This is a genomic window from Streptomyces sp. L500, assembly GCF_054551825.1.
Genome location: NZ_JBTOLC010000008.1, coordinates 113,546 through 209,537 on the forward strand (window position 1 = coordinate 113,546; position 95,992 = coordinate 209,537).

The window sequence follows — 95,992 nt, forward strand, 5'->3', positions numbered from 1 at the left end:
CGAAGCCGTTGAGGGCGACGGACTCCAGGATCCCGAACTCGTCGGCCGCGAACAGCTCGCGCACCGCCAGCAGCACGCACTGCGCCAGCACGTCCCGGTAGGCGTTGCGGCGCTGGGTGACGGGCCGGGCCGTCTCCTTCTCCTCGTCCGCCGTCGGCATGTACCGCACCGACTTGATCTCGGGGACGATCCCGAAGCCGGGCAGCTCCCAGTCGAGGACGAGCTGCCGGGCGCCGGGGTCGTAGGCGGCGGCTATCTGGTGCGGGAACTCGTCCGGCCAGGCGGTGGAGGCGTAGAGCGCGGCGGAGAAGTACTCCACCACGGCGTCCGGGTCGCCCTCGCGCAGCGCGGTGATCGTCTCGCCGATGCCCGCGTTGTGCCGGCGGATGTCCGCGAGCGTGGCCGCGGCCCACTGGTCGTACTGCTGCCGGTAGGCCGCGAGCTGCTGCCGGCGCTGCGCCTCGGCGGCCTGGGCGGCGTGCCAGTCGTGCTCGTACTGCGCGCGGTTGCCGAAGCCGCGGTAGGCGTTCGGGTCGGGCATGGGCACCGGCTGCCCCAGGTGGCCGGGGTTGAACGGCTCCAGCCGCTCGGGCCGTTCCAGCGCGCTCGTCCGGAAGCCCGGCGCTCCGCACCCGGCGCTCAGCAGGTTTTCGAGCGCCGCCATCCGCGCGTCGAGCTCCTCCGTGCGACGGCGCGCCTCGGCCTCGCGCGCCTGCCGGTACGCCTGGCGCCGCTCACGGTCCTGGCGCGCCAGATCCCGCTCGTGCGCGCGCTGCTGCCGCTCCTGCTCGCGCTGCTGCTGCGTCAACGCCCGCTGCCGGGCCTCCTGCTGACGCTGCTGCTGACGCTGCGCCTCGGCCCATATGCTCATCAGCCCACTGGAGCGGCGACTCATCGGTTACGTTCCCTCCCCCGGCGGACTGCGCTTGCGTGTCGACTTTAGTCGGCTTGCGCGTGAATTGATCACCGCCTGGCGAAAGATCATCCCGTGGGCCGCCCCGGACGGCGGGATCGCAGCACGAACCAGCCACCGACCAGCGCGATCGTGCTGATGACCGCTGTGAGGACGATGGCGGTGAGGTGGGAGTCGCCGCCTGAGCGCGCGGATGCCTCCGGCGCGGTCCGGGCCGCCGCGCGCGGCGTCGTGTGTTGCGTCGTGTGGGGCGTCGCGGGCGCCGCTGTGTCGGCGGCGGGACGCGCCGGGGCGGCGGCCGGCACGGTGACGGTGGCCTCGCCGTGGCCGAGGTCGGGGAAGCCGCAGTGGAGGGTGACGGTCCAGTCTCCGGGCGGCAGCGACTCGTGGGTGGTGTAGGCGCCCTTGGCGCCGGGGACGGGCACGAGCACCCAGGGCCCCTGGGCGTGCCCGGCGGCGTCCTGGGCCGTAAGGGTGCCGGCGACCCGCTCGTCCACGGGGTCGCCGTCGTTCTCCCAGGTCGCGAGGGCCCGGATGTGGCCGTCCGAGGGCGGGCCGGGGACGGTGAGGCGGATCGTGTCGCCGTGCGCGGCGGCCGGGCCGGCGGCGCCCAGGGCGAGCAGGGCGCCGAGACAGGCGGCGGCCGTGCGGGGGCGGAAGGTCATCGTGCGCTCCGTAGGGGGAAGGGCCGACGGCCACCTGTGGGGTGTGGCCGTCGGCCCGGTTCAGGAGGGTCAGGTCCTCGGAAGGGTCAGGCCGTCAGGAGGCCTTGGCCAGCGTCCAGTTCTGGTAGCCCTGGCTGTTGCGCTGCTGGAGTTCCAGCAGCTGGCCGCCGTAGTACCAGCGGTTGCTGATGCCCAGGACGAGCTGCGAGCCCTGCGGCTGGAGGACGTACGAGCCGTCGGCCGCCGCGGTCAGCCGCCACTTCTGGGCGGACGTGTCGTCGCAGGACCGCTGCGCGACGTACTGGCCGGCCACCGCCCGCCCGTCGGTGCCCGGCTGGAGGCACTTGCCGGACTGGACGGACTTCAGGCGCACCGCGCCGCCGCCCGCGTTCTCGAACGTCCACTGCTGGTTGGCGTAGCCGTGGCGCTGGTAGGCGATGGCGACGGTACCGTCGGCGGAGGAGCTGCCCCACAGGTCGGCGGCCTGGCCGGTCAGGCCGTTGACCAGCACGTACTTGCCGCCGGGCCGGGTGGAGCCGGTGGTCGCCGCGAGGGTGCGGAAGGACGCGGCGCGGCCGGGCGCGGAGACCTTGCCCTGCCCGTCGCGCACGGCGACGGCGACCCGGTGGGCGCTGTCGGGCGCGAGCCGGGTGATCCGCAGGGCGGTACCCGTGACGTCGGCCAGCTTCTTGCCGTCGAGGAGCAGCTCATAGCCCTTGGCCCCGGCGACCGGGTTCCAGCCGACGAGCGCGGAGTCCGGGCCGATCTGGGTCACCTGGACATCGGGGCCGGTGGACGGGCGCGTCGGTCCGGACGTGGGGCCGGTGGTGGGGGTGGGAGTGGGCGAGGGGTTCGGGCCGGGGCCCTTGCCGGCGCCCGCGATGAGGAAGCGGTTGTTGGCGATGTTCCAGTGGGTGGCCAGATAGCTGCCCGGGCTGGGGTTGGTGTGGAAGTAGTCGTCGTGGTGGCAGTCCAGGCGCTGGTCGCCGCCGCGGTCGGGGCAGAGGATCTGCATCTGCGGGTAGTTGGGCGCGTCCGAGTAGCACATGATGTCCCACTCGTCGACGCAGTGCCCGGCGCGGCTGGTGTGGGGGGCGCTGTTGTTGACGGCGCCGAGGTTGTGGCCCAGCTCGTGGGCGGGGGTGCTGCCACCCCAGCAGCCGGAGTCGGTACGGCCGTAGGAGGGGCCGAAGTTGCTCATGTTGTCCTGGCCGGGGCGCTCGTCACCGTTGAAGGTGCCTATGCCGCAGTAGACCTGGGTGTCCGCGAAGAGCATGTACTTGCGGTCGCGGTGGTTGAAGCCCTTGGCGGCCAGCGCGTCGTTCGTCGCGCCGAACTCCTGGAGGGCGCCCGCGGGCAGCTCGACGTTCAGGACGGACGCGGTGCAGTCGGACTCGGTGACGTAGCGGACGTGCCGTTCGCCGCCGGTCTCCTGGGCGCTGGCGTTGTAGATGAGGTCGGTCTCCGCCGCCCACTGCTTGAACGAGGCGGCGTACTGGGCGAAGCGGTCGCGGCCGGGCGCGTGGACGTACAGCACCTGGACGCGGTTGCCGCTCGCGCCGTCGCCCTCGCACACCACGCGGGAGCCGGACGGGGCCTGCGGCGTGGTCGTGCCGCCGCCGGGGGCGGCCGGGGCGGCCACGCCGCCGGTGCGGGCGTCGAGGACGGGCTGGGCGCCGCGCAGCGCCTCGGCGGCCGAGGGTCCCCGGCCGCCGTCGCCGGCCGGGTCGGTGGACCCGGAGGCGGTGGCGCGGGCCACGGGCGGGGTGTCCTTGGCGATGTCGACGCCCTTGGGCGGCGCGTCCGGGCCGTGGGTGCACAGGCGCGCGGAGGAGACGCGGTAGACGCCGGCGCAGGGGTCGCCCTTGGGCGCGGGGTCGAGGCCGTCGTAGACCATGCCGCGCGACGCGTCGGACTTGGGCGCGGCGGTGAGGGGGGTGGGCGGTTCCTGGTGCCGGGGCGCGGCGGCGGGCACGATCGCGGCGTCGGCCGGGGCGCCCGCCTCGACGTCGGACGCGGGGCCGGTTCCGGTCCCGGTGCCGAGGGTGAGGACCCCGGCGGCGACGGCGGCGGCCGCGACGGTCGCGGCCGCCGTGAGTATCAGTGGTCGTCGTCCGTTCTTCTTCCGACGGTGGGTGGTACTGCGTCTGTCGCGTACGTGCTTGGAGCGCATGGGTGATCCCAACGGTCGTGGAGGGTGTGACGGGGCCGGGGCGGAAGGCCCCGGCGGAACCACGCGGCGGGCGCGCGGAAGTTCAGGGGGAATCTGCGGGCCGGTGGTGGTCGGTCAGCGGGCGGCGACGACGGGCGTCCCGTGCTGCGGCGAACCGGCGGCGAAGGTGAACGCGACGCCGAGTTCGGTCAGCGAGCAGTCGCGGACGACGTCGTGGCGGGTCGCGCCGCGCGACCACACCGTGACGGCCCCGGCGAAGCCGGCCCGTCCGGCCGAGGCCATGCCCGCGAGGCTCCAGCGGTGCCCGGGCTCCGCCCTCTCCGGCCCCTGCTCGCCGTCCCGCGCCTGCCCCTGCTCCTGCTCTCGGGAGGCGTCGAGGCGGGCGCCCAGCGCCAGTTCGCCCGCGCCGCGCCGGGCGACGACGACCAGCTCGGCGCTGGCCCGCAGCGGCCCGCAACCGGCCTTGGCCCGCTCCTTGTTGACCTGACGCTCGACCTCCCGTGCGGTCGCGTCCCGCTGATCGGCGCCGGGAGTGACGGGAGTGACCGCCGGCGCCGGGGTACGGACGGGGCCGGTGGAGCGGTCGGACGTGGGCGCGGAGGAGGTACGGGCGGGCTCGTGCCCGACGGGCCGGTGGGCGGGCGCGGGCGCGGACGTGGCGGTACGGGCCGCCGGGGAGGACGCGGAGGGCGCGGGTACGGGCGGCGAGGGGAGCTCGGTGCGCAGGGACGTGAGCGGAAGCACCACGTTCTCCGCACCCCGGCCCTGGTTTCCGTCGCGCGTTCCGCTGCCGTCCGGGGCGGGGGCGAGGTAGCGGTACCCGCCCAGGACGCCGATCGCGACGGTGACGGCCAGGGCGACGGCGGTGACGACCGCGCGAACGCCGGGACGACGGCGCACGGCCGGGGCGGGCGCCCCCGAGGACGTACCGGGCGCCACCCCTCCCGCCCCACCGGACGAAGCACCGCCCGTGGCGCAGCCGACGGGCTGAACGCCCAACGCGCCCGCGGCGAGACGATCCATCAGGGCGGCGCTCACCGGGACGAGTCCGAGGCCCGCGAGCAGTCCCTCGGCGGGGATGAGCGCGGTCCAGTGACCGCCGCACTCGGCGCAGCCGCGCGTGTGCCGGGCGATGCGCTTGCGCCACAGCGGGGAGGGCGTGCCGTCCCAGATGCCGACGATGCCCGCGAGTTCCGGGCAGCGGGGGGTGGTGGCCAGGGCCCGGACGACGGCCCGGGCGGTCTCCAACTGGAGCTTGGTGCGCTGGATGCGCACGGCGGTGTGCTGCGGCGTGAGCTCCAGCGCCGCGGCGACCTCGGCCCGGGTCAGCTCGCCCGTCGCCTCCAGCCACCACAGGGACAGCGCGGCCCGCTCGTCGTCGTCGAGCCAGCGGGTGGCCTCGGCGACCTGCCGGCGCTGTCCCTCCAGCCCGAGCCGGAGGATCGTCAGCTCGACGAAGTCGGCGCCGGGGTCGGAGAGGTGGCACGCCTCCTGGAGCCCGCCCACGGGAGCGTCCTGCTGTCTGCGCCAGTGGCCGCGGATCCGGTTCACGGCGATCGCGACGAGCCAGGACCGGAAGCGGGAGGCGTCACGCAGCCCGGAGAGACCGCCCACCATCCGGATCATCGTCTCCTGGACCACGTCGTCGACGTCCGCGTGGCCCTTCAGCGCCCTGCCGACGATGTTGTAGACCAGCGGCAGACAGGCGGCCACGAGTTCGCCCTGCGCACCCGCGTCCCCGGCCCGCGCCGCCTCGACCACTCCGGTCACCCCGGTCACACTCTTCACAGTCACGCCTCGCCACCTCGTTTCCGTCCGCCATTCCTGGCGTTCCGATGCATGGGAGACCTGGGGTAACCGGGGCCATAACGAAAACTGCTCCAACTTTTTGGCCACCGGTTCAGCACCGGACGATCACGGCGGGGGCTGCCGAAGCGGTGGTGCGGGCACGACGAAGGCCCCCAGCCGTTGTCGGCTGGGGGCCTTCGCGCGCGTGCCCCCGGGCAGATTCGAACTGCCGACACCCGCTTTAGGAGAGCGGTGCTCTATCCCCTGAGCTACGGAGGCGGGGCGTGAGCGCGTCCGCCGGCGCCCGCGGACACCCCTGGGGGCCGCGCGGCCTGCGAGGACGCTCGACGGACAGGTTAGCGGATCGGCGTGCGGCGGGTCAGTGGGCCATCAGGCGTAGTCGTCCGCGTGGTCCGCCGGTGGGCGGCGGGTGACCAGGACGCGCCAGTTCCCGGCGCGGTCCTGGCCGAGGACGTCGACGGTGACGCCGGCCGCCGTGCAGCGCTGGCCGGCGCGGTAGGGGGCGTCGGTCAGGGCCGGGCTCACGTTGGGGTCGGTGGTCAGGCAGCCGCGGCTGCCCGGGGTGGCGTCGGAGGCGCGCACGGGGGCGGCGCCCGAGGGCACGTCGGAGGCGACGGTCGTGACGAGGACGCCGGGGCGGCAGACGGCGTGGTCGAGGCGGCCCGGGGCGCGGGCCTCCAGGGTGATCGCGCGGGTCGTGGAGAGGGGGATCACGGCGAGCTTGGGGCCGCCCGGCACCGAGGTGGGGCTCAGGGTCAGCAGCCGGCGGCCGGGCCGGGACACGCAGTGGACCTGCGAGGGGGCCAGCCAGCCCAGCTTCCACTTGTGCCAGGCGAGGAAGTCGTTCGAGGGCCCCCAGTCCTCGTCCATGGGGTCCCAGTGACCGACGGGGGTGCGCGGCATCCGGTTCTGGTCGCCCCGGTAGAGGTCGGGAAGGCCGAAGCTGTGGGCGTTCTCGTGGTTGAGGACGCGGTAGGGGCTGTCGCCGGTCTGCCGGCTCCAGATGAAGGACACGTTCCGGATGGGGGCGCCGTTGCGGGAGGTCAGCCCCGTGGCGGCGCCCGCGAACGTCACCGAGCGGACGTCCTGGACGGCGGGCGGGCCGGCGTCGGGCGCGGCCAGCACGTTGATCAGGTCGTAGCGCCGGAAGTCGACCCGGCCGCCGACGGCGGCCACGATCTCCTTGGTGATCGCGTAGTAGCCGTCGTCCCGGTTGGGGTCGAAGGTCGCGCCGCGCGTGATGCCGTACGAGCGGTACGGGCGGGACATGCGGATCCAGCGCGGCCAGGGCGTGGAGCGGTAGTCGAGCCGGCCGTAGGAGCTGACGCGGTAGTAGTCGGCGACGGCCGGGAAGAACTCGGCGTACCGCTTGTGCGGGGTGATCCTCGCGGGGGCGTCCGGGAAGTCGATGAGGAAGGTGACGGCCCGTACGACGCCGCTGGAGCGGGCGTACCCGCGCGGGGTGCGGGCCCCCTCGGAGACGTGCGGGGAGACGGTGCGCAGCGCGCACGGGCCGCCGGGCGGCCGGCCCCCGCCCCGGAGTCCGGCAGCCGAGCGGGCGGCGGCGGAGGGGTGAGCGGCGGCGGACGTGTCGTCGGCGGAGAGGTCACCAACGGAGAGGCCGGCGGTCGTCCCGTCCGTGGCCGCCGGGCGGGCGGCTGTCGCGGTCCGGCCCGCGCCGGACGCGCTCCCGGCGCCCCCCGCCCGCGCGGGCAGGGGGGCGGTGAGGGCGCCCACCGTGGCCGCCGCGACCAGGATGACCAGGGGTCTCATGCCGCCTCGCCTTCATCCCACGTCTTCATCCCACGACTTCATCTCAGCGTCGTCATCTCGTCGTACTCATCACTCACCCTGTGCCCGGTGAGCGGGCCCGCGCGTCCCGGACTGCGGCAGACGGGGAGTGGAATCCCGCCATCCGGGGGTGTGATTCACGCCATACGGCGCCCCGAAATATCCGGGGAAGGTCTCCCCGTTTAAGTGAGCGTTCCTGTCAAACGGGGAGCGACTCCCCGCATAGCACTTCTCACGGAAGGAGGGCGCGGCCTTGGCCACAGCCCCGCAGCCCCGCCTGCGCGCCGACGCCCTGCGCAACCGCGAGCGGATCGTCGCGGCAGCCCGCGAAGCCCTCGTCGAGCACGGGGCCGATTCCTCACTCGATGAAATCGCTCGACGTGCCGGGGTCGGCAATGCCACGCTGTACCGGCACTTCGCGGACCGCCGCGAGCTGATTCACCACGTCACCCTCTCCGTCATGGCCCGTATCGCCGACCGGGCGGAGGCGGCGCTAGCGGAGGAGCCCGATGCTTTCCACGCGCTGAGGCGCTTCGTCCACGCCGCGGCGGACGAGCGGATCGGGGCCCTGTGCCCCCTGCTCGCCGAGGGTGTCGACAAGAGCCACCCCGACCACGTCGAGGCCCGCGACCGGCTGGAGAGCCTCATCGAGGCGCTGATGGCCGCCGCCCGCGCGTCCGGTCAGCTCCGCGCCGACATCGGCATCGGCGACCTGATGGTGGCCATCACCCAGCTCACCAGACCGCTGCCCGACACCGGCTGCCACGACTTCGGCCAGTTCGTCCACCGCCACCTCCAGCTGTTCCTGGACGGCCTGATGAACCCGGCCCGGTCGGAACTCCCCGGCGCGCCCGCCACCTTGGCGGACCTGCGCAAGGGATTCTCCTCGGCAGCGAACCCGTCGACCGGGCCGACCACAGGCCCGACCACCGGGGACGCACCCCGCCCGTAGCCCGCGCGGCCCGCGCACCGGACAGGACCGCGCACCGGACGGACCTCGCGTCGGACGGAACGCGCACCGGACAGGCCCACGAACCACCGCACACCTCACCATTACCGCTAGGTAGGCCCCACCCATGTCAGATCTCCGCACCGAAGCCGATCCGAGGCGCTGGAAAGCGCTGATATTCATCGCCCTGGCCCAGCTGATGGTCGTCCTCGACGCGACCATCGTGAACATCGCGCTGCCCTCCGCCCAGTCCGACCTGGGCATCTCGGACGGCAACCGGCAGTGGGTCATCACCGCCTACGCCCTCGCCTTCGGTGGACTGCTGCTCTTCGGCGGCCGGATCTCCGACCTGTGGGGCCGCAAGCGGGCGTTCGTCACCGGCCTGATCGGCTTCGCGGCCGCCTCCGCGCTCGGCGGCGCCGCCGTCAACACCGCCATGCTGCTGGGCGCCCGCGCCCTCCAGGGCGTCTTCGGCGCGCTGCTCGCCCCGGCGGCCCTGTCGCTGCTCGCCGTGCTCTTCACCGAGGCGAAGGAGCGCGCCAAGGCATTCGGCATCTTCGGCGCCATCGCCGGTGCCGGTGGTGGTGTCGGCCTGATCCTCGGCGGTCTCTTCACCGAATACCTCAACTGGCGCTGGACGTTCTTCGTGAACATCCCCTTCGCAGTCGTCGCCGCCGTCGGCGCGATCTCCGTGATCCGCGAGCCCGCCGAGGGCCGCAACCCTTCGAAGCTGGACATCCCCGGTGTCATCCTGGCCACCCTCGGCCTGGTCTCCCTGGTCTACGGCTTCACGCGCGCCGAGTCCGACGGCTGGTCGGCCGGCGTCACCATCGGCCTGTTCGTCGCCGCGGCCGTACTGCTGGGCGCCTTCCTGCTCGTCGAGCGCTCGGTGAAGGCCCCGCTGATGCCGCTGCGCGTGCTCACCGACCGCAACCGCGGCGGCGTCTACATCTCCCTGGGCCTGGCCGCCATCGCGATGTTCGGCCTGTTCCTCTTCCTGACGTACTACCTGCAGGTCGTCCGCGGCTACTCGCCGGTCAAGACCGGTCTGTCGTTCCTGCCGATGATCGCCATGATGATCACCGGTTCCACGCAGATCGGCACCCGCCTGATGACCCGCGTCCCGGCGCGCTGGCTGATGGCCCCCGGCTTCCTGCTCGCGGCGGCCGGCATGATGCTGCTCACCCAGATCGACCTGGACACCTCCTACGCGGCGGTGATCCTGCCCGGCCTGATGATGATGGGCCTCGGCATGGGCACGGCCTTCATGCCCGCCATGAGCCTGGCCACCCACGGCGTGCAGCCGCGTGACGCGGGTGTCGCCTCGGCGATGGTCAACACCTCGCAGCAGGTCGGCGGCGCCATCGGCACCGCGCTGCTCAACACCATCGCGGCCAGCGCCACCACGGACTACTTCAAGTCCCACATGGCCGGTGCCACGAACCCGAAGATCCTCACCTTCCAGTCGATGGTGCACGGTTACTCCACCGCCGTGTGGTGGGCGGTCGGCATCCTGTCGCTGTCCGCGCTGGTCGCCCTCGTCTTCGTCAACGCCAACCCGGGTGGCGGCCCCGCCGCCGCATCCTCCGCGGACGGCGAGACGGCCGAGGACGCGATCCCGGTGATGGCCCACTGAGGCCGTAGCGGTACGCACATACGCGAAGGGCCCCTGCCGAATCGGTCGGCAGGGGCCCTTCGCGCTTTTCGACGGGCTTCAGGTCACCGCGCTTCCAACGGGCTTCAGGTCACCGCACGCACAAGGGCTTCAGGTCACCGCAGCCAGGGCAGGTCCGCGCCCTCCGGCTGGAGCCCGGCGGCGATGATCCCGCACACCTCGCCGAACTTGGCCACCTGCTCGGGCGTCAGCCGGTCGAAGACCGCGCCCCGGACCGCCTCCACGTGCCCCGGCGCGGACCGCCGCAGCATCTCGAAGCCGGCGTCGGTCAGCACGGCCAGTTGCCCGCGCTTGTCCGACGGGCACTCCTCGCGCCGCACCCAGCCGCTCTTCTCCAGCCGGGCGATCGCGTGCGAGAGCCGGGACCGGGTGATCTTCGCGCTCTGCGCCAGCTCGGTCATCCGCATCCGGCGCCGGGGCGACTCCGAGAGCTTGACGAGCAGGCCGTAGTAGACGTGCGGCATGCCCGCGTCGCGCTGCAGCTGCCGGTCGAGATAGTCCTCCAGCAGCGTGGAGGCGTGCTGGTAGGCCCGCCAGGCCTCCTGCTCGGCGGGGGTGAGCCAGCGGGGCTCGGCGACGGCGGCGTCGTCCGGGACCTCCGGGGGTCGGTTCGTCATGACATCCACTGTTTCACTCGCGGGTTCCCTCCGGTACGACGACCAGCCATTGCTTGAAGCTTAAATAATAAAGTTGTAAGGTCGAGGACGGTAGATGTTTGAGAGTTCAAGCAAATCGGAGGCTGTCATGTCGGCACCGGCACCCGGGCGCCTGCCCGCCCTCTACCTCTCCCACGGCGCGCCGCCCCTCGCGGACGACCCCATATGGCCCGGCCAGCTCGCCGCCTGGGCCGCGGACCTGCCCCGGCCCACGGCGATCCTGATGATCTCCGCCCACTGGGAGGAGGCCCCTCTCGCGCTGGGCGCCACCGAGACCGTGCCGCTCGTGTACGACTTCTGGGGCTTCCCCGAGCACTACTACCGCGTCCGCTACGCGGCACCGGGCGCCCCGGCCCTCGCGGACCGGGTCCGCCGCACCCTGCGGGGCGCCGGTACGCCCGTGACGGACCTGCCCGACCGGGGGCTGGACCACGGCGCGTACGTCCCGCTCGTCGAGATGTACCCCGACGCGGACGTCCCCGTCCTCCAGATGTCCCTGCCCACCCTGAACCCCACGCGGCTGCTGGAGATCGGCCGGCGGCTCGCGCCGCTGCGCGACGAGGGCGTCCTGATCGTCGGCAGCGGCTTCTTCACCCACAACCTCGCCGCCCTCCGCCACGCCGGCTCCGGCCCGCCCGGCTGGTCGGCGGAGTTCGACGCGTGGGGCCGCGAGGCCCTGGCGGCGGAGGACGTCGACGCGCTCCTCGACTTCGAGCACAAGGCCCCGGCCGGCCGGCTGGCCCACCCCCGTACCGAGCACTTCGCGCCGCTGTTCGTGGCGATGGGCGCGGCGATGGGCACGGCGGGCGACGACTTCGGTGCCCAACGCCATGTCATCGACGGCTTCTGGGGCGGGCTGGCGAAGCGGTCGGTGCAGTTCGGGCAGGTCTGGTAGCCGTCGTCGACCCGACCGGGTCGACCCGACCGGACCGGGCACAGGATGTCGGGTCCGGCAGGGTGGTCCTTTCCTAACGTGAGTGATCGAAAGGGAAGGAGCCCGGGATGGTGCTGGAACGGCTGAACCAGGCGCTGGAGCACATCGAGTCACACCTCGACCAGCCGATCGACGTGGCCGATCTCGCGCGCATCGCGGTGACATCGGAGTACCACCTCCGCCGGCTGTTCTCCGCGCTGGCCGGCGTCCCGCTGTCGGAGTACATCCGCCGCAGGCGCCTGACCGTCGCGGGCGCCGAGGTGCTCGCCGGCGAACGGACGCTGCTGGACGTCGCGACGCGCTACGGCTACGGCTCGGGGGAAGCCTTCGCCCGCGCGTTCCGCGCCCTCCACGGCGTGGGCCCGGGCGAGGCCCGGCGAACCGGCGCGGCGCTGAGCGCCCAGCCCCGGATGTCCTTCCGCCTCATCGTCGAAGGGAACAGCAGTATGCGATACCGGATTGTGGAGAAGGACGAGTTCCGCGTGGCCGGAAAGAAGGCCCGCGTCCCGCTCGTGTACGAAGGGGTCAACCCGGCGATAGCCGAGTTCGTCCGGGGCATCGGGAAGGACGAGCTGGGCCGCATCGCCACGCTCTCCGACCAGGACCCGTCGGGGATCGTCGCGGTGAGCGTCCTGCTCGACCCGAGCCGCGCGGAGGGCAGCGAACTCGACTACTACCACGGCGTGGTGACGGGCGCGGAGGACGTTCCCGCCGACCTGGACGTCCTCGCCGTCCCGGCCGGCACATGGGCCGTCTTCGAGAACTCCGGCCCGTTCCCGCAGGCGCTCCAGCACCTGTGGCGCGACGTGTTCACGCAGTGGTTCCCCTCGAACCCGTACGAGAGCCGCCCCGGCCCCGAGATCCTCCGCGTACGCCCGTCGGCGGACGGGACGCACGCGGACGCGGAGCTGTGGATCCCGGTGGGGCGGGCCTAGTACCTAGTACAGGGACTCGCCCATCGGCGAACCGTCCCCGATGACGAAGGCGCGGATCGACGCCAGATACGCGTCACGGCCGACCCGGCCGTCGCCGTCGGTGTCGAGTGCGTCGAACGCGGCGGCGGCGTTCCCCGGCGGGTTGTTGAGCGCGGTGCGCAGCGCCGTGAACTCGGCCTTGTCCAGGGCGCCGTCGCCGTCGGTGTCGGCGAGGTCGAACAGCGAGCCGAGCACGGGCCGGCAAACGTTGTCGAACGTTCCGGCACCCGCCCACGCGTCGTATTCGTCGAACGTCAGCTTCCCGTCGCCGTCCGCGTCCATCTCCGCCCAGACCTTCCGGCCCTCGGCGCGGGCGACGACGACGAGCGGATCGTCCTCCGTGCGGCCAGCGGCCTGGACTGTCCGGTCGACCCGGGAGAGGTATTCCCGCGCCGAGACGACCCCGTCGCCGTCCGCGTCCATCATGGCGAAGACGCGCCTGCGCGCGGCGGTGGCGGCGGTGGCGGTGGCGGTCGTACGGCTCACAGGGATCCCCTTCTGCTCGACGAGGGTTCGTCCGTCGCTTCCTACCCGGCGCGCTGCGGGGGCCATGCGCCGGGCGGGGTCAGCAGCGCGCGCGACGGCGCGCCCAGCCAGGGCACGCGCGGGTGGTGCGCTTCGGGACGCCTGGGCAGCGGATGCACCTCTGGGTAGCCAAGGTCCGATATTTCCGCACAGGACGTCCTGGAGGGCATGTGTTCGGTAAGCGCGGCATGGCGGTGGCGCTGGGTTCCCTGCCGCTCGTGGGCTCGACGGTGGCGTGGGCGCCGGCCGGTCAGGCAGGAACGGGCGAGGGAGAGGGCCGGGGCGTCACCTGCACGGGCAGCGGCGAGAGCCGCTACGCCCCGCCGCTCACACTCGTTCCCCAGCCCACCCATGTCCACGGGGACATCACCTACACCTGCACCGTCGCCCCCGGCCACACCGTCCCGGCCACCGGCTCCTTCGACTCGGACCTGCCGGAAGCGGTCTGCGTCGCGGTGTCCGGTGGGAGCGGCGTGGAAACCGTCCGCTACGCCGACGGCCGCCGGTCCCTGATCGTCTACGACAACGCCACGACCGTCCGCGCGGCGGGCGTCCTACTCCTCGAACAGTCGGGCCGGGTCACGAGCGGGCGCGGCAAGGGCCACCCCGTACGGCGGACCGTCGCGGGGCCACCCCGCGAACTCCTGACGGACTGCCTCGCGTCCGGCCTCCGGGGCGGGAGCAACGGGGTTCAGCTGGAGATCCAGCCGTAGGGTTCCGGGCTGCGGCCGGGGCCCGCCGGGGGGCGGGGCGCCTCAGCCGGCGGCCCCGAAACCCCCGGCCCGGAGGCCGGTGACAAACGCCGACCAGGCGTCCACGCCGAAGGTCAGCGCCGCACCGGTCAAGTCCTTGCTGTCGCGGGTCGCCACCGCCCCCCGCCGGACCGCTATCTCGAAACACTGGCCGTTCCCGCTGCTGTAGGAACTCTTGCGCCATATGCCATCGGGGGTCGTCGCTCGGCCCACTGCCGCCACCTCTTCCCTCACTGAGTTTCCTTGGCCAGTGCGGCGATCAAATTCGACGTGTCGTCAGGACTCAGCGCCACCGCGCGCAGGTTGTCGAAGATCGCGCCGTACCGGCGAATATCCGCCTCGGCTTCGAGGAAGAGGTCTCCAGCCATGCTGTCGATGTAGACGATCTCAGGGTCTTCGGCCTCGGGAAAGCTCATGAGCACGAAGGAGCCAGGCATCCCTGCATGCGCACCGGCGCCGAACGGGATCACCTGGAGCGTCATGTGCGGCTCCTGGGCCACGGCTGTCAGGTGTTGCAACTGCTTGTGCATAACATCGCGGCCACCCACCATGCGCCGCAGGGCAGCCTCATCCATGATTGCCCAGAGGTGCAGCGGGTCGTCTTTGACAAGCACCGCCTGCCGTTCCACCCGCGCCTGAACTCGCTGCTCGATTTCCCTGGCACTCGCCATCGGCAATACGCCCTTGATCACAGCGCGTGCATAGTCCTCGGTCTGCAACAGACCTGGGACGAATAGCGATTCGTAGTTTCGTACTGCACGCGCCTCAGCCTCGAAGCTGATGTAAGCAGTATATTCCTCGGGCAGTTCACTGTGATACGGGCGCAACCAGCCCTGCACGCTCGCGCCTTCCGACAGCGCCAGGACCTCATCGCGCTGCGACTCACGCACGCCATACAGATTGAGAAGCGCGACCAAGGTCCGCCGTTGCGGACGGACACGTGCGGTCTCGATCCGGTAGAGCGTCGCCGTGTTGATGCCCGTCTGTTCGGCGACGTCCTCCCTGGTCAAGTCGGCACCGGCGCGCAGCCGTCGGAGTTCGGCGGCCAGACGCCGGAGGCGGACCGTCGGCATCTGCCGCTTCGTAGGCATGCCCTCCACCTTTCATCTGCACAGGAGGCAGGGCGATTCTGTCCGCCAACACCCCTCACCTGCAAGGCAGGTTCGCACATGCACTCTATGCATTCTCACGTCTTGCACACGCATAGTCGGCGGGTGCATTCTGATCCCGCGATCGCTCGGCGCGACGACATCGTCACGCAGAGGTGATCTTGGTGTATGCCACGCCCAAAAGGAGAAACCCCGCGACCGTGCAGCCGGTCCGGGGGCGTGGCCAACGCTAGAGAGGAGCGTCAGCAATGCATGACCTTATCCGCCGGTGGCTCGCATGGGCGAGGGCGGTTTTCCGTACGAACAACTCCCGCGCGGGCGGCGACCGTACGTGCCCCGCCTGCACGGGGCTCGCGGCACCGCGGCCCGAGCCCCGGCCCGTCGACGACGCGTCGTACTGGGTGTGGATCACCGCGCACGGCATCGATCTCCGCCCCCGTGTGCCCCACCACGACACGGAGGCGGCCCGGTGACCGACAACACCGGCGAGAACGACGCGCTGCGCGCGAAGGTGGCCGACGCCAACCAGCAGAGCAGGCCGCGGCTGGCCTCCGCCAGCGGAAATCCGCCCGAACCACCGGCTCCCCGTTGCGACGAATGCTGGGACATCAAGCGCCGCCGCGCCGCCGCCCTGCGCGTCGACGACCGTCAGGAAGCCGCGCGGATGACGGCCGCGATGGGGGTCCACCAGCGCCGGGCCCACTGACAAGCGCGCCCGGCACGGGCACCGGCACCCTCCCTCAGCTCAGCAGCCCCGGAGGGTGCCGGACCCCGGTGAGGTGCGCGTACACGACCACGTTGCCCAGGTACTCGTCCGCCTCCGCCGAGAAGCCCCCGCCGCAGGTGATCACGCGGAGCTCCGCGCGCCCGTGGCCCGGAGGGCCGACCGTCCCGTAGACCTTCTCGGAGGGGAAGTCCGCCCGCTCGTAGACCTCGATCGCGTCGATCGTGAAGACGGCCGTCAGGGCGTCGGAGCGGGCCACCTCCACCGTGTCGCCCTTCTTCAGCGCGCCGAGGTTGTAGAAGACGGCCGGGCCGTTGGCCAGGTCGACGTGGCCGGCGACGACGGCGGTGCCGGCCGCGCCGGGCGGTGTGCCGTCCGCGTACCAGCCGGCGAGGTTGCCGTCGTCCTCGGGCGGGCTCGCGAGCGTGCCGTCGGGGCCGAGGCCGAGGGGGGTCATGGGCGCGTCGACCTGGATGCCGGGGATGCGGACGCGCGTGGGCGCGGCCCGCGGCAGGGGCGGTACGGCGTGGTCGTCGCGGCGCGGGCCGAGCAGCGGCTCCCCGGGGGTGGGGAACGCCTGGGCCCGGGACGGCTGCGGGGGCGGCCTCTGGTCCTTCGCCCCGTGTTCGATCAGCCAGCTGCCCACCAGCAGCGCCACCGCCAGGACGACGGCGAGGACGGTCTTGTGGCGCGGGGCGCGCGAGTCGTGTCGTCCGTACCGTGAACGCGCGGGCGCGCTCCGCAGACAGGCACTCGCCCACCGGCTCACCCCGGGAACCGGGGCCCCGGCCCCCGGGCGCAGCGCGCGCGTCCGGGGGCCCAGGGGCGGTCCGGCCGGCACCGGGAGCGGTCCTCGGTCCGGTCAGGCCTGGTCGGGCCGGTCGCCGCCGCCGCGGCGCCGCAGGAACCAGACGCCGACGACGGCCGACGTGCCCAGGACGGCCGCGCCGGCGATGACCTCGGCGGTGCCGGAGTCGTCGCTGGTGCCGCCCACGCCGGTCTTCATGCCGCCCTTCGGGGTCATGGGCGACATGCTCGGGGCGGCGGAGGGCGAGCTCTTCATGCCCGCGCCCGCCTTGACGACCACGTCGCCGGTGGCCTCCTTGCCGTTGGCGCACTTGGCGCCGATCCCGTAGGTGCCGGGTTTCGCCGACTTCGGGACCATGAACTGGCCGACCGCGGTCTCCTTGGTCGTGCCCGGCTTGAGCTCGAACGACGCCGGGCCGCCCACGGCGCTGGCGTCACCCGTGCCCTTGCCGTCGGGACCGCAGGCGGTGGTGTTCACCGTGACCGTGGCGCCCGGCTGGACGGTGCCCGGGGTGACCTCCAGCTTCCCGAAGTGATCGGCGGCGAGCGCGGGGGCGGCGGCCGTCCCCAGCGCGGCTATGGTCAGCGCGGCCCCGGCGAGCACTCGTGCGTTACGCATGCTTCCTCCGTGAGCGCGGGCGCGGCACGCCGATGTGCCGCAGCGGGAGTCGGATTTCCGCGCTCCTCTCTGCCGAGGGAAACCGGGCCGGCGGGGGCCCGCACCCGGCGGGACGGGCCGCCGACGGCCCTGGGCGGCCCGGGATACGGCCGTATGGGCAGGTCACCCCAGGGGCGCGAGATCATCCGGACGGCCTCCCCGCCGAGACTGCGAACGGGTGACCGAGAGAACACTCTCGGTCACCCGTTCGAGGTCACGCTCGGCGGTGCCGGGCTCGGCGGTGGCGGGCTAGGGCGCCAGGTCGTCCGGGCAGCCCGTGCCGCGCGGCAGCTTGTACTTGGCCACGATCCGGTACGTGCCGGCGTGCGGGGCGCGCAGCAGGGTCCAGTCGTCCTCCGGCTGGCCCGCGCGGGCGTCCTGGACCTGCTTGGCCAGACAGCCGTTGACGTTGACCGGCGGCTCGCCGCCCGGCCCGGCCTTGGGCGGCTGGATGTCCTTGCCCTGCGCGTCCACCAGGCCCAGCCACGGCGAGTACGGGACGCGGATCAGCACCGGGCCCGGCTTGCCCACCGTGACCGTCAGCCCCTCGGCGTCCGAGCGGTCCACCACGGCGGGCGGGTCGGCGAGCGGCGTGGGTTCCTTCACGGCGAAGACGCGCCAGTTCTCGTCGGACCACACCTCACGCAGATACGACTGGCCGCGCTCGACGAGCTTGGCCTCCTCGACGGCCGCGTTGTCCGGCTCGTCCTTGGGCAGCACCACATAGGCCACGGCCCAGCGGCTGAGCCAGGAGCGGTAGCTGTCCGGGGTGAGCATGCCCTCCTCATAGAAGAGCGGGTTCCGCTTGAGGTCCGCCTGCCGGTTCCAGCCGCGCGCGAGATTGACGTACGGGGCCAGGGCCGAGGCCTCGCGATGGCTGCGGGCCGGGACGACCTCGACGCGGCCGCCCGCCGCGTCCAGCTTCTGGAGCTGGTCGACGAGGGGGGCGAGCTCGCGGGCCCAGGAGGCGGCAGGGGTGGTGTGCACTATGTCGCTGATGGAGTTGGCGAGCTGCCAGCCGGTGAGGGTCAGCACGCCGCACACGGTCGCGAGCCAGACCTTGCCGCGCCGCAGCAGCTCGGCTCTCGGCGGCACCTCCATCCCGGTCAGCGCGGCGACCAGCACCACACCGCCGAAGATCATCCCGAGCCGGGAGATGTTCGTGCCGATCTGCGACGGGATCAGCCAGACCAGCAGCACACCCAGCACGTAGAGCGACGAGACGGCCCGCACCGTGCGCCAGGACGAGGGCGTCATGAAGACGCCGAAGAGCCCGGCGAGAAGCGGCAGGATCGCCGAGGCGAAGGCCATCGGCTGCTGCCCGGAGAACGGGAACAGCCACGCCGACAGCGCCACCACCACCACCGGGGTCACCCCCAGCGCGTACGCCGCCGGCCGGCGCCGGCTCAGCCACAGCGCCGCCGCCACGATGCCGACGAACAGACCGGCCACCGGGCTCGACGCCGTCGCCAGCCCCGCCATCATCCCGGCCAGCGCGGCCCGGCCCCAGCGGTAGCGGCCCGTGGCGCGCCAGCGCGCCGGCCAGGCGAAGATCGCGGCCACCGCCGCCAGCCCGAACATCGCACCGAGCCCGAAGGTCACCCGGCCCGATATGGCGTTGCACATCAGCGCGAACGTGCCGTAGAGCGCCGGCCACAGCGGCCGGCGCACGACCCGGCTGCGGACCAGCAACAACGCGATCAGGCCGGAGGCGACCGTGCCCGCGATCATCATCGTGGTGCGGACACCGATCGCGGCCATGAGGTAGGGCGAGATCACGCTGTACGACACCGGGTGCATCCCGCCGTACCAGGCGAGGTTGTACGCCGAGGCCGGATGCTGCAGCGCGAACTCCGCCCAGGCGTCCTGCGCGGCGAGGTCGCCGCCGCTGTTGGCGAAGATGCAGATCCAGAGGATGTGCAGCGCCGCGGCCACGAAGAGGGTGATCCCGACCGTCCCGGTGAGGGCCGCGTAGCGCCCGCCCTTGCGGTGGTGCGGGATGACGGCCCACGACGGGCGCCGCCGGCCGGCCCCACGGGCCACGGCGGTACGTCCCGTCACGGGTGTGCCGGTGTCACCGGTCTCGTCCGGTGCTCCCGGGCGCTCCGGACGTGCGGGCCGTTCCGGTCGTTCCGGCTGCTCCGGGTCTCTGGGCCGCGCCGGCCCCACGGTGGTCACTGCGGCTCTCCCCGTCTTCCCCCTGTGGTCTTCTCCCCCATCTTCACGCATGCTCCGGCTGTGACGAGCAAACCCTGGCGACGCTAGCACGCGCCGTCGGGCCGCCCCGCCCATCGCGGCGACCGCGAAAGCGGCCCCCGGTCCGCACCCACTCGTACGGACCAGGAGCCGCCACGGCCGGGCCGGCCGGCCTCAGCCCAGGCGGGTCAGCTTGGCGCCGAAGGAGGGCTCGGCCAGGGCCGACTTCAGCACGACCGGGACCTTCACCGCGTCGGGGCCGCTGCCCACGACCAGCTCGCCGACCTCCGTACCGGCCTTCGCCGAGTGCGGGATCTTCCGGCCGACGTCGGACAGCGCGAACTTCGTGTCGAAGCCGGCCCAGCCGACGGCCACGACGTCCTTGGTGGCGACGATGGGCGTCTGCCCGCCGAGACCGTCGTCGACGTGGCCGACGACGTCGCCCTTCTTCACCACGGTGGCGGTCTTCAGAGCGCTCTGGATCGACGTGAGCTGCTCGTAGCTCTTGTTCTTGACCTTGGTGAGGCTGTTCTCGGCGTTGGGGTCCAGGCCCTTGAAGTGCTGGTCCATGGTGGCGCCGACGATCAGGTACTCCTTGCCGTCGAGCACCCGCCGCGCCGCCCACATCAGCGCACCGCCGGCCGCGGTGCTGGAACCCGTCTTGATGCCGAGCACACCGGTGCCCTTCACCAGCAGCGTGTCGTTGTTGTTGTTGATGTGCGGGCCGCCGGGGATGTCGGCGTTGGGCTGCTGGGTGATCTCCCGGACGACCGGGTTCTTGATCATCACCTCGGCGAGCTTCACCTGGTCCACGGCCGTGCTCTTCGTCGTCGCCGTCAGACCGCTGGGGTCGGTGTAGGTGGTGTTGGTCATGCCGAGTTCCTTGGCGGCGTCGTTCATCTTCTTGACGAACGCGTCCTCGGCGCCGTTGGTGTCCCACCGGGCGAGCATGCGGGCGATGTTGTTGCCCGACGGGATGAGCAGCATGCGGAGCATGTCGTACTCGGAGAACTCCTGCCCCGCCTTGACCTTCGCCGTCGACTCGCCCTCGGCGTTGGACTCCTTCTCCGCCGCCTCGTCGATCGTGATCTTGTTGCTGGTCTTGTCCCCCTTCTGCAGGGGGTGGTCCTTCAGGATCACGTAGGCGGTCATGACCTTGGCGACGCTGGCCGTCGGCACGGGCTTCTGCGGGCCGAACGTGCCCACGTCACCGGCGCCCACGACCTTGGCCGCGGACTGGCCCTCGTCCGGCCAGACGAAGGGCGCCTTGCCGCCCTCGAAGGTGAACGACTTCTTCGCGCCGAGGGAGAGCTTCGGGTCGGGCAGCGGCCGGAAGGACTGCGCGACCACGAAGATGATCCCGAGCAGCACGACGAGCGGCGTCCAGATCTTGACGCGCCGGACGGCCATCCGCACGGGCGTCTCCGGCGGCGGCGGGGTGTTCGTCAGCTGGGCGAGCAGGTCGAGCGGCGCGGCCGGATCCGCGGGCGCGGCCGGGGCGGCGGGACGGCCCGGGGGCGGCGGGACCTTGGACTTCCCGGGCTCGGGCCTGGCCGACTCGGGCTGCGGCTTCGCGGGCTGCGGCTTCGCCGGGGCCGGGGCGGCCTTGGCGGGCGCCTTGGCGGGCGCCTTGGCGGGCGCCTTGGCGGCCTGCTTGGCGGGCGCGGCCTCGTCGTCCTTCTTCAGCGGGACGAACTGGCTCTTGCGCTCGCCACCGGGCGTCGGCTGCGGGGTGGGGGCCTTCATCAGCTCGGTCGGCTGGTCGCCGTTGTCGAGCTTGGCGGCACCGGCCTCGGGGGCGGCGTCGGACTTCGGCGCATCCGCCTTGGGGCGCACGGTACGGAAGACGGCGGTCGCCTGGTCGGCGGCGGGCTCGCCCTTGCCGTCCGCGCCGCCCTTGCCGTCCTTCTCGCCGTCGGCGGCGGGCTTCTTCGCCTCGGACGCGGCGGCGTCGGTCTTCGGACGCACGGCGCCGAAGACGGCCGTGGCCTGGTCGACGCCGTCCTTGCCGCCCTTGCCGTCCTTGCCGTCCTTTTCGTCACCGGCATCGGCGGCGGAGGCCTTCGGGCGCACGGTACGGAAGACGGCCGTCGCCTGGTCGGCGGCGGGCTCGCCCTTGCCGTCCGCGCTGCCCTGCTCGTCCTTCTCGTCCTTGGCAGCGGGCTTCTTCGCCTCGGGGGCGGTGTCGCCGCTGATTTCGTCCGCCTTCGGGCGCACCGTACGGAAGACGGCGGTCGCCTGGTCGGCGCCGGACTTGGTCTCCGCGTCGGCGCCGGACTTGTCCTTCGCCGGGCGCGCCGCTACTGCCGGGGCGTCAGCGGCCGTACCGGCAGGGGCATCCGCGGTGGCGTCGGCTCGGTCGGCCGACGGCTTCTCACCTGCGGCGTCGTCCTCGGCACCGGCCTCCGGAGCGTCCTCTTCCGCACTCGCCACCCAGGCGGCGACGGCGGCCTTCAGCCGGGCGTCACGCTTGACACCGCCGTTCGCACCGCCGTTCCCGTTCCCGGCGGGCTCAGCCTGCTCAACGGGCTTCGCGGAATCGGCCGTGCCGGCCTCGCGGCCCTGACGGTCCTTATCCGAATCCGAATCCGAACCCGATGAATCCGATGAACCCGATGAACCCGACCCGCCGGACTTGCCGTCCGTACGGTCCTCGGTCGTGTCCGTGCCGGCCCGGAAGACTCCGAGCCGGGGGTCGCGTTCGCTGCCGGTCGTACCAGTGGTGCCAGTCGTCTCCCCCGACGACTTCCGCTGCTCCGACTTGCCGGGGGACTCGCCCGCCACCGATGCCTCCTCGAATTCCGCGCCGTACACCGAGGCGGGACGACAAGTGTCCCGCTGCCCGGATCCTCTCAACGTCTATCAGTGTCCTCTGCCGCCGTCGCGTCAGGGCACAGCTAGCGGGTCAGAGAGCGGTGTCCGCCTTCACCCACGTGCAAGACGAGACGACATACCTACCGGTTCCCGCCCGAAGTCACCACGCGCTCTCGACAGACCAATGTGAGAGGGGTCACCCTGTCACTCATCCACGCGGGGAGGCATGGATGGGCAGGAGCCGCAGAACAATTCCGGAGGAGCTTCTGCTGCTCGCCCTGGACCCGGCCACGGGTACCACGGCGCAGCCGCAGTCGCTCGACCTCGGTCTCGCCGGAGCGCAGCTCGTGGAGCTGGCTCTGGCCGGACGGATAGCCCCAGACGGGGATCGTATCGCCGTGGTGCACCCACGGCCGACTGGTGATCCGACCCTGGACACCGCGCTCGAGCTGTTGCGCCGCCGCGGCAGCCCGGTGCGCGCCGTCCACTGGATCGGCGGGCCCCGGCTGGGGCTGCGTCAGACGTATCTCACGCATCTCGAACGGTGCGGCATGGTGCATGCCGTGGCGGGCCAGATGTGCGGGGTGCTGCCGACCACGCGCTATCAGGCGACGGACACGGCGATCAGCCGGGAGATCAGGGCCCGGTTGGACAGCGCGATCCGCACCGGCGTCCCGCCGGACCCGCGGACCGCCGCGCTCGCCGCCCTGGCCCACGCGGTCGGCCTGGGCAAGCACCTCTACCCGGGCAACGAGGGCCGTTCCTCACGGTCCCGGTTGCGCGATCTCATCCGGCACGACCCGATGGGCGGGCTCGTCGCGCACGCCGTGATGGACGTGCAGAACGGGGTCGGCGCGCAGCCGCGCCGGGCACCGGCCGCGGCCGGTGCTCCGGGTGGCGGCGGTTCCGGCCGGCGCGCCGCCGTGCGGGCGCCGGTCGAGCCGGCGGCGGTCGGCACGGGCCGGACGACCGCGCATCGAGGTGGGGTCATGGCCCGCGCGGGCGCCTCGTGAAACGGTTCCGCAGCCGCTGACCGCAGTCGTACGACCGCAAGCACGACCCCACGCACCAATCCACGCATCACCTTTGGCACCACCTCACGCACCAACCCACGCACCAACCCACGCACCACTTCCGCTCCACCGACCGCACCGGGGTCCACCTGACCCGGTCCGGGAGCCGCAGCAGCGCGGGGCGGCGGGCCGTACCGCCCGAGCACGGTGGTACGGCCCGCCGCCCCGCGTGCGCGTATGCGCGCCCGGGCGCGCGCGGTCGTAAGGGGTCGCGCGGTCATGCGTAGTAACGACTACGTCACGCGCATCCGCATCAGGGTCACCACAAGCGGACACGGTGTAAGCATTTCCCAGCGCCGCCCCGGCCGGTGGTGGCAGGCTGCCGGAGCAGGAGACAGCAGCATGACGGAGCCGGAGGTGCGTCCCGTGGCGTCCAGTGTCAACCCCACCGTAAGGCGGCGCCGATTGGGGCAGGAGCTACGCAAGCTCCGTGAGCTCAAAGGCATGACCGCCGAGGAGGTGGCCGAGCGGCTCCTGGTCTCGCAGTCGAAGATCAGCCGACTGGAGAACGGCCGCCGCAGCATCAGTCAGCGCGATGTCCGCGATCTGTGCGGCGTGTACGGAGTCGAGGACCACCGCATCGTCGATTCGCTGATGCAGATGGCGAAGGAGTCACGACAGCAAGGCTGGTGGCATGCCTTCGGCGACATCCCGTACAGCGTCTACATCGGACTCGAGACCGACGCGGCGTCGTTGCGCGTCTACGAGGCGTCGCTCGTCCCCGGGTTGCTCCAGACGCCCAACTACGCCAACGCCGTGACCGAGGGCTCGTGGCCGGAGGCCACCGCCGCGGACGTCGAGCGGCGCGTACAGGTGCGGATGCGCCGTCAGGAACGGATCACCGACCCGGAGAACCCGCTGCGCCTGTGGGCGGTCATCGACGAGTCCGCGCTGCGCAGGATCGTCGGCAGCGGCGCCATCATGCGCGAACAGATGGAACACCTCGTGGAGTTCAGCCTCCAGCCGCACATCACCGTGCAGGTGCTGCCCTACGCGGTGGGCGCGCACCCGGGCATGTACGGGAAGTTCTCCATCCTCGAGTTCCACGATCCGCAGGACGCGAGCACGGTCTACCTCGAGGGCATCACCAGCGATCTGTACCTGGAGAAGCCCAACGACGTCCAGGCGTACAGCGTGATGTACGAGCATTTGCGGATGCAGGCGCTCAACGCCGAGGACTCACGGCGGTTCATCCTCCAGGTCGCGGAGGACTGGGCCGACGAAGGTCAAAAAGAGGAGCCCGGCCAGTAGCCGTGGGATGCGAAGGGCGGGACCGTACACCCCTTCCCGCCATGGAGGAAGGGGTGATGGATATATGCCATCCGGTCGAGTGAACGGGCCGTTCATCGGGTGATGTTGGCGCGTAACGTCGATCGCGTCGGGACACCGGCCCCACCGGTCCGGCCAGTGGGTTCCCGGCCGTCTTCCGGCCGGTACCCGGGCGATTCCCGGCCGAACCAGGCAGCACTCATAGGCATCGGAGCAATTCATGGCGATTCAGCAGGGAAAGACCACGTGGCGGAAGTCCTCCTACTCGCTGGCCCACGGCGACTGCGTCGAGGTCGCCTCCCCGCTCGTGCGGTCCATCGCGGTCCGTGACTCGAAGGACCCGCAGGGCCCCGCCCTCGCCTTCTCCTCGGAGTCCTGGTCCGCGTTCGTGACGGTCGTCGGCGACAGCGCGCAGTCCCTCTGACCGACCGCGTTGAACGCGGATCACCCGGCACAGCGACGTAAAACCGCCGTATCGATATTTCCGCAGAGAGCCCTCTTGTCGCCTGGCATCCCGTCCCGGCCGAGAGGGCTCCGCCACGTCCGGAGCCACGTGCGGAGCCACCCCCTACGCGCTACGCGCGGGGGTACCGCGCCAGCCAAGCCGCCGACGAGACGGCGCCGGGCGGGCCGTGCAGCGCGGGCCCCTGGGTGAGCTCCATGGCGAAGTCGTCGGCGAGTTCGAGGATCGTGCCCCGGCCCTCCAGCTCCGCCACCCACCCGGCCGGCAGCGCGGTCTCCCCGTGCACGGCACCCAGCAGATTGCCGCAGATCGACCCCGTGGAGTCCGAGTCCCCACCGTGATTGACCGCCAGCAGCAGCCCGTGGCGGACGTCCTCGGCCACCAGCGCGCAGTACAGCCCCATCGCCAGGGCCTCCTCCGCCACCCACCCCTCGCCCAGCGACTGCAGCCGCTCGGCCGACGGCGGCCCCTGCCGCACGGCGGCCAGGGCGCCCCGCAGCGCCGCGGTGGTCTCCTCGTGGCCCGGCCGGGCGGCCAGCAGCTCCAGGGCCCGCAGGGCGGCGGCCTCCAGCGGCTCGCCCCGCACCGCGCCGTGGACGATGACGGCGAAGGCGGCCGCCGAGAGCCGGCCGGTGGGGTGGCCGTGGGTCTGCGCCGCGCACTCGTCGGCCAGCTGGAGGACGAGGCCGGGGGCCCAGTCCGCCAGCAGCCCGAACGGCGCGGAGCGCATCACCGCGCCACAGCCCTTGGAGCCCGGGTTCTTGGGCGCCGCCAGGGTGCCCATCCGGTGGTCGGCGAGGCCGGAGAGGCACGCCCCGCCGGGGGCCCGGCGGGCGTAGAGCCACTCCTGCCCGGCGAGCCAGCCCGCGTCCCGCACCCGCTCGTCGGGGCCCCAGCCCTCCTGCGTGGCGGCCCAGCGCAGATGCGCGCGGTGGACGTCGGCCGGCGGGTGCCAGGCCCCGGTGTCCCGGCGGACGTGGGCCCTGATCAGCCCCTCCACCGTGAAGAGCGTCATCTGGGTGTCGTCGGTGACGGCGCCGCGCCGGCCGTAGGCCGGGACGTAGTCGGTCACGCCCGCGGGGCCGTGCGCGGCGCGGATCGCCTCCAGGGAGTCGAACTCGATGCCCGCGCCCAGCGCGTCCCCGATCGCCCCGCCGAGCAGGCAGCCGCGCACCCGGGAGCGGAAGTCCTGCTGTTCGGCCCGGCCCCGGGGCAGCGGCCCGGGGGCTCCGGCGGTGCCCGTCGCGGCGGTCGTGGTCACGTGTCCGGCCTCCTGGACGGGAGAGGAGCGAGCGGGCCGCGGGCCCGTTCGCCGGGCCCGCGTCGGTCGGTACAGCACTGTGTCGCCACAGCACTGTGTAGCTACAGCACCGTGTCGGCATAGCGCTGTGTCGGCACAGCACTGTAGTGCGCCGAGGCCGGCCCGGTGTCCGGGACACCGGGCCGGCGGCGATTACGCGCCAGGCCCCTTGGCCGGGCGCACCGTGTTCATGATCTTGTCGATCTGGGCCTCGGTGAGCGCGTCCGGAACGCCCTGGTCGGCGTAGATGACCCAGCCGTGGAAGGTGCCGTCGGGCATCTTCTGGGCGATGGACTTCACGATCGCGGTGGGCGGCACGCACGGGCTCGGGCGGTTGGTGACGGTGACCTTGGCGGTCGCCGTCCAGCCGTCGATGCCGTTGTGCTTCCACTCCTTCTCGTCGGTGAACTCCAGCTTGGGCTTGTGGTCCTTGCCGCCGTAGGCCATGAAGCCCCAGTTGCCCGCCCAGTTCTTGGCGTTCGTCTTGAGGTCGCCGTCCTTGCCGCCGCCGGTGGTGCCGACGGTGGCGAGCTGGCCCTGGCCGGCCTCGCCGACGGCGTCGGGGTTGGGCTGCGAGGAGCAGCCGCCCTCCTTGTAGTTGGACGTACCGGTCATCACGACGACCGGCTTGCCGTCCTCGGTGTACGAGATGGCCGTGTCCGTCGGGAAGACCTTCCACTTGTCGGCCTTGCCCGGGACGTCGTACTGGAAGTAGTGGTCCGCGCGGGTCTGCGTCTGCCAGCCGGGGACGGTGGGCTGCTGGGCGGACGGGTCGGCGGAGGCGGCGCCGTCCGCCGGCTTGTCCGACTGCTGGCCGGGCGCGGCCGGGGCCTGCGACTGGGCCTGGCCGGCCTGGGCCTTGCCGTTCTTCTTGTCGTCGTCACCGCCGCTGCCGCCGCTGAAGGCGAAGTACGCGCCGCCGCCGATGACGGCGAGCGCCACGACGCCGCCGATGACGGCCATCAGCGTCTTGTTGCTCTTGCCGGCCTGCGGGCCCTGCCCGGGCTGGGCCTGGGGGGCGTGCGGCTGCGGCGGCCAAGGCTGCTGCTGACCCATCGGCTGCGGGGCCATCGGCTGCTGACCCATCGGCGCCGGGGGCATACCGGGCGGCGGGGCCATGCCGGGGCCGGGCACCGGGCCGGGAGCGCCGGGGCCCTGGGCACCGGGGACGGGCCCCGGGGCGGGCGGCGGGGGCGGCGGGACCGCGCCCGGGGTGCCGCCCTGCGCCGGGCCGGGCGGCGGCACGGCGGGCTGGGAGATCATCGTGGGCTGGGCGTGCCCGTCGCCGTCCGGACCCCACGTGGGCGGCGGGCCGAAGCCGCCCTGAGGCGACGTCGAGGGGTTCTGCGGCTGCTCAGGCTGCTGCGGCTGCTGGGGATTCTGGGGCCAAGACATGCGGGACACCCTATGCGGGGACTGTCGTCGACCGGTCGGCGGTCGGCGACAGATCCGCAACACTTGTACGAACGAAGATCAAACGACCATCACTCCTCGCCGGGGCCGGAAGCCGGAAGTACGTCCAGCACCGGGAGCAGCGTGGGCAGATGGCCGTCCGAGGAGAGGGCGGCCTCCTGCCGCTCCTTGGGCACCTCGCCGTAGAGCGTCGTGCGGGGCCGCGCGGGGCGCCCGGCGGCGTCGGCTATCGCGACGAGGTCCTGGATCGAGCGGTACGAGCCGTACGAGGAGCCGGCCATCCGGGAGATGGTCTCCTCCATCAGGGTGCCGCCGAGGTCGTTGGCGCCCGAGCGGAGCATCTCCGCCGCGCCGTCCGCGCCCAGCTTGACCCAGCTCGTCTGGATGTTGGGGATATGGGGGTGGAGCAGCAGCCGGGCCATCGCGGTGACCGCGCGGTTGTCCCGCATGGTCGGGCCGGGCCGGGCGATGCCCGCGAGATAGACGGGGGCGTTGGTGTGGATGAAGGGGAGGGTGACGAACTCGGTGAAACCGTCGACGCCCTTGTCGAGCGCGGCCCGCTGGATCTCGGCGAGCAGCCGGAAGTGGCCCAGCCAGTGCCGGGGCTGGTCCACGTGCCCGTACATCATCGTGGAGGACGAGCGGATGCCCAGCTCGTGCGCCGTCTTGATGACCTCGACCCAGGTGGCGGTGGGGAGCTTGCCCTTGGTGAGGACCCAGCGGACCTCGTCGTCCAGGATCTCGGCGGCGGTGCCGGGGATGGAGTCGAGCCCGGCCTCCTTGGCGGCGGTCAGCCACTCCCGGATGGACATGCCCGTGCGCGTCGCGCCGTTGACGACCTCCATCGGCGAGAAGGCGTGGACGTGCATGCCGGGCACCCGCTCCTTCACCGCGCGGGCGATGTCGAAGTAGGCCGTGCCGGGCAGGTCGGGGTGGATGCCGCCCTGCATGCACACCTCGACCGCGCCCACGTCCCACGCCTGCGCGGCGCGGTCGGCGACCTGGGTGAGCGAGAGGGTGTAGGCGTCGGCGTCGGTGCGCCGCTGGGCGAAGGCGCAGAAACGGCAGCCGGTGTAGCAGACGTTGGTGAAGTTGATGTTCCGCGTGACGATGTAGGTGACCTCGTCCCCCACGACGTCGCGGCGGAGGTCGTCGGCGACGCGGCAGAGGGCGTCCAGGGCGGGGCCGTCGGCGTGGAGTAGGGCGAGCGCCTGGTCGTCCGTCAGCCCGGTCGGGTCGGCGGCGGCCTGGCGCAGTGCTTCGCGGACGTCGCCGTCGATGCGCTCGGGCACCATGCCGGGGGCGGCGGCCTCGCGGAGGGCGTCCCAGTCGCCGTAGACGTCGTCGAAGTCCTCGCGGCGGTCGGAGGTGCGGCCTTCGGTGTCGATGGCGCGGTGGAGGTCCGTACGGCCGGAGGCGGTGAAGACCTCTTCGGGCTCCTGCCAGGGGATGCCCTTGACCTCGGCGTTCTCGTCGGCCAGGCCGGTCTCGGGGTCGGCCAGTGCGCGGACGTGGGGCAGGATGCGGGGGTCCAGCCAGGGCTCGCCGCGCTGGACGAACTCCGGGTAGACGGCGAGGCGTTCCTTGAGGCGGAAGCCGGCGGCGGCCGAGCGCTCGGCGAGCTCCTCGATGGCGGGCCAGGGGCGCTCGGGGTTGACGTGGTCGGGGGTGACCGGGGAGACGCCGCCCCAGTCGTCGATGCCGGCGCCGATGAGGCGGGCGTACTCGTCGTCCACCAGGTTGGGCGGGGCCTGGAGGCAGCCGGAGGGGCCCATGATGAGCCGGGCGACGGCGACGGTGGCGACGAGGTCGTCGAGGGTGGCGTCCGGCATGCGGCGCATGGCCGTGTCCGACTTGGCGCGGAAGTTCTGGATGATGAGCTCCTGGATGCCGTGGTAGGCACGGGAGATCCGGCGCAGGGCGAACAGGGACTCGGCGCGCTCCTCGGGCGTCTCCCCGATGCCGATCAGCAGGCCGCTGGTGAGGGGGACGGAGCTGCGGCCCGCGTCCTCCAGGTGGCGCAGCCGGACGGCGGGTTCCTTGTCGGGCGAGCCGTGGTGCGGCATGCCCGGCTCGCTCCACAGCCGCTGGGCGGTGGTCTCCAGCATCAGGCCCATGGAGGGGGACACCGGCTTGAGGCGCTGGAAGTCCGTCCAGGTCATGACGCCCGGGTTGAGGTGGGGCAGCAGGCCCGTCTCCTCCAGGATGCGGATGGAGACGGCGCGGACGTAGGCGATGGTGTCGTCGTAGCCGTGGGCGTCGAGCCACTCGCGGGCCTCGGGCCAGCGGTCCTCCGGCTTGTCGCCGAGGGTGATCAGCGCTTCCTTGCAGCCGAGTTCGGCGCCGCGCCGGGCGATGGCCAGCACCTCGTCCGGCGACATGAACATGCCCTCACCCGCGCGGCGGAGCTTGCCGGGGACGGTGGCGAAGGTGCAGTAGTGGCAGCGGTCGCGGCAGAGCCGGGTGAGCGGGATGAAGACGCTCTTGGAGTAGGTGATGACACCGGGCCGGCCGGCGGCCTCCAGGCCCGCGTCCCGCACCCGGGCGGCGGAGGCGCACAGGTCCGTGAGGTCGGCGCCGCGCGCCCGGAGCAGCACGGCGGCCTCGGTGACGTCCAGCGCGACGCCGTCGCGGGCGCGTTTGAGCGCGCGTCGCATGGCGTTGGCGGTCGGGGCGACCGGGGTGTTCGGCTGTTCGGGACGCGGTGCGCTCGAAGTCATTGTCCGAGCATACGAGCGGACACTGACACCGCCATGTACTGGAAGCGGACGTTCCATGTGCCTCTCGTCACGTCAGACGGAGGCATCCTCCGGAATGCCCCGGAGGCGTCGCCTCCGCCAACGCCTCCGCCGCGTCTAGAGGAACTCCGCGTGGGCGTCCAGCGCCCTCAGGACCTCCGCCTCCGGGGCCGACGGCAGCCCGACAGCGACCTCCTCGATGCCCAGGTCGGCGTAGTGCGCGAGCTTGCCCGCGGAAGGGTGGACGGCGTACGGCATGACCTCCGGCTCGCCCGGCCGCCCCGCCTCCGTCCAGACCCGGCGCAGCTCCGGCAGCGTCTCGCGAAGTCCGCTGCCGCCCACCGGCATCCAGCCGTCCGCGTACTCGGCGACGTGGGCGAAGAGCTTCGGGCCCGCCGCGCCGCCGATCAGCGTGCGCGGCCCCACCAGTGAGTCCGTGCCCCGGAGCCGGCGCGGGCGGCGGACGGGCTTGGGGTGCGCCCAGCTCGCCTGGACCGAGCCGAATTCGCCGTCGTATGCCGTCGGTTCGGGCGACCACAGCGCGCGCATCAGCGCCATCCGGTCGCGCACCAGCTCCCGGCGGGTGTGCCAGTCGACGCCGTGGTCCTCGGCCTCCTCCACGTTCCAGCCGTAGCCGACGCCGAGGGTGAACCGGCCGCCGCTGAGGAAGTCCAGGGTCGCCGCCTGCTTGGCCAGAACGATCGGGTCCTGCTGGGCCACGAGCGCGACGCCGGTCCCCAGCTCGAGCCGGTGGGTGACGGCGGCGGCCTGGGCGAGCGCCAGGAAGGGGTCGACGGCGCGGCCGTACTCGCGCGGCAGCGGGTCGCCGGCCGGCGCCGGGGTCTTGCGGCTCACCGGGATGTGGGTGTGCTGGGGCAGATAGAGCCCGGCGAAGCCCCGTTGCTCCAGCTCACGGGCCAGCCGGACCGGGCTGATCGTCTCGTCGGTGAGAAAGATCGTCGTGGCGATCCGCATCCCGGGCACCTCCGTCGTCGCGGCGGTCTCGCGTGTGACCCACGGTATGCCTTGGGAGGCGGCCGCGGGGGCGCCACGCGCGGTCGTGTTCCGACGCGTGTCGACGTGTGTCGACATGTGCCGACGCGTGTCGACGCGTGTTCGCGCACCGGCCGCCGCGCGCGTCGGCGGGTGTTCCACCGGCCGCCACCCGGGCGTACAACAGTGGGTCACGGCAGTCACGGCACCGGCACGGGGCGACACGGCCCACGCGAGGAGGCGGGGATGAACCGGCGCGACGTACTCAGGATGGCGGCTGTCGCGGGAACGGTGAGCGCGCTTACGCTCGAAGGCATGAGCTTCGCCCGCGCCGAAGACCGGGAACCCCGGTCCGGCGAGGAGACCCGCAGGGTCACCGGACGGCTCCCCGTCGGCGCCCCGGACTTCGTCCACCTCCCCGTGGAAGTACCGCGCGGCGTCCGCGAGATCGCCGTCTCGTACAGCTACGACAGACCCTCCGTGCCCACCGGCACCCAGGGCAACGCCTGCGACATCGGCATCTTCGACGAACGCGGCACCGCGCTGGGCGGAGCCGGCTTCCGTGGCTGGTCGGGCGGCGCCCGCTCGGAGTTCTTCGTGGGCGCCGAACGGGCCACGCCCGGCTACCTGGCCGGGCCCGTCCGCCCCGGCACCTGGCACGTCGTCCTCGGCCCGTACACGGTCGCCCCGCAGGGGCTCGCCTACGAGGTCGCGGTCACCCTGCGGTACGGGACGCCGGGGGCCACGCCGAAGCCGGTGTACCCGCCGCGACGGGCCCGGGGCCGGGGCCGCGCCTGGTACCGGGGCGACAACCACCTCCACAGCGTCCACTCCGACGGACTGCGCACCCCCGCGCAGATCGCCGCCGCCGCCCGCGCCGCCGGGCTCGACTGGATCACGACGACGGAGCACAACACGACCGCCGCGCACGGGGCGTGGGAGGGCCTGTGGGGCGAGGACCTCCTGATCCTCACGGGCGAGGAGGTCACCACGCGCAACGGCCACGTCCTCGCCCTCGGCACCGATCCCGGTGTCTTCATCGACTGGCGCTACCGCGCGAGAGACAACGCCTTCGGACGTTTCGCGCGGAGAATCCGGCAAACGGGCGGACTGGTCGTCCCGGCCCACCCGTACGCGACGTGCGTCGGCTGCGGATGGAAGTTCGGCTTCGACGAGGCGGACGCGGTGGAGGTGTGGAACGGCCCGTACACCCCGGACGACGAGATGGCCGTCGCCGCGTGGGACAACACGCTGGTCGCCGCCGCCCGCTCCGGCGGCCGCTGGCTGCCCGCCATGGGCAACAGCGACGCCCACCGCGAACCGCAGGTCGTGGGGCTGCCCCAGACGGTCGTCCTGGCCGACGCGCTCTCCCGCGAGGCCCTGCTGGCGGGCATCCGGGCGGGGCGCAGCTGGATCGCGGAGTCGTCGGCCGTCGACCTGTCGTTCACCGTCCTCGGCGGGCGCGGCGCGCACGCGGGCATCGGCGAGCGGCTGCGGGCCGCGCCGGACGAGCAGGTCACCGTACGGCTGAAAGTCACCGGCACGACGGGCTGCTCGGCGTCCTTCGTCACGGACCAGGGACGGATGTTCACCGCACCCGTCCCGGCGGACGGCACGTTGGAGTGGCGCACGACGTCCTCCCAGGCGGCGTACGTACGGGCCGAGGTGCGGCACCCGGCGAGCGACGGCGGGGCGTCGGGGCTGCCGGGGGCGATGGCGGCGATGACGAACCCGGTGTTCCTGAGCGCGGCCGGCTGACAGCCGGAACAGCACCACTCCCCCGCGTTCCACCGCTAGAGTTCTGGCGCCGCGTCACCTCTGGCATCACTTCTGGCATCACCTCTTGGGCATCACCTCCTGTCGAATCCTGTCGGATCTTTCGAAGGGAACAGCCGTCCCCATGCCGAAGTCCTCCCCCCGCGTCCGGCTCGCCGCCGTCGCCCTCACCGCCGCCCTGTTCGGCGCGAGCGCTCCCGTCGCCTACGCCGCCTTCGACGACCCGGACCCCAGGGCCGCCGCCAGCGCGCCGGTGCGGGCGGTCGGCAAGCCGTACGTGAAGACCGAGCTGCTCTTCGGCACGGCCAAGCCCAACGGTGGCTCCCCGGTCACGGACAAGGAGTTCCGCGCCTTCGTCGACGAGGTCGTCACCCCGCGCTTCCCGGCGGGCCTGACGGTCGAGAACGCCTACGGCCAGTACCGCGACGCCCACGGGAAGATCGAGCACGAGCGCTCGTACAAGCTCACCCTCCTCTACCCGAAGGGCGAGGCCCGGACCGCCGGCGCCAAGATCGAGCAGATCCGCGCCGCGTACAACAAGCGCTTCGCCCAGGAGTCCGTGGCCCGCGTCGACGACAACGAGCTCGTCGACTTCTGATCGCCCGAGCGTCGCAGGAGCGAGGACCGGCCGGGCTCAGTCCTCGATCACCGGGGTGGAGCGCGTCAGCACTTCACCCCGGAAGAACGCCGGGCTGCGCCGCCGCATCAGCTCCATCAGCACGACGCCCAGGAGCAGCAGCCCCACTCCGATGACGAAGACCGAGCCGACGCCGAGCACCGCGCTGCCGCTGCCGTAGGCCGGGTTCCACATGTCGTGGAGCGTCTTGCAGAAGACCGACGCCAGCAACAGCCCGCCCGTTAGCGGGAAGACGCCTTTGAAACACGCGTCCCGCACCGAATTCCGCAGTTCGCTCCGGAAGAACCAGACACAGGCGAACGCCGTGATCGAGTAGTAGAAGCAGATCATCAGCCCCAGCGCGTAGATGGTGTCGACCAGCACGTTGCGGCTGAGGAAGCTCATCCCGGCGTAGAAGACCCCGGTGGCGACGCCCGCCGCCACCGTGGCCCGGCCGGGCGAGCGGAAGCGCGGGTGGACGCGGGCGAAGGACGGCGGAAGTGCCTGGTAGGCGCTCATCGCGAGGACCGTCCGCGCCACCGGCAGGAAGGTCGTCTGGAGGCTCGCCGCGGCGGACGCCAGCACGGCCACGAAGAGCAGGACGCCGAGAGCGGGGCCCAGGACGGGGTCGGCGAGCGCGGCGAAGACGTTGTCGGCGGTCGCGGGATCTCCCAGCCCGGGGCCCTCGCCGCCGACGCCGGCGAACATCTGGGCGGCGACGGCGGTCAGCAGGTACGAGCCGACCAGCACGACCATCGCCAGCAGCGCCGCTCGGCCCGGCGTCCTGGCGCTGCCCTCCGTCTCCTCGTTGGCGGTCAGGCACGCGTCCCACCCCCAGTACATGAAGATGGAGAGCGAGAGCCCCGCCGTGAAGGCGCCGAAGGAAGCGACCTCGAAGGGGTTCATCCACGTCCACGAGAAGCCGAGGGAGCCGGAGCCGGGCAGGCCGCCGGACCGCGCCTTCGTGAACGCCATGGCCACGAACAGGGCCAGCACGGCCAGCTGAAGCCCGACCAGCGTGTACTGCACCCCTTTGGTGGCGGTCATGCCGCGATAGCTGACGGCCGTCGCGGCGGCGATGAACACCAGGCACGTCACGACGTGGACGAGCCTGTCGCCGTCGAGGGCCGCGATGGAGTCGCTGCCGGTGAGCCTTCCCAGCAGCAGGTAGAAGAAGGACGTCGCGACGCCCGCGAGGTTCGACAGCACGATGATGGTCGCGATGACCAGGCCCCAGCCGCACATCCAGCCGACCCGGGGCCCGAAGGCCCGTACGGTCCAGGTGAAGGACGTGCCGCAGTCCGGGAGGGCCTTGTTGAGCTCGCGGTAGGCGAAGGCGACCAGCAGCATCGGGAGGAAACCCGCGAGGAAGACGGCGGGCATCTGGACCCCCGCCTTGCCCACGGTCGGGCCCAGCGTGGAGGTCAGGCAGTAGACGGGCGCGACGGTCGAGATCCCGATGACGGAGCTGCCCAGCAGGCCGACGGAACCACCGCTCAGGCCCTTGGCCCGCGGCCGTTCTCCGGTGCGGCGACCCGCGCCGCCCCCTACCGCCTCTCCCGCCTCTGCCACCTCTGCCGTTTCTCCGGCCCCCGGCCGCGGCTGCACGTGAACCATGGCGAGGACGTTAAGCGCTGCTGTATCCGCATCCGGAGAACGAACCTCCGGGTGGCCGACCTTCAACTACCTTCGGCAAAATGTGAGTTGATCTTCTTAATAAAGGCCGCCGCAGCCTTACGCCAGGTAACACCAAGGGGTAACCCCGACCCTTGCCGGATGCGAGAACCGCACCTCCGCCCCTTTTGTCCCGGTTCAAAATTTTCCCGTCGCCGCCGTCGCCACCGTCTCCGTGTCCCGCCCCGACCGCAGCACCCGTCCCGGCACCGCTCCCGTCACCACGTCGTGCCGGACGGTCTCCACGCCGTTGACGCGTACGCTCACCACCCCCACGGCCCGCGAGTCCAGCCGGCCGCCGTCGCCCGGCAGGTCCCGGACCAGCGTCGCCGGGCCCGCGTCGACGCGCTCGGGGTCGAAGAGGACGAGGTCGGCGCACCACCCCTCGGCGATCCGGCCGCGCTCGCGCAGGCCGAAGAGGCGCGCGGGGTCCTCCGTGAGCATCCGCACCGCCCGTTCCAGCGGCACGAGCTTCCGTCCGCGCAGACAGTCGCCCAGGAAGCGCGTCGGGTAGGGGGCCCCGCACATCCGGTCCAGGTGGGCCCCGGCGTCCGAGCCGCCGAGGAGGACGTCCTCGTGGTCCCAGGCGCGACGGCGCAGCTCCCAGCTGGCGGGGTCGTCGTCGGTGGGCATCGGCCACAGGACGGTGCGCAGGTCGTCCGCGACGCAGACGGCGACCAGCGTGGCGAAGGGGTCGATGCCGCGTTCGGCGGCGATGTCCTCGACGACGCGGCCCGTGAGTCCGTCGTTCTCGGGGGTGTAGGTGTCGCCGATGACGTACCGGCCGAAGTCGGTGAGCCGGCGGAAAGGGCCGGCGGCCGGGCTCGCCGCGCCGCGCAGCAGCCGGTCGCGGACGGCCGGGTCGCGCAGCCGGTCGATCCGTTCCGGCAGCGGAAGTCCCAGGATTTCGCCCCAGCCGGGGAGGAGGTGGAGGGCGCAGAAGGTGCCCAGCGACATGTTCATGGGGGTGAGGATCGGCATGGTCAAGGCGACGATCCGGCCGCCCGCCGCGCGGGCGCGCTCGCTGGTGGCCAGCTGGTGCGGCACCCGGCCGGGGACGGTGGACTCGATGGTGAGGACGTTCCAGTTCAGCGGGCGTCCGGCGGCGGCCGTCAGCTCCACCAGGAGTGCGCTCTCCTCCGCCGAGAAGTGGTCCAGGCAGCCGGGGACGATGGCTTCCAGTTGGGTGCCCTCGTGCTCGCCGACCGCGCGGGCGAGGGCGAGGAGCTCGTCGGGGCGGGCGTGCCGGGAGGCGACGGGCCGGCCGTCGCCGTCGGTGTGGGTGGTCGAGCGGGTGGTGGACAGGCCCCAGGCGCCGGCGTCCATGGCGTCATGGAGCAGCGCGGTCATCTGCCGTAACTCCCGCGCGCCCGGCGTGCCGCCGATGGCGGACGGGCCCATCGCGTACCGCCGCAGCGCGCAGTGGCCCACCATGAAGCCCGCGTTGACCGCGATCCGGCCGTCCAGCGCGTCGAGATAATCGCCGAAAGAAGACCAGTCCCAGGGCGCGCCCTGTTCCAGGGCTGCGAGCGACATGCCCTCGACCTTGCTCATCATCCGCCGGGTGTAGTCGGCGTCGGCCGGGCGGCCGGGGTGGAGCGGGGCGAGGCTGAAGCCGCAGTTGCCGCCGACGACGGTGGTGACGCCGTGGCTGAGGGAGGGCGCGGCGTAGGGGTCCCAGAAGAGCTGGGCGTCGTAGTGGGTGTGCGGGTCGACGAAGCCGGGGGCGAGGACGAGGCCGGCGGCGTTCTCCTCGGTGCGGGCCCGGTGCCCGACCCGGCCGCCCGCCTTGACCCCGCCCGTGTCCCGGTCGATCAGCGCGATCCGGCCGTCGCGGACGCCGACGTCGGCGACGTACGCGGGACCTCCGGTGCCGTCGACGACGGTGGCGCGGCGGATGAGGTGGTCCAGCACGGTCGGCTCCTCTCGCGACGAGCGGGACCGGGGCGGCGGCCCGGGAGGCGCCGCCCCGGGGCGTGGGCGGCCGCTCAGGCGTGCCCGGCGGCCTGGCGGTAGCGCGTGGTGCGGTGCACCGGATCGGTGTCTATCTTCGGGATGACGTGCTCGCCGATGAGCCGGATGGTCGTCATCGTGTCCTCGGGGGAGATGCCGATCGGCAGCCCGAAGGACAGCTGGTCGGCGCCGGCCTGCTCCCAGCGCTTGCACTGCCGGAAGACCTCGTCGGGGTCGCCGCAGATCATCAGCTCCTCGGCGATGAGCAGCTCGATGATCTCCTCGGTGTACTCCGGCAGCAGTTCGGGCCACCGGGGGATGCCCTCGGGGCGGGGGAACGTGTCGTGGTAGCGGAAGAGCAGCGACTGGAGGTAGTTGAGGCCGCCGCCGACCGCGATCTCGACGGCCTTGGCGTGGGTCTCCGCGCAGATGGCGGTCGAGGTGACCATGACGTTGTCGTTGACGTAGTCGCCGACGGGCCGGGCCTTGTCGATCGCGGTCTTGTAGGAGTCGACGACCCACTCCATGTCGGAGACCTTCTGGACGCTGAAGCCGAGGACGCCCAGCCCCTTGCCGGCCGCCATCGCGTACGAGGAGGGCGACCCGGCGGCGTACCACATGGCGGGGTGGGAGGGTCCGTACGGCTTGGGCAGGACCGTGCGCGGCGGAAGGGACCAGTGTTTGCCGGCGAATCCCTCGTAAACCCCCTCGCGCCACATCTTCGGGAACTCGGCGATGGTCTCCTCCCACATCGCCTTGGTGGCGTCCATGTCGGTCACGTCCGGCAGGAAGCCCAGGATCTCGTGGCTGCCCGCGCCCCGCCCGGTGCCGAATTCGAAGCGTCCGCCGGAGAGGTGGTCCAGCATCGCGGCCTTCTCGGCCAGCTTCACCGGGTGGTTGACCTTGGGCAGGGGGTTGAAGATGCCGGAGCCGAGGTGGATGCGCTCGGTGGCGTGGGCGAGGTATCCGAGGTAGACGTCGCTGGCGGAGAGGTGGGAGTACTCCTCCAGGAAGTGGTGCTCGGTGGCCCAGGCGTACTTGAAGCCCGACTTGTCCGCCTGGACGACGTAGGCGGCCTCCTCCATCAGCGCGTGGTGCTCGGCCCGGGGGTCGGTGCGCGACCGGCTCGCCGGCACATAGCCCTGCACGAAGATCCCGAATTCCACGGAGGTCACCGCCCGACTTCGCTGTTTCCGATATCTGACGCCTCGTCAGATCGACTGACGCGATGCGACTGTGGCACCGGTCACACCCACCGTCAAGGCCACCGCGTACCGCCGGTCACACGGGGACGGCATTGGGGTGGCACCGGGACGACACTGGGGCGGCACCGGGGCGGCCCCGGGATGGTCCCCGCCTCACGCCGGTACGGCACCCGCCCAGAGTCCCTCCGGCGTGAGGCCGAGCAGCTCGATGGCGTTGCCCCGGACGACGCGCTCCACGACCTCCGGCGCCAGGTGCGCCATCTGCTCCTCGGCGACCTGCCGCGAGCGGGGCCAGGTGGAGTCGGAATGCGGGTAGTCGGTCTCGTACAGCACGTTCCCCACCCCGACGGCGTCGAGGTTGCGCAGCCCGAAGGCGTCGTCGAAGAAGCAGCCGTACACCTGGCGGGAGAAGAGCTCGGAGGGCGGGGTGAGCACCTTGTCCGCGACGCCGCCCCAGCCGCGGTTCTCCTCCCACACCGTGTCCGCGCGCTCCAGGACGTACGGGATCCAGCCGATCTGCCCCTCCGCGTACATCAGGCGCAGGCCGGGGAAACGGTCGAGCTTGCCGGACATCAGCCAGTCGGCCAGCGAGAAGCAGCAGTTGCCGAAGGTGAGGACGGAGCTCACGGCGGGCGGAGCGTCGGCCGACGTGGAGGGCATCCGGGAGGAGGAGCCGATGTGCATGGCGAGGACGGTGCCGGTCTCCTCGCAGGCGCGCAGGAACGGGTCCCAGGCGTCGCTGTGGACGGACGGCAGGCCCAGATGTGGCGGGATCTCGGAGAAGCAGACGGCGCGCACGCCGCGCGCGGCGTTGCGCCGCACCTCGGCGGCGGCGAGCTCCGCGTCCCACAGCGGCACGATCGCCAGCGGGATCAGGCGCCCGTGCGCCTCGGGGCCGCACCATTCGTCGACCATCCAGTCGTTGTAGGCCCGCACGCACAGCAGGGCCAGCTCCCGGTCGGCGGCCTCGGCGAAGGTCTGGCCGCAGAAGCGGGGGAAGGTGGGGAAGCAGAGCGAGGACTGGACGTGATTGAGGTCCATGTCGGCCAGCCGGTCGGGCACGCTGTAGGAGCCCGGCCGCATCCGTCCGTAGGTGATCCCTTCCAGTCTGACCTCGTCCCTGGAGCATCCGACGGCGGTATCAAGCCGCGTGAGAGGACGGCACAAATCCTCATAGACCCACCAGTCCGCTTCCGGGCCGTCGTCACCCGGGGTGCCCATGACGGGCGCGAAGCGCCCTCCCTCGAAGGTCATGCCCTTCACCGGGGCCCTCACGATGCGTGGCCCGACGCCGTGGAATTTCGCCGGTAACCGGTTCCGCCAGACGTCGGAGGGTTCCACTGTGTGGTCGTCCACCGAGATTATCTTGGGGAAGCTCACCATGGCCGACACCGTAGCGCCGAACTGACGGTTCGTCAGGACGGGGCGGATCCGGCCCGTGCCCGGGCGCTCGCGGACCGTGCAGAGAGGGCCGGACCCCTGCTGACGTAGCAGCCCTGAACAAGGCAGACTGGCCGGTGCGACCGAGCAGGACAGGCAGGGGGTCACCATGGCCGGGGATACAGGGCACGGGCAGGCGCTGCGCTTCACCGTGCTCGGGCCCGTCCGCGCCTGGCGCGGCGACGAGGCGCTGCACACCGGTTCACCCCAGCAGCGGGCGCTGCTGGCCGCCCTGCTGCTGCGCGGCGGGCGCACGGCCACCGCGCCCGAGCTCGTCGACGCCCTGTGGGGCGAGGAGCCCCCGCACGCCGCCCTGGCGGCCCTGCGCACCTACGCCTCCCGGCTGCGGAAGGCCTTCGGTCCGGACGCGGACGCCCTGGTCAGCGAGGCGGGCGGCTACGCGATACGGGTCACCGACGGCGGCCTGGACGCGGACGAGGCCGAACGTCTGGCCGCCGACGCGGAGAAGGCCCGCGCGAGCGGCGACCGCTTCCGCGCCCGCGACCTGATGAACCAGGCCCTGGCCCTGTGGGACGGCGAGCCGCTGGCCGGGCTGTCCGGCCCGTACGCCGACACCCAGCGCGCCCGGCTGGAGGAGTGGCACCTCACGCTCCTGGAGACCCGCCTGGATGTGGACCTGGAGGTCGGCGGGCACGCCGAGGCCGTCTCCGAGCTCACCGCGCTGACCGCCGCCTACCCGCTGCGCGAGCGGCTGCGCGAGCTGCTGATGCTCGCCCTCTACCGCAGCGGCCGCCAGGCCGAGGCCCTCGCCGTCTACGCCGACACCCGCCGGCTGCTCGCCGACGAGCTGGGCGTCGACCCCTGCTCCGAGCTCTCCGAGCTCCAGCAGCGCATCCTCAACGCCGACACCGAGCTCAACGTCCACCCCGCGGGCGACCGTCCCAGCCTCGGCCCCACCTTCATCCGGCCCGCGCAGCTGCCCGCGACCGTCCCGGACTTCACCGGGCGCGCCTCCTTCGTCCAGGAGCTGGGCGACCAGCTGGGCACGGCGGAGGGCAGCGTGATGGCGGTCTCCGCCGTCGCGGGCATCGGCGGCGTCGGCAAGACGACGCTCGCCGTGCACGTCGCGCACGCCGCCCGGCACCACTTCCCCGACGGCCAGCTCTATGTCGACCTCCAGGGCGCGGGGCCCGTGGTCGCCGAGCCGGAGGCCGTGCTGGGTTCCTTCCTCCGCGCCCTCGGAATCCCGGATTCCGCTATTCCGGACGGGATGGAGGAGCGCGCCGCCCTGTTCCGCTCCACGCTCGACGGGCGCCGCGTGCTCACCCTGCTGGACAACGCGCGCGACGCCGCCCAGGTCCGCCCGCTGCTGCCCGGCAACGAGGGCTGCGCCGCGCTCGTCACCAGCCGCGTCCGCATGGTCGACCTCGCCGGCGCCCACCTCGTCGACCTGGACGTGATGAGCCCCGAGGAAGCGCTCGTCCTGTTCACCCGGATCGTCGGCTCCGAGCGCGTCAGCGCCGAACGGGACGCCGCCATGGACGTCGTGGCCGCCTGCGGCTTCCTGCCGCTCGCCATCCGCATCGCCGCCTCCCGCCTCGCCGCCCGCCGCACCTGGACCGTCTCCGTCCTCGCCCGCAAACTCGCCGACGAACGCCGCCGCCTGGACGAGCTGCGCGCCGGCGACCTCGCCGTCAAGGCCACCTTCGAGCTCGGCTACGGCCAGCTCGAGCCCGGCCAGGCCCGCGCCTTCCGCCTCCTCGGCCTCGCCGACGGCCCCGACATCTCCCTGGCCGCCGCGGCGGCCGTCCTCGACCTGGGCCCCGACGCCACCGAGGAGCTGCTGGAGTCCCTCGTCGACACCTCGCTCCTCGAATCCGCCGCGCCGGGCCGCTACCGCTTCCACGACCTCGTCCGCCTCTACGCCCGCGCCTGCGCCGAGCGCGACGAGCAGCCGCCCGCCGAACGCGACGCCGCCATGTCCCGCCTGCTGGACTTCTACCTGGCGACGGCCGCCGGGGTGTACGTCCTGGAGCGCCCCGGCGACCAGCTGCTCGCCCACCTGACGCCGACCACCCACCCGGGCCTGACCTTCACCGACCGCACGGCCGCCGGCGACTGGCTGTTCGCCGAGGCCGGCTGCCTGCTCGCCTGCGTGCGCCAGCACGCGAGCGCCACCGGCGACACCCTGCGGCGCGCGGTCGACCTGCTGCTGGCCGCGAAGGACCTCGCCGAGTCCGGCGCCGACTCCCGCCAGTACGAGCAGGCGGCGTCCGCCCTGCTGACCGCCGTCCAGGAGGCCGGCGACATCCGGGCCGAGGGCCGGGCGCGGACCGTGCTGACGCACGCCCACAGCATCGCGGGCCGGTTCGGGCACGCCGAGGAGCAGGCGCGGCACGCCGTGCTGCTGGGGCGCTCCTGCGCGGACCCCATCCCCTGCTGCTACGCCTCCAACAACCGCGGCATCATCGCCATCTACGAGCACCGCTACGAGGACGCCGAGGCCCACATCGGCCAGGCGCTCAGCGCCTTCCGCGCCGACGGCAACCGCCCGGGCGAGGCCAGCGCGCTGAGCAACCTCTCCCGGGTCCACCTGGAGACCGGCCGCACGCAGTCGGCCGTCCGGCTCGCCGAGCAGGCCCTGGAGCTCTACCACGAGCTCAACGTCTCCTGGCGGCTCGCCAACGGCCTCTACGCGTACGGGATCGCCCTCACCCGCGCCGGGCGCTACGAGGAGGCCCTGGGCCGGCTCGCCGAGGCCCTGCCGGTCTTCCACGACAACAGGCAGCGGCTGTGGGAGGGCATGACCCTCTTCCGGATGGCCGAGCTCTACCTCGCCACCCGCCGGCACGCCCAGGCGGCGTCCTACGCCGAGCAGGCGCTGGTCCAGGTGCGGGGCATCGGCGGCGAGTGGCGGCGCGGCAACATCCTCACCGTGCTGGGCCGTTCCCTGGACGCGCTGGGGCAGCAGGGACGCGCGCACGCCTGCTGGACGGAGGCGCTGGCCATCTACGAGGCGCTGGGCTCCGCGGAGGCCGCCGACGTACGGGACCTGCTGACGCCTGCCGCGGCGGCGTAGATTTCCCCAGCGGGGTGCGGGAGCCCATGGGGGCTCGAAGGCGTATCCACGGGCGTGGAGCGGCTGCGTGGCGGCGGGTGACGGGCTGCCGGAGTGAGGCATTCCGGCCTATCCGAAGGGGCCGTTCCGCGCGGGCTTACCGCCTTACCAGAGGTCACAAACAAGCGGAACCAGGCCGCTTACGTGCCCGTTCATCGATCGTTTATCGTGACCCGTCAATCTAAGGGATGTCGATCCGTCGCGTCGGGGGGCAGGCGGGTCGTAGGTGAGACCTTCACCTCAGGGCGAGCAGCCCTCACAACCCGTCCGGCGGCCCTCGGGGGAGTCGCCGGGCGGGTTCTGCGATCCCTGACCGTCCCAACGACTCGCAATGCCAACGGGAGACAGCATCATGAGCGACGACAGCAATCTCAACTCGCCCATAGCGGCAACGCCGCAGGACGACCACGCCACGGGGGCGCCGCTCACCGCACAGAAGCTGGCCGGCGTGCCGGCCACGCCGCAGGACGACCACGCGACGGACACTCCGGCGATGGTCACGATGGACGACCACGCGACCAACCCGCCGAAGTTCGTGACGATGGACGACCACGCCACGAACCCGCCGAAGTTCATGGCCATGGACGACCACGCCACGATCGAGAAGCCGTTCTGAAGGCTTTCCGAGCCACGCGGTACTGAGAGAACAGCGCCGTACCGAGAAGCACCACCTCGAACAGCACCACCTCGAACAGCAACACTCTGAGCACATCGCGCATGGGGAGCTTCCGCCAGACATCGGCCGGAAGCTCCCGAAGCCCAGGGTCCTCCGGGGGAACCGAGGGGGCGGGCTGTCCGGCGGCGGGAACCCACGGGGGGCGTGGGCGACCGACGGGGGAACCGGCGAACGCGCCGACGAGGCGGACACGGGGGAACGACACCGTCTCGCGGAGCACTTGACGGGGGACAGTCCGGCGGGGGGGGACCCGGGTGGGAGAGGCAGGGGCCGGAGCCGACGGCACGGAGGGGGAGCCGTCGGCCCCGGTCCCTGCCTTTCGTCCTGCCACGGGCGCGGGCGTCCAGAGGCGGATACGTCCTTCGGCGGGGGATTCCCCGATTCCATGAGTTTTCCGCCCGAACACCCGTACTTCACGGCAACCCGCCGGTACGTTCTCCGGCACAGCACCACCGACCCACGCACGGCAACCCCCGATCAGAGGAGCCACCATGATCCGCATCCGCACCAAGAACACCCCGACGGCGCGCGGGAATGACGGGAAGCGCGGGAAGCAGACGTTCGCGATACTCGGCCTGGCCGCCGCGGCGGCGGTCCTCGGCTCGGTACCGGCGGCCGCCGACGACCACGCCTCCGGCCCCGCCGCGCTGCGCGCCCGGCCGGCGCACGTCCTGCGGGTCCACGACGACCACGCGTCGACCGCTCCCCGGCTCCTCGACGACCACGCCTCCGGCGCCTCTCTGGTCGGAGACGACCACGCCTCCAGCGCCTCCGTGGTCGGGGACGACCACGCCTCGGTCAGCCCCCGGTTCCTTGACGACCACGCGTCGGACAGCCCCCTGATCCTGGACGACCACGCCTCGGACAACCCGCTGATCCTGGACGACCACGCGTCGGGCGGAACCCTGGTCGGGGACGACCACGCCTCCGGCCCGGAGCCGAGCCGCCGCTGAGCCCCGGCGCTCGGACCGCCCGGATCACCCGGAGCGGAGTCGGCGCGCGGGCCAGGGGGTGCGGCCGACGGCGGGCGACGGCAGCCGACCGCGGCCGGAGACCTCCGGTGGACGGCCACGGCCGCACCCCGGGCCGCGCCGCGCCCCATGCCCACCGCCCGCGTCACTCCCGGCCGCGCCGCGCCCGCCGCATCGCTCCCGTTATTCCGCCCGGCGCCGCAGCAGCCCCTTGAGCACCTTCCCGGAGGCGTTGCGCGGCAGCTCCCGGACGAACTCCACCTCGCGCGGCACCTTGTAGTTCGCCATCTCGCGGCGCGCCCAGGCGATCAGACCGTCCGCCGTGACCGCGTCCCCGGCACCCGCCCGGCGGACCGCGAACGCCTTGCCGACCTCGCCGAGCCGGCCGTCCGGCACACCGACCACCGCGACCTCGGCTATCCCCGGGTGCCGCGCCAGGACCCGCTCGATCTCCGCCGGGTAGGCGTTGAAGCCGCCGACGACGAACATGTCCTTCAGCCGGTCGGTGACCCGCAGATTGCCCCGCGCGTCCAGCACGCCCACGTCGCCGGTGTGCAGCCAGCCGTCGGCGTCGAGGGCCCGTGCCGTGGCGGCCGGGTCCTCGAAGTAGCCGGACATCACCTGGGGGCCGCGGACCATGATCTCCCCGGGCACACCGGCCGCCCGCGCCCGCCCGTCGGGCCCGGCCACCTTGACCTCGGTGCCCGGGATGGCCCGGCCCGAGGTGCCCGCGACGACCTCCGGGGGGTCGCCGCGCCGGCACATCGTGACGACGCCGGTCGCCTCGCTCATCCCGTAGGCGGTGAGCACGGTGGCTATGCCCAGCTCGCCGCGGAGCCGGTCGATCAGCCGCCGGGGCACCATGGCCGCGCCCGTCACCACCACCCGCAGCGACGACAGGTCGTACGCCGCCCGGTCGGGGTGGTCCAGGAGCGACTGGTGGAGCGTCGGCGGCCCGGGCAGGACCGTGATCCGCTCGGCGGCGATCCGGGCCAGCACGGTCTCCGCCGCGAAGACGGGCTGCGGCACCATCGTGGCGCCCCGCATCAGACAGGCGATGACACCCGCCTTGTAGCCGAAGGTGTGGAAGAACGGGTTGACGATCAGATAGCGGTCTCCTTCCCGCAGCCCGGCCAGCTCGCTCCAGACGGCGAACGTGCGCAGCGTCTGCCCGTGGGTGATGACGGCCCCTTTGGGCTCGCCCGTGGTGCCCGAGGTGAAGAGGATGTCCGAGGGCGCCGCGGAGGGTATGGCGTCGGCCCGGGCCCGTACCGTCCGGGCGGGCACACCGTCCCCGGCGGCGAGGAACTCCTTCCACGTCCGGAAGTCGGCCGGGGCGTCGTCGGCCAGGACGACGACGTCCCGCAACAGCGGCAACCCGGGCAACGGCCCCCGCACGACCCACGGCGCGGCGTGCCGCGCGGCGGTGGCGTGAGGCAGCCCGGCGGTGGCGGCGGCGCGCCCGGCAGTGACGGCAGGCCGCTCACCGGTGGCGTCGGGCCACTCGCCGGTGGCGGCGGCGCGCCCGGCTGTGGCGGCCCACGCCGCTGCCACGCCACCGGTCCGGGGACGAGGGCCGGGACCGGGACCAGGGCCGGGACCGGGACCGGGCGTGGTCCCGTCCGTCCCGTGCCGCTCACCACGCGCGGCACCGCGCAGCGCCGCCACATAGGACGTGCCAAGGAAGGTGCCCGTGACGAAGAGCAGCCGGGCCCGGGTGCGCTCCAGCACCTGTACCGTCTCGGCGCCCTTGAAACGGGTGTTGACCGGCACCAGCACCGCGCCGGCGCCGACCGCTCCGAGGGCGGCGACGATCCAGTCCAGACTGTTCGGCGCCCAGATCGCGACCCGGTCACCCGTCTCCACCCCGGCGGCCACGCACGCGGCCGTGGCCCGCCCGACCCGCTCGCCGAGCTGCCGGTAGGTGATCCGGGTGCGGCCCTCGACGACGGCCTCACGGGCGGCGTACCGCTCGGCGGCCATCCGGACCAGCCGGGGTATCGAGACGAATTCCAGGTCACCACGCATCGCACGCCCTCCCCCTGCCGCCCCCGGTTTCGCGCCGACCACCCCGGCGCGCCACCAGCAGGCTGACGCTTCGTCAGATTAGCGATAGCCTTCCGCGCTGTCAGCATCGACAGCACGGAGGCGGCGATGACGGCAACGCTCAAGGACACCACCGCGATCGTCGGCATCGGCCAGACCCCCTTCGCCCGACAACTCCCCGAATCCGAGAAAACCTTGGCGTGCCGCGCCGTCCTCGCCGCGCTGGACGACGCCGGCCTCTCCCCCTCCCAGGTCGACGCCTTCGCCTCGTACACCATGGAGACCACCGACGAGGTCGAGGTCGCCAAGGCCATCGGCGCCGGGGACGTCACCTTCTTCTCCCGCGTCGGCTACGGCGGGGGCGGCTCGTGCGCGACCGTCGCCCACCTCGCCGCCGCGATCGCCACGGGCCAGGCGACCGTCGGCGTCGCCTGGCGCTCCCGCAAGCGCGGCTCCGGCCCCCGCCCCTGGCGGGACACCCGGACGCAGCTCCCCACCCCGGCGCAGTGGACCCGCCCGTACGGCCTACTGCGCCCCGTGGACGAGATCGCGATGCTCGCCCGCCGCTATATGCACGAGTACGGCGCCACCCGCGACCACTTCTTCAACATCGCCCTGGCCTGCCGCAACCGCGCCAACCAGAACCCCGCCGCCGTGATGTACGAACGGCCGCTGACGCGCGAGATGTATATGACCTCCCGCTGGGTCAGCGATCCCCTCTGCCTCTTCGACAACTGCCTGGAGACGGACGGCGCGTTGGCCTGCGTCGTCGTGGCAGCGGAACGCGCCCGCGACTGCCGCGCCACCCCGGTCTACGTGCACTCCGCCGCCCAGGGGCTGCCCGCCCAGCACCACGGCATGGTCAACTACTGGACGGACGACCCCCTGTCCGGCCCGTCCTGGACCGCCGCCCGGCAGCTGTGGAAGACGGCGGACTTCGGCCCCCAGGACATCCATGTCGCCCAGATCTACGACGCGTTCACCCCGCTGATCCCCCTGTCCCTGGAGGGCTATGGCTTCTGCGGACGCGGAGAGGGCGCGGCCTTCTCGGAGGGCGGCGCGCTCGAACTCGGCGGCCGGCTCCCCCTCAACACCGGCGGCGGCGGTCTCAGCGAGGCCTACGTCCATGGCTTCAACCTCATCAACGAAGGGGTCAGACAACTCCGCGGCACCTCCACGGCACAGGTGCCGGGCGCGGCGACATGCCTGGTCACGGCAGGCGAGGGCGTCCCCACTTCGGCACTTCTGCTGAGGAGTTGAGTGCTCATGTCCTCCATCATGCAGGGCACCACTGACAACGGCCTCCTGCTGCCCGTCCAGGACGAGGACGGGCGCCCCTTCTGGGAGTTCGCCGCCCGCGGCGAGCTGCGCGTCCAGGCCTGCGCGGACTGCCACCGGCTCCGCTTCCCGCCCCGGCCCTGCTGCCCGCGCTGCCAGTCCTTCGTCACCGAATGGCACCGCGTCTCCGGCCGCGGCCGGATCTGGTCGTACGTCCTGCCCCACCCGCCGCTGCTGCCCGCCTACGCCGACCAGGCCCCGTACAACGTCGTCGTCGTGGAACTCGCCGACGCCCCCGGCATCCGTCTCGTCGGCAACCTCGTCGCCGCGCCGGACGCCGGTCTCGACTCCGTCGACCCGTCCCGGCTGCGCGTCGGGGCGCCGGTCAGGGTGGCCTTCGCCGAACTCGCGCCCGGGGTGACCGTCCCGCGCTGGCTGCTGGAGCGCCCATGACCGTCCGCGCCGAACGCCGCCCGGACGGCGTAGCGCTCGTCACCCTCGACCGGCCCGAGCGGCACAACGCCATCGACCTCGCCACGGCCACGCGCCTCAAGGGCCTCTGGGCGGAGTTCCGCCACGACGACGACGTCCGCGCCATCGTGCTGACCGGCGCCGGCGACCGGGCCTTCTGCACGGGCATCGACCGCTCCGCCGACGTCCCCCAGCCGGGCTCCCCGTACTCCCTGGACGACCCGCTGCGCACCGTCGGCCCCAAGGCCGCCGACCTGTGGAAGCCCGTCATCGCGGCGGTGGGCGGCATGGCGTGCGGGGGCGCCTTCTACCTGCTGGGGGAGGCGGAGTTCATCATCGCCGCCGAGAACGCGACGTTCTTCGACCCGCACACGTCGTACGGGATGGTCAGTGCCTACGAGGCCGCGTACATGGCGCAGCTCATGCCTTTCGGCGAGGCGGCGCGGACGGCGCTGATGGGCACGGCCGAACGCCTCTCGGCGCGCCGCGCCCATGAGATCGGCCTGGTCTCGGAGCTGACCCCGCCCGGAGAGGCCACGGCGGCGGCCCTGCGGGCGGCGGCGGTCATCGCCTCCTACCCACCCGACCCGGTCCAGGGCACGGTCCGCGCCTTGTGGTCGACGAGGGAGCCGACGAGATCCCATACGGAGTCGCTGGCCCAGCACCTGATAGCGCTGGGAAACGCCTCAGCCCGCGAGCAGAGCAAGCTCTTCACCGGCCGCACTCGGACCTACCGGCTCAGGTAGGTTGCGGGCAATCGTCCCGCAGGGCTGGGGGCACCTCCCAGCGGTAGCTGGGGGAGGGTGGGCGCAACCGGGACCACCGGCCCGCACCCGAACACGGCGCCCCCTCGGGGGGCACAACGGCGCGTCAGCGCCGAACGTGCCCCGTCCCCTTCCCCGCGTCCAACGCGTAAACGCACCGGTCCTTGCTGCACGCGTAGACGACCCCGCCCGCCGCCACCGGCGACCCCGTGATCTCCCCGCCCGTGGCGAGCTTCCAGCGCAGCTGACCGCCCGCCGCGTCCACCGTGTACAGACAGTGGTCGGCGGATCCGAAGTGCACCCGCCCGTCGGCGACGACGGGCGTGCCAATGATGTCGCCGCCCGCCGCGAAGCGCCATTTCGGCGTGCCCGTGACCGCGTCCAGCGTGTAGAGCGCGCCACCGCTGCCCAGGTGGACCGACCCCGCGGAGACCAGCACCGGCTCCGTGGTCTGCCGGGCCTCTGTGGCGATGCGCCAGCGGTCGCGGCCGGTGGCCGCGTCCAGGGCGTAGACGGTGCCCAGGTAGTCGGCGATGTAGACGCCCCCGCCGGTCACGGCGGGGCCGGGGGCGAAGGCGGGCGGGCTCAGGAAGACCGCGGGCGCCTCGAAGCGCCAGCGCACGTCCCCCCGGGCCACGTCGATGGCGAGCACGCGCGTGCCGGCCGCGACATAGACGACGCCGTCCGGCGCGGGCAGCAGCCGTACGGGCACACCGCCGCACGAGGCCGCGTCACCCACCGGGTACGACCAGCGCTCCGCGCCCGTACGGGCCTCGAGCGCGCGCAGCCGCGCGTCGGACCAGACGTACACCGTGCCGTCGTGGACGAACGGCCCGCAGTCGGGGGTCTCGAAGTCGGCCTGGGCGCCGTTCATCTCCCACAGGAGCTCGCCGTTGGCGGCCTCCCACGCCTGGACTCCCCCGCCGCGCGTGCCGGTGACGATCGTGCCCCGGTCGGCCTTGAGGGAGTAGACCCAGCCGTCCGTGGACAGCCGCCACCGCTCGGTGCCGTCGGAGGCGTCGAGCGCGTACAGCGTGGGACCGTCGGAGGCGTGTATGCGGCCATCGGCGACGGCCATCGCCCAGGCCACGTCCCGCGTCTTGAACTGCCGCCGCCCGCTGGCCACATCGAGCGCGTGGACCTCGAACGACGTGACGTACAGCAGGTCGCCGGAGACGACGGGGGTGCCCCAGACGTCGTTGGACATCCGGAACCGCCACGGCCGCCAGCGGCCCTGATCCGTCTGCGCGGTGGCCCCGCCGTCGGCGGCGGGGGCTGCGGGGGCGGCCACTGGAGGCTGGCTGGGGACGGCCGCGGCCGACGCGCCGGCCGGGGGGCGGACCCACCCCGTGGTGGCGCCCGCGCCGGTGCCCGCGTGCGGGTCCCGGGCGTCGGCGACCCTCGGGCCCGGGCCGATCGGCACCTGCGACCCGGCCAGCCGGATGGCCCCCTCGGAAGCGGACGGCGCGCCGGCGTGGCGGCCGTGCGCGACAGCTCCGGCACCGGCCACCGCCCTGACGCTGTGCGGTCCGCTCAGCCCGCCGCGCGGGTCGGGCGTGCCGGTACCCGCGCGCCCGTCACTCCAGCCGGGTCCGCTGTGGCCGCCGGGGCCACTGTGGCCACCAGGGCCGCCGTGCGGCTCGTAGGCGGCCACGGGGTCCGGCGCCGGAGGCTCGGCGGGCCGGGGCGGGACGGCCTGACGGGCACGGCCGGCCGCGCCGGTGCCCTTCGCGGTGGGGCGGTGCCCCGCGCGGCGCTGCTCGATCAGGGTGACGGCGTTGTCGGGCAGCCAGGCCGACGCCGTGCCGCTGTCGTCGCCCCCGCCGGAGGCGAACAGATGGGGGGCGAGCTGCGACTGGAGGTCGGCGGGGCTCGGCCGGTTCTCGGCGGCCATCTGCATGCAGGAGTCGATCAGGGGCCGGAGCTCGTCCGGCAGCCCGCTCAGGTCGGGCCCCTCCCTGAGCAGCATGAACACGGTCTCGACCGGGTTGACGCCGTGGAAGGGGGCGTGCCCGGTCGCCGCGAAGACCAGGGTGGAGCCGAGGGAGAAGATGTCGCTGGCCCCGGTGACGCTCCGGGAGTCGCGCGCCTGCTCGGGCGACATGTAGGCGGGCGTGCCGACGGCGACGTTGGTCATGGTCAGCCGGGTGTTGGAGACGCCCGAGGCGATGCCGAAGTCGATGACCCTCGGCCCGTCCTCCACCACGAGCACGTTCGACGGCTTGAGGTCCCGGTGGACGAGCCCGGCGCCGTGGATGGACTGGAGCGCCTCCGCGACGCCCGCGGCCAGCCAGCGCACCGCCTGGGCCGGCAGCGGCCCGCACTCGGTGATGATCTCCTCGAGCGAGGGGGCGGGCACATAGGCGGTGGCCAGCCAGGGTACGGCCGCCCTGGGGTCGGCGTCGACGACGGCGGCGGTGTAGAAGCCGCTGACCGCACGGGCCGCTTCCACCTCACGGGTGAAGCGGACGCGGAAGAGCTGGTCCTCCGCGAGCTCCGTGCGCACCGTCTTGATCGCCACCCGTCGGCCGGACGCCGAGCGGGCGAGATAGACCAGCCCCATGCCGCCGGCACCGAGTCGGCCGAGCACCTCGAACGGGCCGATCCGTCTCGGGTCGTGCTGCGTAAGCTGCTCCACCACTGACCTGCCACCTCCCCGTGGGGGCTTGAAGGGTTCCAGCCCCGTGCAGCGTCTCTCCGCGAAATTATCCCGGGGTACGCACCCCAGATTCTTCCTGGCGAAGCCCTCGGTTGCGAACCCGGGGCGCGCTTCGCCGTGTCTCCGCCATATGGGGCCATATCCCCCGCCATGCGGAACGACCCCTCTCACCTGCTGCTCCGCAGCACTCCCGGGCCCGTCGGCTATCCCGGCCCCGGGTGCGCGACATCGATCACGGCGAAGTCGGCACCCTGGTCGTCGGCGAGAACGGCGAACCGTCCGTACGGCGTGTCCTGCGGCTCCCTGCGCACCCGCCCGTGCAGCCGGAGCGCCTCGCGCACCACCGCGTCGCAGTCCTCGACGACGAAGTAGGCGAGGAAGTGCGCGGGCATCTCCCGGGGGAACCGCTCGTCCATGACGGCTCTGCCCGCGACCGCGTTCTCCGGGGTGCCCGGGGTTCCGGCGGGCGTCCAGACGGCGAAGTCGATGCCCGCCTCCTCGCTCACGTCGTGCGTGGTGAAACCGAAGACCGCCTCGTAGAAGGGGTCGACCGCCGGGGCGTCCCACGTGTACACCTCGGCCCAGCCGTACGAGCCCGGCTCACCGCGCTTCTCGAAGCCCCGGTGGCTGCCTGCCTCCCAGACGCCGAAGGTGGCCCCGCCGGGATCGGCGGCCATCAGCATCGTGCCGAACGGGCCGACGGGCATCGGGCCCATGAAGATCTGACCGCCGGCCGCCCTGATCCGGTCCGCGGTGACCAGCGCGTCATGGGAGGCGAAATAGATCGACCAGGCCGTCGGGAACCGGCCGTCCGGCTTGGGCGCCAGCGCGGCGACGTTCTTCCCGTCGTGGAATGCGTGGGTGTAGTGCCCGTACTCGCCCCCGCTGTCCTCGAATGTCCAGCCGAGAAGTCCGCCGTAGAAGCGCTTGCCGGCTTCCACATCTGCGAGCATGGCGTCCGCCCAGCACGGCGCGCCTTCGCGGAATGCTTCCGTGGCTGCGCTCATGGTGCGGCTCCTTCCGCGCGGTCGGGTTCCGCGCGTGCGGGCGGGGCGTCTGCTACGCGGAGTGTTCTGGCAGCCACGGTAGAGGCAGATCGCCGATCTCGCTCGGCCTGTGGATAACCGGAAATCGGAGCCGTCGGCTTCTCCGTCCACGGCTTGTTGATAGGACAATTCACCGGTACGGGCCAATCCGGTCCGACTCTCCCGTCCCCCCTTCCAACCCCGTCTGACCTGCGATTACATACCTTCGCGCACCCCTGCCCCCATTTGCATGCGGCCGAATCGCGCTCCGATCACCCCTCGGTAAGCTGACGGCATGACAGGACAAGTACGCACCGTCGACGGCCGCGTGGCCGGTCGACGCGGTCAGGCGACGCGGCAGAAGCTGCTCGACTGCCTCAGCGAAATGCTCAGCTCCTCGCCCTACCGCGATGTCAAGGTCATCGATGTCGCCCGCCGGGCCGGCACTTCTCCGGCGACCTTCTACCAGTACTTCCCCGACGTCGAGGGCGCCGTCCTCGAAATCGCCGAGGAAATGGCGAAGGAAGGCGCGACGCTCACCGATCTCGTCGCGGGCCGTTCCTGGGTCGGCAAGTCCGGCTGGCAGGCGGCCGAAGAACTGGTCGACGGCTTCCTCGGCTTCTGGCGCAAACACGACGCGATCCTGCGTGTCGTGGACCTGGGCGCGGCCGAGGGCGACAAGCGGTTCTACAAGATCCGCATGAAGATCCTCAACGCCGTCACCAACTCCCTGACGGACTCCGTCAAGGAGCTCCAGTCCAAGGGGAAGGTGGACAAGGACCTCAACCCGGCGGCCGTCGCGGGCTCACTCGTCGCCATGCTCGCCGCGGTGGCCTCCCACCAGAAGGGCTTCCAGAGCTGGGGAGTCAAGCAGGCCGAGCTCAAGCCGAACCTCGCCCTCATCGTCCACCTGGGCATCACCGGCAAGAAGCCGACCAAGTAGCGACCGCGCGCCCGCCGCGGCCACCCGGCCCGTCCGCGTGCCGCGCTGCTCGCCGCGTTCCCGCAGCGTGCGGGCACTTCGAACGTGCCGGCGCGTCAGGGACGCCCGCCCTTCGCATGTCCTGTCATCGTGGCGGCTGGGGCCGCCCGGGCCGTCGAGCCCGGGCGGCCCCAGCCGTGCCGCATTCCCGCGAAGGATCCCGGCGTCGCTGCCGCCGCTACCGCCGTTCCAGCCGGAAGAGCCGGATCTCCCGCTCCACGCGCGCCTGGTAACGGGCGTACGGCGGCCAGAACCTCACCACCGCCGACCACATGGCCCCCCGCTCCGCGCCCTTCAGCAGCCGCGCGCGCACCGGGATCTCCTGGCCCTTCCAGCTGATCACGACGTCCGGGTGCTTCAGCAGGTTGACCGACCAGGCGGGATGCCCGGGGCGGCCGAAATTGCTGCCGACGAGGATCCAGGCCCCGACCGTTCCGTCCTCGTCCTTCAGGGGCATGCACGCGAGCGGTGTCCTGCGGGACAAGCCGCTCTTCGCGCCCGTGGAGATCAGCAGACAGCTCGGCAGCAGGCGAGTGCTCAGCAGCACCTTGCCGCCCGTCAACCGGTGCACCGCGCGGTCGAGCGACGGAACGACATGCGGAGCGAACCGCGCGAACGACCGGGTCGAGGAGATTCTCTGTACGAGGCGTTCGACCGTCGCCATCACAACACCACCGCTTCCCTCTCTCCCGGAACACCAAACGGCCCTGTCGTGTCGAACAGCCCGGCCGTCTCGGCCGCCCGGGCCCGCAGCCGGTCCACCGGGCCGAACAGAAGCTCGTCCGAAGCCGCTCGTTTGAAGTACAGCTGTGCCTCGTGCTCCCAGGTCACCCCGATGCCGCCGTGCAGCTGCACGGCCTCACCGGAGACCCTCCGGGCGGTCTCCAGTGCCTGCGCGAGCGCGAGACCCGCCGCGGCGGGCCGCCCGGACCACGCCGCGTAGTAGGCCGCGGAACGGGCGGCCTCCACGGCGACGTACAGGTCCGCCAGCCGGTGCTTGACCGCCTGGAAGGAGCCGATCGGCCTGCCGAACTGTTCACGCACGCGCGCGTGCCCGACCGTTCGCTCCAGCGCCCGGTCCGCCGCCCCCACCGCCTCGGCCGCGAGGACGGCCGCCACACCGGCGCCCACCTCGGCCGGCTCCTCCCGCACACGGGAACCGGGCGGCCCGAGCGGCTCCGCCTCGGTGTCCCGGAGCTCGACACGGGCCTGGGGGCGCGTCTCGTCCAGCGAGGTCAGCCTGGTCCGCGTCACCCCGGAGGCCGTCGCGGGCCGTACGACGAACAGCAGGGTGCGGGCGTCGGCGTAGCCTCCCGTGCGCGCGGCGACCAGCAGCAGTCCCGCGCTGTGCCCGTCGAGCACCTGGGGCGCCTCCCCGTAGAGCCGCCAGCCGTCACCGGAACGCCGGGCCTGCACCCCGCCCGCCCGGCCACCGCCCGCCCAGTCGCCGTCCCACGACCGGTCGCCCTCCCCGGGCCCATCGCCGTTACGCGACCGACCGCCCTCCCGCGAGCGGTCGACGGGGCCCGGCCCGGTCAGCCCGAGCGCGGCCGGCAGCGTGCCGCGGGGGACGACGAGCGTCCCGGTCAGCTCGCCGGACGCCAGGCGCGGCAGCAGGTCGTCCCGCTGCTCGCGCGTGCCCAGGGCGGCGATCAGAGGAACGGTCACGGCGGACGTGGCCAGCAGGGGCGAGGGCAGGAGCACCCGCCCGGTCTCCTCGCAGGCCAGGGCCAGCTCCAGCAGGCCGCAACCGGCCCCTCCGTACCGCCGCTCGACGGCCAGGCCGGGCAGCCCCGGCCGCTCGGCGAGCCGCCGCCACAGGTCCGTGTCATGACCGGCCGGGGTCAGCACCGCCGCCCTGACCTCGGCCATGCCCGCGTGCTTGGCCAGCACCTCGCGCAACGTGCGGCGGATCTCTTCCTGTTCGTCACTGAACGCGGCGTCCATCGGCAGAGCCACCTCCTGGCTGACGAGGCGTCATATTAAAGAGAGCCGCCACGCTTTCCCAGACCGCGCGGAGCTCTATCTGATGTACCGTCAGATTCATGGCCCCAGGCACGCGCAAGGTCGCTGTCGTCGGCGTCGCCCTCTCGGACTGCGGTCGTCTCGACGCGGTCACGCCCTACGCATTGCACGCCCAGGCCGCACGCCGCGCCCTCGCCGACTCCGAACTCGACAGATCGCTGATCGACGGCTTCGCCTCCGCCGGACTCGGCACGCTCGCGCCCGCGGAGGTCGCGGAATACCTGGGGCTGCGGCCCTCCTGGGTGGACTCGACCTCGGTCGGCGGGGCGACCTGGGAGGTCATGGCCGCACACGCCGCCGACGCCATCGCCCAGGGGCACGCCGAGGTCGTGCTCCTCGTCTACGGCTCCACCGCCCGCGCCGACATCAAGGCCGGCCGGCGCACCGCTGCCCTGCCCTTCGGCACGCGCGGCCCGGCCCAGTTCGAGGCACCATACGGGCATACCCTCATCGCCAAGTACGCGATGGCGGCGCGCCGCCATATGTACGAGTACGGCACCACGCTGGAACAGTTGGCTGACATCGCCGTTCAAACCCGCGCCAACGCCTTTCACAACCCGTACGCCCTGTACCGCTCCCCCCTCGCGGTCGACGACGTCCTCGGCGGCCCGATGGTCGCCGATCCCTTCACCACGCTGCACTGCTGCGTACGCTCCGACGGAGGGTGCGCCGTCCTGTTGGCCGCCGAGGAGTATGTGCCGGACACAGCGAAGCCTCCGGTGTGGGTGCTGGGCACAGGAACCGCCGTCTCGCACGCGACGATGTCCGCCTGGGAGGACTTCACCGTCACTCCGGCCGCGCTCTCCGGCCGGACGGCCTTCGCACGCGCGGGCGTGACACCCCAGGAGATCGAGGTGGCGGAGCTCTACGACGCCTTCACCTATATGACCCTCGTGACGCTGGAGGACCTGGGTTTCTGCGCCAAGGGCGAGGGCGGCGCGTTCGCGGCCAAGGGCAGGCTGACCATCGGCGGCGAGCTGCCCGTCAACACGGACGGCGGCGGCCTCTCCGCCTGCCACCCGGGCATGCGCGGCCTGTTCCTCCTGGTCGAGGCCGTACGGCAGTTGCGCGGCGAGGCGGAGGAGGGCCGCCAGGTGCGCAGGGCCCATGGCCGTCCTCCCCGGCTCGCCGTCGCCTCGGGGACGGGAGGCTGGTTCTGCTCGTCGGGGACGGTCGTCCTCGCCCGCGAATGACGCACCCGGCCGACGGACTACCCGCCCACCCCCTCCGCCCCGGCTACCCCCTCCGGGCGGAAGACCGGCACCACCACCCCGGCGTCGGGCAGACGCCGGTGGGCCACCCGCAGCCGCATGCCGATCCTCAGCTCCCCCTCGGGGCAGTCGACCACCTCGGTCGTCATGCGCGGCCCCTCGTCCAGGTCGACCACGGCGGCCGTGTACGGCAGGCGCGAGCCGAAGGGCGGCAGGTCGTTCCGGTGGACGACGGACCAGGTGTAGAGCGTCGCGCCCCCGCCCGCCTCCTCCCAGCCCACGTTCGCGCTCCAGCAGTACGGGCAGAACTCCCGTGGGTAGTGGTGCGCCCGCCCGCACCCGGCGGCGCGGCAGCGGCGTATCAACAGCCGCCCCTCTGCCGCGGCGTCCCAGTAGGGGCGCGTGAAGTCATCGATCTCCGGCACATCCGCCCTCGCCGGTCGCGTCAAGGGGGGCTCCTTCCCTCCATGTTCCGATCGTTCCGGCGCACACCCTGTTCCTGATGGACCATCAGCTCAGTAATCTGACTTACCGTCAGCTTATCGGCCATTGAGCAGGAGTGGGCGAGAACGATGCTCGGATCTACTCACGGCACACTCACCACCACCTCCCGTCCCGCCCGGGTGACGGCCTGCGGCCGCCACCCCGGCCCTGCTGTCCATGGCACGACCACCACCGCCGAGGACACCGACGTCAGCGGACGCCCCCTCTCCTCGGACGTCCCCGACCTCGACCGGCTCTTCCGCCCCCGGACCATGGCCGTCATCGGCGCCTCCGAGACCGAGGGCAGGCCCAACACCGCCATCACCCGCCAACTCATCGGCTGGGCCGAGCGCGTCGGCGCCCGCGTCCACCCCGTGCACCCCACCCGTACGACCGTGTTCGGCCTCCCCTGCCACGCCTCCGTCCGCGATCTCCCCGAGCGGGTCGACCTCGCCGTCCTGCTCGTCGGCGACCCGGCCCCCGTGCTCGAGGAACTCAAGGAGACCCGGGCCCGCTTCGCCGTCGTCTTCGCCTCCGGCTTCGCCGAGACGGGCACCGAGGGTGCCACCGCCCAGGCCCGGCTCACCGCCGCGCTCCAAGGCTCCGGCACCCGGCTGCTCGGCCCGAACACCAACCTGAACGCCTTCGAGCGCTTCCGCGACGACCTCGACGGCCCCGCCATCGCCCTGATCACCCAGTCAGGCCACCAGGGCCGGCCCGTCTTCGCCCTCCAGGAGCTGGGCATCCGGCTCTCCCATTGGGCGCCGACCGGCAACGAGGCGGACCTGGAGTGCGCCGACTTCCTCTCCTACTTCGCCACCCGGCCCGAGGTCGGCGCCATCGCCGCCTATGTGGAAGGGCTCAAGGACGGCCGCGCGTTCCTGCTCGCCGCCGACCGGGCCGCCCGCCACAAGGTGCCCGTGGTCATGGTCAAGGTCGGCCGGACGGAGACGGGCGCCCGCACCGCCGCCACCCACACCGGCAAGCTCACCGGTGCGGACGACGTGGTGGACGCGGCCATGCGGCAGTACGGCGTGATCCGCGTGAACGGCCTGGACGAGCTCCAGGACACCGCGGCCCTCCTCGCCCGTGCCCGCCCGCCGCGCGCCCAGGGCGTCGCCGTGTATTCGATCTCCGGTGGCACGGGAGCCCACTTCGCCGACCTCGCCTCCGCGGCCGGCCTCGACCTCCCCCTCCTGTCCACCGCGAAGCAGAACGAACTCCACCAGTGGATCCCCGACTATCTGAGCGTGGCCAACCCCGTCGACAACGGCGGCCATCCCGTCGGTGACTGGCGCGGCCGGAAGATCATCGACGCGATCCTCGCCGACCCGTCCGTCGGCGTCCTCGTCTGCCCGATCACCGGCCCCTTCCCGCCCCTGAGCGACCGGCTCGCACGGGACCTCGCGGACGCGGCGGAGAAGACCGACAAACTCGTGTGCGTGGTGTGGGGCTCGCCCGTCGGCACCGAGGACGCCTATCGCACCACCCTCCTCGGCTCCTCGCGCGTGGCCACCTTCCGCACGTTCGCCAACTGCGTCACCGCCGTCCGCGCCTACCTCGACCACCACCGCTTCACCGACGGCTACCGCTCCCCCTTCGACGACGCCCCGCGCACCCTGTCCCCGTCCGCCCGCAAGGCGCGGGCGCTGCTGCGCCCGGGCGAGCAGCTGAGCGAGCACGCGGCGAAACAGCTCCTGCGCGCGTACGGCATACGCGTACCCCGGGAACAGCTGGTGACCAGCGCCGCCGCGGCCGTCCGGGCGGCCGGCCAGATCGGCTATCCCGTGGTCATGAAGGCCTCGGGGCCGCGACTCGGCCACAAGTCGGAGCTCGGCCTGGTGCGGATCGGGCTGACCTCGGCCAGCCAGGTCCGCGACACCTACCGGGAGCTGACCGAGATCGCCCGCTACGAGGGACTGCCGCTGGACGGGGTGCTCGTCTGCCAGCTCGTCGGCCAGGGAGTCGAGATGACCGTCGGCATCACCCGCGACCCCCTCTTCGGCCCCACCGTGACGGTGGGCCTGGGCGGCGTCCTGGTGGAGGTCCTGGACGACACGGCCGTACGCGTGCCGCCGTTCGGCGAGGACCACGCGCGGGCCATGCTCGGCGAACTGCGCGGGCGGGCCCTGCTGGACGGCGTCCGGGGGGCTCCCCCGGCCGATGTGGACGCCCTCGTCGAGACCGTCCTGCGCGTCCAGCGCATGGCCCTGGAGCTGGGCGACGGCCTCGCCGGGCTGGACGTCAACCCGCTCGTGGTGCTGGAGCGCGGCCAGGGCGCCGTGGCCCTCGACGCGCTGACCGTCTGCCGTTGAGGCATCGGGCACCGCCGCCGCACTCCGCGCGGCCGGGCCGCGCCCGGCCGCCTGTAGGACAAGGAGCTCCCCCATGACGCTCTCCCCCCGTGAGACATCTCCCGGGCCCGGTGGACGCGGCGAACCGGACGGGTCCGCCGCGTCCACCGGATCCGCTGAGTCATTGGTACTGCACACCACTGACAACGGGGTGGCGTGGCTGACCCTCAACCGGCCCCAGGCCCTCAACGCCATCACCCCTGACCAGCGCGAACACTTGATTTCCCACTTCGCGCGGGCCTCGGCCGACCCGGCCGTCCGGGCCGTGGTCCTCACCGGCACCGGCCCGGGTTTCTGCGCGGGCGCCGACCTGCGGACGGTGCCGGGAACGGCCCTCACCGACCGCGCCCCCGGCGATGTGGCCCGGACGATCCGGGACGGCGCCCAGCGGCTCATCGGCGCGGTGCTGGACTGCGAGAAGCCCGTGATCGCGGCCGTGAACGGCACGGCCGCCGGGCTCGGCGCGCATCTCGCGTTCGCCTGCGACCTGGTCCTGGCGGCGGAATCGGCCCGTTTCCTCGAGGTGTTCGTGCGCCGGGGGCTGGTCCCCGACGGCGGCGGCGCGTATCTGCTGGCCCGCCTCGTGGGTCCGCGCCGGGCGAAGGAGCTGATGTTCTTCGGCGACGCGCTCTCCGCCACCGAGGCGGAACGTTTCGGACTGGTCAACCGCGTCGTCGCGGACAAGGAGCTGGACGAGATGGCACGGGCGTGGGCCCGGCGGCTCGCCGACGGCCCGACCCGTGCCCTCGCCCTGACGAAACAGCTGGTCAACGCCTCGCTCGACGCCGATCGCGGCACGGCGTTCGCCGCCGAGGCGGCCGCGCAGGAGATCAACGCCACGACGGCGGACGCGGCCGAGGGCCTCGTCGCCTTCCTCGAACGCCGGAGCCCCGCGTTCCGTGGGCGGTGACCGCCATGGCCGCCGGCTCCCCCACACGGGGTACCGATCTCACACGCCATCAGTTTCAATGGGGGCCATGATGGGACACGCCGGTATGGCGGACGTCGCCCTGCGCTATCTGCGATCGGCCGGCTCACCCGCCCCGGCCGCCCCGCGCCTTCCCCCGCTCCCCCGCCCGGCCTTGCGGGCCGTACGAGCGGACGAGCCTCCTCCGCCGCATACGGAGGACTTCCGGACGGTGCTGGGGCATTTCGCCAGCGGAGTCACCGTGATCACGGCGCCCGGAGCGGACGGCGAGCCTCCGGCGGGCTTCGCCTGTCAGTCGTTCGCCTCGCTGTCCCTCGACCCGCCCCTGGTCGTCTTCATGGTGGGCCGTACTTCCACGACCTGGCCCCGCGTGGCCCGTGCGGGGGTCTTCTGCGTCAACATCCTGGGCTCCGGGCAAGGAACCCTCTGCCGAGGTTTCGCGGTGAGCGGCGCGCAAACGGCCGACAAGTTCGCCGGAGTTCCCCACACGCCCGCTCCGGCGACCGGTTCGCCCAGGATCGAGGGCGTGCCCGCCTGGGTCGACTGTGTGATCCACGCGGTGCACACGGCCGGGGACCACCTCATCGTCGTGGGGCGTGTGGCGGCCCTGGGGGAGGACGAGAACGCGGCGAGCGCGGGTCCCCTGCTGTTCCACCGGAGCGGCTTCGGCACCTTCGACGCGTTCGGGACGTACGACGAGCGGGCGTCCCGCCCCTGACGGGCGCGTCCGCCCGGTCGCGCCCCTGCGGTCACTTCTCCCTGTGCCTGTTCTTGTGCTTGACCACCTTCGTCAGCACATAGCGCTTGCCGGAGCCCGGCTTGCCGATCTCGTGGAAGATCCGCGGCTCCTTCTCCGTACCGATGACGCTCCAGTCGCGGGACAGCTCGCAGGAGCTGATCCGCATGGAGACGCCCTGTACCCGGCCGCCGTCCTTGACCGGCGTCCAGGTGCCGGAGCCGTCGCAGTCCTTGGGCCGGTCCTTGCCCGTGCCGTCCCAGATGAAGTTGTCGAGCCCCTCGGCGATCGCGTTGCCGTCCGAGTCCAGTTTGACCGTGCCGCCGCGGCCGTCCGTCCAGGTGCCGGCGAGATCCGACCTGGTCAGGCGCGGCGGCTCGTACACGCTCACCAGCCCCGTGCCGTACGCCCCGGCGCCGAGCGCGCCGACGACCAGCCAGGCCAGCAGTCCGTCACGCGTGACCCGGCGAGCCACGCTGCCGGACCGGCTTTCACGGACCCTGCGGGCGGCCGCCCGGCCGGCCAAGGCGGCGGGCACCAGGACGACCGTGAGGGCCCCCCACCAGATGGGGTAGCTGAGCGGCCGCGCCAGGGAGAGGCTGCCGAGCGCGGCCACGCCGCCGAACACGACGACGGCCGCCGCGGCGACGGCGGTCGCGGCCCCGGCGGTCCACAGCGCGCTGTCGCTCCGCTTCCGGGCGCGTGCCGTCCGCCGCGCCAGCGTCAGCGCGGGCATGACGGCGGCGGCGGTGACGAAGCCGCTGAGCAGCACGGTCAGCAGCAGGGCGCCGAGGGCCACGGCGGCGATCAGGACGGGCCCCTTGGGGAGCCCGTCGTGCTCCCGGGAGAGAAGGACGAGCACACCGGCCGTCGCGGCGACGACGATCTCCGCGCAGAGCGTGGCCATCGAGGCGCAGAACGCGGCGCCGAACCCGTCGTCGCGCGGCGCCCGGTGCGGCGCTGCGCAGCACGGCCCGGACGCGGCGTCCGTCGCCTCGTCCGGCGCCTCTTCCGCTATCGGGTGCGGCTCAGCCTGCTGTGTCATGTCAGCCCCTCTCTCCAAGAATGATTCCCCCAGAGGCCGCGAGGTTCCGTTCCGGCTTGCCCTGGATCCGGGCCTGAACGGCACGAAAGGCACGGGCCAACCCCACACTCAGGCGACGGCCCGCGCAAGACCCACGACGGGGATCACATGGAGGACGACCGGCTCACCGGTCGAAGGAGAGGACGCCCCGGGCCACCGCATGGTTGTTCATGTCGTCCATGGCCTGCGCGAACTCCTCGACGGGATGGATCCGGCCGACGAGTTCGTCGAGCATCAGGCGACCCTCCCGGTACAGCCGGGCGTAGAGCGCGATGTCGTGCTGCGGCCGGGACGAGCCGTAGCGGCAGCCCAGGATCGACTTGTCCAGATAGAGGGACGAGACCGGGAACGACGCCTCCGCGCCGAGGGGCGGCACGCCCAGGAGGACCGCCTGGCCGTGCCGCCCGAGGAGGTCCACGGCTTGCCGGACGAGCCGGACGTCGCCGACGCATTCGAAGGCGTGGTCGGCTCCGGCTGGCAGGACTTCCCGGACGGCGGCGGGGACGTCGCGGCCGGCGGAGGCGTGGACGAAGTGCGTGGCGCCGAGGAGCCGGGCCGTCTTCTCCTTCGCGGGATTGGCGTCGACGGCGACGATCGGGGCGGCACCGGCGATCCGGGCGCCCTGCAGCACGTTGAGGCCGACCCCGCCCGCCCCGATGACGAGGACGGACTCGCCCTGGCCCACGCGGGCGCGGTTGAGGACCGCGCCGACGCCGGTCAGGACCCCGCAGCCGAGGAGGGCCGCCGGGACCAGCGGGACGTCGTCGGGAATCCTGACGGCCTGGACGGCCTTGACGACCGTCCGCTCGGCGAAGACGGACGTGGCCGCGAAGTGGAACAGCTTCTCCCCGTTCCGCCGGAAGGGTCTGCCGGGCCTGCCGAAGGCGGCGCGGCACATGGCCGGCCGCCCCCGGTCGCAGTCGGCGCAGGCGCCGCAGGAGGCCAAGGTGGACAGAGCGACGTGATCGCCGGGTGAGACGTGTGCGACGCCCGGTCCGACGGCCTCGACCACGCCCGCACCCTCGTGTCCGAGGACCACGGGGAGGGGATGCGGGATGGTGCCGTCGACGACCGCGAGATCGCTGTGGCAGAGGCCGGCCGCGGCGACGGCGACGAGCACCTCGCCGGGGCCCGGGTCCCGTACCTCCAGGTCGTCGACGAAACGCGGCCGCTCGCCGTCGAAGATGACGCCTCTCATCAGTGGTGATCCTCTCCGGGGCAGGGCTCAGGACGGCCAGACGACCGACTGGAGTTCGCTGTACGCGTCGAGGGCGAACGAGCCGCCGTCGCGGCCGATCCCGCTCTCCTTGAACCCGCCGAAGGGCGTCTCGGGGTGTCGCTGGACGGTGTTCACGCCGACGTTCCCGCTGCGGAGCCGGGCGGCGAGGGCCCAGGCGCGGCCGGCGTCGGCGCTGAAGACGTAGTCGTGGAGGCCGTACGCGGTGCCGTTGGCGATACGGACCGCCTCGTCCTCGTCGTCGAAGACGAGCACGACCACGACGGGTCCGAAGATCTCCTCGCGGGCCACGGCCATGTCGGGGGTGACGTCGGTGATGAGGGTGGGGGCGACGTAGAAGCCCGGGCGGACGGCGGGGCGCGTGCCGCCGACGACGATGCGGGCGCCCTGGTCACGGGCCCCGGCGATGTGGGCCTCGACGCGGTCGCGCTGCTCGGCGGAGATCAACGGGCCCACGATCGTGGAGTTATCCACAGGGTCCCCGACGATCAGTGACCCGGCGTAATGTCTGAGACCGGCGACGACCCGCTCGTACAGCGACCGGTGGACGAGCAGTCGGGTCGGCGCCGTGCAGATCTGCCCACTGTGGAAGGACCAGACCGAACCGACCGCCCCGACCGCCGACTTGATCACCGCCTCGTCGGCGTCCTCCAGGACGATGGCCGCGCCCTTGCCGCCCAGCTCCATCAGGGTGCGCTTCATCGACCTCCCCGCGGCCTCGGCGATCTTCTTTCCCACCGCGCTGGAACCGGTGAAGCTGATCATGTCGACGCCGGGGTGCGCCACGAGCGCCTCCCCGGCTCCCGCGCCCGAGCCGGTGACCACGTTGAACAACCCGTCGGGAAGCCCGGCCTCGCGGCACAACGGGCCCAGCTCCAGGCAGCAGAGCGGGTCCTGCGGCGCCGGCTTCGCGACGACCGCGTTGCCCATGGCCAGGGCGGGCGCGACCTTGCCCGCGAGATTGACGAGAGGGAAGTTGTAGGAGGTGATACAGCCGACGACGCCCACGGGGCGGCGCACCGCGGCGGCGCCGAGCAGGCCGCCGGGTGCGAGGGGGCTCGCCCTGACGGGGCGCGGCGCGAGCGGGACGACGTGCGGTTCCGTCGCGCCCCGCGCGTACCGGTGGAAGCGTTCGGAGGCGGTGGGGAGTTGCATGGCCGAGGTGACGCGTGTCGTCGAGCCGGTCTCGGCCTGGAGGAGGGGCGCGAGCTCCTCGCTCCGCTCGGTGATCAGATCAGCGATCCGGTCCAGTACGGCCGCGCGCTCGCGCGGTCGTGTACGGGACCAGCCGTCCTGCGCGGCCCGCGCGGCGGCCACGGCGTCGGCGACTTCGGCGGGAGTCGACTCCGGGGCCTCCCCGACGACCTTCTCGGTCGCCGGATTGACAACTGGATAGTGCCCTTTTTCCGGCGCGCGCCAGGCGCCGGCGATCCAGTGCCCGTACTCCGTCATGTCCGTGCCTCCTTGGGCAGACCGAGTACGCGCTCGGCGATGATGTTGCGCTGGATCTCGTCCGAGCCGCCGTAGATGGTGTCGGCTCGACTGAAGAGGAACAGGCGTTGCAGGGTGTCCAGCCGGTACGGGCTGTCGGCGCTCCAGGGGTCCGGCCCCAGGGTGGCGGGGGCGCCGCGCACTCGCATCGCCAGTTCACCGAGCCGCTGGTGCCAGCCGCCCCACAGCAGCTTGGCGACGCTGGGCGCCCCGGGGGTGTCCGCGGCCCCCAGGGTCCGCAGGGCGTTCCAGCGCATGGTCTGGAGTTCGGCCCATTGCCGTACGAGCCGGTCCCGTACCGCCGGCTCCTCTGCGGCGCCGGTCTCCAGGGCCAGGCGGACCACTCGCGCCAGTTCGGCCGCGAAGCCGATCTGCTGGACGAGGGTGGACACTCCGCGTTCCCTGGCGAGGAGCCCCATGGCGATCCGCCAGCCGTCGCCCTCCCCTCCGACGAGGTGTTCGGCGCCGGCCTCGGCGCCGTCGAAGAACACCTCGTTGAAGTCGGCGGTCCCGGTCAGCTGGCGGATCGGCCGGACCTCGACGCGGCCGGGCTGGTCCATCGGCACGAGGAGGAAGGACAGTCCGTGGTGGCGCCGTGAGCCCTTGGTGGTGCGTGCGAGGACGAAGCACCAGTCGGCCTCGTGGGCGAGGGAGGTCCAGATCTTCTGTCCGTCGATCCGGTAGACGCGTCCGCCGTCGGCGCGTGTGGCGGTGGTCCGGACACCGGCGAGGTCCGAGCCCGCGCCGGGTTCGCTGTAGCCCTGGCACCAGATCTCCTCGCCCCGGGCGATGGCGGGGAGGAAGCGGGCGCACTGGGCGTCGTCGCCGTGGGCGAGGAGGGTGGGCGCCAGGAGGTTCTCGCCCAGGTGGCCGAGGCGGGCGGGCGCTCCGGCGCGGGCGTACTCCTCGGCCCAGACGACCTGCCGGGTCAGGGAGGCCGTGCGGTTGCCGTGGGTGCCGCGGTGGGGGCTCCAGCCGAGGCCGATCCAGCCGCCGGTGCCGAGTTCGCGTTCCCACGCGCGGCCGGGCGCGGGGTGGCCGTCATCGTCCTGGTGCCGGGCCGTGTGTCCGGGCAGGTGCTCGGCCAGCCAGGTGCGAGCCTCCTGACGGAAGGCCTCGTCCTCCGGCCCGAATGCGAAGTCCATGGCGTCACGCCCCTCCCTGCGCGGTCCGCCGCGTCACGCGTTGGGGCGCCGGCCGGCGGCGGCCGCGTCGGCCATGTCCCGGAGCCGGTCCAGCAGGGGCATCGGGTCGACGCCGATGGTCTCCGGGAGGGCCTCGGCGATCCGTTCGGGGGTCCAGCGGCCCTCGGCGTAGGCGGCGCGCAGTTCGCGGGGCTGGGCCCAAACGGCGATCTTGGGGCCGGCGACGGTGTAGACCTGGCCGGTGACGCCCTGCTCCCGGGCGCGGTCGCCGAGCAGGTAGACGACCAGGGGAGCCACGTCCTCGGGCTCGCCGATCTCCTTGAGTTCCATGGGGACGCCGGCGGACATCCGGGTGCGGGCCACGGGCGCGACGCAGTTGGCGGTGACGCCGTACTTGTGGAGCCCCAGGGCGGCGCTGCGGACGAGGGAGATGATCCCGCCCTTGGCCGAGGCGTAGTTGGCCTGGGACACGCTTCCCTGGTGGTTGCCGCTGGTGAAGCCGATGAGGGTGCCGGAGCGCTGCCGGCGCATCACGGCGGAGGCGGCGCGGAAGACGGTGAAGGTGCCCTTCAGGTGGGTGGCGATGACCGAGTCCCACTCCTCCTCGGTCATATTGAAGATCATGCGCTCGCGGAGGATGCCCGCTCCGCAGACGACGCCGTCGAGGCGGCCGTACCGGGCGGTCGCCGTGTCCACGATCCGCCCGCCTCCGGCCATGGTGGAGACGTCGTCCGCGACGGCCGTGGCCTCGCCTCCGAGGGCCTCGATCTCCTTGACGACGGCGGTGGCGATCTCGCTCGAGGGCTCCTCGCCCGCCACGGACACCCCGTAGTCGTTGACGACGACCCGGGCGCCCTCGGCGGCGCAGGCCAGGGCGACGGCCCTACCGATCCCCCGTCCGGCGCCGGTGACGGCGATCACCTTGCCTGCCAAGAAGTTCCCCACGGTGTGGCCCCTCCCGCAGTTTCTGACGGTCCGTTAGATTTTTGGGCAGCACGGGCGCGAGCACAAGCCCCGCGGCCGAAGCCGCGGCGGAGCCGCACAGCCGCCATCCGGGAGGACATCCATGCCGCTGCCGTCCGAGTTCTACGAACTGGCCAAGCGACTTAACAACTGGGGTCGTTGGGGCGAGGGTGACGAGATAGGCACGCTCAACCTCATCACCGACGAGGTGGTGCGCGAGGCCGCCGCGACCGTGACCGTCGGCAGGCGGGTACCGCTCGCGCTGCCCCTGCACCAGAACGGCGTCCAGACGGGCGTGATCCCCGGCAGGATCAACCCGCTGCACACCATGGTGGCGATCAACGTGGAGCTGTTCGGGCCGGGCACCGTGGCCACCAGCGACGACATCGTGACCATGGGGCTGCAGGCCGGCACGCACTGGGACGGGCTCTCGCACGTCTCCCACGACGGGAAGCTCTACAACGGCCGCCCGGCGGAATCGATCACCGCCCAGGGCCGCTCGGCCTTCAACGGCGTGGAGAAGGCCGGGCACATCGTCTCGCGCGGCGTACTGCTCGACGTCGCCCGCGCCAGGGGCGTGGACCGGCTCGACGGCGGCCACGCCGTCACGCCCGAGGACCTGGAGGCGGCGGAGGAACTGGCCCGGGTCACGGTCCGGCCGGGCGACATCGTGCTCGTCAGGACTGGACAGATCCAGCGGTTCCTGGCCGGCGACAAGCACGCGTACGCCCACCCCTCCCCCGGTCTGTCGATCCGCACGCCCGAGTGGTTCCACGCCCGCGACGTGGCCGCCGTCGCCAATGACACCCTCACGTTCGAGATCTTCCCGCCGGAGATCACGGACCTCTGGATGCCCGTACACGCGCTCGATCTGGTGGAGATGGGGATGCCTCAGGGCCAGAACTGGAATCTCGAGGAACTCTCCGCCGTGTGCGCGGAAGAGCGGCGCTACGCCTTCTTCCTGGCGGCCATGCCGGAGCCGTTCGTCGGCGGGACGGGAACGCCCGTGGCGCCTGTGGCGATCTTCTGACGACGGCGCCCGGGCGCGGGCAGGCTCCCGGGGCAACGGGTGGGCGGCGGCGCACAGATGCGCACCCCGAGCACGGCACCGTGCGCCGCCAACCAGCTCCGGCGCCTCAGCCCTGTCGTCGCGCCGGATCGCGACCCGCACTCGCCAAGGCAGCCCAGGACAGCCGGACCTCTCGACGTCCCCTCGCAACGAATCGCTGCATCCAAGGGTGATCACGTGACCACTTCACGTCAACACCTGGTCTGGACTTTGTCGACTACGCCCGATTTGTCGCGGCGTGTTGTGGCTCGAAAGCACTACTCCAGCAGGGACCGCCGCGGTCGACCTCGCACCAGACACGCTTGCCGGTGCCCTCGCGCTGCCAGCCCCAGCGGTCGGCGAGTCCGTCCACCAACTCCAGACCCCTGCCTCCCGTGTCACCGCCCTCGGCCCACCGCCGCGCCGGCGGCCGGGCGCTGATGTCGGCCACCTCGACCCGGACCGTGCCGGGCCGGGCGCCCGACGCCCGTCCGGCGGGGCTCGCGGCGCCCGGCAGGAGCATCCGCAGGACGGCCGGACAGCCGGTGTGCACCACGGCGTTGGTGACCAGCTCCGAGATCAGCAGGATCAGCGTCTCGGCCAGGGGCTCGTCGAGCCCTATCCCGCACCCGGCGAGCCGCGACCGTGCCCACCTACGGGCCCGCCCCACTTCCGAGGGGTCGGCCCCCACCTCGATCTGCACCTGAAGCACCTGCACCGCTCACACCATCCGAACCGGCGGACACAACGCCTCGCTGCCTGACGGGATCACACAGCGTGACCCCCTTCGGCGAAAGCATGGTTGACCTACAGTCACCCCGACAAGCGCTTCGGGCATATTCCGGCGCGAAGGAGTGCGCCTACTGCATACTGTGCGACGCGCGCTTGAGGGGCTCGGACACCGGGGCGTTCCCGCCTCCGGGCCGACAAGGACGAAGGGCGGTTCCCCGCCCGGCACCGCTTCTTCGGCGGGACCGGATTTATTGCGCCCTTGAACCACTCGCATCTCACGGAGAGTACCCGAAACTCGGCGCGACTCCATACGGTGACGAGTTACGCGAAGAACACAACTCGATATCGACGCAGCGTGATCATTCAGGGCGGCAAGGGCGGCATTTCGACCGGGGCCGATTACCCCGCGTCATTCGAATGGTTCGCGATTTTCTTCGGGCGATTCTCCCGGCGCGGCGAGCAGGGCCCGGGCCAGCGACTCCTCGGCGTCCTCGGTCGGCCGCCAGTGCGCCCGCCTCAGCCAGGCCCGCTTCAGGTGGAGATGGACATCCGCTTCCCAGGTGAAGCCCATGCCGCCATGCAATTGCAAACAGTCGCGGGCATTCCGCACGGCCGCCTCGTCCGCCAGCAGCCGGGCTCCGGAGATATCGATTTCAGTGGCCCTGAGTGACGCCGCATATACGCTTACGCGTGCGAGTTCCGTACGGGCGAGCATTTGCGCGCACAGGTGCTGCACGGCTTGGAAGGCACCGATCGGGCGCCCGAACTGTCTCCGGTTCTTCGCGTGGGAGACGGCCATGTCCAGAGTCCGGCCCGCACTCCCGAGTTGCTGCGCCGCGGTCAGCAGCGCCGCCTCCCGAAGGAGGCGAGCGACATCATCCCCGGCGAGCCCGCCGCCTCCGCCGCCCGCGCCCGGCAAAGCCCGCGTCCCCTCGGGCATCGACACCACGTGATGGAGGGGCGTCGTGGGGTCCACCGACCGCACTGGGCGGCCCGTCAGGACGCTCGGGCCGTGACCGTCCGTCACCTCCAGCACCCTGAGACGGCCACGGTCGCCGTCCAGGACGAGCACGACATCGGCCATGGCGAGGTGCTCGACCATGCCGGGCCCCTCCAGGGCTGTCACGACCGTCTCGCCCTCGGCGACGCCGGGGATCAGCCCGGCCGCCAAGTGGGTGGCGACGAGCGGACCGGGGAGCAGATGGCGGCCCGCCTCCTCGAAGAGGAACACCGACTCGGGCAGGCCCAGGCCGGCTCCACCGTCTTTCTCCGCGAGTCTCAGGGAGAAGAATCCGCACTTGCCCAACTCCCGCCACAGTGACCGGTCGAGAGTGGCTTCCGGCACTTGGGCATCGGCGGCCTCCCGGAGTTTCTCCCGGGGGAATCGCGCCGACAGAAGTGTCCGCATTCCCGCGATCAGCGCGCGTTGGTCATGGCTCGGCCGGAAGTCCATGCCCTTGGGTCACCGCCCCTTGGGAAGGCCGAGGACGCGCTCGGCGATGATGTTCCGCTGGATCTGGGAGGTACCGGCGGCGATGGTGTAGGCGAGGGACGTGAGGCGCCCGGTGGTCCACTCGTGATCGGCGTCCAGGGCGAGCGGCCCCAGAACATCGGCGGCCGCGTCGTAGAGCTCCTGTCGTGCGTGGGAATAGCGCAGCTTGAAGACGGAGGCACCGGCACCGGGCACCCCGTCGCCGCCCGCGCGCAGCGCCGCTTCCGCCTCGCTCGTATTCCACTGGACGAGCCGCCACAGCGCGCCGAATTCGGCGTTGAGGCGGCCGAGTCGGCGCCGTAGGGCGGGGTCGTCCCAGCGCCCGTTCTCCCGTGCCTCACGGGCCAGCCGCACGAGGGTGCGGCGGCAGGCGACGACTTCACCCGCGAAGGCGGTGCCGCGCTCGTAGGAGAGCGTGATCATGGTGACGCGCCAGCCGTCGTTCTCGGCGCCGACGCGATGGGAGAGCGGCACGCGCGCCCCGTCGAGGAACACCTCGGCGAACTCCGCCGACCCGGCGAGGGTCCGCAGCGGGCGGACCGTCACCCCGGGGGCGTCCATGCGCAGGGCGAGCCAGGTCAGGCCCCGGCGGCCGGAGTCCGGAGGGCCGGTGCGGACGAGCAGTTCGCACCAGTCGGCGACCTCGGCGTGCGAGGTCCAGATCTTGCTGCCGGTGACGACATAGGCGTCGCCGTCACGGACCGCGCGGGTGCGCAGGGAGGCCAGGTCGGAACCGGCGTCCGGCTCCGAGAAGCCCTGGCACCACACCTCCTCGCCGCGCAGGATGGGCGGGAGCCACCGGGCGCGCTGGGCGGCGGTCCCCTCGGTCGCGATGGTGGGGCCCGCGTGGAGGAGGCCGACGAAGTTGGCGCCGACATAGGGGGCGCCCGCCCGTTCGGTCTCCTCCAGGAAGATCAGGTGCTTGCCGGGTAGGGCGCCACGGCCGCCGGCGTCGGCGGGCCAGTGCAGGCCGGCGTATCCGGCGTCGTACAGCGCCCGTTGCCAGGCGCAGTCGTAGGCGCGGCGGGCGGGCCAGTCGTCCGGTGACGGCTTGGGGGGCAGCTTGGGCAGCGTCGCGTCCAGCCAGGCGCGGAGCCCCCGGCGGAACTCCTCCTCTTCGGCGGTGCGGTCGAGGTCCACCGGGCTCAGCCCCCCGGTTTGTCGAGGTCGAGGTCGGGGTCGGGACCGAGGTCGAGGTCAAGACCGAGCATGCGGATGGCGTTGCCGCGCATCAGTTTGCGGACGGTCTCCTCGTCGAGGCCCCGCACGTGGTCGAGAGCCACTTCCTTCGTGTGCGGCCACGTCGAATCCACGTGGGGGTAGTCGGTCTCGAAGGTGGCGTTGTCGCGGCCGACCGTGTCGAGTGAGTCGATGCCGTGTTTGTCGCGGAAGAAGCAGCAGTAGATCTGCCGGTAGTAGTACATCGACGGTGGCTCGGGGATCAGGTCGCGAACGCCGCCCCAGGCGCGGTGTTCGCGCCAGACGTCGTCGGCGCGTTCCAGGGCGTAGGGGATCCAGCCCATCTGCCCTTCGCTGTAGGCGAGTCTCAGGCGGGGGAAGCGGACGAGGACGCCGCTGAAGAGGAAGTCCGACATCGAGGCCATGGCGTTGTTGAAGGACAGAGTGGCCTGGACGGCCGGGGGCGCGTCGGGGGAGGCGGCGGGCATCTGGGAGGAGGACCCGATGTGCATGCACACCACCGTCCCCGTCTCCTCGCAGGCGGCGAAGAACGGGTCCCAGTAGCCGGAGTGGATCGACGGCAGGCCGAGGTACGTCGGGATCTCGCTGAAGGTCACGGCCCGGACGCCGCGCGCCGCGTTGCGCCGGATCTCGGCCACGGCAAGTTCCACGTCCCACAGCGGGATCAGGCACAGCGGGATCAGCCGGCCGCCGCTGTCGCCGCACCACTCCTCGACCATCCAGTCGTTGTAGGCCCGCACACAGGCCAGCGCGACCTCCTTGTCCTGGGCCTCCGCGAAGGTCTGGCCGCAGAAGCGCGGGAAGGTCGGGAAGCACAGGGACGCCTCGACGTGCCCCAGGTCCATGTCCGCCAGCCGCGCCTTCGGGTCCCAGCACCCCCGGCGCATCTCCTCCCGCGTGATGCCCTCCAGGGTCATCTCGTCCCGTGAGAAACCGACGGCCGCGATGACGCGCTTGTACGGGAAGCGGAGGCCCTCGTAGACCCACCAGTCGGTAGGGGGCCCGTCCGGGTCCATGGTGACGCGGTAGGTGCCCCCGACGTACTCCAGCTCCCCGATCCCGGCGGTCAGGGAGCGCGGGCCACGGTCGCGGTACTTCGCCGGCAGCCAGGTCTCGAAGAGATGGGCCGGCTCGATCACATGGTCGTCGACGCTGACGATGCGCGGCAGCTCCATGGGTGCCCCTTCGCCAAATCTGACACTCCGTCAGTTCACTAGGAGGCTAGCCCTCGCCCCCTGGACCGACAAGGCGCGACCGCCTACGCTCCGGCCCTGGTATGACATACCGTCAGGTCGAGAGGCGCTCTCATGCGGAACGGCACCGACGCCCGGGAACTGGCGGCCTCCCGCACGCTCTGGGAGCTCCTGGAGCGCCGCGCGGAGCTCACCCCGGACGCCCTCGCGCTCGTCCAGGCCGACGAGCCCGCGCGGGAGGCACGGGACGGGGCGCCCGGCGGCGACCGGCGGGTGACCTTCGGCGGGCTGCGCTCCCGCGCCGAGCGCGTCGCCGCCTGGCTCCACACCTTCGGCGTGGGCCCCGGGAGCCGGATCGCCTGGCAGCTGCCCACCCGCGTCGAAACCGTCGTCCTGGCCTTCGCGCTGGCCCGGCTGGGCGCCGTCCAGAGCCCCCTCGTACCCGCCTGCCGAGACCACGAGGTCGGGCACGCGCTCAGGTCCGCCGGAGCCGAGTACTTCGCCGTCCCCGGGCTGTGGCGGGGCTTCGACCACACACCGATGGCCCACCGCGTCGCCCTGACGCTGCCCACGCCGCCCCTGGTGTTCCTGGCCCACGACGCCCTCCCCGAGGCCGATCCGGCGATCCTCCCGCCCCCTCCGGCCGACGGCACGGCCGTCCGCTGGATCTTCTGGACGTCCGGCACCACGGCGGGCCCCAAGGGCGTCCTCCACACGGACCGCGCCCTCGTCGCCGCCGGCGCCTGCCTCGCCGACGCGCTCCGGCTCACCCCCGACGACGTCGGCTCCATGGCCTTCCCCTACGCGCACGTGGCCGGGCCCGAATACACCGTCGCACTGCTCCTGCGTGGCTTCCCGGCGCTGCTCGTGGAGCACTTCTCGCTGCCCGGTTCGCTCGCCGCCTACCGGCGCCACGGTGTCACCGTGGCGGGCGGCTCGACCGCGTTCTACGCGATGTTCCTCGCCGAGCAGCGCAAGAACCCCGCCCGCAGGCTGCTCCCCACGCTCCGGCTCATGGCCGGCGGCGGGGCGTCCCGGCCGCCCGCGCTCCACCACGACGTGGTCCGCGAACTGGGCTGCCGGCTAGCCCACGGCTACGGGATGACCGAGGCACCGATGATCACCATGGGGTGCCCGGACGACCCCGAGGAGAAGCTGGCCGCCACGGAGGGACGACCGGCCGCCGGCATGGAGGTCCGGGTCGTCGGCCGGGACGGCGCGCCCGTACCCACCGGTGCGGACGGGGAGGTACGGCTGCGCGGCGAGGCCGTCTGCCGGGGCTACCTCGACCCGGCGCAGACGGCCGAGGCGTTCGACGAGGACGGCTTCCTCCGCACCGGGGACCTCGGCCGGCTCACCGAGGACGGCCACCTCGTGCTCACCGGCCGGGTGAAGGACATCATCATCCGCAAGGGCGAGAACATCTCGGCCCAGGAGGTCGAGGGGTTCCTCCACGACCACCCGGGCGTCGAGGACGCCGCCGTCATCGGTCTGCCCGACGCGCTGCGCGGGGAACGCGTCTGCGCCGTCGTCCAGCAGCCGGCGGGAGCCCGGCCGCTGACCCTCGAAGCCGTCACGGCCCATCTGCGCGCCGCCGGACTGGCCGTGCACAAACTGCCCGAGCAGTTGGAGCTCGTCGACGCGCTGCCCCGCGACGACACCCTGCACAAGGTCCTCAAGAAGACGCTGCGCGAGCGCTTCGCCGACTGAGCGACGCCGAGCCCGAGCCCAGGCCCGAGTCCCGTCCGAGCCCGAGCCCGCGCCCGGGTCTGGGTCCGAGCCCGGCCCCGGGCCCACGTCCGTCGCGTGGTCAGCCGGAGGCCCGGTACGTGGCCATGGCCTGGTCGAAGAAGGTGTCCACCGACCGCTGCTCGTCCATCGGACCGCGCACCTGGAGCAGGTGATAGCGGTCGCCCAGGATCATCGCGGCGTTGCGCACGTAGATCTGGCGGCCGCCGCTGTCGTTCCAGTGGAACGTGCCCTCCGCCGTCGCCGTCCCGCCGACGTCGACGCGCCGCAGGCCGGAGGAGCCCGACCAGGACGAGGCACGGTACGGGGCCAGTTCGGGCTCCTTGTCCTGCTGGTAGGCCATGGGGTCGCCGCCGAACTCGGCCACCGTGTCCCGGCCCGGCACCACGATCAGCTCGTAGTCCCCGCCGGCGTAGACGACCTGGCCGCGCGCGTTCTCGCCGCGCCGCTGCCAGTCCTCGGCGACGGCCACGGCGAAGCCCTTGGCGTCCTTGCGCAGGGCGAAGCCCTTCGCGGCACCGGAACCGGCACCCGCACCGACACCGTCGGTGGAGGCTCGGCCCGCCGTACCGGCGGGGGCGGAGCCGCCCGGCGCGGCGCTCAGGGCACCGGCCGCGCCCGTGCGGTCCGCCGGAGCGCGCCCTGTGCCCTCCTCCGCGCGCGGCATGAACAGCACCGCGTACAGCACGGCCCCGACGAGGGCGAGCAGGATCAGGCCGAGCAGCAGCCTGCCCAGCCGCAGCGGGGAGGCCGTCGCGGGCACGCGCTCCTCCCGCAGATGGCCCGTGGTGTGGAGGCCGCTCCTCTCCTGCGCGCGGGGCGGCTCCCCGCGCCGCTCGGCCGCCGTCCGCTTGTGCCGCCCGTGGGCGTTCTCCGGGGCCTGGGCGGCCGCAGCGCCCCGGGCGGACGCGCGGACGCGCCGCCCTCGGACCAGCTCGCCGCGTCGGCGGACGACCGGAAGCCGACGCGGATCGCCGGGGGCGGGGGCCCCGATCGACGGGACGGTGACGGTCCGGCTGCCGAGCTCGGGCTCCGGGGCCGACCGGATCAGCGAACGGAGCCAGCCGCGGAGCTCCTCGAACTCGGGCCGCTCGGCGGGATCCTTCCGCATCAGCGACTCGACGACCGGGCGCAGCGCGCCGCACTCCTCGGCGTACGCGGGCGGTTCCGCGCAGACGACCTGGACGAGCTCGGCCGTGCTCTCCTCGGGGTAGGGCGCGTGGCCCTGGACGACGCGGAAGAGCAGGGCGCCCAGGGCCCACAGGTCGGCGGCGGGGCCGACGGGGGGCGCGAGCTGCCAGTTCTCCTGCACCGGCCAGGCCTGTTCGGGCGCCCAACGCTCGGTGACGGCGCCCACCACGACCATCCGCGCCTGCCGGGCGCGCTCGGCGGCGAGCGCGTCGGCCGGACCCTTGGGGTGCCCCCAGCCGTTCGAGGACCGCCCCGGCGAGGCCGGCGACGAACCGTTGGCGGGCCCGCCCTGACCCTGCACACCCTGCCCTGGCGCGGCGGCCCCACCCTGAGCGGATACGCCGGGCTGAGCACTCCGGCCCGGCGCGCCGGGCTTGCCTTGGGCGGATACGCCGGGCCGCCCGCCCTGCCCCGGCATCCCAGGACCGCGCGCGCCACCGGCACTCGTCCCACCGGCACCCGCCGCGCCGCGCACCAGGCCGTCCGGGGTCCAGGGACGGGTGGCCCCCGGGGCGGGGGCGCTGCCGCTGGACGCGTTGCCGCCGCCCCAGGTGGAGGCGCCGGCGGCCGGGCGGGCGGCGCCTTCGGCCGCCGCGCGCGCGGCGGCGCGGGCTGCCGCGTGGTAGGCGGCGATCGCACCGGAGCGGGCCGCACGGGCGTTCCGGGCCTCGTCCGGCTCGCCCCCCGCGCCGTGGGGCTCGGCGGCGCCCGAGGACGCGGTACCGCCCGTCGTACCACCCGTCGCGGCGCCGCCGCCCTGCCGGGGGACGCCCCCGGCGCGCGGGCCCGGGCCGCCGGGAGCTCCGCTCCCCGGCCCGTACGGCGAGGGGCGCGGCCGCTCTCCCCGGGCCGCCGTCTCCGGGACCGGGTCGTAGCCGCACAGCGCCTCCTCGGCCGCGCCCGCGGCGAGGCCGGTGAGGATGGCACGGCCGTCGTCGCAGATGAGGACGGTCCGGGCGGTGATGTTGCGGTGGGTCCAGCCCTGGGCGTGGAGGGCGCGCAAGGCCGTGAGGACGTCGGCGGCCACCTCGGCCGCGCGGTGCGGGGAGAGCGTGCGCTCGGCGAGCAGGGCGGCCAGCGGGCGGGCGGAGACGAGCTCGCTGACGATCCAGAGGCTGCCCGCCTCGGCGAAGACGTGGAAGACCTGGTCGAGCCGGGGGTGGTCCGGGATCTGCGCGGCGGCGGTGGCGGCCACCAGCGCGCGGCGCACCGCCGGGTCGCCGGGCCCCGAGGGCGTACGCCGCGCCCCCGTGCCTCCGGTCGCCGGCCCGGCCGGGCCCCGGGCGGCGCCCGGGCCGTGGGGTCCGTCCAGGACCTCCGCCTCCACGACCTCCGGCAGCGGGACCTGCCGGACCAGGACCTCCTGGCCGCTGTAGGTGTCGAACGCCCGGGTCTCCACGAGCTCGAACGCCTCGGACGGGGGCAACGGCAGACGGTAACGGTCGGCGAGCACCCGGCCCGCGTAGTCGTCCACGACGCCTCCCCACTCGTGCGATCCGCCGTCGCACGGCCGCCCCCGACACCCCTCGACACACCCCGAGGCCCACCGAGGCACCCCGACCCGAGGCACCCCGGTGCGCCGACCGGCAGTCAGAACCGGTCGTTCAGCGGTGCCTTGCGGCGTATCGCGACTGCGTACGGTCCACGACGACTCACGATACGTGCCGAACCCGCCCCTTAGGGCGCGTACGGCTCAGTACGTCCCCACCAGTCCGGCCCGGTATGCGCGCGTGTCCCTCCCGTCCCGGGAGCTCACACGGCGTCACACGGCGTCACACGGCGACGCGCGCGCCGGCGCGCGTCAGTTCGCGCGCGAGAAGCCGTCCCGGCCGCCCCGGCCACCGTGGCCGTCCGGGGCGGTGTACACCGGTGCGGTCGAGACGATCGCGGCCTTCTTGTGCTTCGTGGACGAACCGTCCTTGCCGCTGTCGTCCTTGCCGCCGCTCACGGCGATGGCGATCACCGTGCCGATGACGGCGAGGACGACCACGACCGCGGCGACGAGCAGCACGCGACGCGGCACGATGTCCATGAGCGAGGCGCGGCCGTAGGTCGTGCCACGGGCGTCGCGGGCGCCCCTGGCGCCGGCGGCGACGCTGCCGACCCGCAGCCTGACGGGCTGCCCGGCGCCCTCGGGCTCGGCGGTGACGGACGAGCCCGTGTCCGCGTCCCGCAGGGGCCGGAAGGCGCCCCGCGACGGCACGGACGGCGAGCCGGACGCCCCACCGGACAAGCCTCCGGCCCGGGAGGACGGCGCCGACGAGGAACGCGAACCCGCTCCGGCGGAGGACGCGCGGGACGACGAGGAGGACGCGGCGGCCGAGGATCCCGTCGGCCCCGAAGAAGCCGGGCCCCGGGACGCCGACGCGGACGACCGGCCGTCGTCGTAGCCGTACCCGCCGCGCTCCTTCTTCGGCCGCGCCGGAGCCGCCGCGCGGACCGGCTTCTCCGGTATGGACGGCACGGCGATGGCCTGGGTGGCCTCCAGGTCGGGCTGGGGCTCGGGCGGCTTGGGCAGCCGCTCGTCCGGGGCGTTGACGGCGTCCGTCAGCAACGCCCGCGCCCCCGCCTCGTCCAGGCGCTTCTGCGGGTCCTTGGCCAGCAGCCCGTACATGACCTCCGCCAGCGGGCCGGCGTTGCGCGGCGGCCCCAGGGGCTCGGTCATGACGGCCGTGAGGGTCGCGATCGCGGACCCCTTGTCGTACGGCGGGGCGCCCTCGACGGCCGCGTACAGCAGGCCGCCGAGCGACCACAGGTCGGCGGGCGGGCCGGGCTTCTGGCCGCGGGCGCGCTCGGGGGATATGTACGAGGGGGCGCCGACGAGCATGCCCGTCGAGGTGACCGACGGGTCGCCCTCGACCTGCGCGATGCCGAAGTCGGTGAGGACGACACGGCCGTCGTCCGCGATGAGGACGTTGGAGGGCTTCACGTCGCGGTGGAGGATGCCCTCGCGGTGCGCGGCGCGCAGCACGTCGAGGACGGCGAGCCCGACCTCGGCGGCCCGGCGCCACTTCAGCGGCCCGTCCTCGCGGATGACGTCGGCGAGCGAGCGGCCTTCGATGAGCTCCATGACGATCCACGGACGGTCGTCCTCGTGGACGACGTCGTAGACGGTGACCGCGCCGGCGCTGCGGATCCGGGCGATGGCCTTGGCCTCGCGCAGCGTGCGCGTGATCAGGCGGCGCTTCTCGTCCTCGTCGATGTTGGACGGGAAGCGCAGCTCCTTGACCGCGACCACGCGGCCCAGGGTCTCGTCCGTCGCCCGCCAGACCGTGCCCATGCCACCGCGCCCGAGGACGTCCCCGAGGCGGTATCGCCCGGCGAGGAGGCGCCCTGCCGTGCCCTGCGTCTGCTCCGCCTCCGACATGCGTCCCCTCTGGCAATCAGCTCTGCGACCAACCGACCCTGGCAGAGGGACCATTGTCTCTCATCCGCGGACCAGCGGAAGGCCAGGGTCCGAGAGCCCTGGTGAGGAGCGCGTGCCGACGCGCGCCGGGGCGGTGCCGAGGACGACGGGATGCGGTGGCGTCGTCGCCCGCTCCCCTGAACAGGACCTGTCACTCCCACAGGACACGGTTGGGCGACGGGCGGTTCCCGAAGCTGCCGGGCTGTCACACACCGCTCATGAGCGCATCGCGTACCTGTAAAGGACACGCATGCCCCTGTAAAGGACACGCATGCCCCTGTAAAGGGCACGTATGCCCTCGGACGGCCCGTCAGACCGGCTGGATGTCCGGCGCGCCCAGCCGGGCCGCGTCCGCCGTCAGGTCGTCGGGCTGCCGCTGCGACTCGCGCTCGGCCTCCACGCGCTTCTCGTAGTGCTCGACCTCCTTGTCGACCTGGGCCGCGTCCCAGCCCAGCACGGGCGCGATCAGCTCGGCGGCCTCGCGGGCGCTGCGCGTGCCGCGGTCGAAGGTCTCGATCGAGATCCGCGTCCGCCGGGTGAGGACGTCGTCGAGGTGGCGCGCGCCCTCGTGGGAGGCGGCGTAGACGACCTCCGCCCGCAGATAGTCCTCGGCGCCGCCCAGCGGCTCGCCCATCGCGGGGTCGGCGGTGACGTAGGAGAGCACCTCGTCCACCAGCGAGCCGTAGCGGCTGAGCAGGTGTTCGACCCGCGCGACGTGCAGCCCGGTGCGCCGGGCGAGCTGGGCGCGCCCGTTCCACAGGGCCTTGTACCCCTCGGCGCCGACGAGCGGGACGTCCTCGGTGACGCAGTCGGCCACCCGCTGGGCGAGCCCGTGCACGGCCTCGTCGACGGCGTCCTTCGCCATCACCCGGTAGGTGGTGTACTTGCCGCCCGCCACGACCACCAGCCCCGGCACGGGGTGGGCCACCGTGTGCTCGCGCGAGAGCTTGCTGGTCGCGTCCGACTCGCCGGCCAGCAGGGGGCGCAGCCCGGCATAGACGCCCTGGACGTCGTCGCGGCTGAGCGGCACGGCGAGCACCGAGTTCACGTGCTCCAGCAGATAGTCGATGTCGGCGCTGGAGGCGGCGGGGTGGGCCTTGTCCAGGTCCCAGTCGGTGTCCGTCGTGCCGATGATCCAGTGCCTGCCCCAGGGGATGACGAAGAGCACGCTCTTCTCGGTACGCAGGATGAGCCCGGTGGTGGAGTGGATCCGGTCCTTGGGGACGACCAGATGGATGCCCTTGGACGCCCGCACGTGGAACTGGCCGCGTTCGGCGATGAGCTGCTGGGTGTCGTCCGTCCACACCCCGGTGGCGTTGACGATCTGTCGGGCGCGGATCTCGAACTCGCCGCCCTGTTCCAGGTCCCGCACCCGGGCGCCGACCACGCGCTCGCCCTCGCGCAGGAAGCCCACGACCCGCGCCCGATTGGCGACGTCGGCGCCGTAGGCGGCGGCGGTGCGCACGAGAGTGGTGACGTAGCGCGCGTCGTCCATCTGGGCGTCGTAGTACTGGAGGGCGCCGACCAGCGCGTCCTTGCGCAGGCAGGGCGCGACCCGCAGGGACTTCCGGCGGGTGAGGTGGCGGTGGGCGGGCAGCCCTCTGCCGTGGCCCGAGGAGAGGGACATGGCGTCGTAGAGGGCCACGCCCGCGCCGGCGTAGAAGCGCTCCCAGCCTCTGTGCTGGAGCGGGTAGAGGAAGGGCACCGGCCTGACGAGGTGGGGGGCCAGCCGCTGGAGCAGCAGCCCGCGCTCCTTGAGGGCCTCGCGCACGAGGGCGAAGTCGAGCATCTCCAGATAGCGCAGCCCGCCGTGGATGAGCTTGCTGGACCGGCTGGACGTGCCGGCCGCCCAGTCCCGCGCCTCGACGAGGCCGGTCACCAGTCCGCGGGTCGCCGCGTCCAGGGCGGTGCCGGCGCCGACGACGCCCGCGCCGACGACGAGGATGTCCAGTTCCCGCTCCGCCATTCGGGCGAGAGCCTCGCCGCGCTCGGCCGGGCCGAGTGTCGCTGTCCTCACCACTGCCTCCCGCCTGGCCGCTCCCGCCGCCGCTGCCGCCACCGCTGCCGGGGGCCGCGCGGACGGAGCCGAGACCGAACGTCGTGACGCGTCCTGCTTCGATGCTGCCCCAGATCGGCCGTTCCGGCCGCGCCACGACCGCCTCCGGTCCGTCCGCCGCGACGCGGCCCCGGCGGACGTGACCCACAAATACCGGATAACAGTCATATATCCCCCTAAGCTGATGTACCGGGGCGCTTTATCCGGGTTCATCCGGAACCGGAACCCACCGGACACCGCCTCCGGACGTCGCCTCCGGGAAGGACCGCATCGCGCCATGCCCGCCATGCCCGCAGATCTCGCCGTCATCGGCCTCGGTCACCTCGGGCTCCCGCTCGCCCAGGCCGCCACCGCCGCCGCCATCCCCACCGTCGGCTACGACACCGACGCCCGCACCGTCGCCGAGCTCCGCGCCGGACGGCTGCCCCCGGAGGGCGCCGACGGCTTCACCGCGAGCCTGATCCGCCGCATGGTCTCCGCCGGCTTCCGCGCCACCACCGAGGACGCCGAGCTCGGCAGGGTCCGCACGGCCGTGATCTGCGCCCCCACCCGGCTGGGCGAGGACCGGGCACTCGACCTCGACGCCGTCGTCGCGGCGGCCCGCGCCCTCGCGGCCCGGCTCCGGCCGCACACCACCGTGATCCTGGAGTCCGCCGTCTACCCCGGCACCACCGAGGACCTGCTGCGCCCCCTCCTGGAGTCCGGCTCCGGGCTCCGCGCCGGCCAGGACTTCCACCTCGCCTACTCCCCCAGCCGCCTCGACCCCGGCAACCGCCGCCACGGCCTGGCCAACACCCCCAAGGTCATCGGCGGCCTCACCCCCGCCTGCACCGAGGCCGCCGCCGCCTTCTACGGGCGCATCTGCGAGAAGGTCGTCCGCGCGCGCGGCTGCCGCGAGGCCGAGGCGGTCAAGGTCCTGGAGACCAACTACCGGCACGTCAACATCGCGCTCGCCAACGAGATGGCCGTCTTCTGCCACGACATCGGCGTCGACCTCTGGGACGTCCTGCGCTGCGCGGAAACCAAGCCCTTCGGCTTCCAGGCGTTCCGCCCCGGCCCCGGCGTCGGCGGCCACGGCGTCCCCATCGACCCCAACTACCTCTCCTACAAGGGCCGCAGCCTCGGCTACCCGCTGCGCATGGTGGAGCTGGCGCAGGAGGTCAACGGACGGATGCCGCGCTACGTCATCCAGCGCTGCGCCACGCTCCTCAACGAGCACGGCAAATCCGCGCGCGGCGCCCGGATCCTGCTGCTGGGCGTCAGCTACAAGGCCGACATCGGCGACCAGGAGGGCTCACCGGCCCGCGAGATCGCCTCCCGGCTGATCGAGATGGGCGCCCTGCTCAGCTACCACGACCCCTACGCCGCCCAGTGGCGCGTCATGGGCCAGCCCGTGCCGCGCGCCGACTGCCTCTACGAGGCCGCGGCCGCCGCCGATCTGACGGTGCTTCTCCAGCACCACCGCACGTACGACCTCCAGGGGCTCGCGGTCAAGGCCCAGCTGCTGCTGGACACCCGGGGCGCGAGCCCCACCGGAGCGGCGCACCGGCTGTGACGCGCGCCCCGGCCGCAACACGCGCGCCGGGGCCGGGCGGGGCTACAGCCGGCCCGACAGCAGGCGCGGCTGGGCGTCCAGCACCGTGCGCATCGAGGCGAAGTTCTCCACGCAGCGGCCGGTGCCGACGGCGACGCAGTCGAGCGGCTCGTCCGCGACGAACACGGGGATGTCGAGCTCCCGGCTCAGCCGGACGTCCAGGCCGCGCAGCAGCGCGCCGCCGCCGGTGAGCACGATGCCCCGTTCCATGATGTCGCCGGAGAGCTCCGGCGGGGTCTCGTCGAGCGTCTGGCGCACCGCCATCACGATGGCGTCCACCGGCTCGCTGAGCGCGTGGCGGATCTCGTCGGCCGTCAGCTCCAGCGTCTTGGGCAGACCGCTGACCTGGTCCCGGCCGCGCACCGTCAGCCGGTCGCCGGGGCGCAGCCCCTGGGTCTCCTCCGGGTCGCCGCCGCCCGCCTCCGCGTAGCCGGTCGGCGAGGCCGAGCCGATGCTCAGCTTGATCTCCTCGGCGGTGCGCTCACCGATGGCGAGGGCGTACTCCTTCTTGACGTAGGAGATGATCGCCGCGTCCATGGCGTCGCCCGCCGTGCGCACCGAGCGCGCGGTGACGATCCCGCCCAGCGAGATCACCGCGACCTCGGTGGTGCCGCCGCCGATGTCGACGACCATGCAGCCGGTCGGCTCGCTGACCGGCAGCCCCGCGCCGATCGCGGCCGCCATCGGCTCCTCGACCAGGTGCACCTGCCGGGCACCGGCCTGCGACGCGGCCTCGATGACCGCCCGTCGCTCGACGCCCGTGATGCCCGAGGGCACGCACACCACGACGCGCGGGCGGGAGAAGCGGCGGTTGCCCATGACCTTCTTGATGAAGTGCCGCATCATCCGCTCGGCTATCTCGAAGTCCGCGATGACGCCGTCCCGCATCGGGCGGATGGCGACGATGTTCGAGGGGGTACGGCCGATGGTCTCCTTGGCCTCGGAGCCGACCGACAGCACGCTGCCGTCCTCGGCGTTGACCGCGACGACCGAGGGTTCGTTGAGCACCACTCCCTTCCCCCGGACATACACCAGCGTGTTCGCGGTGCCGAGGTCGATACCCATGTCCCTGCCGCTGAACGACTTGCTTTGCGCCATAAGTCGCCAGTATTCCCTACGATCGAATGCTTATACGGCGCTGACGTCGGGGGCAGGCCACGCAAGCGGCCATGCGGGGGGCATGCGGGGGGCCATGCGAAAGGCCCGGCCCGCCGAAGCGGACCGGGCCCTGGAAGACGAAGCGTCAGCGCTTGTCGTGCTGCGACGGGGCGACCGTCACCTCGACGCGCTGGAACTCCTTGAGCTCGCTGTAGCCCGTGGTGGCCATCGCGCGGCGCAGCGCGCCGAAGAAGTTCATCGAGCCGTCCGGGGTGTGCGAGGGGCCGAGGAGGATCTCCTCGGTGGAACCCACGGTGCCCAGGTTCATCCGCTTGCCGCGCGGCACGTCCTCGTGGACGGCCTCCATGCCCCAGTGGAAGCCACGGCCGGGGGCGTCGGTGGCGCGGGCCAGCGGGGAGCCCATCATCACGGCGTCGGCACCGCAGGCGATGGCCTTCGGCAGGTCGCCGGACCAGCCCACGCCGCCGTCGGCGATGACGTGGACGTAGCGGCCGCCGGACTCGTCCATGTAGTCCCGGCGGGCGGCGGCCACGTCGGCCACGGCGGTGGCCATCGGGACCTGGATGCCCAGGACGTTGCGGGTGGTGTGCGCGGCGCCGCCGCCGAAGCCGACGAGGACACCGGCCGCGCCCGTGCGCATCAGGTGGAGGGCGGCGGTGTAGGTGGCGCAGCCACCGACGATCACCGGGACGTCGAGCTCGTAGATGAACTGCTTGAGGTTCAGCGGCTCGGCGGCGCCGGAGACGTGCTCGGCGGAGACGGTCGTGCCGCGGATCACGAAGATGTCCACGCCGGCGTCGACGACGGCCTTGGAGAACTGCGCGGTGCGCTGCGGGGAGAGCGCGGCGGCGGTCACGACACCGGAGTCGCGGACCTCCTTGATGCGCTGCCCGATCAGCTCCTCCTTGATCGGGGCGGCGTAGATCTCCTGGAGGCGCTTGGTCGCAGCGGTCTCGTCCAGCTCGGCGATCTCGGCGAGCAGCGGCTCCGGGTCCTCGTAGCGGGTCCACAGACCCTCGAGGTTGAGCACGCCCAGGCCGCCCAGCTCACCGATGCGGATGGCGGTCTCGGGCGAGACGACCGAGTCCATGGGGGCGGCCAGGAACGGCAGCTCGAAGCGGTAGGCGTCGATCTGCCAGGCGATCGAGACCTCCTTCGGGTCGCGGGTACGGCGACTCGGGACGACGGCGATGTCGTCGAACGCGTACGCCCGGCGGCCGCGCTTGCCGCGCCCGATCTCGATCTCAGTCACGTGTGTGGCCCTTCACTTTCCTTGGCGCTCCGTCTGCCGCATACCAGTATCCCCGACGCGGCGGAGCCCGCGGCCTGATCGGTCGCGGGCTCCGACGGACTTCTGTGCGAAGCTCCGACTACTACCGGCGGGAGTAGTTCGGCGCCTCGACCGTCATCTGACAGCACTACCCGGGGGGCGACCCCCGGACCCCCGGCCGGGGGACCCGTGTCAGCGGCGGGAGTAGTTCGGCGCCTCGACCGTCATCTGGATGTCGTGCGGGTGGCTCTCCTTGAGGCCCGCGGACGTGATCCGCACGAAGCGGCCCTTGTCCTTGAGCTCCTGGATGTCGGCCGAGCCGACGTAGCCCATGGAGGCGCGCAGGCCGCCGACGAGCTGGTGGGCGACCGAGGACAGCGGGCCGCGGTAGGGCACCTGGCCCTCGATGCCCTCGGGCACCAGCTTGTCCTCGGAGAGGACGTTGTCCTGGAAGTAGCGGTCCTTGGAGAAGGACCGCGCCTGGCCGCGGGACTGCATGGCGCCCAGCGAGCCCATGCCGCGGTAGGACTTGAACTGCTTGCCGTTGATGAAGACCATCTCGCCCGGCGACTCCTCGCAGCCCGCGAGCAGCGAGCCGAGCATCACCGTGTCGGCGCCGGCGGCGATGGCCTTGGCGATGTCGCCCGAGTACTGCAGGCCGCCGTCGCCGATCAGCGGGACGCCCGCCGCGTGGCACGCCTGGGCGGCCTCGTAGATCGCGGTGACCTGCGGGACGCCGATGCCGGCGACGACGCGGGTGGTGCAGATCGAGCCCGGGCCGACACCGACCTTGACGCCGTCCACGCCCGCGTCGATCAGGGCCTGGGCGCCGTCACGGGTGGCGACGTTGCCGCCGACGACATCGACGTTGATGTTGGACTTGATCTTGGCGATCATGTCGAGGATGCCCCGGCTGTGGCCGTGGGCGCTGTCGACGACCAGGAAGTCCGCGCCGGCCTCGACGAGCGCCTGGGCGCGCTCGAAGGCCTCGGCGCCGACGCCCACCGCGGCGCCGACGACCAGGCGGCCCTCGGCGTCCTTGGCGGCGTTCGGGTACTTCTCGGCCTTGACGAAGTCCTTGACCGTGATGAGGCCCTTGAGCACGCCGGCGTCGTCCACCAGCGGCAGCTTCTCGATCTTGTGGCGGCGCAGCAGCTCGATGGCGTCCTCGCCGGAGATGCCCACCTTGCCGGTGACCAGCGGCATCGGGGTCATGACCTCGCGCACCGCGCGGCCGCGGTCCATCTCGAAGGCCATGTCACGGTTGGTGACGATGCCCAGGAGCTTGCCCGCCGGGTCGGTGACCGGCACACCACTGATGCGGAAGCGGGCGCACAGCGCGTCGGCCTCGGCCAGCGTGGCGTCCGGACGGACGGTGATCGGGTCGGAGACCATGCCGGACTCCGAGCGCTTGACGAGGTCGACCTGGTTGGCCTGATCCTCGATCGAGAGATTGCGGTGGAGCACGCCCGCGCCGCCCTGGCGGGCCATGGCGATGGCCATGCGCGCCTCGGTCACCTTGTCCATGGCGGCGGACAGCAGCGGGATGTTCACACGTACGTTGCGCGAGACCCGGGAGGCGGTGCTCACGCCGTTCGGCAGGACCTCGGAGGCGCCCGGCAGCAGCAGGACGTCGTCATATGTCAGACCGAGCATCGCGAATTTCCCGGGCATTCCGTCGACGTTGTCAGTCATGACACCTTCCCAAATGGTCTTGCCCCAGCGAGGACTACCATGCTAACGGCCGTGGCGGGTGTCCCATTCCACGAGCCCTGAGGCTCGCGTCACTTGGATTTTCCTACGAGAACACCCGCGACCCGCCTCGCTCCTACTGTTCGGCGAGCGCCCTGAGCCTGCTGAGCGCACGGTGCTGGGCGACCCGGACGGCGCCGGGAGACATCCCCAGCATCTGCCCGGTCTCCTCGGCGGTCAGTCCGACGGCGACGCGCAGCAGCACGAGCTCGCGCTGGTTCTCCGGGAGGTTGGCGAGCAGCTTCTTCGCCCACTCGGCATCGCTGCTGAGCAGTGCCCGCTCCTCGGGCCCGAGCGAGTCGTCGGGCTGTTCCGGCATCTCGTCGGAGGGCACCGCCGTGCTGCCCGGATGGCGCATGGCGGCGCGCTGGAGGTCGGCGACCTTGTGCGCGGCGATGGCCACGACGAAGGCCTCGAAGGGGCGCCCGGTGTCGCGATAGCGCGGCAGGGCGCACAGGACGGCGAGACAGACCTCCTGGGCGAGGTCGTCCACGAAGTGCCGGGCGTCGCCCGGCAGCCGCGAAAGGCGCGTACGGCAGTAGCGCAGGGCGAGGGGGTGCACCAGGGCGAGCAGATCGTGGGTGGCCTGCCGGTCGCCCTCCACCGCACGGGCCACGAGCGCGCCAATGGCGGTGGTGTCGTCGTCGCGCATCGGTCCATGGTGCCCCGGCGCCGGATGCTCCGTGGCACCGCCCTCGTGGTTGTGCATCGAACCGTTACGCGTCGGTGTCCTCGCACTCACGTCTAGCGCCTCCCCCTTTCGGGTATGCCCGCCCCAGCACTCACGACTCCACCGATAGCTTGCACCCGTGCCGTGCGGCACGTGGCAGGGCTTGTCCGTCATGAGGTCTCTTCTGGCCGAGCGAGAAACCTCGGCCTCCGCCGGGGAGGAGTCACACCTCAAGGATGCGGCATCCCTCGAGGTTTCGGCGTCGGGCCGGTGGGGCGACGAGGCCGCGGTGCGCGCCACGGGGGTCGCGGTGGGCACCACCCGCCGGGGTGGCGCGCACCGTGACCTCGAGACGCCGCGCGCCACACCGCCTCAGCGGACCAGGCCCCAGCGGAAGCCGAGGGCCACCGCGTGCGCCCGGTCCGAGGCGCCCAGCTTCTTGAACAGCCGCCGCGCGTGGGTCTTCACCGTGTCCTCGGAGAGGAAGAGCTCGCGGCCGATCTCCGCGTTGGAGCGGCCGTGGCTCATGCCCTCCAGCACCTGGATCTCCCGCGCGGTGAGGGTGGGCGCGGCGCCCATCTCGGCCGAGCGCAGCCGCCGGGGGGCGAGCCGCCAGGTGGGGTCGGCGAGCGCCTGGGTCACGGTGGCGCGCAGCTCGGCGCGCGAGGCGTCCTTGTGCAGATAGCCGCGCGCTCCGGCGGCGACCGCCAGCGCGACCCCGTCGAGGTCCTCGGCGACCGTGAGCATGATGATGCGCGCGCCGGGGTCGGCGGAGAGCAGCCGGCGCACTGTCTCCACACCGCCGAGTCCGGGCATGCGTACGTCCATGAGAATGAGGTCCGAACGATCGGCGCCCCAGCGGCGGAGGACTTCCTCGCCGTTGGCCGCCGTGGTCACGCGCTCGACGCCGGGCACGGTCGCCACCGCGCGACGGAGCGCTTCTCGGGCAAGCGGGGAGTCGTCGCAGACGAGGACGGATGTCATGGCCGCCCTCCGCAGCTGATGCGCGTCACCTTGAGCCTCCAGAGGCTGGTACTGGTCGTCACCTTGCGCGGTCGACGGCACCCGGGCCCTGCCACCCGCCCGACTGCTTCATGCGTCAACCGCCTCCGCACTCTCAACGACGGTCACCCGAAAGAGTTACGGGCTTGGTCGGCCGTGTTCGGCACTCTACGTGAGGGCGCGGACACGGAGCAGGGCGCACGGGGGGCGCCCGCTCCATCGGCCAAGCTATGCCCCATTTGCCCAGTCGGACCCGCATTTCTTCCCATTTACAGGTGTCTGTGGCTAGATTCAGCAATGAGTCATATTTTCATCTGCTCACACGACAGTCACGACAGATGTACGGGCACGGGCACTGCATCGGACAGATCGTTTCGAGGGGATAAGCAATGGCAGATTTCTCCCGCCTTCCCGGTCCCAACGCCGACCTGTGGGACTGGCAGCTCCTGGCGGCGTGCCGAGGGGTCGACAGCTCGTTGTTCTTCCACCCCGAGGGCGAACGCGGCGCGGCGCGCAGCGCCCGGGAAACCTCCGCGAAGGAGGTGTGCATGCGCTGTCCGGTACGCGCCGAGTGCGCGGCGCACGCGCTGGCGGTGCGGGAGCCCTACGGCGTCTGGGGCGGGCTGACCGAGGACGAGCGCGAGGAGCTCATGGGGCGCGCGAGGCACCGGCCCATCTCGGCGAGCGGCGCTGGCGCCGGCGCGATGACCGCGTGAGCGCCCTGGCCGCTCCACCGCCCGCCCCCGGGGCCGGCGGGCGCCCCCGCACGTACGCTCCCGGAACCCGCCGCGCCGTCACCCGCGCCCGGCGGCCGGACGTCCGCGCCCGGCGCCGGAGGGGTCAGCGGCTCGCGGCCGCCGTGAGGCGGTCGAGCATCGCCCCGACCGCCGGGACCCTGGCCAGGTCCGGGAGGGTGAGGGCGACGATCTCCCGGTGCACCACCGGCTCCACCGGCACCGTCCGCGCGCCCTTGGGCCGCAGCGACTCCAGCGCCAGCTCGGGCATGACCGCGACCCCGAGACCGGCCCCGACCAGACCGAAGACCGCCGGGTAGTCGTCCGTCGCGAAGTCGATGCGCGGGGTGAAGCCCGCGCTCTCGCACACCTCCACCAGATGCCGCCGGCAGCGCGGGCAGCCCGCGATCCACGGCTCCCGCTCCAGCTCGGCGATCCCGATCCACTCCGCCCCGGCCAGCCGGTGCCCCTCGGGCACCACGCCGATGAGGCGGTCGGTCAGCAGCGGCCGGACGACCAGGTCGTCCCACTCCGCGCCCGCCGCCGGGTCCGCGCCGCGCACGTCGGGGTAGCGGAAGGCGAGCGCGATCTCGCAGTCGCCCTCGCGGAGCATCTCCACCGAGCGCGGCGGCTCCGCCTCGACGAGGGAGATCTGGGTGCCCGGGTGGGCGGCGCGCATCTCGGCGAGCGCGGTGGGCACGAGCGTGGAGCTGCCGCTGGGGAAGGACACCAGCCGCACCCGGCCGGCCCGCAGCCCGGCGATGGCCGCGATCTCCTCCTCGGCGGCCGTCAGCCCGGCCAGGATCCCCGTGGCGTGGCGGACCAGCGCCTCGCCCGCCTCGGTCAGCCGCATCTCCCGGCCCGTCCGGACCAGCAGGGGCGTGCGCGCCGACTGCTCCAGGGCCTTCATCTGCTGGCTGACGGCGGGCTGGGTGCAGCCGAGCTCCCGGGCCGCGGCCGAGAACGAACCGGTGGCGGCCACCGCGCGCAGCACCCTCAGATGACGTGCCTCGATCATAGAACCGAGCATAAGGCACCCTTGGGGCCGACGTGAAATAATCGCTCGACGCTTTGAGGGGAGCCGCCTAGGCTGATCGCATGGACCGCGCCATGACTTCCCCCATGCGACTGCTCTCCGTCAACATCGGCCGGGCCCTGACGGCGGGCGACCGCCCGGGCCACGAGGGCGCCTTCGCCGGCGGGCTCGCGAGCGGCATCGACAAGCGTCCCGTGCCCGGCCCGGTCGCCGTGGCCGCCCCCGGCCCGAAGGGCACGGCGGGCAGCGGCCTCGCGGGCGACGCGGTCGTCTCCCTCCGCCACCACGGCGGGAACGACCAGGCGGTCTACGCCTTCGCCCGGGAGGACCTCGACGGCTGGGAGCGGGCGCTGGGCCGCGCGCTGCCCCACGGCGCCTTCGGGGAGAACCTCACCACCACCGGGATCGACGTCAACGGCGCGCGCATTGGAGAGCGTTGGCGCATAGGTACGGATCTGCTGCTGGAGGTCACCTCGCCGCGCATCCCCTGCCGCACCTTCGCCGAGTGGCTGGGCGAGTCGGGCTGGATGCGCCGCTTCACCCAGGAGGCCGCGCCCGGGGCGTATCTGCGCGTCCTTGCGCCCGGGGAGATCCGCGCGGGCGACCGCGTCGACGTCGTCCACCGCCCCGCGCACGAAGTGACCGTCTCCTACGCCTTCCGCGCGCTGACGACGGATCAGTCGCTGCGGGCCGGTCTCCTCGCGGCGGGCGACGCCCTCCACCCCGAGCTGCTGGAGAAGGCCCTGACCTACCGGGACCGTCGAAATCGCGCCAACGGGCGTCCGGCGGGGCGGCCGGAGGAGGGGGAAGGCAACCGGGAGGGTGTGCCGAGCACTAACGTTCCCGTATGACGACTGCACTGATCACGGGAGCCACCGCGGGCATCGGCGCGGCCTTCGCCCGGCGGCTGGCGGCCGACGGGCACAATCTGGTCATCGTGGCCCGCGACGAGAAGCGGCTGAGCGAGCAGGCGACGGAGCTCCACGACCGCCACCGCGTGGAGGTGGAGGTGCTCCGCGCCGACCTGTCGCAGGAGAAGGACATCGCGGCGGTCGAGGCCCGGCTCTCGGACCGCAAGAACCCGGTGGACCTGCTGGTCAACAACGCGGGCTTCGGCAACAAGGGCCGTTATCTCGAGGTCGCGATGGCCGACGAGCTGACGATGCTCAAGGTGCACTGCGAGGCGGTGCTGCGGCTGACCTCGGCCGCGGCGGCCGGGATGCGGGAGCGCAGGCGCGGTGGCGTGGTCAATGTGGCCTCGGTCGCCGCGTTCGTCCCCCGGGGAACGTACGGGGCGAGCAAGGCGTGGGTGGTGCAGTTCACCCAGGGCGCCGCGCGGGACCTGGCGGGCAGCGGGGTGCGGATGATGGCGCTCTGCCCCGGCTTCGTCCGGACGGAGTTCCACCAGCGGGCCGGCATGGGCACGGACAACGTGCCCGGCTGGATGTGGCTGGACGCCGACAAGCTGGTCGACGCGGCGCTGAAGGACCTGGCCCGGGGCAAGGCGCTGTCCATCCCCGACCCGCGCTACAAGGCGCTGACCGGTCTGCTGAAGCTGGCCCCGCGCCGCGCGGTCTCGCGCGCCGGCGCGACGACGGGCCGCCGCTACGGGCCCAACTGAACGCCGCGAACGGGCGGGTGACGCGAGAACGGGCCGGGGCCCGGCCTCCCCACGAGGGAAGGCCGGGCCCCGGCCGTATCACCCGGATGGGCGAAGGGTTTCGTCAGTGGGCGTGGCCGTGACCGTGACCGGCCTCGGCGGGCTCCTCTTCCTTCTTCTCGACGACCAGGGTCTCGGTCGTGAGCAGCAGGGAGGCGATGGACGCGGCGTTCTCCAGGGCGGAGCGGGTGACCTTGACCGGGTCGATGACGCCGGCCTTCACCAGGTCGCCGTACTCGCCGGTCGCGGCGTTGAAGCCCTGGCCCGCCTCGAGCTCGGCCACCTTGGAGGTGATGACGTAGCCCTCGAGGCCGGCGTTCTCGGCGATCCAGCGCAGCGGCTCGACGGCGGCGCGGCGGACGACGGAGACACCGGTGGCCTCGTCGCCCTCCTTGCCCAGGTTGCCCTCGAGGATCTTCACGGCGTGGACCAGCGCGGAGCCACCACCGGAGACGATGCCCTCCTCGACCGCGGCGCGGGTCGCGGAGATGGCGTCCTCCAGACGGTGCTTGCGCTCCTTGAGCTCGACCTCGGTGGCCGCGCCCACGCGGATGACGCAGACGCCACCGGCGAGCTTGGCGAGGCGCTCCTGGAGCTTCTCGCGGTCCCAGTCCGAGTCGGTGGACTCGATCTCGGCCTTGATCTGGGCGACGCGGCCCTGGACGTCCGCGGACTCGCCGCCGCCGTCGACGATGGTGGTGTCGTCCTTGGTGATGGTCACGCGGCGGGCGGTGCCCAGCACGTCCAGGCCGACCTGGTCGAGCTTGAGGCCGACCTCCTCGGCGATGACCGTGCCACCGGTGAGGGTGGCCATGTCGCCCAGCATCGCCTTGCGGCGGTCGCCGAAGCCCGGGGCCTTGACGGCCACGGCGTTGAAGGTGCCACGGATCTTGTTGACGACCAGGGTCGACAGGGCCTCGCCCTCGACGTCCTCGGCGATGATCAGCAGCGGCTTGGAGCCACCCGCCTGGATGATCTTCTCCAGCAGCGGGAGCAGGTCCTGGATGGAGGAGATCTTGCCCTGGTGGATCAGGATGTACGGGTCGTCGAGGACGGCCTCCATACGCTCCTGGTCGGTGACCATGTACGGCGAGAGGTAACCCTTGTCGAAGGCCATGCCCTCGGTGAAGTCCAGCTCCAGGCCGAAGGTGTTCGACTCCTCGACGGTGATGACACCGTCCTTGCCGACCTTGTCCATGGCCTCGGCGATCAGCTCGCCGACCTGCTTGTCCTGCGCGGAGAGCGCGGCGACGGCGGCGATGTCGGCCTTGTCGTCGATCGGACGGGCGGTGGCCAGGAGCTCCTCGGAGACGGCCTTGACCGCGGCGTCGATGCCCTTCTTCAGGGAGGCCGGGGAGGCGCCGGCGGCGACGTTGCGCAGACCCTCGCGGACCAGCGCCTGGGCCAGCACGGTGGCGGTGGTGGTGCCGTCACCCGCGATGTCGTTGGTCTTGGTCGCCACCTCCTTGACGAGCTGGGCGCCCAGGTTCTCGTACGCGTCGTCGAGCTCGACCTCGCGGGCGATGGTCACACCGTCGTTGGTGATGGTGGGGGCGCCGAACTTCTTGTCGATGACGACGTTGCGGCCCTTGGGACCGATCGTCACCTTCACGGTGTCGGCGAGCTTGTTGACGCCGCGCTCAAGGGCGCGACGGGCGTCCTCGTCGAACTTCAGGGTCTTGGCCATGGGTTACGTATCCTTCGCCGTGTCTCAAAACGAACCGCGCCCCCGGCGCCCGGCTGTGCAGGCGCGGGAACCGGGGGCACTGTTCACAAGCTTCGAAGGCTCTGGGAGCCTCAGGTGAACTACTTCTCGATGATCGCGAGCACGTCGCGAGCCGAGAGGACGAGGTACTCGTCGCCGTTGTACTTCACCTCGGTGCCGCCGTACTTGCTGTAGAGCACGACGTCGCCGACCTTCACGTCGAGCGGCAGGCGCTCGCCGTTCTCGAAGCGGCCCGGGCCCACGGCCAGGACAGCGCCCTCCTGGGGCTTCTCCTTGGCGGTGTCCGGAATGACCAGGCCGGAGGCCGTGGTCTGCTCGGCGTCGAGCGGCTGGACCACGATGCGGTCCTCAAGCGGCTTGATGGCAACCTTGGAGCTGGCGGTCGTCACGATCCGACCTCCCCCTTCGGAGATCTCACGGGGTTAACTGTCTGAGGTGGCGACCAGGAGTCCCGTCGTCGCGGGTGCCGGAACCTGCCCGTCGCTACGTTTGGCACTCACCGGTGGAGAGTGCCAACGGAGCCGAGACTATGACGCGGTTAGCACTCGGTCAAGCGGAGTGCCAATTCGGCGTGCGGCGAGCTTTGATCTACCCCGTGGGCGGAGGCGTACTCCTGCGGCCTTCGCGGCGCGGCGCCCGCCCTACAGATAGTCCTCCAGACGGGCCACCGTGAAGCCCTGCGCCTGAATGCTGCGCAGCATGTTGGTGACCATCTGGGTCATCGTGGTGCCCTTGAGCTCCTGGGGCCCACGGAAGTGGGCCAGGACGATGTCGCCGGGCCGCAGCCCGCCGCCCTCCGCGTAGCGCATGTCGTTGATCTGCATCGTCGCCGTCCACAGCACGACCGCGCGCACCCCGCAGCCGGCGGCGGCGGTGAGCGTGGCGTCGTTGTAGTTGCCGTAGGGCGGGCGGAAGAGGGCCGGGCGGCCGCCGAACCGCTTCTCAAGGGAATCCTGCTGCCCGCAGATCTCGCGCTTCTGCGCCTCGGCCGAGAGGGTGCGCAGATTGGGGTGGGAGAGGGTGTGGTTGTCGATGCCGTTGCCGAGGGCGCGGAGCTTGTCGAAGTAGCCGTAGCCGGCGCCCGCGCGGGCGATGTCGTCCGTCAGGAACATCGTGAACGGCACCTTGAGGTCCGCCGCCATCCTCAGGAATGCCGGGTCCTTCTCGGCCCCGTCGTCGAAGGTCACGAAGACGACCTTGTCCTGGGTGGGGATACGCCGGATCAGCTGCGGCTTCGCACCCGGCTTGAACCCGTCGGTGAGCTTCTTCGCGGGCGGGGCCGGGGGCGCGGCCAGCGGCTTGTCCAGGCCCCAGCGGCGGTACGCGCCGGGGTCCGCCGGGGAGGCCGGGGCGGTGGCGGGCGCGGTGGGCGTCCCGGTCGCCTGGTGCGGCTTCGCGGGGCCGCCGGAGGAGGAGCCGGAGCACCCCGCCAGGACGCCGGACAACAGCAGGGCGGCGGAAGCGAGGGCGGCGGCGCGTATGGCGGCGGCGGCGCGTATTCGGCCGGAAACAGACGGGCTGACAGGGCTCACATACCCGATTGTTGTTCATCCGTTCGATAACCGCACGGGCCCCCTCGCCCTCCTCCGGCTCACCGCCGTACGAGGAGTGGCGCGAGAATGAGACACGTGCCCGCACCGAACGCCCCCGCCACCGACGCCTTCGTCGCCCTCCTCACCGACGAGGGACGCGCCCTCCTCGACGAGCTGCGCGACCA

77 protein-coding genes and 1 tRNA gene (1 of these 78 only partly in view) are annotated in these 95,992 nt (G+C 72.8%); 29 read left to right on the forward strand and 49 right to left on the reverse strand.

The annotated features are described in order from the left end of the window. The 6 genes from ACX9I7_RS11115 to ACX9I7_RS11140 all read right to left on the reverse strand — a co-directional run. Window positions 1-895, reverse strand: partial view of a restriction endonuclease gene (locus tag ACX9I7_RS11115; RefSeq protein WP_459387190.1) — the 5' portion only. 1,154 nt of this gene lie to the left of the window's left edge; the window shows 895 of its 2,049 coding nt (coding positions 1-895); the start codon lies at window positions 893-895; its stop codon lies off the left edge, out of view. Window positions 896-981: 86 nt separating this feature from the next. Further along, entirely contained in the window at window positions 982-1,578 is a 597-nt protein-coding gene (locus ACX9I7_RS11120; protein WP_459387191.1) for a hypothetical protein, read from the reverse strand. A gap of 94 nt (window positions 1,579-1,672) precedes the next feature. Then, window positions 1,673-3,751 (reverse strand): RICIN domain-containing protein, encoded by a 2,079-nt coding sequence (locus ACX9I7_RS11125; protein WP_459387192.1) that lies wholly within the window; start codon window positions 3,749-3,751, stop codon window positions 1,673-1,675. Window positions 3,752-3,865: 114 nt separating this feature from the next. Further along, on the reverse strand, window positions 3,866-5,545 hold the full coding sequence (locus tag ACX9I7_RS11130; protein ID WP_459387193.1) for a sigma-70 family RNA polymerase sigma factor: 1,680 nt from the start codon (window positions 5,543-5,545) through the stop codon (window positions 3,866-3,868). A gap of 200 nt (window positions 5,546-5,745) precedes the next feature. After that, window positions 5,746-5,818 (reverse strand) — tRNA-Arg (locus ACX9I7_RS11135). Window positions 5,819-5,929: 111 nt separating this feature from the next. Continuing rightward, window positions 5,930-7,333, reverse strand: coding sequence for a M6 family metalloprotease domain-containing protein (locus tag ACX9I7_RS11140; RefSeq protein WP_459387194.1), 1,404 nt, complete (start codon window positions 7,331-7,333; stop codon window positions 5,930-5,932). 271 nt (window positions 7,334-7,604) lie between these two features. Between ACX9I7_RS11140 and ACX9I7_RS11145 the strand changes: the two genes are divergently transcribed. Together ACX9I7_RS11145 and ACX9I7_RS11150 are read left to right on the forward strand one after the other, a co-directional pair. Then, the gene (locus tag ACX9I7_RS11145; RefSeq protein WP_459387195.1) at window positions 7,605-8,303 is read left to right on the forward strand and encodes a TetR/AcrR family transcriptional regulator; all 699 of its coding nucleotides are present in this window, start codon (window positions 7,605-7,607) and stop codon (window positions 8,301-8,303) included. A gap of 124 nt (window positions 8,304-8,427) precedes the next feature. Beyond that, the gene (locus ACX9I7_RS11150) at window positions 8,428-9,936 is read left to right on the forward strand and encodes an MFS transporter (protein ID WP_387568881.1); all 1,509 of its coding nucleotides are present in this window, start codon (window positions 8,428-8,430) and stop codon (window positions 9,934-9,936) included. 134 nt (window positions 9,937-10,070) lie between these two features. On the opposite strand, the gene ACX9I7_RS11155 is transcribed toward ACX9I7_RS11150, so the two are convergent. Further along, the gene (locus ACX9I7_RS11155; protein WP_126914593.1) at window positions 10,071-10,592 is read right to left on the reverse strand and encodes a MarR family winged helix-turn-helix transcriptional regulator; all 522 of its coding nucleotides are present in this window, start codon (window positions 10,590-10,592) and stop codon (window positions 10,071-10,073) included. Window positions 10,593-10,719: 127 nt separating this feature from the next. Here ACX9I7_RS11155 and ACX9I7_RS11160 point away from each other — a divergent pair, with 127 nt between their 5' ends. Beyond that, window positions 10,720-11,526: a dioxygenase family protein gene (locus ACX9I7_RS11160; RefSeq protein ID WP_459387196.1), complete on the forward strand. Its 807-nt coding sequence runs from the start codon at window positions 10,720-10,722 to the stop codon at window positions 11,524-11,526. 110 nt (window positions 11,527-11,636) lie between these two features. Further along, a complete protein-coding gene (locus ACX9I7_RS11165; protein ID WP_459387236.1) occupies window positions 11,637-12,500 on the forward strand; it encodes an AraC family transcriptional regulator in 864 nt (287 codons plus the stop codon). 3 nt (window positions 12,501-12,503) lie between these two features. Here the strand turns inward: ACX9I7_RS11165 and ACX9I7_RS11170 are convergent, their stop codons facing one another. After that, window positions 12,504-13,025 (reverse strand): EF-hand domain-containing protein, encoded by a 522-nt coding sequence (locus ACX9I7_RS11170; protein WP_459387197.1) that lies wholly within the window; start codon window positions 13,023-13,025, stop codon window positions 12,504-12,506. A 209-nt stretch (window positions 13,026-13,234) separates the two neighbouring features. Between ACX9I7_RS11170 and ACX9I7_RS11175 the strand changes: the two genes are divergently transcribed. Continuing rightward, the gene (locus tag ACX9I7_RS11175; RefSeq protein WP_459387198.1) at window positions 13,235-13,777 is read left to right on the forward strand and encodes a hypothetical protein; all 543 of its coding nucleotides are present in this window, start codon (window positions 13,235-13,237) and stop codon (window positions 13,775-13,777) included. Between the two features lie 42 nt (window positions 13,778-13,819). On the opposite strand, the gene ACX9I7_RS11180 is transcribed toward ACX9I7_RS11175, so the two are convergent. Beyond that, window positions 13,820-14,029: a DUF397 domain-containing protein gene (locus ACX9I7_RS11180; protein WP_459387199.1), complete on the reverse strand. Its 210-nt coding sequence runs from the start codon at window positions 14,027-14,029 to the stop codon at window positions 13,820-13,822. A 17-nt stretch (window positions 14,030-14,046) separates the two neighbouring features. Then, on the reverse strand, window positions 14,047-14,907 hold the full coding sequence (locus ACX9I7_RS11185) for a helix-turn-helix domain-containing protein (RefSeq protein WP_126914596.1): 861 nt from the start codon (window positions 14,905-14,907) through the stop codon (window positions 14,047-14,049). Between the two features lie 266 nt (window positions 14,908-15,173). On the opposite strand from ACX9I7_RS11185, the gene ACX9I7_RS11190 reads away from it, so the two are divergent. Together ACX9I7_RS11190 and ACX9I7_RS11195 are read left to right on the forward strand one after the other, a co-directional pair. Continuing rightward, window positions 15,174-15,398 (forward strand): hypothetical protein, encoded by a 225-nt coding sequence (locus ACX9I7_RS11190; protein ID WP_459387200.1) that lies wholly within the window; start codon window positions 15,174-15,176, stop codon window positions 15,396-15,398. Next, window positions 15,395-15,631, forward strand: coding sequence for a hypothetical protein (locus tag ACX9I7_RS11195; protein WP_459387201.1), 237 nt, complete (start codon window positions 15,395-15,397; stop codon window positions 15,629-15,631). The genes ACX9I7_RS11190 and ACX9I7_RS11195 overlap by 4 nt, the downstream gene beginning before the upstream one ends. 34 nt (window positions 15,632-15,665) lie before the next feature. Here the strand turns inward: ACX9I7_RS11195 and ACX9I7_RS11200 are convergent, their stop codons facing one another. From ACX9I7_RS11200 to ACX9I7_RS11215, 4 genes are all read right to left on the reverse strand, one after another. Then, window positions 15,666-16,313, reverse strand: coding sequence for a class F sortase (locus ACX9I7_RS11200; RefSeq protein WP_459387237.1), 648 nt, complete (start codon window positions 16,311-16,313; stop codon window positions 15,666-15,668). Window positions 16,314-16,511: 198 nt separating this feature from the next. Beyond that, a complete protein-coding gene (locus ACX9I7_RS11205) occupies window positions 16,512-17,075 on the reverse strand; it encodes a hypothetical protein (protein WP_387568888.1) in 564 nt (187 codons plus the stop codon). 288 nt (window positions 17,076-17,363) lie between these two features. Next, window positions 17,364-19,343 carry a glycosyltransferase family 87 protein gene (locus ACX9I7_RS11210; protein WP_459387202.1) on the reverse strand — a complete coding sequence of 660 codons (1,980 nt, stop codon included), beginning with the start codon at window positions 19,341-19,343 and terminating at the stop codon, window positions 17,364-17,366. A gap of 141 nt (window positions 19,344-19,484) precedes the next feature. Further along, window positions 19,485-22,094 (reverse strand): D-alanyl-D-alanine carboxypeptidase family protein, encoded by a 2,610-nt coding sequence (locus tag ACX9I7_RS11215; RefSeq protein ID WP_459387203.1) that lies wholly within the window; start codon window positions 22,092-22,094, stop codon window positions 19,485-19,487. A 260-nt stretch (window positions 22,095-22,354) separates the two neighbouring features. On the opposite strand from ACX9I7_RS11215, the gene ACX9I7_RS11220 reads away from it, so the two are divergent. The 3 genes from ACX9I7_RS11220 (at window position 22,355) to ACX9I7_RS11230 (ending at window position 24,890) form a co-directional block, all read left to right on the forward strand. Continuing rightward, the gene (locus ACX9I7_RS11220) at window positions 22,355-23,137 is read left to right on the forward strand and encodes a GOLPH3/VPS74 family protein (RefSeq protein WP_387568897.1); all 783 of its coding nucleotides are present in this window, start codon (window positions 22,355-22,357) and stop codon (window positions 23,135-23,137) included. Window positions 23,138-23,563: 426 nt separating this feature from the next. Then, window positions 23,564-24,448 (forward strand): helix-turn-helix domain-containing protein, encoded by an 885-nt coding sequence (locus tag ACX9I7_RS11225; protein WP_387568900.1) that lies wholly within the window; start codon window positions 23,564-23,566, stop codon window positions 24,446-24,448. Window positions 24,449-24,686: 238 nt separating this feature from the next. Beyond that, entirely contained in the window at window positions 24,687-24,890 is a 204-nt protein-coding gene (locus ACX9I7_RS11230; protein ID WP_126914603.1) for a DUF397 domain-containing protein, read from the forward strand. 151 nt (window positions 24,891-25,041) lie between these two features. On the opposite strand, the gene ACX9I7_RS11235 is transcribed toward ACX9I7_RS11230, so the two are convergent. The 4 genes from ACX9I7_RS11235 to ACX9I7_RS11250 all read right to left on the reverse strand — a co-directional run bounded on the left by ACX9I7_RS11235 (window position 25,042) and on the right by ACX9I7_RS11250 (window position 31,355). After that, complete coding sequence (locus ACX9I7_RS11235) at window positions 25,042-26,190, reverse strand: ADP-ribosylglycohydrolase family protein (RefSeq protein WP_358625849.1); 1,149 nt, start codon at window positions 26,188-26,190, stop codon at window positions 25,042-25,044. 192 nt (window positions 26,191-26,382) lie between these two features. Beyond that, a complete protein-coding gene (locus tag ACX9I7_RS11240; RefSeq protein ID WP_459387204.1) occupies window positions 26,383-27,624 on the reverse strand; it encodes a hypothetical protein in 1,242 nt (413 codons plus the stop codon). Window positions 27,625-27,713: 89 nt separating this feature from the next. Further along, window positions 27,714-30,362, reverse strand: a complete 2,649-nt coding sequence (locus ACX9I7_RS11245; RefSeq protein WP_459387205.1) for a bifunctional FO biosynthesis protein CofGH — start codon at window positions 30,360-30,362, stop codon at window positions 27,714-27,716. Between the two features lie 135 nt (window positions 30,363-30,497). Then, the gene (locus tag ACX9I7_RS11250) at window positions 30,498-31,355 is read right to left on the reverse strand and encodes a TIGR03619 family F420-dependent LLM class oxidoreductase (RefSeq protein WP_459387206.1); all 858 of its coding nucleotides are present in this window, start codon (window positions 31,353-31,355) and stop codon (window positions 30,498-30,500) included. A 264-nt stretch (window positions 31,356-31,619) separates the two neighbouring features. Here ACX9I7_RS11250 and ACX9I7_RS11255 point away from each other — a divergent pair, with 264 nt between their 5' ends. Together ACX9I7_RS11255 and ACX9I7_RS11260 are read left to right on the forward strand one after the other, a co-directional pair. Further along, on the forward strand, window positions 31,620-33,131 hold the full coding sequence (locus ACX9I7_RS11255) for a CehA/McbA family metallohydrolase (RefSeq protein WP_459387207.1): 1,512 nt from the start codon (window positions 31,620-31,622) through the stop codon (window positions 33,129-33,131). A gap of 142 nt (window positions 33,132-33,273) precedes the next feature. Further along, window positions 33,274-33,747: a DUF3574 domain-containing protein gene (locus ACX9I7_RS11260; RefSeq protein WP_387568918.1), complete on the forward strand. Its 474-nt coding sequence runs from the start codon at window positions 33,274-33,276 to the stop codon at window positions 33,745-33,747. Window positions 33,748-33,783: 36 nt separating this feature from the next. On the opposite strand, the gene ACX9I7_RS11265 is transcribed toward ACX9I7_RS11260, so the two are convergent. The 4 genes from ACX9I7_RS11265 to ACX9I7_RS11280 form a co-directional block, all read right to left on the reverse strand. Then, window positions 33,784-35,382 (reverse strand): APC family permease, encoded by a 1,599-nt coding sequence (locus ACX9I7_RS11265; RefSeq protein WP_459387208.1) that lies wholly within the window; start codon window positions 35,380-35,382, stop codon window positions 33,784-33,786. Window positions 35,383-35,577: 195 nt separating this feature from the next. Continuing rightward, window positions 35,578-37,353 carry an N-acyl-D-amino-acid deacylase family protein gene (locus ACX9I7_RS11270; RefSeq protein ID WP_459387209.1) on the reverse strand — a complete coding sequence of 592 codons (1,776 nt, stop codon included), beginning with the start codon at window positions 37,351-37,353 and terminating at the stop codon, window positions 35,578-35,580. Window positions 37,354-37,427: 74 nt separating this feature from the next. Next, complete coding sequence (locus ACX9I7_RS11275) at window positions 37,428-38,558, reverse strand: LLM class flavin-dependent oxidoreductase (protein WP_459387238.1); 1,131 nt, start codon at window positions 38,556-38,558, stop codon at window positions 37,428-37,430. A 192-nt stretch (window positions 38,559-38,750) separates the two neighbouring features. Next, window positions 38,751-39,980, reverse strand: coding sequence for an amidohydrolase family protein (locus tag ACX9I7_RS11280; protein WP_459387210.1), 1,230 nt, complete (start codon window positions 39,978-39,980; stop codon window positions 38,751-38,753). A 166-nt stretch (window positions 39,981-40,146) separates the two neighbouring features. Between ACX9I7_RS11280 and ACX9I7_RS11285 the strand changes: the two genes are divergently transcribed. From ACX9I7_RS11285 to ACX9I7_RS11295, 3 genes are all read left to right on the forward strand, one after another. Next, window positions 40,147-43,077 carry an AfsR/SARP family transcriptional regulator gene (locus ACX9I7_RS11285; RefSeq protein ID WP_387568929.1) on the forward strand — a complete coding sequence of 977 codons (2,931 nt, stop codon included), beginning with the start codon at window positions 40,147-40,149 and terminating at the stop codon, window positions 43,075-43,077. A gap of 391 nt (window positions 43,078-43,468) precedes the next feature. Further along, window positions 43,469-43,732, forward strand: coding sequence for a hypothetical protein (locus ACX9I7_RS11290; RefSeq protein WP_358625870.1), 264 nt, complete (start codon window positions 43,469-43,471; stop codon window positions 43,730-43,732). A 551-nt stretch (window positions 43,733-44,283) separates the two neighbouring features. Then, window positions 44,284-44,745 carry a hypothetical protein gene (locus ACX9I7_RS11295; protein ID WP_459387211.1) on the forward strand — a complete coding sequence of 154 codons (462 nt, stop codon included), beginning with the start codon at window positions 44,284-44,286 and terminating at the stop codon, window positions 44,743-44,745. A 201-nt stretch (window positions 44,746-44,946) separates the two neighbouring features. On the opposite strand, the gene ACX9I7_RS11300 is transcribed toward ACX9I7_RS11295, so the two are convergent. Continuing rightward, window positions 44,947-46,791, reverse strand: coding sequence for an AMP-binding protein (locus tag ACX9I7_RS11300; protein ID WP_459387212.1), 1,845 nt, complete (start codon window positions 46,789-46,791; stop codon window positions 44,947-44,949). Between the two features lie 126 nt (window positions 46,792-46,917). Between ACX9I7_RS11300 and ACX9I7_RS11305 the strand changes: the two genes are divergently transcribed. Genes ACX9I7_RS11305 through ACX9I7_RS11315 form a run of 3 tightly spaced genes read left to right on the forward strand, consistent with a single transcriptional unit; the run spans window position 46,918 to window position 49,304 of the window. Further along, on the forward strand, window positions 46,918-48,069 hold the full coding sequence (locus tag ACX9I7_RS11305; RefSeq protein ID WP_459387213.1) for a lipid-transfer protein: 1,152 nt from the start codon (window positions 46,918-46,920) through the stop codon (window positions 48,067-48,069). 6 nt (window positions 48,070-48,075) lie between these two features. Continuing rightward, window positions 48,076-48,540, forward strand: a complete 465-nt coding sequence (locus ACX9I7_RS11310; protein WP_459387214.1) for a Zn-ribbon domain-containing OB-fold protein — start codon at window positions 48,076-48,078, stop codon at window positions 48,538-48,540. Continuing rightward, window positions 48,537-49,304 (forward strand): enoyl-CoA hydratase/isomerase family protein, encoded by a 768-nt coding sequence (locus tag ACX9I7_RS11315; RefSeq protein ID WP_459387215.1) that lies wholly within the window; start codon window positions 48,537-48,539, stop codon window positions 49,302-49,304. Before ACX9I7_RS11310 ends, ACX9I7_RS11315 begins: the two co-directional genes overlap by 4 nt. A gap of 124 nt (window positions 49,305-49,428) precedes the next feature. On the opposite strand, the gene ACX9I7_RS11320 is transcribed toward ACX9I7_RS11315, so the two are convergent. Continuing rightward, window positions 49,429-51,963 (reverse strand): outer membrane protein assembly factor BamB family protein, encoded by a 2,535-nt coding sequence (locus tag ACX9I7_RS11320; protein ID WP_459387216.1) that lies wholly within the window; start codon window positions 51,961-51,963, stop codon window positions 49,429-49,431. Window positions 51,964-52,184: 221 nt separating this feature from the next. After that, the gene (locus ACX9I7_RS11325) at window positions 52,185-52,988 is read right to left on the reverse strand and encodes a VOC family protein (RefSeq protein ID WP_387568947.1); all 804 of its coding nucleotides are present in this window, start codon (window positions 52,986-52,988) and stop codon (window positions 52,185-52,187) included. A 313-nt stretch (window positions 52,989-53,301) separates the two neighbouring features. On the opposite strand from ACX9I7_RS11325, the gene ACX9I7_RS11330 reads away from it, so the two are divergent. Beyond that, window positions 53,302-53,949 (forward strand): TetR family transcriptional regulator, encoded by a 648-nt coding sequence (locus tag ACX9I7_RS11330; protein WP_126914621.1) that lies wholly within the window; start codon window positions 53,302-53,304, stop codon window positions 53,947-53,949. Window positions 53,950-54,166: 217 nt separating this feature from the next. Here ACX9I7_RS11330 and ACX9I7_RS11335 read toward each other — a convergent pair whose 3' ends face one another. Together ACX9I7_RS11335 and ACX9I7_RS11340 are read right to left on the reverse strand one after the other, a co-directional pair. Beyond that, the gene (locus tag ACX9I7_RS11335; RefSeq protein ID WP_459387217.1) at window positions 54,167-54,652 is read right to left on the reverse strand and encodes a nitroreductase/quinone reductase family protein; all 486 of its coding nucleotides are present in this window, start codon (window positions 54,650-54,652) and stop codon (window positions 54,167-54,169) included. Then, window positions 54,652-55,935, reverse strand: a complete 1,284-nt coding sequence (locus tag ACX9I7_RS11340) for an acyl-CoA dehydrogenase family protein (RefSeq protein ID WP_459387218.1) — start codon at window positions 55,933-55,935, stop codon at window positions 54,652-54,654. The genes ACX9I7_RS11335 and ACX9I7_RS11340 overlap by 1 nt, the downstream gene beginning before the upstream one ends. A 98-nt stretch (window positions 55,936-56,033) precedes the next feature. Here ACX9I7_RS11340 and ACX9I7_RS11345 point away from each other — a divergent pair, with 98 nt between their 5' ends. Beyond that, window positions 56,034-57,206 (forward strand): thiolase C-terminal domain-containing protein, encoded by a 1,173-nt coding sequence (locus ACX9I7_RS11345; RefSeq protein ID WP_459387219.1) that lies wholly within the window; start codon window positions 56,034-56,036, stop codon window positions 57,204-57,206. 17 nt (window positions 57,207-57,223) lie between these two features. Here ACX9I7_RS11345 and ACX9I7_RS11350 read toward each other — a convergent pair whose 3' ends face one another. Then, the gene (locus ACX9I7_RS11350) at window positions 57,224-57,673 is read right to left on the reverse strand and encodes a Zn-ribbon domain-containing OB-fold protein (RefSeq protein WP_459387220.1); all 450 of its coding nucleotides are present in this window, start codon (window positions 57,671-57,673) and stop codon (window positions 57,224-57,226) included. Window positions 57,674-57,796: 123 nt separating this feature from the next. On the opposite strand from ACX9I7_RS11350, the gene ACX9I7_RS11355 reads away from it, so the two are divergent. From ACX9I7_RS11355 to ACX9I7_RS11365, 3 genes are all read left to right on the forward strand, one after another. Continuing rightward, window positions 57,797-60,022 carry an acetate--CoA ligase family protein gene (locus ACX9I7_RS11355; protein WP_459387221.1) on the forward strand — a complete coding sequence of 742 codons (2,226 nt, stop codon included), beginning with the start codon at window positions 57,797-57,799 and terminating at the stop codon, window positions 60,020-60,022. Between the two features lie 73 nt (window positions 60,023-60,095). Continuing rightward, complete coding sequence (locus ACX9I7_RS11360) at window positions 60,096-60,971, forward strand: enoyl-CoA hydratase/isomerase family protein (RefSeq protein WP_189454668.1); 876 nt, start codon at window positions 60,096-60,098, stop codon at window positions 60,969-60,971. Window positions 60,972-61,029: 58 nt separating this feature from the next. Then, complete coding sequence (locus ACX9I7_RS11365; RefSeq protein WP_387568965.1) at window positions 61,030-61,707, forward strand: flavin reductase family protein; 678 nt, start codon at window positions 61,030-61,032, stop codon at window positions 61,705-61,707. 31 nt (window positions 61,708-61,738) lie between these two features. Here ACX9I7_RS11365 and ACX9I7_RS11370 read toward each other — a convergent pair whose 3' ends face one another. The 5 genes from ACX9I7_RS11370 to ACX9I7_RS11390 form a co-directional block, all read right to left on the reverse strand. After that, window positions 61,739-62,770, reverse strand: coding sequence for a hypothetical protein (locus ACX9I7_RS11370; protein ID WP_387568967.1), 1,032 nt, complete (start codon window positions 62,768-62,770; stop codon window positions 61,739-61,741). 163 nt (window positions 62,771-62,933) lie between these two features. Then, window positions 62,934-64,007, reverse strand: coding sequence for a Zn-dependent alcohol dehydrogenase (locus tag ACX9I7_RS11375; RefSeq protein ID WP_387568970.1), 1,074 nt, complete (start codon window positions 64,005-64,007; stop codon window positions 62,934-62,936). 27 nt (window positions 64,008-64,034) lie between these two features. Then, window positions 64,035-65,498: an aldehyde dehydrogenase family protein gene (locus tag ACX9I7_RS11380; protein ID WP_459387222.1), complete on the reverse strand. Its 1,464-nt coding sequence runs from the start codon at window positions 65,496-65,498 to the stop codon at window positions 64,035-64,037. Then, the gene (locus tag ACX9I7_RS11385; protein ID WP_459387223.1) at window positions 65,495-66,682 is read right to left on the reverse strand and encodes an acyl-CoA dehydrogenase family protein; all 1,188 of its coding nucleotides are present in this window, start codon (window positions 66,680-66,682) and stop codon (window positions 65,495-65,497) included. Before ACX9I7_RS11385 ends, ACX9I7_RS11380 begins: the two co-directional genes overlap by 4 nt. 33 nt (window positions 66,683-66,715) lie before the next feature. Next, window positions 66,716-67,627 carry an SDR family NAD(P)-dependent oxidoreductase gene (locus ACX9I7_RS11390; RefSeq protein ID WP_459387224.1) on the reverse strand — a complete coding sequence of 304 codons (912 nt, stop codon included), beginning with the start codon at window positions 67,625-67,627 and terminating at the stop codon, window positions 66,716-66,718. A 121-nt stretch (window positions 67,628-67,748) separates the two neighbouring features. Here ACX9I7_RS11390 and ACX9I7_RS11395 point away from each other — a divergent pair, with 121 nt between their 5' ends. Beyond that, complete coding sequence (locus ACX9I7_RS11395) at window positions 67,749-68,675, forward strand: cyclase family protein (RefSeq protein ID WP_459387225.1); 927 nt, start codon at window positions 67,749-67,751, stop codon at window positions 68,673-68,675. Window positions 68,676-68,931: 256 nt separating this feature from the next. On the opposite strand, the gene ACX9I7_RS11400 is transcribed toward ACX9I7_RS11395, so the two are convergent. The 4 genes from ACX9I7_RS11400 to ACX9I7_RS11415 all read right to left on the reverse strand — a co-directional run bounded on the left by ACX9I7_RS11400 (window position 68,932) and on the right by ACX9I7_RS11415 (window position 73,292). Continuing rightward, complete coding sequence (locus ACX9I7_RS11400; protein WP_459387226.1) at window positions 68,932-69,411, reverse strand: ATP-binding protein; 480 nt, start codon at window positions 69,409-69,411, stop codon at window positions 68,932-68,934. Window positions 69,412-69,834: 423 nt separating this feature from the next. Further along, the gene (locus ACX9I7_RS11405) at window positions 69,835-70,878 is read right to left on the reverse strand and encodes an acyl-CoA dehydrogenase family protein (RefSeq protein WP_459387227.1); all 1,044 of its coding nucleotides are present in this window, start codon (window positions 70,876-70,878) and stop codon (window positions 69,835-69,837) included. A gap of 9 nt (window positions 70,879-70,887) precedes the next feature. Continuing rightward, window positions 70,888-72,057 carry an acyl-CoA dehydrogenase family protein gene (locus ACX9I7_RS11410; RefSeq protein ID WP_459387228.1) on the reverse strand — a complete coding sequence of 390 codons (1,170 nt, stop codon included), beginning with the start codon at window positions 72,055-72,057 and terminating at the stop codon, window positions 70,888-70,890. A 5-nt stretch (window positions 72,058-72,062) separates the two neighbouring features. Further along, window positions 72,063-73,292 (reverse strand): amidohydrolase family protein, encoded by a 1,230-nt coding sequence (locus ACX9I7_RS11415; protein ID WP_387568992.1) that lies wholly within the window; start codon window positions 73,290-73,292, stop codon window positions 72,063-72,065. Between the two features lie 132 nt (window positions 73,293-73,424). Here ACX9I7_RS11415 and ACX9I7_RS11420 point away from each other — a divergent pair, with 132 nt between their 5' ends. Continuing rightward, a complete protein-coding gene (locus ACX9I7_RS11420) occupies window positions 73,425-75,020 on the forward strand; it encodes a class I adenylate-forming enzyme family protein (RefSeq protein ID WP_459387229.1) in 1,596 nt (531 codons plus the stop codon). Window positions 75,021-75,120: 100 nt separating this feature from the next. On the opposite strand, the gene ACX9I7_RS11425 is transcribed toward ACX9I7_RS11420, so the two are convergent. The 3 genes from ACX9I7_RS11425 to ACX9I7_RS11435 form a co-directional block, all read right to left on the reverse strand. Beyond that, the gene (locus ACX9I7_RS11425) at window positions 75,121-77,724 is read right to left on the reverse strand and encodes a protein kinase (protein ID WP_459387230.1); all 2,604 of its coding nucleotides are present in this window, start codon (window positions 77,722-77,724) and stop codon (window positions 75,121-75,123) included. A 327-nt stretch (window positions 77,725-78,051) separates the two neighbouring features. Further along, window positions 78,052-79,617, reverse strand: coding sequence for a serine/threonine-protein kinase (locus ACX9I7_RS11430; RefSeq protein ID WP_459387231.1), 1,566 nt, complete (start codon window positions 79,615-79,617; stop codon window positions 78,052-78,054). A 349-nt stretch (window positions 79,618-79,966) separates the two neighbouring features. Then, on the reverse strand, window positions 79,967-81,673 hold the full coding sequence (locus ACX9I7_RS11435; RefSeq protein WP_358625921.1) for a glycerol-3-phosphate dehydrogenase/oxidase: 1,707 nt from the start codon (window positions 81,671-81,673) through the stop codon (window positions 79,967-79,969). Between the two features lie 325 nt (window positions 81,674-81,998). Here ACX9I7_RS11435 and ACX9I7_RS11440 point away from each other — a divergent pair, with 325 nt between their 5' ends. After that, window positions 81,999-83,267: a nucleotide sugar dehydrogenase gene (locus ACX9I7_RS11440; RefSeq protein ID WP_358625923.1), complete on the forward strand. Its 1,269-nt coding sequence runs from the start codon at window positions 81,999-82,001 to the stop codon at window positions 83,265-83,267. A gap of 42 nt (window positions 83,268-83,309) precedes the next feature. On the opposite strand, the gene ACX9I7_RS11445 is transcribed toward ACX9I7_RS11440, so the two are convergent. From ACX9I7_RS11445 to ACX9I7_RS11465, 5 genes are all read right to left on the reverse strand, one after another. Then, entirely contained in the window at window positions 83,310-84,404 is a 1,095-nt protein-coding gene (locus ACX9I7_RS11445) for a rod shape-determining protein (RefSeq protein ID WP_387569006.1), read from the reverse strand. A 145-nt stretch (window positions 84,405-84,549) separates the two neighbouring features. After that, window positions 84,550-85,677: a GuaB3 family IMP dehydrogenase-related protein gene (locus ACX9I7_RS11450; protein ID WP_189454700.1), complete on the reverse strand. Its 1,128-nt coding sequence runs from the start codon at window positions 85,675-85,677 to the stop codon at window positions 84,550-84,552. Between the two features lie 210 nt (window positions 85,678-85,887). Then, a complete protein-coding gene (guaB, locus tag ACX9I7_RS11455) occupies window positions 85,888-87,390 on the reverse strand; it encodes an IMP dehydrogenase (RefSeq protein ID WP_358625927.1) in 1,503 nt (500 codons plus the stop codon). Window positions 87,391-87,523: 133 nt separating this feature from the next. Then, the gene (locus ACX9I7_RS11460) at window positions 87,524-88,099 is read right to left on the reverse strand and encodes a sigma-70 family RNA polymerase sigma factor (protein WP_206279852.1); all 576 of its coding nucleotides are present in this window, start codon (window positions 88,097-88,099) and stop codon (window positions 87,524-87,526) included. 390 nt (window positions 88,100-88,489) lie between these two features. Continuing rightward, complete coding sequence (locus ACX9I7_RS11465; protein WP_003948568.1) at window positions 88,490-89,101, reverse strand: response regulator transcription factor; 612 nt, start codon at window positions 89,099-89,101, stop codon at window positions 88,490-88,492. A 407-nt stretch (window positions 89,102-89,508) separates the two neighbouring features. Here ACX9I7_RS11465 and ACX9I7_RS11470 point away from each other — a divergent pair, with 407 nt between their 5' ends. Continuing rightward, complete coding sequence (locus ACX9I7_RS11470; RefSeq protein ID WP_126914647.1) at window positions 89,509-89,835, forward strand: WhiB family transcriptional regulator; 327 nt, start codon at window positions 89,509-89,511, stop codon at window positions 89,833-89,835. A 124-nt stretch (window positions 89,836-89,959) separates the two neighbouring features. Here ACX9I7_RS11470 and ACX9I7_RS11475 read toward each other — a convergent pair whose 3' ends face one another. Then, entirely contained in the window at window positions 89,960-90,871 is a 912-nt protein-coding gene (locus ACX9I7_RS11475) for a LysR family transcriptional regulator (protein ID WP_459387232.1), read from the reverse strand. A 104-nt stretch (window positions 90,872-90,975) separates the two neighbouring features. Between ACX9I7_RS11475 and ACX9I7_RS11480 the strand changes: the two genes are divergently transcribed. After that, entirely contained in the window at window positions 90,976-91,740 is a 765-nt protein-coding gene (locus tag ACX9I7_RS11480) for an MOSC domain-containing protein (protein ID WP_459387239.1), read from the forward strand. Continuing rightward, window positions 91,737-92,510 (forward strand): SDR family NAD(P)-dependent oxidoreductase, encoded by a 774-nt coding sequence (locus tag ACX9I7_RS11485; protein WP_387569012.1) that lies wholly within the window; start codon window positions 91,737-91,739, stop codon window positions 92,508-92,510. The genes ACX9I7_RS11480 and ACX9I7_RS11485 overlap by 4 nt, the downstream gene beginning before the upstream one ends. A gap of 103 nt (window positions 92,511-92,613) precedes the next feature. Here the strand turns inward: ACX9I7_RS11485 and groL are convergent, their stop codons facing one another. The 3 genes from groL to ACX9I7_RS11500 all read right to left on the reverse strand — a co-directional run bounded on the left by groL (window position 92,614) and on the right by ACX9I7_RS11500 (window position 95,807). After that, a complete protein-coding gene (gene groL, locus ACX9I7_RS11490; protein WP_459387233.1) occupies window positions 92,614-94,236 on the reverse strand; it encodes a chaperonin GroEL in 1,623 nt (540 codons plus the stop codon). A 119-nt stretch (window positions 94,237-94,355) separates the two neighbouring features. Next, on the reverse strand, window positions 94,356-94,664 hold the full coding sequence (gene groES, locus ACX9I7_RS11495) for a co-chaperone GroES (protein ID WP_004955293.1): 309 nt from the start codon (window positions 94,662-94,664) through the stop codon (window positions 94,356-94,358). Between the two features lie 252 nt (window positions 94,665-94,916). Next, on the reverse strand, window positions 94,917-95,807 hold the full coding sequence (locus tag ACX9I7_RS11500) for a polysaccharide deacetylase family protein (RefSeq protein ID WP_459387234.1): 891 nt from the start codon (window positions 95,805-95,807) through the stop codon (window positions 94,917-94,919). Window positions 95,808-95,992 lie beyond the last annotated feature (185 nt).

Coding starts and splice junctions, on each gene's coding strand:
- ACX9I7_RS11405 (WP_459387227.1), bottom strand. CDS start 70,878: ATGGACTTCCGGCCGAGCCATGACCAACGCGCGCTGATCGCGGGAATG.
- ACX9I7_RS11255 (WP_459387207.1), top strand. CDS start 31,620: ATGAACCGGCGCGACGTACTCAGGATGGCGGCTGTCGCGGGAACGGTG.
- ACX9I7_RS11140 (WP_459387194.1), bottom strand. CDS start 7,333: ATGAGACCCCTGGTCATCCTGGTCGCGGCGGCCACGGTGGGCGCCCTC.
- ACX9I7_RS11440 (WP_358625923.1), top strand. CDS start 81,999: ATGCCCGCAGATCTCGCCGTCATCGGCCTCGGTCACCTCGGGCTCCCG.
- ACX9I7_RS11370 (WP_387568967.1), bottom strand. CDS start 62,770: ATGACACAGCAGGCTGAGCCGCACCCGATAGCGGAAGAGGCGCCGGAC.
- ACX9I7_RS11395 (WP_459387225.1), top strand. CDS start 67,749: ATGCCGCTGCCGTCCGAGTTCTACGAACTGGCCAAGCGACTTAACAAC.
- ACX9I7_RS11290 (WP_358625870.1), top strand. CDS start 43,469: ATGAGCGACGACAGCAATCTCAACTCGCCCATAGCGGCAACGCCGCAG.
- ACX9I7_RS11205 (WP_387568888.1), bottom strand. CDS start 17,075: ATGCGTAACGCACGAGTGCTCGCCGGGGCCGCGCTGACCATAGCCGCG.
- ACX9I7_RS11305 (WP_459387213.1), top strand. CDS start 46,918: ATGACGGCAACGCTCAAGGACACCACCGCGATCGTCGGCATCGGCCAG.
- ACX9I7_RS11485 (WP_387569012.1), top strand. CDS start 91,737: ATGACGACTGCACTGATCACGGGAGCCACCGCGGGCATCGGCGCGGCC.
- ACX9I7_RS11280 (WP_459387210.1), bottom strand. CDS start 39,980: ATGGTGAGCTTCCCCAAGATAATCTCGGTGGACGACCACACAGTGGAA.
- ACX9I7_RS11345 (WP_459387219.1), top strand. CDS start 56,034: ATGGCCCCAGGCACGCGCAAGGTCGCTGTCGTCGGCGTCGCCCTCTCG.
- ACX9I7_RS11480 (WP_459387239.1), top strand. CDS start 90,976: ATGCGACTGCTCTCCGTCAACATCGGCCGGGCCCTGACGGCGGGCGAC.
- ACX9I7_RS11360 (WP_189454668.1), top strand. CDS start 60,096: ATGACGCTCTCCCCCCGTGAGACATCTCCCGGGCCCGGTGGACGCGGC.
- ACX9I7_RS11150 (WP_387568881.1), top strand. CDS start 8,428: ATGTCAGATCTCCGCACCGAAGCCGATCCGAGGCGCTGGAAAGCGCTG.
- ACX9I7_RS11190 (WP_459387200.1), top strand. CDS start 15,174: ATGCATGACCTTATCCGCCGGTGGCTCGCATGGGCGAGGGCGGTTTTC.
- ACX9I7_RS11250 (WP_459387206.1), bottom strand. CDS start 31,355: ATGCGGATCGCCACGACGATCTTTCTCACCGACGAGACGATCAGCCCG.
- ACX9I7_RS11460 (WP_206279852.1), bottom strand. CDS start 88,099: ATGCGCGACGACGACACCACCGCCATTGGCGCGCTCGTGGCCCGTGCG.
- ACX9I7_RS11375 (WP_387568970.1), bottom strand. CDS start 64,007: ATGAGAGGCGTCATCTTCGACGGCGAGCGGCCGCGTTTCGTCGACGAC.
- guaB (WP_358625927.1), bottom strand. CDS start 87,390: ATGACTGACAACGTCGACGGAATGCCCGGGAAATTCGCGATGCTCGGT.
- ACX9I7_RS11415 (WP_387568992.1), bottom strand. CDS start 73,292: ATGGAGCTGCCGCGCATCGTCAGCGTCGACGACCATGTGATCGAGCCG.
- ACX9I7_RS11420 (WP_459387229.1), top strand. CDS start 73,425: ATGCGGAACGGCACCGACGCCCGGGAACTGGCGGCCTCCCGCACGCTC.
- ACX9I7_RS11260 (WP_387568918.1), top strand. CDS start 33,274: ATGCCGAAGTCCTCCCCCCGCGTCCGGCTCGCCGCCGTCGCCCTCACC.
- ACX9I7_RS11240 (WP_459387204.1), bottom strand. CDS start 27,624: ATGTCTTGGCCCCAGAATCCCCAGCAGCCGCAGCAGCCTGAGCAGCCG.
- ACX9I7_RS11475 (WP_459387232.1), bottom strand. CDS start 90,871: ATGATCGAGGCACGTCATCTGAGGGTGCTGCGCGCGGTGGCCGCCACC.
- ACX9I7_RS11385 (WP_459387223.1), bottom strand. CDS start 66,682: ATGGACTTCGCATTCGGGCCGGAGGACGAGGCCTTCCGTCAGGAGGCT.
- ACX9I7_RS11125 (WP_459387192.1), bottom strand. CDS start 3,751: ATGCGCTCCAAGCACGTACGCGACAGACGCAGTACCACCCACCGTCGG.
- ACX9I7_RS11220 (WP_387568897.1), top strand. CDS start 22,355: ATGGGCAGGAGCCGCAGAACAATTCCGGAGGAGCTTCTGCTGCTCGCC.
- ACX9I7_RS11380 (WP_459387222.1), bottom strand. CDS start 65,498: ATGACGGAGTACGGGCACTGGATCGCCGGCGCCTGGCGCGCGCCGGAA.
- ACX9I7_RS11465 (WP_003948568.1), bottom strand. CDS start 89,101: ATGACATCCGTCCTCGTCTGCGACGACTCCCCGCTTGCCCGAGAAGCG.
- ACX9I7_RS11430 (WP_459387231.1), bottom strand. CDS start 79,617: ATGTCGGAGGCGGAGCAGACGCAGGGCACGGCAGGGCGCCTCCTCGCC.
- ACX9I7_RS11310 (WP_459387214.1), top strand. CDS start 48,076: ATGTCCTCCATCATGCAGGGCACCACTGACAACGGCCTCCTGCTGCCC.
- ACX9I7_RS11285 (WP_387568929.1), top strand. CDS start 40,147: ATGGCCGGGGATACAGGGCACGGGCAGGCGCTGCGCTTCACCGTGCTC.
- ACX9I7_RS11335 (WP_459387217.1), bottom strand. CDS start 54,652: ATGGCGACGGTCGAACGCCTCGTACAGAGAATCTCCTCGACCCGGTCG.
- ACX9I7_RS11155 (WP_126914593.1), bottom strand. CDS start 10,592: ATGACGAACCGACCCCCGGAGGTCCCGGACGACGCCGCCGTCGCCGAG.
- ACX9I7_RS11300 (WP_459387212.1), bottom strand. CDS start 46,791: ATGCGTGGTGACCTGGAATTCGTCTCGATACCCCGGCTGGTCCGGATG.
- groL (WP_459387233.1), bottom strand. CDS start 94,236: ATGGCCAAGACCCTGAAGTTCGACGAGGACGCCCGTCGCGCCCTTGAG.
- ACX9I7_RS11265 (WP_459387208.1), bottom strand. CDS start 35,382: ATGGTTCACGTGCAGCCGCGGCCGGGGGCCGGAGAAACGGCAGAGGTG.
- ACX9I7_RS11295 (WP_459387211.1), top strand. CDS start 44,284: ATGATCCGCATCCGCACCAAGAACACCCCGACGGCGCGCGGGAATGAC.
- ACX9I7_RS11470 (WP_126914647.1), top strand. CDS start 89,509: ATGGCAGATTTCTCCCGCCTTCCCGGTCCCAACGCCGACCTGTGGGAC.
- ACX9I7_RS11330 (WP_126914621.1), top strand. CDS start 53,302: ATGACAGGACAAGTACGCACCGTCGACGGCCGCGTGGCCGGTCGACGC.
- ACX9I7_RS11160 (WP_459387196.1), top strand. CDS start 10,720: ATGTCGGCACCGGCACCCGGGCGCCTGCCCGCCCTCTACCTCTCCCAC.
- ACX9I7_RS11340 (WP_459387218.1), bottom strand. CDS start 55,935: ATGGACGCCGCGTTCAGTGACGAACAGGAAGAGATCCGCCGCACGTTG.
- ACX9I7_RS11245 (WP_459387205.1), bottom strand. CDS start 30,362: ATGACTTCGAGCGCACCGCGTCCCGAACAGCCGAACACCCCGGTCGCC.
- ACX9I7_RS11355 (WP_459387221.1), top strand. CDS start 57,797: ATGCTCGGATCTACTCACGGCACACTCACCACCACCTCCCGTCCCGCC.
- ACX9I7_RS11365 (WP_387568965.1), top strand. CDS start 61,030: ATGGGGGCCATGATGGGACACGCCGGTATGGCGGACGTCGCCCTGCGC.
- ACX9I7_RS11210 (WP_459387202.1), bottom strand. CDS start 19,343: ATGCGTGAAGATGGGGGAGAAGACCACAGGGGGAAGACGGGGAGAGCC.
- ACX9I7_RS11325 (WP_387568947.1), bottom strand. CDS start 52,988: ATGAGCGCAGCCACGGAAGCATTCCGCGAAGGCGCGCCGTGCTGGGCG.
- ACX9I7_RS11315 (WP_459387215.1), top strand. CDS start 48,537: ATGACCGTCCGCGCCGAACGCCGCCCGGACGGCGTAGCGCTCGTCACC.
- ACX9I7_RS11185 (WP_126914596.1), bottom strand. CDS start 14,907: ATGCCTACGAAGCGGCAGATGCCGACGGTCCGCCTCCGGCGTCTGGCC.
- ACX9I7_RS11120 (WP_459387191.1), bottom strand. CDS start 1,578: ATGACCTTCCGCCCCCGCACGGCCGCCGCCTGTCTCGGCGCCCTGCTC.
- ACX9I7_RS11230 (WP_126914603.1), top strand. CDS start 24,687: ATGGCGATTCAGCAGGGAAAGACCACGTGGCGGAAGTCCTCCTACTCG.
- ACX9I7_RS11445 (WP_387569006.1), bottom strand. CDS start 84,404: ATGGCGCAAAGCAAGTCGTTCAGCGGCAGGGACATGGGTATCGACCTC.